Raw genomic sequence first — 115,343 nt, 5'->3', positions numbered from 1 at the left:
CGGCAAGCGGGTCGGGGTCCTGGCGGTCGACCCGTCCTCGCCGTTCTCCGGCGGCGCGCTGCTCGGCGACCGGGTCCGGATGCAGGACCACGCCACGGATCCCGAGGTGTTCATCCGCTCGATGGCCACCCGCGGCCACCTCGGCGGGCTGTCCTGGACGGCGCCGCAGGCGCTGCGGGTGCTGGACGCGGCCGGCTGCGAGGTGATCCTGGTCGAGACCGTCGGGGTGGGCCAGTCGGAGGTGGAGATCGCCGCCCAGGCCGACACCACCGTGGTGCTGCTCGCCCCCGGGATGGGCGACGGCATCCAGGCCGCCAAGGCCGGGATCCTGGAGATCGGCGACGTCTTCGTGGTCAACAAGGCCGACCGGGACGGCGCCGACGCCACCGCCCGGGAGCTCAACCACATGCTCGGCCTCGGCGAGGCCCGGGACGCGGGGGACTGGCGGCCGCCGATCGTCAAGACCGTCGCCGCCCGCGGCGAGGGCGTGGACGAGGTGGTCGAGGCGCTGGAGAAGCACCGTGCCTGGCTGGAGGAGCACGGTGAGCTGGCGGTGCGCCGCCGCCGCCGGGCCTCCGACGAGATCGAGGCGATCGCGCTGGCCGAACTGCGCACCCGGATCGGCGACCTGCGCGGGGACCGCCATCTGGCCGGCCTGGCCGAGCGGGTGGTGGCGGGCGAGCTGGACCCGTACGGCGCCGCCGACGAGCTGGTGGCCGGGCTCACCCGGGGCTGACGGCGGTACGGGGAAGGGGGCCGGTCCCGGGACCGGCCCCCTTCCCCGTGCGTCGGTCAGGTCGCGCCGTCGGTCAGGAGCGGCCGCGAAGCCCCCGCAGGTGCTCGGCGACCGGGGCCAGCGCCTCGTACATGGCGTCCAGCTGCTCCGGGGTGAAGCGGTCGATGAAGTGCGACCGGACGCTGCGCACATGGTCGGGGGCGACCCGCTGCATGGTCTCCCAGCCCTGCTCGGTGAGGTGGGCGTAGAGGCCGCGGCGGTCGCCCGGACACTCCTGGCGCAGCACCAGCCCGGCGTTCTCCATCCGGGTGATCTGGTGCGAGAGCCGGCTCTTGGACTGCAGGGTGGCGGTCGCGAGGTCGGTCATCCGCATCCGGCGGTCGGGGGCCTCGGAGAGGACGACCAGGATCTCGTAGTCGTTGATCGCCAGGTTGTGCGGCTGGAGTTCGCGGCTGAGCTGGTAGTCCAGCAGCTTGGCGACCTCCAGATGGGCGCGCCACATCCGCTGCTCCCTGGCGGTCAGCCAGGGAGTCTCCTCCTCGGGCTGCGACGGAGGGGTGTCCGCAGTGTCGATCGTGTGCGTATCCATGCGGGTCAGCATACCGCATTTAGTTCAATCTTGTACAAGTTTACAGGCCGAAACGCCGTCCCAGATCGCCCAGGTTACCGAGGCCCGGCACATTGAGGTTGCCCCCGCCGTGGCCGGACGCCGCCGGCTGGGACGGCACCCCGCCCACCGGGACGCCCGCCTCGGCGTCCACCTGGCCGACCGACCGCTCCGCCATCAGCTTCTCGCTGGACTGCAGCAGCACCTGGCCGGCGCCGATGAACTCGAACTGGTGCTCCTCGCCGGAGGCGCCGCCCAGCCCGGTCAGCCGCCGGATGCCGCCGATCAGCCCGTGCATGTAGTCGTGGTCGTAGTGGTGGCACGGCGCCGGGCAGTCCGCCCAGCCGACCAGCGCCTGCGGGTCCACCCGGATCGGCGGCTCGACGAAGTGCACCGGCCCGTTGGAGGCGGCGACGAACTTCCCGGTGCCGATCAGGGTCAGGAAGCCCGGGATGATCGACTGCTTGAGCCGCAGCGACGGGTCGAAGGCCAGCAGGTTGCCCGAGCGGACGGTCAGGTTGCCCTCGTCCAGGTCGTAGGAGTTGAGGTCGAAGGCGCGGTCGGCCAGCAGCAGCTTGCCGCGGCCCTGCGCGACCACCCAGTCCGCCGCGTGCATCGGCGAGTTGAAGTGCTGGCCGATCATCCGGTCGAGCACGCCGGCGCCGACGCCCTTGAAGGTGATGTCGCCGTAGTAGGCGACCATCTTGCCCTTCTGCAGGAAGTACGAGCCGTTCAGGTCGACCGAGAAGGCGTAGGGGTTGACGTTGTCGTTCACCGGCAGGCTGAACGCGTCGTACACCACCGGGCCGGAGCCGCCGTGGGTGCTCGGCAGCGGGGCCTGCGGGCCGCCGAACTGCTCCTGGGCGTAGGCCTGTTGGGGCTGCTGCGGGGGAGGCGGCGGCGGGTAGCCACCCTGCTGCGGGTAACCCGGCGCGGGGGGCGGGTAGCCCTGGCCGGGCTGCGGCCCGTAGCCCGGCGGCGGGGGCGCGGCGAAGCCGGGCTGGGTCGGCTGGTCGTACGGCGACTGCCCGTACGGCGGCTGCGGCGGGTAGGACATCAGAGCTTCTCCTCGCTCGCCTGGACGTACACCGCACCCTGCCCGGACAGCTCCAGCTGGAACGCCTCGCCGGAGCCGCGGCCGATCATGTCGCGCCAACCCAGCGCCGTGGACAGCTTGTTCTGCACCTGGCCGCGGTGCGCCACGTACGCCTGCGGGTCGACGTGCACCGACTGGCCCGGGACGATCGGCAGCTCGAAGACGCCGCCGTGCGCCATCACCGCGACCGCCCCCTGGCCCTCCAGCTTGGTGGTGAACAGGCCCTGCCCGGTGACCTGGCCGCGGACCATGCCCATCACCCCGCCCTGCGAGCCCATGAACATGGTGGACTGGCGCAGCGTGCCCTCGAAGGCCAGCAGCCGGTCCGCCTCGACGTACAAGGTGTCGCCGACCAGGTCGATCACGTGCACGTGGTGGCCGCCGTGGCCGAACATCACCCGGCCCTGGCCCTCGACGGTCATCAGCGGGGTGTCCTCGTTGGCCACCCGGCGGCCGATCATCGACATCACGCCGCCCTGCCCGCCGGTGATGTTCGGCGTGAAGCGGACGTCGCCGGTGTACGCGAGCATCGCGCCGCGCTGGCTGAACAGCCGCTGACCGGGCACCAGCAGGGCCTCGACCATCTTGCCGTTGATCTTCGTGAAGCCCATCAGACGTCGCCCCCGATGGTGACCTTCTCCGACGGCTGCACGTACACCAGCCCCTCCCCGGTGAACTCCACCTGGACGGCCTCGCCGCCGCCCTCGCCGATCACCGTGGTCCAGCCCGCGCCGGACTTCAGGCTGCGGTGCAGGCTGCCGGTGTGCGCCACGTAGGCACCCGGGTCCACCCGCAGCGGCTGGCTCTTGTCGACCCGCAGGATGATCGCGGGCCCGTTCGAGGTGACGGCGGCCCAGCCGTGGCCCTCCACCTTGGTGGTGAACAGGCCGTTGCCGGAGGACATCCCGTTGAGCCCGGTGAAGGTGGTGCCGGTGCGCAGCGAGCCCTCGGTGCACAGCAGGTTGTCCGCCTCGACGAACAGCGTCTCGCCGTTCAGCCTGACCAGGTTGATCTCGGTGGCCTTGTCGGCGAAGTAGCAGGTGCCCTGTCCCTTCACCTCCATGACGGTCATCTGCTCGCCGGTCAGCCGGCGGGCGACCATGCCGCGCAGGCCGTCCCCACCGCCGGTCAGCTTCTTGAAGCTCATCTGGCCGGTGTAGGCGACCATCGAGCCGTGTCTGGCCTTGACGGCCTCACCGGCCAACTCGACCGCGAGTACCCGGGATCCCTGGAGTCTGAACTGTGCCACGGCCGCAATCTAGCGGGAGCGGCCGTGGCCGGGCGAGGGGGTGGGGACGAACTGGTACGGGTCTGCGACAAACGCGCCGGTCACGCCCGCGCGTGCGCCCCCCGGGCGGCGTGCGGGACGGCGCCGGCCGCCTCCTCGACCTCCAGCAGCGAGGCCGAGTGGCGTTCCGCCTCGAAGGCCACCACGCCGCCGCGCAGGCCGAACAGCCGCTTGGAGAGCATGATCCACAGGACGGCGGCGATGTTCAGCACCAGCGTGCCGATCTTCACCGCGCTGACGTGGTGGCTCAGTTCGTATCCCTCCAGCGGCAGGAAGGCGGCGGTGGCGACCACGGTCAGGTACTCGGCCCAGCGCTTGCCGATCCAGAGGCCGACCGCCTCGACGATCTCGATCAGCGCGTAGGCCAGCAGCGCGCCCGCGACGATCAGCAGGGTGCTCTTCTTGTAGTCGAAGGTCTTGCGGATGGTGTCGACGATCGGCGAGTGTTCGAGGTCCCAGTGGAAGTGGTCGGTGACCGGCCGGAAGACCGAGAGGTTCTCGTCGAAGACCCGGTGCACGGCGTCCTGGCTGTTGGAGAACTTCCAGACGGCCCAGGCCACGATGATGATCAGCAGGCCGCGCAGCACCCGCTCGATCGCGAGGAAGCGCAGGATGAAGAGGTCCCGCAGCGCCTTGCCGCGTGGCACCAGCGGGGCGTCCTGCGCCGGGCCGGAGCCGTGCGGGGCGCCGAGCGCGAAGTCGCCGCAGCGCAGGCAGCGCCAGGCGTCGCCGAGGGCGGTCGCGGCGTGCAGCCGGGCGGCCAGCTCGGCCTCGGCCGGCGCGTAGGTGATGTGGCCGCGCTTGGCGCAGGTCCTTCGGTCCCAGTCCCGCTTGAACATGTGTGGCTACCCCCGGTCGTCCGACGTCTGCGGCGCCCGGTTCGATGGACGCGCGGGCAGCAGGATAGGGGCAGCGGGTGACGGGCCGCCGCGTCCGGCCGGGTTCTGGCGCACGGCTGTGACATCGGGCACGGTGCCCACCCCGGCCGGGGGTTCGGACGTGTGCTCGGTGATAATGGCCGGAAGGCTTGTGAGTCGCTTCACAAGCAGGTACGCCTCCGACCCCCGTATTGAGGTACCCATCGTGAACAGCAGCGCCGTCCACCGCCTGCGCCTGGTCTCCGGCCCCGAAGGGGTCTCGTTCATCCTGCTGCTGATCTGCTCCGTGCTGAAGCGGACCACGTCCTTCGACGGCGTCCCGGTGATGGGCATGATCCACGGGATCCTGTTCATCCTGTACGTCGTCTTCTGGATCCAGGCCTGGCAGGCGCAGAAGTGGGACGCCAAGCGCGGTGTCCTGCTGTTCGTCCTCTCGGTGCTGCCCACCGGCGGGTTCTTCGCCGAGCGGATGCTCGGCAAGGAGGAGCGCGGCGAGCTGCAGCCGGCCACCGCCTGAGCGGACTCCCCTCCACGCGACGGTCGACAGGCTGCCGCGGCCTCCTCTCCCAAAGGGCCGCGGCAGCCTGTCGCCGGTTTTACCGGGGGTGGCTGGTTGGTGCCGGCCGGCCCTAGTTGACGCTGACCCCGCTCCAGGCCGCGGCCACCGCCTTGTACTCGGCGCTGGTGGCGCCGTACAGGTCGGTCGCGGCCTTCAGGGTCGCCGTGCGGGCGCCCGCGTAGTTGGTGGTCGAGGTGAAGTAGACGGTCAGCGCGCGGTACCAGATCGCGGCGGCCTTGGTCCGGCCGATGCCGGTCACGGTCGAGCCGTTGGAGGTCGGGCTGTTGTAGCTGACCCCGTTGATCACCTTGGCGCCGCTGCCCTCGGCGAGCAGGAAGAAGAAGTGGTTGGCGATGCCCGAGGAGTAGTGGACGTCCAGGTTGCCGACGCCGGAGTACCAGGCGTCCGCGGACCTGCCGTCCTTGGAGGGCTTGTCCATGTAGCGCAGCGGGGTGCCGTTGCCGTTGATGTTGAGCTTCTCGCCGATCAGGTAGTCCGGCGGGTCGGCGGGCAGGTTGGCCGACCACTCGACCATGGTGCCGAAGATGTCCGAGGTGGCCTCGTTGAGGCCGCCGGACTCGCCGGAGTAGTTCAGGCCGCCGGTGGCGGAGGTGACGCCGTGGGTCATCTCGTGGCCGGAGACGTCGATCGCGGTCAGCGGGTTGGTGTTGCCGGAGCCGTCCCCGTACGTCATGCAGAAGCAGGAGTCGTTCCAGAACGCGTTGACGTAGTTGGAGCCGTAGTGGACGCGGCTCGTGGCGCCGACGCCGTTGTTCTTGATGCCGTTGCGGCCGAAGGTGTTCTTGTAGTAGTCCCAGGTCGCGGCGGCGCCGAACTGGGCGTCCACGGCGGCGGACTGGCGGTTGGAGGCCAGGCCGTTGCCCCAGGAGTTGGTGGTGCTGGTGAACAGCGTGCCGTTGCCGGAGGTGGCGCCCTTGAGGTCGGTGGTGGACTGGTTGCCCCGGGAGGCGTCCTTCAGCGAGTAGGTCGAGCCGCTCTGGGTGGTGGTCAGCGGGACGGTGCCGACGTTGACGCCCTTGCCGGTGCCGGCCGCGGTCTGGAACTCCTCGTGGGTGGAGAGCACCGCGCCGGTGGCGGCGTCGGTGACCACCTGCTGGCTGCTCGGGGTGCCGTCGGCCCGCTCGCCGCGGACCACCGTGCGGTGGGCCAGCCGCGGGGTGCCGTCGGTCGCCCACACCACCAGCTCGGCCGCGCCCGCGCCGTCGACCCGGCTGAGCGCCGGCTCGTCCTGGTCGACGGCTGTCCCGACGGTCGCCCGCACCGCGGCGGTGGCGCGCTCGGCGGCCTGCCCGGCGGCCAGGCCCGGGGCCAGGCTCGGCAGCGACAACCGGCCGTCGAAGGCCCGGTCGACCGAGCTCACCGAGCCGTCGGCGCGCTGGTGGACGACCAGGTCGCCGCCGAGCACCGGGAGGCCGGCGTAGGTGCGCTCGTAGCGCAGGTGGCGCGCGCCGTCGGCGTCCGCGACGACGTCCTTGACCACCAGCCGCTCCTGGTCGCCGAGGGACAGGGCCTGTGCGACCGGGGTGCTCTGCCCGGCGGCCAGCGCGAGCAGCGCCGCGCGCTGCTGCTCCGGGGCCGGGGCGGCGGCCTGGGCGGCGGGGACGACGGCGATCTGGATCACGCCGGCGAGCAGGGCGGTGGCGGAGAGTACGGCGCCGGCTGTCAGCTTTCGCTTCACGTACGGGGTTCCTTCCACGAAACCGCGTGTGCGCGCGGTTGCGCCGCGTACCGGGGCGCCGGGGGTGGCGCCGTAGGGGCGGTAGGGCGCGGACGTGCTGCTCCCGTGCGGCCACTGACGGTCCGTCGACGGGTGGGGGTGACGGAACGTCGGACGGGGCTTGGACAGAAGCATGACAATCGATGACAGGAAATGACAGGGTGCCGTCGGGTATTGGCCGACAATCGCCAGCGCTGGTGCGGATGGTTCGGTTGCCGCCCAGTGCCCCGCTACGGGCGGTTCGTCCGGCTGGCGGGACCCCGCCACCGGGCGGCGCGCGGGTGTGCGGACGCCCGGGGCCACCCTCCACGGAGGCCCCGGGCGTCCTGTCATCGTGCGTCGTACGTCAGTTGACGTTGACGCCGCTCCACGCGGCCGCGACCGCCTGGTACTCGGCGCTGGTGGCGCCGTACAGGTCCGCGGCGGCCTTCAGGCTGCCGGTGCGGGCACCCGCGTAGTTGGTGGTGGAAGTGAAGTAGACGGTCAGCGCGCGGTACCAGATCTGCGCGGCCTTGTCCCGGCCGATGCCGGTGACCGTCGAGCCGTTGGAGGTCGGGCTGTTGTAGCTGAAGCCGTTGATGGTCTTCGCGCCGCTGCCCTCGGACAGCAGGTAGAAGAAGTGGTTGGCGATGCCCGAGGAGTAGTGGACGTCCAGGTTGCCGACGCCGGAGTACCAGGCGTCCGCCGAGCCGCCGTCCTTGCTGGGCTTGTCCATGTAGCGCAGCGGGCTGCCGTCGCCGTTCAGGTTGATCAGCTCGCCGATCCAGTAGTTCGGCGGGTTGGCGGGCAGGTTGGCGTAGAACTCGACCATGGTGCCGAAGATGTCCGAGGTGGCCTCGTTGAGGCCGCCGGACTCACCGGAGTAGTTGAGGTTCGCCGTGGCGGCGGTGACGCCGTGGCTCATCTCGTGGCCGGCCACGTCGATCTCGGTGAGCGGGTGGGTGTTGCCGCTGCCGTCGCCGTAGGACATGCAGAAGCAGGCGTCGCTCCAGAACGCGTTGACGTAGTTGGAGCCGTAGTGCACCCGGCTGGTCGCGCCGACGCCGTTGTTCTTGATGCCGTTGCGCCCGAAGGTGTTCTTGTAGAAGTCCCAGGTGGCGGCCGCGCCGTACTGGGCGTCCACCGCGGCGGATTCGGCGTTGGAGGCCAGGCCGTTGCCGAAGGTGTCGGTCGAGTTGGCGACCAGGGTGCCGGTGCCGGAGGTCTTGTTCTTCAGGTTGACGGTCGACTGGCCGCCGCGGGTGGCGTCCTTCAGCTGGTACGAGGAGCCGCTCTGGGTGGTGGTCAGCGGGACGCTGCCGACGAACACGCCCTTGCCGGTGCCGGCGGCGGTCTGCACCTGCTCGTGGGTGGAGAGCACCGCGCCGGTGGCGGCGTCGGTGACCAGCAGCTGGCTGCTCGGGGTGCCGTCGGCGCGCACGCCCTCGACGGTGGTCCGGTACGCCAGGCGCGGGTTGCCGTCGCTCGCCCAGACCACCAGCTCGGCCTTGCCGGTCTGGTGCACGGCCGTCAGCGGGGACTCGTCCTTGTCGGCGACGACGCCGACGGTGGCCTGGACCGCGCCGGTGGCCTGCGCGGCGGCCTGGTCGGCCGGGATCTGCGGGGTCAGGCTCGGCAGGCTCAGCTGCGCGGTGACCGCCTTGTCGACCGACTCCACCGCACCGCGGGCGCTCTGGTGCACCACCAGGTCACCGCCGAGCACCAGCAGGCCGGCGTAGGTGCGCTCGAAGCGCAGGTGCCGGGTGCCGTCCTGGTCCACCACGGCGTCCTTCGCCACCAGTTGCTCCTGCCCGCCGAGGGCGAGCGCCTTCGCCAGCGGGCCGGACTGGCCGCCCGCCAGGGCGAGCGCCGCCGCGTGCTGCTCGGCGGCCTGCGCCTGCAGGGCGGGGATCGGGCTGGCCTGGGCGGCGGTGCTCACCTGGACCACGCCGGTGAGCAGGGCGGTGGCGGAGAGTACGGCGACTGCTGCGAGCTTTCGCTTCACGGACGAGTCCTTCCGGGAAACCGCGTGTGGGCGGTCGCACCGCGTCCCGGGGGCCGGGGTCGGCACCTGAGGGGCGGGACGGGCGCTGACGTGCGGGCCCCGTGCGGTCGAGCGGCAGGTCACCGATGGGTGGGGGTGGTGGCTGCCGGACGGGGCTGGCCGAAAGCATGACAATCGAGCAAATCAAATGACAGGTCTTGCTCATGAATTGGCCAAGTCCCGCCAGTCGGGCGGATTGTGAACGGACCGACAAAAGGGGCGAATCACCCTGACTTTCAGCGGGTTACCGTCCGAACCGAGGCCTGGTAGTGCGGCTGCGGGTCGATTGGCCGCCAACTCCGCCACGTCCCGGTCGTGTTGTCGTGCATTCACGCCGGCGCAATGTCCAGGTATGGACCTGGCCGCCCGATTGGCGGGTTCCCGCCACGCGTTGCGCTTGTCCACCATCAGGACAGCTGGTAGCACACGTCCCTTCCGCCGGTACGGTAAGGAGGTGCCCAAGCCCCTAGCCCTCGACTTCGACCCGATCGCCCGCGCCGACGAGCTCTGGACCCGCCGCTGGGGCGGGGTCCCCTCGATGGCGGCGATCACCTCGATCATGCGCGCCCACCAGATCCTGCTCTCCAGGGTCGATGCGGTGCTCAAGCCGTACGGGCTGACCTTCGCCCGGTACGAGGCGCTGGTGCTGCTGACCTTCAGCCGGACCGGCGAGCTCTCGCTGTCCAAGATCGGCGAGCGGCTCATGGTCCACCCGACCAGCGTCACCAACACCGTCGACCGGCTGGAGCGGGCCGGCCTGGTCGCCCGCCGCCCGAACCCGCTGGACGGCCGCGGCGTGCTCGCCGCGATCACCGGCCGCGGCCGCGAGGCGGTCGAGGAGGCCACCCGAGAGCTCATGGCGATGGAGTTCGGGCTGGAGGAGTACGACACCGAGCAGTGTCGCCAGGTGTTCGAACTGCTCAGGCCGCTGCGGATCGCCGCCGGCGACTTCACCGACGACCGCGACGAGGGGGCTGCGCGGGAGCGGCCGTGAGGACGGCTACCCTCGTGGGAGCGGTGCGCGGATCCTGGCGCACCGGCCGATCCTGCCGAGCGAGGCGATAAGAGTATGAAGGCGACCCCCCTGCTGGGCTGGTACCGGGCCCTGGCCATTGCGACCGGTGTGGCGCTGCTGGTCTTCTGCGGCTTCATGGTCGCGAAGTACGGCTTCGACACGGCCAAGGACGTAACCATGTACGTCGCGATGCTGCACGGCTACCTGTACATCGGGTACTTCGTGGTGACCTTCCTGCTCGGGCAGAAGCTGAAGTGGCCGCTCGGCCGGATGATCCTGACCCTGGCGGCCGGCTGCATCCCGTTCGCGTCCTTCGTCTTCGAGCGCAAGGTGGTCCGTGAGGCCGCCGAGCAGCTCCCGGCCGGCGCCGGCGCCCGCCAGCCCGCCGGCGTCTGACCCGAGGCCCGCGAGTCCGAGGCCCGTGAGTCCGAGGCCCGTGAGCACCCCTTCCCCGACCGGGGGAGGGGTGCTTCGTGTTTCGGGCCCCGGCGTTTCGGCCCCGGTATCCATCGACAGCTGGTAGGACGCCCGAGTAAATTAGTAGGACGTCCTAATAGCTGTGCCGCCCCGGTGCCGTGGCGGCCGTACGGAGCGGAGTTCGGGGCCCATGGACGCCGAGGAGATCGAGCGCGGACGGCAGCGCTGGCAGCAGCGGTACGACAGCGCCCGCAAGCGGGACGCGGACTTCACCACCCTCTCCGGTGACGAGGTCGAGCCGGTGTACGGGCCCGCCCCCGGGCAGGCCGTCGAGGGCTTCGAGCGGATCGGCTGGCCGGGCGAGTACCCGTACACCCGCGGGCTGCACCCCACCGGCTACCGGGGCCGCACCTGGACCATCCGCCAGTTCGCCGGGTTCGGCAACGCGCAGCAGACCAACGAGCGCTACCGGATGATCCTGGAGGCGGGCGGCGGCGGCCTCTCGGTCGCCTTCGACATGCCCACCCTGATGGGGTACGACTCCGACGACGCGAAGTCGCTCGGTGAGGTGGGCCACTGCGGCGTCGCCATCGACTCGGCCGCCGACATGGAGGTGCTGTTCGCCGGCATCCCGCTCGGCGAGGTCACCACCTCGATGACGATCAGCGGCCCGGCCGTCCCGATCTTCTGCATGTACCTGGTCGCCGCCGAGCGCCAGGGCGTCGACCCGGCAGTGCTCAACGGCACCCTGCAGACGGACATCTTCAAGGAGTACATCGCCCAGAAGGAGTGGCTCTTCGCCCCCGAGCCGCACCTGCGGCTGATCGGCGACCTGATGGCGTACTGCGCCCAGGGCATTCCCGCGTACAAGCCGCTGTCCGTCTCCGGCTACCACATCCGCGAGGCCGGCGCGACGGCCGCGCAGGAGCTGGCCTACACCCTCGCCGACGGCTTCGCCTACGTCGAGCTGGGCCTGTCCCGCGGCCTGGACGTGGACGTCTTCGCGCCCGGTCTGTCCTTCTTCTTCGACGCGCACCTGGACTTCTTCGAGGAGATCGCCAAGTTCCGCGCCGCGCGCCGGATCTGGGCCCGCTGGATGCGCGACCGCTTCGGTGCCAAGACCGACAAGGCGCAGTGGCTGCGCTTCCACACCCAGACGGCCGGCGTCTCGCTGACCGCGCAGCAGCCGTACAACAACGTGGTCCGCACCGCCGTCGAGGCGCTGTCCGCGGTGCTCGGCGGCACCAACTCGCTGCACACCAACGCCCTGGACGAGACCCTGGCGCTGCCCTCCGAGCAGGCCGCCGAGATCGCCCTGCGTACCCAGCAGGTGCTGATGGAGGAGACCGGCGTCGCCAACGTGGCCGACCCGCTGGGCGGTTCCTGGTACGTCGAGGCGCTCACCGACCGGATCGAGCAGCAGGCCGAGGCGATCTTCCAGCGGATCCTGGACAAGGGCCGCGAGGACCACGAGATCGGCCCGATCACCGCCGGCATCCTGCGCGGGATCGAGGAGGGCTGGTTCACCGGCGAGATCGCCGAGGCGGCCTTCCAGTACCAGCAGTCGGTGGAGAAGGGCGACAAGCGCGTGGTCGGCGTCAACTGCCACCCGCGCAGCGTCACCCCCGAGTTGGAGATCCTGCGGGTCAGCCACGAGGTCGAGCGCGAGCAGGTGCGGGTGCTGCGGGAGCGCAAGGACGGCCGGGACGAGGCGGCGGTGCGGGCCGGGCTGGACGCCATGCTGGCGGCCGCGCGCTCGGGCGAGTCGATGATCCCGCCGATGCTGGACGCGGTGCGCGCCGAGGCGACCCTGGGTGAGATCTGCAACGCGCTGCGGCAGGAGTGGGGCACGTACCAGGAGAACGCGGCCTTCTGACGACCGGCCCGGGAGCCGCCCCCGTACGCACCGTGCGTGGGGCGGCTCCGCCGTGCCCTCAGCCGGACAGCAGGCTCGGGAACGGGCCGAGCAGCAGGTCGGTGAAGCGGCGGGTCCAGTCGGCGGTGATCGGCTCGCCGCTGACCAGGACGCGGTGCTCGACCGTCCCGGCGATGGTGTCGAAGATGATGTCGATCTCCTCACCGGCCGTCCGCGGGTCGGTGTCCGCGGCGAGTTCACCGCGGGCCTGGGCGGCCGCCCGGCCCTGCCGGACCAGCCGTTTCTGCGGGTCGACGATGGCCTCGCGGATCCGGCGGCGCAGGTGCGGGTCGCGGGTGCCCTCGGCGAACAGCGCGAGCAGCGCGGCCTGGCTCTCGGGGCGGGCCAGCAGGTCGGCGAACTGGGCGACCACGGCCTCGATGTCGGCCCGCAGGCTGCCGAGGTCGGGCATCACCAGGTCGTCGAAGAGGATGGCGACGGCGTCCACCACGAGCTCGTTCTTGGAGGGCCAGCGGCGGTAGAGGGTGGTCTTGGCGACCTTGGCGCGGATCGCGACGTGGCCCATGGTCAGCCCGCCCCAGCCGAGTTCGGCCAGGGCCTCGCGGGTGGCGTCGAGGATCGCGCGGTCGGCGGCGGCGCTGCGCGGGCGCCCCTTGGCCCTGGCGGCGGTGCCCGCCGCGGGGGCGGGGTCGTCCGGGGTCTCCGGGGCGGGGACGTCCGGGCTCGCGGGGGGCTGGGGGGCCGGCACCGGGCCTCCTTGCGCTCTACTGGTGAGTAACATGGGTGGGGCTGGTAACCGTAGCGGCTGATCGTCGATCCGGGCAGCCGGGCCGCCCGGGAAAGTGGGGCAGCTCACGTTCCCGAACTCCCGGCGGGGCTTGCGGCCGGGGCCCCGGATCCAGTTACGCTACGACTCGTAGCGAAAGCAGTGACAACCAGGCGCCGCACCCGTGGGACGGGGCGGCGCGGGCGCGGGTGGGGATCCGCGCAGAACGGTTCAGGCTACCGGGGGAGGGTCACGGCGCCCGGGAACCCGCGCCGCGCGGCCCGCGCGGGGCGACTTTCCGGAGGTTGGTGCCCGCAGGCGGCGCGGACGGGGGAGGATGGTGCCATGCAGCCACGGAATTCGCGTCCCAACAGCTCCGCCCTGCGCGGTGCGGTCGACCTCGCCGCAGTGAAGGCAGCCGGCGAGGCTGCCCAGAAGGCCGAGCAGGCCAGGGTCGAGCGGGCCCGTCAGGCGGCCGCCGCGGAGGCGGCCGGAGTCGCCCCCGCCCAGTCCGCCTACTCGCTCGTCATCGACGTCACCGAGGACACCTTCGAGACCGAGGTCGTCCAGCGTTCCACCGAGGTGCCGGTCGTCATCGACTTCTGGGCCGAGTGGTGCGGGCCCTGCAAGCAGCTCAGCCCGATCCTGGAGGGCCTGGCCGAGGAGTACGCCGGCCGCTTCGTGCTCGCCAAGATCGACGTGGACGCCAACCCGCTGATCTCCCAGCAGTTCGGCATCCAGGGCATCCCGGCCGTGATGGCCGTGGTGGCCGGCCAGCTGGTGCCGCTGTTCCAGGGCGCCGAGAGCGCGGCCAACGTCCGCAAGGTGCTGGACCAGCTGATCCTGGTCGCCGAGCAGCGCTTCGGCGTGGTCGGCGGCGCCGCGGCCGCGGGCGAGGCCCCGGCCGCCGCCCCGGAGCGACCGGAGGACCCGGCGCTGGCCGCCGCGCACGACGCGCTGGACAGCGGCGATCTGGGCGGCGCCATCCAGGCCTACCGGAACGTGCTGGCCGACCAGCCGGGCAACACCGAGGCCAAGCTGGGCCTCGCCCAGGCCGAACTGCTGCACCGGATCGAGGGCATGGACCCGCAGACCGTCCGCACGGCGGCCGCGGCCGACCCGAAGGACGTGACGGCCCAGCTGCAGGCGGCCGACCTGGACCTGGTGGGCGGTCACGTCGAGGACGCCTTCGGCCGCCTGGTGGACACTGTCGGCCGGACCGCCGGCGAGGACCGGGACACCGCCCGGCTGCGCCTGCTGGAGCTGTTCGAGGTGATCGGCCCGGAGGACCCGCGGGTCACCGCGGCCCGGACGGCGCTGGCGCGCGTGCTGTTCTGACGCCCTCTCCGGGCCGGGCTCCGAGCGGGTCCTGGCACGGCGGATGACCTGCGGTGTCGCCGGGTGATTTGGCGACAATCCGGTCAACCGGACAGAGGTTTACCAAATCTTGACAACACCCGTGGACGGTCACAACTTGTGACCGTCCACGGGTGTTTCGCTGGTGTTTCCGGCGGATTTCGTCGTCACGTTTCCTTCAAGGCGTCACGGACGGTGCATGTCGGGCCGATTCCATGATCAACGCCGCCGGGTGTTGCATTACCCGTCAGTAAGGAACCTCTTGTGCTTCGCCCGGGATTCGAGCACGATCGGCGACGCCCGGTCCCAGCCTCCACACCCTCCGACAAGCCGGTCGGCCATGCGGAGTGCGGGATCCCCACCGGGTGCTCCGCCGGCTCCGGTCGGCGGTAGGGAGGGCAGGGGGGTATCCGCGGTCCCACGGCGGTTCCTGTCCTTCGACCGGCCGCGCGGCCCTGCGCGGTCGCTGGTTGTCGCTCGGGGGTGATCGCCGATGTCGTCGGTCCTGCCCGCCGCTCCGCAAGGACGGCCGGTGGAGGAACGGGAGTGCCGCCGTACGCCGGCCGCTCCCGCGTCCGACGACGCCCAAGGCGCTCTCCGCTACCGAGGACGTAGCTCTCTCCCATCCCAGGCCCCCACCGGCGCGGGACGCGCCGCCGGGGAGCCGGAGATGTACGTCCTAGAAGGAGGACTCGCATGTCCCAGACCTACGGCAAGACCCGCTGGAAGCGCTTCGCCCTGGTGATGGTGCCGAGCATCGCGGCCACCGCGATGGTCGGCGTCGCCATGGCCAACAATGCGCTGGCGGCTTCGTTCAGCGTCTCCGGCCAGAGCTTCAAGGTCACCACGCCGGAGCTGCACGGCAAGAACTTCGCCCAGTTCGGCTCGATCGACGCCGAGGTGAACGGCACTCCGCACCCGGTCGCCGTCTCGGCGTTCGACGAGGCCACCATCAAGGGCCTCTGCCAGTCGGTGGTGACCGACCCCAACATCATCCCCGGCCTGCCGTGGAAGCTGCCCAAGATCATCCTGCGTCTGGAGGCGGGCAACAGCGACGACGTCAAGAAGCAGGTCTACGCCAAGAACCTGCTGATCGACCTCGACCAGCTGAACGCGGACGCCGAGTTCACCAACATCAACATCGGCCAGGACGCCTCGACCCTCAAGGGCGAGGCCACCCAGGGCTGGAAGTCGAAGCTCGGCGGTCTGCCGTCCGGCGCGACCGGCTTCGCCCAGGCCGCCGACAAGGCCGACCTGTACAACGTGCAGCAGACCGCCTGGGCCACCTCGGCCGGCACCTTCAAGCTCCCCGGCCTGAAGCTCGCGCTGCACACCGACGGCACCGGCGAGTGCTACTAGGCCGTTGACGGGCGGCGGGCCGGGCCCGGCCCGCCGCTCTGACGGCGCCTGTGGGACCGGGGACGGTGCGTGCGCCGTTTCCGGATCCCGTGTCTCGTCCATCCCTCGTTCACACCATCGAGGAGCTGCATCGTGTCCAGCGCCCTTGCCTCATACCGGCCCGCCGAGCACGAGAACCCCGTCCAGTGGCTGCGCCGGGTGTTCCGTACCTTCCGTCGGACGCGGCCGTACTACGGCGGCCTGCTGGCCATGATCGCCGGCGTCCCGATCATGTACTTCCCGTATGCCAAGCTCTCGTTGGGCGGCATGACGGTGGCCATGGCCACCACGGCGGGCGCCGGATCGCTGATCATCGGTGTGTTGCTGATCGTGCTCGGGCTGACCGCGTGGTTCCAGCCGACCGTGCGGGTCTTCGCGGGGGTCGCCACCACCCTGCTGACGCTGGTCTCGATCCCGGTCTCCAACCTGGCCGGCTTCGGCCTGGCGCTGCTGCCGGGGCTGATCGGCGGCGGTCTGATGGCGTCCTGGGCGCCGCTGCCGGAGCCGAAGGCGGCCAAGGCCGGCGTCGCCGAGAGCGTCGCCGCCGAGACCCCTGCTACGGAGGCCCCCGCTGCCGAGACCGTCGTCGCCGAGTCCGCGGCCGTCGAGGCGCCCATCGCGAAGCTGCCCGCACAGGCCGCGTCGAACGAGCAGGCCGCTGCCGCGGACCCGAAGGAGACGCGGTGAGCATGTCGGAGGATCAACCGCAGCGCTCCGGCCGGCACGCGGCCCCGCGCACGCCCGTACGGGTCCGGCTGAGAGGCCGCGCGCTGGCGATGGCCGCGGTGCCGACCGCACTGCTGATGGCCGCCGCGTACACCCCCAACCCGGCGGTCGCCGAGTCGGGCAAGGCCTGTGGCACCGCGCCCGCCGCCGTCCCGGACGTCGCGCCGCTGGAGACGCCCGTCCCCAAGAGCGAGCTGCCCGAGCCGCCGCCCGGCCCGGCCGCGGCGCCCTCGACGGGTCCGAGCGCGATTCCCACCCAGACGCCGACCACCGGGCCCGCCCAACAGCCCTCCGCGCCGGCCGGTACGCCGACCGCCACCGCGACCCCGACCGGTGCGGCCACCGCCCCGACGACCCCGCCGGCCACCCGCTCCGCCGCCACCGGCGGCTCGGGCACGGCGAGCGCGGTCTACCAGGGCGGCGCCGACGGGCCCGGTACGGCCAGCCGGGCCGGGCTGATCGACGACCTCGTGGGCGGCATCGACCACCTGCTGAACCCGGGTGCTCCGCCGAGCCCGTCGTCGAGCGCCAAGTCGGCCGCCACGGCGCCGACCACCACCCAGGCCCCCGCTCCGACCGCCCCTGCGCCGCGGGCCGGGACGCCGGCCCAGCCGCAGGCCCCGACCACCGGAGCCCCGGCCGACGGGCAGCCCGCCGCCCAGCCGCCCGCCGGCGGCGCGGGCGACCGGACCCCGGCGGGTGACCAGGCCTCGCCCACCGCGCCACCGTCCGCGGACGGTGGCGCGACCGGGAAGCCGAGCGGCAAGGCGAGCCCGAAGACGACCCCGTCCGCGGCCGCCTCCGGAAGCGCCACTCCGTCCACGGCGGCCTCCGGCACCCCGTCCGCCTCGCCGAGTGCCAATCCCAACTGTGCGGTGGACACCAGAGGCCTGACCGCCGGCGCGCCCGCCACCGGGGACGTCGTCCCGGAGCAGAACTGGACGCTGCAGACCAGCCGGCTCGGCCTGCACGGCGCCGTCTTCCACGGCGTCTACGACGTGCGGACCCCGACCGGCACCAAGCGGGTGCTGAAGTTCGTGGTCGACAGCGTGGACATCGAGAACCTCGACATGTCGACCCTGGAGGGCAACGGCAAGACCTTCCACGTGCAGGGGGCCCGGGGATCGACCTCGACCATGCGCAAGGGCCCGGTCACGATGTACGTGGAGCGGCTGTCCGGCCACCTCTCCAAGCTGCTCGGCCTGCCGATCCCGATCGACCTGGGCGAGATCACGCTCACCCCGGACACCCTGCCGCGCTGGCTGTACGACCTGATCGGCTCGATCCCGATCCCGCTGGACCTGGAGCTGACCGGGGTCACCGCCAAGCAGGCCGGCCAGTTCGGCGGCACGCTGACCATCCCCGGCATGCACCTGTTCAACGACGACGCGCCGTACAGCGACAAGTGACGGCCCCGGGCGCCGACACGGCCCGGAAACGCCCGTGGGGCGGTCCTCCACTGCGGAGGACCGCCCCACGGGCGCTGGTGCGACCGGGTGCTACTCGCCCCGGGTGCCCAGGTGGTGCACCTGGACCATGTTGGTGTTGCCGGGGATGCCGGGCGGCGAGCCGGCGGTGACGATGACGGTCGCGCCCTCGGCGAGCTTGCCCATGTTCAGCAGCTCGCGGTCGACCTGGGCGACCATCTCGTCGGTGGTCTCGACCTGCTCGGTGACGTGCGCCTCGACGCCCCAGCTCAGCGAGAGCTGGTTGCGGGTGGCGACGTCCGGGGTGAACGCGATCACCGGGATCGGCGAGCGGTAGCGGGACAGGCGGCGGGCGGTGTCACCGGACTTGGTGAACGCGACCAGCGCCTGGCCGTTGAGGAAGTCGCCCAGCTCGCACGCGGCGCGGGCGATCGAGCCGCCCTGGGTGCGCGGCTTGCGGCCCGGGTTGAGCGGCTGCAGGCCCTGGGAGAGCAGCTCCTCCTCTGCCTTCTCGGCAATCCGGCTCATGGTGCGGACGGTCTCGATCGGGTACTTGCCGACGCTGGACTCGGCGGAGAGCATCACCGCGTCGGTGCCGTCCAGGATGGCGTTGGCGACGTCGGAGACCTCGGCGCGGGTCGGGCGCGAGGCGTGGATCATCGACTCCATCATCTGGGTGGCGACGATGACCGGCTTGGCGTTGCGGCGGGCCAGCGTGATCAGCTGCTTCTGGACCAGCGGCACCCGCTCCAGCGGGTACTCGACGGCCAGGTCGCCGCGGGCGACCATGATGGCGTCGAAGGCGAGGACGATCTCCTCCATGGCCTCGACGGCCTGCGGCTTCTCGATCTTGGCGATGACCGGCACGCGGATGCCGACCTCGTCCATGACCTCGTGGACGTCCTTGATGTCGTCCGCGTTGCGGACGAAGGACAGGGCGATCATGTCGACGCCCAGGCGCAGCGCGAAGCGCAGGTCGTCCTTGTCCTTCTCGGACAGGGCGGGCACGTTCACGGCCGCGCCGGGCAGGTTGATGCCCTTGTTGTTCGAGAGCACGCCGCCCTCGATCACCACGGTCCTCACTCGCGGGCCGTCGACGCTGACGACCTCCAGGGCGATGACGCCGTCGTTGATCAGGATCGGGTCGCCGGGCTTGACGTCGCCGGGCAGGCCCTTGTAGGTGGTACCGCAGATGTGCTGGTCACCGGGGACGTCCTCGGTGGTGATGGTGAACTCGTCGCCGTTGTCGACGGTCACCGGGCCGTTGGCGAAGGTCGCCAGACGGATCTTGGGACCCTGGAGGTCGGCCAGGACGCCGATGGCCTTGCCGGTGTCCTCCGAGACCTGGCGGACCTTGCGGTACCGCTCCTCGTGGTCCGCGTGGTTGCCGTGGCTCATGTTCAGTCGGGCGACGTTCATGCCCGCCTCGACGATGGCCTTCAGCTGTTCGTAGGAGTCCGTCGCCGGACCCAGGGTGCAGACAATTTTCGCTCGGCGCATATGGATCAGTCTATCCGTTCGTGTTATAGGTGCATTCGGCACGAATCGTGAGGAATCGCCGACGAAGGATTCCGGGGGTCGAGACGACGTCTCGTCAGCCCCCGGACTGCCGGTGCACCAGGGCGAAGGCCTGTCGGGCGATCTCCAGTTCCTCGTCGGTGGGCACCACGGCGACCGTCACCCGGGCGTACGCCGGCGAGATGATCCGGGCCTCGCCGGAGCGCACCGAATTCAGCTCGGGGTCGACCGAGATGCCCAGTTCCTCCAGCCCGGCGGTGGCCGCCGCGCGCACCGGCGCAGCGTTCTCCCCGACGCCCGCGGTGAACGCGATCGCGTCCACCCGGCCGAGCACCGCGTAGTAGCCGCCGATGTACTTGCGCAGCCGGTGGATGTACGAGTCGAAGGCGAGCCGGGCGTCCGCGTCCCCTGCCTCGGCCCGGCGCATGATCTCGCGCATGTCGTTGTCGCCGCACAGGCCGAGCAGGCCGCTGCGGCGGTTGAGCAGGTCGTCGATCTCGTCGACGGACAGCCCGCCGACCCGGTGCAGGTGGAAGACCACGCCGGCGTCGATGTCGCCCGAGCGGGTGCCCATGATCAGGCCCTCCAGCGGGGTCAGGCCCATCGAGGTGTCCACGCAGCGACCGCCGCTGACCGCCGAGGCGGAGGCGCCGTTGCCCAGGTGCAGCACGATCACGTTCACCTCGGCCGGGTCCTTGCCGAGCAGCCGGGCGGTGGCCCGCGAGACGTACTGGTGGGAGGTGCCGTGGAAGCCGTAGCGGCGCACCCGGTGCTCGTCGGCGACGGCCTTGTCGATCGCGTACCGGGCGGAGTACTCGGGCATCGAGGCGTGGAAGGCGGTGTCGAAGACGGCCACCTGGGGGAGGTCCGGGCGCAGCGCGCGGGCCACCTCGATGCCGGTGATGTTGGCCGGGTTGTGCAGCGGGGCGACCGGGATCAGCCGGCGGATCTCCTTGAGCACGTCGTCGGTGATCACGGTCGGCTCGGTGAACCGCTTTCCGCCGTGCACCACCCGGTGGCCGATCGCGGCCAGCTCGGGGGAGTCCAGCCCGAGGCCGTCGGCGGCCAGCTCCTCGGCGACGGCCTTCAGGGCGGCGGCGTGGTCCGGGAAGACCTGCAGGGTCTCGCGCGGCTCGCCCGAGTGCGGGGTGTGCACCAGCCGCCCGCTGGACTCGCCGATCCGCTCGACCAGGCCGGAGGCCAGCCGGGCGCCGTCCAGCATGTCGATCAGCTGGTACTTCACCGACGAGGAGCCGGCGTTCAGCACCAGAACGCGGGTACCTTCGCTCATGCCTGCGGCTCCTTGCGGTCCTGGGACTGGATGGCGGTGATCGCGACGGTGTTGACGATGTCCTGGACGAGCGCACCGCGCGAGAGGTCGTTGACGGGCTTGCGCAGCCCCTGCAGCACCGGGCCGACCGCCACCGCGCCCGCCGAGCGCTGGACCGCCTTGTAGGTGTTGTTGCCGGTGTTGAGGTCCGGGAAGATCAGCACGGTGGCCCGGCCCGCCACCGGCGAGCCCGGCAGCTTGGTGGCCGCGACGTGGGCGTCCACCGCCGCGTCGTACTGGATCGGGCCCTCGACCAGGATGTCCGGCCGCAGCTCGCGGACCAGCTCGGTGGCCTTGCGGACCTTGTCGACGTCCGCGCCGGAGCCCGAGGTGCCGGTCGAGTACGAGAGCATCGCGATCCGCGGCTCGACCCCGAACTGGGCGGCGGTGGCGGCGGCCTGGATCGCGATGTCGGCCAGCTGCTGGGCGTCCGGGTCGGGGTTGACCGCGCAGTCGCCGTACACCAGCACCTTGTCGGCCAGGCACATGAAGAAGACGCTCGACACGATGGACGCGCCGGGCGAGGTCTTGATCACCTCGAAGGCGGGCCGGATGGTGGCCGCGGTGGAGTGCACCGCGCCGGAGACCATGCCGTCCGCGATGCCCTCCTGGACCATCAGGGTGCCGAAGTACGAGACGTCGGTGACCACGTCCAGCGCGAGCTCGACGGTCATCCCCTTGTGGGCGCGCAGCCGGGCGTACAGCTCGGCGAACTGGCGGCGCAGCGGGCTGGTGGCCGGGTCGACGATCCGGACCTGGGCGCGGTCGGCGCCCGGCTCTCCGCCAGCCTGCTGGCCGGGAGGTGCCCCCACCTGCGGGAGGTCGATGCCGAGGCTCGCGGCCTTGCGGCGCACCGCGTCCGGCTCGCCGAGCAGGGTGAGGTCGCAGATGTTGCGGCGCAGCAGGATCTCGGCCGCGCGCAGCACCCGTTCCTCGGTGCCCTCCGGCAGGACGACGTGCCGCCGGCTCGCCCGGGCCCGCTCCAGCAACTCGTGCTCGAACATCATCGGGGTGACCCGCTCGGACCGGCCGACCTCGATCAGGTTGGTCAACTCGGCCGTGTCGACGTGCAGTTCGAACAGGCCGAGGGCGATCTCGGCCTTCCGCGGGCTGGCCGCGGTGAGCTTGCCCTCCAGGTGGGTGAGGGTGGCGGCGGTCGGCCAGCTGCCCTCGGGGACGACCGCGACCGGGGTGCCGGGGGCGAGCCGGGCGGCCAGCGCCAGCACGTTCGGACCGGGGTGCTGACCGAGCGTCAGCAGTACGCCGGCGATGGGCGGGGCGCCGGCGGCGTGCGCGGCCAGCGAGCCGATCACCAGGTCGGCGCGGTCCCCGGGGGTGACGACCAGGGCGCCCTCGGTCAGGGCGTCCAGGAAGGTCGGCAGCATGGCGCCGCCGAAGACGAAGCCGCGGACGTCGCGGGCCAGGCCGGCGGCGTCCCCGAGCAGGACGTCGGCGCCGGTCGCCTCGACCAGCTGGGCGACGGTCGGCGCGGCCAGCGCCGGCTCCTCCGGTATGACGTAGGCGGGGACCGGCAGTTTCTCGGTGAGCTTGCGCTGGATCCGCTGCTTGGCACCCGGGGCGACCCGGTTGGCGACCATCGCCAGGGTCTCGCAGCCCAGGTCGGTGTACGCCCGGTGGGCGTTGCGGACCTCGGCGACCACGGCCTCCGGGTCCTCGGCGTGCCCGCCGACCACCGGCAGCACGGCGGCGCCGAACTCGTTCGCCAGCCGGGCGTTGAAGGCCAGCTCGTCCGGGATGTTGGTGTCGGCGAAGTCGGTGCCGAGCACCAGCACCGCCTGGCAGCGCCGCTCCAGCGCCCGGAAGCGGTCGACCAGGGTGGAGACCAGCTCGTCCTGCCCCTGGGCGGCCTGCAGCGCGGCGGCCTCCTCGTAGGTGAGCCCGTACAGCTCGGAGCTCGGCAGGTCGATCCGGTACCGGCCGCGCAGCAGCTCGACCACGTGGTCCGAGCCCGGCGCCCCGGGCGCGTGCGCGTGCACCAGCGGGCGGAACACCCCGACCCGGTCCACCTGGCGGGTGAGCAGTTCCATGACCCCGAGTTCGACCGCCTGCCGGCCGTCCCCCCGGTCGATGCCGGTCACGTACACGCTGCGCGCCACGTGGGTGTCTCCGTCCCGTCGTCTCGGAATATGGCCATATCGACCATACATTCGCACTGCGAACGGGTGTCCGCGAGTAGAGCGACCCGGCGGAGGCAAGGGGACGAAGGTCCCCGCAGGGCGCGCCCTGGAGCTCGCCGCCGAGGTGGACGATCATTGCGCTGTCGGCTAGCGGTTCCCGCGGAGATCAGGGCTGCGCCGGCGTTCCGAAGTACTCGGGGCCCACCAGCTCGACGGACGCCCCGCGGGGGCTCTCGGTGATGAACGCCCGGACCACTCGCTTGTCCAGGAGCCACCCGTGCGGATGCTGCAGTGAGCCGGAGGGGCCGGCCGTCCAGCCGTCGGCGGTGAGGCTGTCCCGCAGCCGGGCTGCCACCGCCGTCGGCGAGAGATGTCCGGTGCTGCCGATGGAGAGTTCCCTGGTGCAGTCGTGCGAGGCGCAACTGCCGGCGGTCCCGGAGTCGCGCTCGACGACGACGCCCGACGGCAGCGGAAGCTCGGCAAGACTCGGGTAGTAGGCGAAACCCGAGAGGTAGAGCGGATAGGCGGCAGCGACGACCACGCCGACGATCGCGTGGCAGACGAGGGCGGCTGTCGCGCCGCCGACTCGGTGGCTCTCCGCCTCTTCGGGGCGACGGCCGTGCAGCCGTCGTTCGGCCAGTGCGCCGACGAGGATCGCGAGAAGCGAGCTGAACGGATACGCCACCGTCAACTCGGCCGCCGCGAGGAGTGGCCACCACTCGTACTCCAGACCGATCAGCACCACCGCCTGGCCCAACAGGGCGACGCCGACGATCCCTCCGACCAGCCGGGTGCGAGCGAGCGCAGCCCAGCAGCCCAGCGGCCACAGCACATACAGCCACCACATGATCTGGAACAACGACGCCTCCTGCTGACGATTTGCGTCGGATGTGAACGCTAAGGGTGTCCGGGGCGGGAGACAACGCTCCCGCCCCGGACACGGTTCGGATCAGGAGAACGTGCAGGTCATGATGCCGCTTGCACAGATTTCCCGGTTGGCTCGATCCCAGTGCGTCTTCCAGGCAGTGATATTGCCTGTGACATTGGGGCCGAAATGGCCGTAATGATCGCCCTTGAGGTCGTAGAACGCCCGGTACGACTCACTCGTGGGGTCGATGCCTCCGTTGTAGAACCCGTAGAGCAGGTCATACGACGCGTAGTCCCGAGTGCTGACATCCGGCAGCTTGGGCAGTTCCACCGACTCCAGGTACTTGATGTAGTAGGCGGTTGCCGCCATGTCCAGATCGGTCTGGTCGCGCAGGTCGGCCCACTCGTGTCCCTGGAAGGCGTCCGGGTAGGCCTTGGCGATGTAGTCCCAGGTCACCGGTTTGATGTTGGTGACGCCGAGCGAGGCCACCCCGTCACCGCCGTGGCCCGGCCACAGGTGCATCGCGGACAGTGCCGCGGCCCGCTTCTCGTACTCCAGGTAGACGTCGAGACCGTGGTCGCGGACCATCGGCACCTCCTTGCCGCTGGTCTCCATCAGCGCGATGGAGTAGACCAATCGCGGATCGACCTTCGCCTTGGCGGCAGCGATGACGGCCGACTGCATCAGGATCGACGGCTGGCACGCGAGATCCTCGAACTTCGCATTGAGGCAGTCCCCGTAGGTCTTGTTCATGGCCGTGCGCCAGTCGCTGTTCAGGGTGAACCGCAGGTTGCAGGGGTACTGGTCCCACGAACCGTCGCACTTTCGACCCCCGGGAGTGCCGGCGCCACCTGTGAGTTCAGTGGCATTCGCACAGACCTGCCCCGATGCCGCGTCGCACCATCCCTTGTCCGCCGAGGCCTTGATGCCGGTCCGGTTGGCCGCGTCGGCGGCTTCCTTGGCATCCTGTTGGGCCTTGGCGATCGCGGCCTCGGCCGACGTGGCGGAGGCATCCGCCGCCGCGGCTGACTTCTGGGCCTGGTTCGCAGACGTCCGAGCGGTGACTGCGGCCTGACGGGCACCTGCCGCGTCCCGTTCCGCCACGGTGGCCGAGTTCTGTGCTCCCTTGGCATCGGTGGCGGCGTCGGTTGCCGATTGGTGAGCCGCGCTCTGGTCGCCCTTGGCTTGGGTCACCAGTTGGTCGCTGTGCGCGGCAGCCTGGACCGCGACCGCCGAGTCGGCGGCGGCGGAGGCCGCTGACTTCACCGCGTCCGCCGAGGACTTGGCCGCTGCCGCGGCCGACTTGGCGGCGTCGGCAGCGGCCTGGGCAGCCAGCTTGGCGTCCCCGTTCGCCTGGTCGGCCGCCTGCTGGGCACTCACCGCGGCCTCGGCCGCCTGGGTGGCCCGTGCCTGGGCGACCTCCGCCTGTTGCTGGGACACGGTCTTGGCCGCCTGGGAGGCCAAGGTGGCCAGACCGGCCGCCGAGTCGTTGTTGGCGTACGGTGCGGCGAGGTCGATCGCCTTGTCGGCCGGCGCGGCGACGGTCGCCGCCGCGGCCGACGCCTGCTGGGCGGCTTCGGAGGTCGCCGCCGCCTTGCCGGCGGCGACGGCGCTCTCGGCGACCGCGCCGTCCGCCTCGGACCGGGCCGCGGTGGCCTTGCCCTGGGCGTCGGCGGTGGTCTGGGCGGCCTGGTCCGAGGCGGTCTGGGCGGCCTGGGCGTTCGTCGACGCCTGGTTCGAGGCCTCGATCGCGTCAGCCGCTGCCGCGTGGGCGTCCGCGGCGGCAGCAGTCGTTGCTGCGGTGTCCGCGTCCGACTTGTCCGCGTCCGCCTTGGCCCGGGCCGCAGCGGAGTTGGCTGCGTCGGCCGCCTTGCGGGCCTTGCCGGCCGCGATCGTCGCGGTACCTGCCACAGAGCGCGCCTGGTTGGCGGCAGTGACCGCCGCCGCGGCGTCCGCCTTGGCCCGGTCGGCCGCAGCCCGGGCGGCAGCCGCGTTCGGGCCGCCGGCCGCTGCGACTGCCGCGGCCTCTGCGGCGCCGGCCCGTGCATCGGCCGCGTTCTCGTTCTGCTCGGCTGTCAGGGCTTGGCCCCGTGCCGTGTCAGCGTTCTGTTCGGCTTGCTGCGCGGCGCTTTCGTTGGAGGCCGCAGTCCCGGCAGCTGCCGCGGCATCCTTCTGCATGCCCTGAGCAGTGGCTGCCTTCTGCTGGGCCAGGGCCTCCGCCTGTTGGGCCTTGTTTCTCTGGGTGTCGGCGGTGGCCTTGGCGGTGGCCGCGTTCTGCCGCTCCTGGGCAGCCTTGGCGGCGCTGTCGTGGGCGGCGGTGGCCGCTGTGACGGCGGTGCTCTCGGCTGTCTGTGCCTTGCCCTTGGCGGTGGCGGCGCGCTGGGCGGCGCCGGCCGCGACGGTCGCCCGTTCCTGACTGGTGGCGGCGAGCGAGGCTGCCAGTTTGGCGTCGCCCTGGGCCATTTCGCGGAGGAACTGGGCCCGGGCGGCGTGGGCCTGGGCCCGGGCGTTGGCGAGCAGGGTGGCGCTGTCGTTGACGGTGGCGTTGGTGGTGGCCAGCGCCGTCTGGATGGCGTTGGAGATGGCGGTGGCAGCTGAGGCGGAGGCCTTGGCGACCTGTGCGTCCTGCTGCGCGTACAGCAGGCCGCGGCCCTCCGGGTCGCCGTTGGCCTTGGCGGTCGCGACGGACGCGTCCTGGGCAGCCTGGACCTTGTCGGCGGCCTCCTTGGCCTGCGCGGCGGCCATCTTGGCGCTCTCGGTCAGCCCGGTGACCTTGGCTTTGATGATGCCGAGGTCGTTGGGGATCCGGTCCACCGGCGCATTCCACTCGGGTGAGACCCGGTACTGCTGGGCCCAGAGCAGTCGGTCGGCGTACCAGGCGTAGCTGAGCGCGTCGTTCATCGCCTCGGAACTGGTGCGCAGCGCCTCCAGGCCCTGGATCTCGGCGGTGGTGATGTCCGCGCGGAGCTGGGCCTGGGAGTTGAGTTCGGCCTGGTACTCGGCCCAGGCGGTCTCGATGGCGTCGGTCAGCACGTACTTGGGGTCGGCGGGGTTGGTCGGGTCGCCGTTGAACCAGCGGGCCTTGATCGCCTCGACCTCGATCCGGAACTCCGGGGAGCCCTGAGCGGGTGCGACCGTCGGGAAGCCGTTGTACTGGATGAACCGTCGGACGTCGTCGGCAGAGCCCCCGTTGGCTTGGTGGGCGTAGGTCTCCCAGATCGTGGTCGGGTCCTTGGCGGCGTTCTCCTTGCCGATTGCGGTGACCCGGTCCATCGCGGCCTGGTCGGCCTTCGGTATGTCCAGAGCGATGGAGACGGAGAGTACGGCTCGCCAGAACGTGGAGTCGGACGACATGTAGGCGATCACGTCGCCGTCGAAGTCGGGCTGGCGGTCGTACATCGAGAAGCCGTCGAGGAAGTGCTGCCGGCCGTCCCGGCGCTGGCCCCGGGCCTGGTCGGCGACCTTGGTAGCGGCCACGTCCTTCGCCAGCGCGCTGCTGGGATCGTCTTCCCATCCTCTGCTGATCCAGGTGGCCCAGACCGCGCTCGTCTCGGCGTCGTTGCCGGCCAGTGCGGCGCCGGCCTCGGTCCGCATCCGGGTGCCGCCGGCGTGCATCACCTTGGCCAACCGGGCCCGGTCCATGCGCTTGTTCTCCGCGTCCTTGAGCGCGGCGAGGCGGACGCCCAGCGGGCCCGTGCCGGCCGGGTAGATCACCGGCGCGGAGACCTTGGGTCCGGCGACCGCGGCGTGCGGGCGCCGGGGGGTGTTCCAGACCTGGGCGATCCAGTCGTTGCAGGTCCAGATCTGGAGGTTGGTGCCGTCTGCGGTGGAGCCGGCCGGAACGTCGAGGCAGCGGCCCGAGTTGGGGTTGAGCAGGGTGGTGCGGCCGCTGGTGTCAAAGCGGACCACCCACTGCTGGTTCAACCCGCCATTGCAGGTCCAGAGCCCGACCGGCGTGCCGTCCGCGACGGCGCCCTCGCCGCCGGCGATGTCGAGGCACTGGAAGGCGTGGGTGATGGTGCCGTTCTGGTTCAGAGTCCAGACCTGCGCGGGCGTGCCGTTGCACTGGGTGCTCTGCACCGGGGTGCCGGGAGCCGGGTTGTTCCAGGGGTCGTCCACGCACTTGCCGCCGAGGGCCGGGTCGGAGATCGGACCGGTCGGCTGGGGATCGCCGGCGGGCGGGCTGAGCCACTGGGCTGTGCTGCCGTTGCAGCCCCACAGCCGGAGCGTCGCGCCGTCAGTGGTGGAGGCGCCGGGGACGTCGATGCAGCGGCGGCTCATCGGGTTGTAGATCCGGGGGCTGCCGTTGCTGGCGTACTGCACGATCCACTGCTGGTTCCGGCCGCCGTTGCAGTCCCAGATCTCCAGTTCGGTGCCGTCGGTGATCCCGCTCCCGTCGCGAGCGGTGTCGGGAATGTCGAGGCACTTTTCCGGGGTGGTGGTCAGGGTGATCGTCCCGTAGAACCCGAGGTCGCCGTACCCGTAAGGGCCGCTGGGGTTGAACGTCCAGTTCTGGGCGTCCCCGCCGTTGCAGGTGGACGAACCCACGGCCGCGCCGTTGCGGGTGTCGGCCGCGAGGTCGTCCGCGCACTTGTCGAGGCCGAGGTTGTGGATTGGTCCGCTGGCCTGTGCGTTGAGGTTGACCGGGGTGGCTAGCGCGGTGTTCCCGAGGTCCCACGGCGGGGTGTCCGCGGCGGCCGGTGGGATCAGTCCAAAGGCGAGGCCGATGGCCGCGAGCGCGGCGGCCGTTCTCGCCAGGAATGGATGGGCCCGCCCTAATGATCTCGATTTCATGAAGTTGCGACCTACCGTCAGTTATGCCCGGACCTCGCCTTGTTGACGAACGATCTCGGATCGCGGCGAAGCCTACTGCGGTGGTTCGCATCCTGTTCGAACATTTACAGAAGCGGAAGCCCCCCGGAGCGATTCGCGTTCCGGGGGGGGCATGCGGCGAGGTGCTCGCTAGGCCGGGCGGAGCCAGAGGGTGGCGAGTGGGGGGAGGACCAGTTCGGCGGAGCGGGGCTGGTCGTTCCAGGGGGTCGGGTCGGCCTTGACCGGGTGGGAGTTGCCGATGCCGCCGCCGCCGTAGGCCTCGGCGTCGGTGTTGAGCACTTCCTCCCACAGCTGGTCGCGGCCCGCCAGGGCGGGCAGGCCGACCCGGTGGCCGTGCCGGACGACCGGGGAGAAGTTGCAGACCGCGACCAGTGGCGAGCCGTCGGCCGCGTACCGGGCGTAGGAGAGCAGGTTGTCCTCGGCGGCGCCGCCGTCGAGCCAGCGGAAGCCGTCCGGGGTGGCGTCCCGTTCCCAGAGGGCGGGGGTGTCCAGGTAGTGCCGGTTGAGGTCGCGGACCAGTCGGCGCACGCCGAGGTGCTCCTGGTGGGCCGGCCACTGCTCGTCGAGCACCCACCACTGCGGGCCCTGTTCGTGGTGCCACTCCGCGCCCTGGGCGAACTCCTGCCCCATGAAGAGGAGTTGCTTGCCCGGGTGGGACCACATGAAGCCCAGGTAGGCGCGGTGGTTGGCGCGCTGCTGCCACCAGTCGCCGGGCATCTTGGCCACCAGCGCCTGCTTGCCGTGCACCACCTCGTCGTGCGAGATCGGCAGGATGTAGTTCTCCGAGTAGGCGTACACCATCGAGAAGGTGATCTCGTTGTGGTGGTACTTGCGGTGCACCGGCTCCTTGGACATGTAGACCAGCGAGTCGTGCATCCAGCCCATGTTCCACTTCAGCCCGAAGCCCAGGCCGCCGGCGTCGGTGGGGCGGGTGACGCCGTCCCAGGCGGTGGACTCCTCGGCGATGGTGACCACGCCGGGGCAGCGCCGGTAGACGGTGGCGTTCATCTCCTGCAGGAACGCGGCGGCGTCCAGGTTCTCCCGGCCGCCGTGCTGGTTGGGCGTCCAGGCGCCGCCCTCGCGGGAGTAGTCGAGGTAGAGCATCGAGGCGACGGCGTCCACCCGCAGGCCGTCGATGTGGAACTCCTCGCACCAGTAGACCGCGTTGGCGACGAGGAAGTTGCGCACCTCCTTGCGGCCGTAGTCGAACTCCAGGGTGCCCCAGTCGGGGTGCTCGGCGCGCAGTGGGTCGGCGGGCTCGTACAGCGGCTCGCCGTCGAAGCGGGCGAGCGCGAAGGCGTCCTTGGGGAAGTGGGCGGGCACCCAGTCGACGATCACGCCGATGCCGTGCCGGTGCAGGGTGTCCACCAGGTGGCGGAAGTCGTCCGGGCCGCCGAGCCGGGCGGTGGGGGCGTAGTAACCGGACACCTGGTAGCCCCAGGAGCCGCCGAAGGGGTGCTCCATCACCGGCATGAACTCCACGTGGGTGAAGTTCAACTCCTTGAGGTAGCGCGGGAGTTCCTCGGCGATGGCGCGGTAGTTGGTGAGGTCCGGCCGCCAGGACGCCAGGTGCAGCTCGTACACCGACATCGGCGCCCGGTGGTGCGCGGTGCGGGCCCGGCGGGCCATCCACTCGCCGTCCTGCCAGCGGTAGTCGGAGCTGGTGACCACCGAGGCGGTGGCGGGCGGGCACTGGGCGGCGCGGGCCAGCGGGTCGGCCTTGTCGAGCACCCAGCCCTGCCGGGTGTGGATCTCGTACTTGTACGCGGCGCCCTCGCCGAGGCCCGGGACGAACAGCTCCCAGATCCCGGACGAGCCGAGCGAGCGCATCGGGTGCCCGGTGCCGTCCCAGTGGTTGAAGTCGCCGATCAGCCGGACCCCGACGGCGTTCGGCGCCCAGACCGCGAAGGCGGTGCCGGCGACGCCGTCGACGGTGCGCGGGTGCGAGCCGAGCGCCCGCCACAGCTGCTCGTGCCGGCCCTCGGAGATCAGGTGCAGGTCGAGCTCACCGAGGGTGGGCGGGGTGCGGTAGCCGTCGTGCTGGACCAGCGGCTCGCCGCCGGGGTAGGTCACCAGCAGCCGGTAGTCCGGCACGCTCCCGCCGGCCACCAGCCCGGTGAACAGGCCGCCCTGCTGGTGGGTGAGTTCGGCCGGGCCCTGGGCGGTCTCGACGACCACCCGCTCGGCGAACGGACGCAGCACCCGGATCGCGGTGCCGCCGTGCACCGGGTGGGCGCCGAGCAGGGCGTGCGGGTCGTGGTGCTGCCCGCCGACCAGCCGGTCCACCTCGGACGGCGGCAGCGGCGCCTCGGGCAGCCGCAGCGAGGCCGTGGGCGGGGCCGCGACCGGCCCGGGCTCGGCGACCGGCTCGGGCTCCGCGGCCGCCCGGGGCGTCGTGGGCTCGGGCCCGGGGGAGTCCGGGCCGGCCAGGAAGGTGGCCGGTACGGGGCGGGTGGTGCGGCCGGGCGGATCGAGCGGAGTCACGGCTGGGTCCTCCTGCGACGGGGGGTGGGCAAACTCCAGGGCGGCGGAACCGGGGGTGCGGGTGCGGCCGGGGCGGTCACACGGTGAGGGCGAGCCGGTTGATCGCGGCGAGCGGGATCGGCAGCCAGCTCGGCCGGTGCCGGGCCTCGTAGACCACCTCGTACACCGCCTTGTCGATCTCCAGAGCCCGCATCAGCTCCGGCGAGGCCGCCGGGTCGGCGCCGCCGCCGGCGGTGTAGCCGGCGCAGAAGGCGGTGCGGTTGCGCTGCGCCCAGGCGGCCGCGAGGTGGGCGAGCTCCGGGTCGACCGGGCCGCCGGCCAGCAGGTGGGCGGCCGCGTAGTCGAAGGAGCGGAGCATCGCGGCGATGTCGCGCAGCGCGGGCTGCGGCTCCCGGCGCTCGTTGACGGACTTGGCCGGTTCGCCCTCGAAGTCCAGCAGTACCCAGCCGTGCGGGGTGCGCATGGCCTGCCCGAGGTGCAGGTCGCCGTGGATGCGCTGGACCGGCAGGCCGTCCGGGTGGGCGTCGGCGAGCTGCTGGAAGGCGGTGCGCAGCGCGGCCCGGTAGCGCAGCAGCCCGGGGACGGCGGCGACGGCGCTGTCCAGCCGGTCGGCCATGGTGGTGGCGAGCCGGCTGGTCTGGGCGCGGTCGAGCCGGGCGACCGGCATCGACCGGGCCAGGACCCGGTGCACCTCGGCGGTGGCCCGGCCGAGCCGGTGGGCCTCGATGGCGAAGTTGCCGGGGGAGGGGTCGCCCTTGAGCTGGCCGACGTGGTCGAGGGCGAGCTCCCAGCCGTCCTCGGCGTCCGGCAGGTAGCGCTGGAGCAGGCCGAGGGTGGCGGGTTCGGCGCGTTCCATCCGGCTCTCGAACCAGGCGGCGACCCGGGGGATCCGGGTGGAGCCGGCCCGGGAGAGGGCGAGGGAGAGTTCGAGGTCGGGGTTGGTGCCGGGGTGGATGCGGCGGAACAGCTTGAGGATGTACGAGGTGCCGTAGATGACCGAGCTGTTGGACTGCTCGGCGGTGGAGGCGCGGCCGGGGAGGTTGGCGGGGAGCCCGGAGCCGGGGGTGCGGCGGAAGGACAGCGAGCCGAACCGGTCGCCGGTGGCCAGGTGTTCCAGCAGCCGCCCGGTGAGTTCGGGGTCGTGCACCGCGTCGTAGAGCGCCGCGCCGTCGTACGGGCCCTGGCTGAGCCGGCCGAGCACGGCGCTGGGCTCGATGTCCGCGGGCCCGTCCGAGCGGATGCCGAGCAGGAGTTGGTAGATGTCCCCGTGCGGGGCGCCGGCCGTGGTGGCGTGCTCGACCCGCAGCAGCAGGTGCAGCAGGGCCGGGTCGCCGACCTGCAGCGGGGTTCCGACCATCGGGGTGAGGCCGGTGATGGGCCGTCCCTTCCCGGCGTACCAGCGCTGGGTGGGGAGCCACTCGGCGATCAGCGGCAGGGCCGCCTGGACGAGTTCGCTGACCCCCAGGGCGGTTCTCCGGGCCCCGGTGCTCCGCGGGCCCGCCGACGCGGCGGATTCGGCGGGGGTGTCGTGCTGCACATGGGCTTGAGAACGGGAGGTTTCGGACATGACTCCCTTTCCCCGGAAGCGGGCGGACGGCCCGACGGGTCTGGCCGGGTCCGTCAGTCTTCCGGATTTCGGCGGCGCGGCGGCGGCGGCACGCGAGCGGGGCTCAGGTGTCACGCCTTCGTGTGGGTGGCCGTTGGGCTGTTCTCCGTACGCGGTGGTGCAGAGAACTCCGGGGGCGCAGGGGTTCAACTCGCGCCCCCGGAGGGTCTGGTGGTGCTGTTGGGGCCGGATGTGGCGGATCGTTACTTCGAGCGCCTCGTCCCGCTCAGGCGCGGGGGCTGCCGGAGCTGGAACCAGTAGAAGCCGTGGCCGGCCAGGGTGAGCAGGTAGGGCCACTCGCCGATCGAGGGGAAGCGCACCCCGCCGATCAGCTCGACCGGGTACCGTCCGCCGTACTGCCGCAGGTCCAGCTCGGTCGGCTGCGCGAACCGCGAGAAGTTGTTCACGCACATGACCAGGTCCCCCTCGTGTTCGCGCACGAAGGCCAGCACGGCGGGGTTGCTGGAGGGCAGTTCGGTGTACGTGCCGAGGCCGAACGCCGGATTGAGCTTGCGGATCTCGATCATGCGACGCGTCCAGTGCAGCAGCGAACTCGAACTGCTCTGCTGCGCCTCGACGTTGGTCACCTGGTAGCCGTACACCGGGTCCATGATGGGCGGCAGACTGAGCCTGCCCGGGTCGGCGGAGGAGAAACCCGCGTTGCGGTCCGGGGTCCACTGCATCGGCGTGCGCACGCCGTCCCGGTCGCCCAGCCAGATGTTGTCGCCCATGCCGATCTCGTCGCCGTAGTACAGCACCGGCGAGCCGGGCAGCGAGAACAGCAGGGCGGTGAACAGCTCGATCTGGTTGCGGTCGTTCTCCAGCAGCGGGGCGAGCCGGCGCCGGATGCCCACGTTGGCGCGCATCCGGGGGTCCTTGGCGTACTCCGCGTACATGTAGTCGCGCTCCTCGTCGGTGACCATCTCCAGGGTCAGCTCGTCGTGGTTGCGCAGGAAGATGCCCCACTGGCAGCCGCCCGGGATCTGCGGGGTCTTGGCGAGGATCTCCGACACCGGGTAGCGGGACTCCCGCCGCACGGCCATGAAGATCCGGGGCATCACCGGGAAGTGGAACGCCATGTGGCACTCGTCGCCGCCCGCGGTGAAGTCGCCGAAGTAGTCGACGACGTCCTCGGGCCACTGGTTGGCCTCGGCGAGCAGCACGGTGTCGGGGTAGTCGGCGTCGATCTCCTTGCGGACCCGCTTGAGGAACTCGTGCGTCTCCGGCAGGTTCTCGCAGTTGGTGCCCTCGCGGGCGAACAGGTACGGCACCGCGTCCAGCCGGAAGCCGTCGATGCCGAGGTCGAGCCAGAACCGCAGCCCGGCGATCATCTCCTGCTGGACGCGGGGGTTGTCGTAGTTGAGGTCCGGCTGGTGGGAGAAGAACCGGTGCCAGTAGTACTGCTTGCGGACCGGGTCGTAGGTCCAGTTGGAGGTCTCGGTGTCGATGAAGATGATCCGGGCGTCCGGGTACTGCTTGTCGTCGTCGGCCCACATGTAGAAGTCGCCGTACGGGCCGTCCGGGTCCGCCCGCGAGGCCTGGAACCACGGGTGCTGGTCGCTGGTGTGGTTCATGACGAAGTCGATGATCACGCGCATGCCGCGGGCGTGCGCGGCGTCGACGAACTCCATGAAGTCGGCGAGGTCGCCGAACTCCGGCAGCACCGACTTGTAGTCGGCCACGTCGTACCCGCCGTCGCGCAGCGGCGAGGCGAAGAACGGCGGGAGCCAGAGGCAGTCGACCCCGAGCCACTGGAGGTAGTCGAGCTTGGTGGTGAGCCCCTTCAGGTCCCCGACCCCGTCGCCGTTGCTGTCCTGGAAGGATCGCACCAGCACCTCGTAGAAGACCGCACGCTTGAACCACTCCGGGTCCAGGTTCTTCTTCGAGGTCTCCGGGAAGATGTCGGGGACGGGCTCGTTCACTGTCACGCTGGGTTCCTCCGAACCGTGAGGAGGTGAGCCGGCTCGGCTGAGGGATCGAGCCGGACGTAGTTGTGCCGGCCCCAGGTGTAGACGGCGCCGGTGAGCTCGTCGTGCACCGCGTACGGGCCGTCGCCGTCGAGGGTGACGGTGGCCTCCTGGACCTGGTACGGGTCGAGGTTGACCACGGTGACGACCTGGTCGGCGAGGCCCTCGGGGGTGGTCGCGGTCTTGGAGTAGGCGAGCACCTGGTCGTTGTCGGTGGGGTGGAAGCGCAGGTTGCGCAGCTGCTGCAGGGCGGGGTGGCGCCGGCGCAGCCGGTTCAGCACGGTGAGCAGCGGGGCGAGGGAGTCGGTACGGGCCCAGTCGCGCGGGCGCAGCTCGTACTTCTCCGAGTGCAGGTACTCCTCGGATCCCGGGTGGGCCGGCTCGTTCTCGTACAGCTCGAAGCCGGCGTAGACGCCGTAGCTGGGGGAGAGGGTGGCGGCGAGCACGGCGCGGACGGCGAACGCGGCCCGGCCGCCGTGCTGGAGGTAGCCGTGCAGGATGTCCGGGGTGTTGGCGAAGAAGTTGGGCCGCATGTAGGCGGCGGCGTCACCGGTGAGTTCGGTGAGGTACTCGGTGAGTTCCGTTTTGGTGGTGCGCCAGGTGAAGTACGTGTACGACTGGTGGAAACCGATCTTCCCCAGGGTGTGCATCATCGCTGGCCGGGTGAAGGCCTCCGCCAGGAACACGACGTCCGGGTCGGTGCGGGCGATGTCGGCGAGCACGTTCTCCCAGAACACCACCGGCTTGGTGTGCGGGTTGTCGACCCGGAAGATCCGAACGCCGTGGGACATCCAGAACCGGAGGATCCGGATGGTTTCCTTGACGATTCCATCCATGTCCTGGTCGAAGTTGACCGGATAGATGTCCTGGTACTTCTTCGGAGGGTTCTCGGCGTACGCGATGGTGCCGTCCGCGCGGTGGTTGAACCATTCCGGGTGCTTGTTCACCCACGGGTGGTCGGGGGAGCACTGGAGGGCGAAGTCCAGCGCCACCTCCAGGTGCAGGTCCCGGGCCTCGGTGACGAAGTGGTCGAAGTCCTCGATGGTGCCGAGGTCCGGGTGGATCGCGTCGTGGCCGCCCTCCGGGGAGCCGATCGCCCACGGCGAACCGACGTCGTGCGGACCGGCCGTCAGGGTGTTGTCCGGGCCCTTGCGGAAGGCTCGTCCGATCGGGTGGACCGGCGGCAGGTAGACCACGTCGAAACCCATCGCGGCGACGGCCGGCAGCCGCTCGGAGGCGGTGCGCAGGGTGCCCGAGCGCGGCGGCTCGACGCCGCCAGGGTCCACCACCGCGCCCTCCGACCGGGGGAAGAACTCGTACCAGGAGCCGTACAGCGCGCGCTCGCGGTCCACCTGGAGCGGCAGCGGGCGGGAGGCGCTGAGCAGTTCGCGCAGCGGGTGGCGGTCCAGCAGTTCCAGCACCTCGGGGGCGAGCGCGGCGGCCAGCCGGGACAGCGGCGGCAGCCCGGGGTCGCGCAGCGCGTCGGCGGCGGCCAGCACGTGCGCCCGGCCCTCCTTCTTCGGCACCCCGTTCGCCGCCTGCTCCAGCAGTCGGGCGCCCTCCTCCAGGACCAGCACGGTGTCGATCCCGGCGGGCAGCTTCACGGCGGCGGTCCGGCGCCAGGTGGCGATCGGGTCGCTCCAGGCCTCGACCAGGTACGACCAGCGGCCGGGGGCCGTCGGAGTGACGTGCGCGCCCCAGCGGTCGGTGCCCTCGGCCAGCTCGCGCATCGGTGTCCACGGGCCGCTGCGGCCGCGCGGGTCGCGCAGCACCACGTTGGCGTTGACGGCGTCGTGGCCCTCGCGGAACACGGTCGCGGTGACCAGGAAGGTCTCGCCGACGACGGCCTTGGCCGGGCGGCGGCCGGAGTCGACGAGGGGGCTGACGTCCAGGACGGGGATGCGGCCGATCACGGTGTCGCTCTCTGTCGTCTTGCGGGCGGCGGGCTTGCGGGCGGGGGCCTTGCGCGGCGCGGCGTCGGCGGTGGCCTCGGCGGCGTCGGCGGTGGCCTTCGCGGTGGCGGCGGCGCGGCGCGTCGTGGTGGTGCGCCTGCGCGGTGTCGCCGGCCGGCCCTCCTCGGACCCGGGTTCTCGGGCCGCGCCGGTCGGCTCGCCGTGGACCGCCCCGGCCCGCGGCGCCGGCATCGCCGGATCCGTCCGAGTGTCAGAATCCATCCGTCCGGCGGATTCCGCGACCGCTGCGTCGATGGCGTCGGCCACCGGTGTGGACTGGTCCCGCGTGTCGCCGTGCATGTCAAACTCCTGCCCGAGATCGGCGGCAGCTCCCGCGGGCCGGGATGGGCCAGGGGAGTACCGGGAGGACTGCTGGGTGGGGAGGACGTGCGACCGGAAGCCTGCCCGCGTCGCTGTCCCCGGCAACCTGCCCGGCGCCCGCCGAGCCCGCGGCGGGACGCCCGGAGCCCGTGCGCGTCCCGGCGCGCGCCTCCAGGGGCACGCCCCTGGGCGACCCGGTCCACCCGTGAACGAGCAGGCCGGGTACGAGGACACGCGTCGGTGCGCGGTGGGCGCCGAATGGGCTAAGAAGAAGGGGAACGATCAACGCGAAAAGGATTCGGACGTGCTGCTTCAAGGCGGACGCCACCCGCCGCCGCACTCCCCGCAGCATCAACGACCTTGAGTCATCCTCGCACCGGGGACAAGACTTTTGCAGCGGTACGACAGTAGTTTCGGGCTTTGTCCTGAGCGGATGAGCCATCGGAAATGGACCTGTTCCACAGTGTTCATGCATTGGTAGCGCGGGCCCCCGGAATGTGCGCCTCGCGCGCCCCCCGTGCAGCCCAATGCGCCGAATGCGATCTCATCAATAGGCCGAACGGATGCCCAATAGCCCACTTGACGCACGGTCATGACGGCCATCGCGGCTACGCTTCACGCCGTGAAGGCAATCCGCAGATTCACCGTCCGCACCGTCCTGCCCGAACAACTCCAGCCGCTGCACGAGCTGGCCCTCAACCTGCGCTGGTCCTGGCACCCCGAGACCAGGGACCTCTTCCGGTCCGTGGACCCGGAGGTCTGGGCCGCGACCGGCGAGGACCCGGTGCGGCTGCTCGGGGAGGTCCCGGCCGCCCGGCTCGCCGCACTCGCCGCCGACCGGCGGTTCCTGCGCAGACTCGGCGATCTCGCCGACGACCTGCGCGAGTACCTGAGCGGCCCCCGCTGGTACCAGACCCAGCAGGAGGCCGGCGCCACCCCGCCGCCCGCCGCCGTCGCCTACTTCTCCCCCGAGTACGGCATCGCCGCCGCGCTGCCCCAGTACTCCGGTGGCCTGGGCATCCTGGCCGGCGACCACCTCAAGGCCGCCAGCGACCTCGGCGTCCCGATCATCGGCGTCGGGCTGTTCTACCGGCACGGCTACTTCCGCCAGTCCCTCGACCGGGACGGCTGGCAGCAGGAGCGCTACCCGCTGCTCGATCCGGACGAACTCGCGGTCAGCCTGCTCCGGGAGGGTGACGGCACCCCCGCCCGGGTCGACCTCGCCCTGCCCGGCGGCCGCACCCTGGCCGCGCACCTCTGGAAGGCCCAGGTCGGACGGGTGCCGTTGCTGCTGCTCGACTCCGACATCGAGGCCAACTCGCCGGCCGAGCGCGACGTCACCGACCGGCTCTACGGCGGCGGCAGCGAGCACCGGTTGCTCCAGGAGATGCTGCTCGGCATCGGCGGCGTCCGCGCCGTCCGCGCCTACTGCCGGCTCACCGGGCACCCCGCCCCCGAGGTCTTCCACACCAACGAGGGCCACGCCGGCTTCCTCGGCGTCGAACGGATCCGCGAACTCGTCGCCGACGATGCGGCCGGCCTGGACTTCGCCGCCGCCCTGGAGTCCGTCCGGTCCGGCACCCTGTTCACCACCCACACGCCCGTCCCGGCCGGCATCGACCGCTTCGACCGCGAGCTGGTCGCCCGGCACTTCGGCGGCGACGCCGCGCTGCCCGGAGTCCCGGTCGAACCGGTGCTGGCGCTCGGCGCCGAGACCTGGCCCGGCGGGGACCCGAAGCTCTTCAACATGGCCGCCATGGGCCTGCGGCTCGCCCAGCGCGCCAACGGGGTGTCCACCCTGCACGGCGAGGTCAGCCGCTCCATGTTCAACGGCCTCTGGCCCGGATTCGACGCCACCGAGGTGCCGATCACCTCGGTCACCAACGGCGTCCACGCCGCCACCTGGATCGACCCGGCGGTCGTGCGGCTCGGCGCCGCCGAGATCGGCGCCGACCGTGCCGAGGACGCCATGACCACCGGCGACGCCAAGCGCTGGACGGGCCTGGAGCGGATCGGCAACACCGAGATCTGGGACCTGCGCCGCAGCCTGCGCGCCCAACTGGTCGACGAGGCCCGCCGCCGGCTGCGCGACTCCTGGCGCCAGCGCGGCGCCGGCGAGGCCGAACTCGGCTGGGTCTCCTCGGTGCTCGACCCGGACGTGCTCACCATCGGCTTCGCCCGCCGGGTGCCCTCGTACAAGCGGCTCACCCTGATGCTGCGCGACCCGGACCGGCTGCGCGCCCTGCTGCTGCACCCCGTCCGGCCGGTCCAGATCGTGGTCGCCGGCAAGGCCCACCCGGCCGACGACGGCGGCAAGCGGCTGATCCAGCAGATGGTCGCCTTCGCCGACGACCCGGCCGTCCGGCACCGGATCGTCTTCCTGCCGGACTACGACATGGCGATGGCCCGGCACCTCTACCCGGGCTGCGACGTCTGGCTGAACAACCCGCTGCGCCCGCTGGAGGCCTGCGGCACGTCCGGGATGAAGGCCGCGCTCAACGGCTGCCTCAACCTGTCCGTCCTGGACGGCTGGTGGGACGAGTGGTACGACGGCCAGAACGGCTGGGCGATCCCCACCGCCGACGAGACCGGCGGCGTGCTCGACCCGGAGAGCAGCGAGGCCGAGCACCGCGACGACATCGAGGCCGCCGCGCTGTACGACCTGATCGAGGCGCAGGTCGCCGGCCGGTTCTACGACCGGGGCACGGACGGGCTGCCGCACCGCTGGATCTCCATGGTCCGGCACACCCTGGTCACCCTCGGGCCCAAGGTGCTGGCCGGGCGGATGGTCCGCGAGTACGTCGAACGGCTGTACACCCCGGCGGCGCTGGCCCAGCGGGAGCTGGCCGGCGCGGCCTACCGCGGCGCGCGGGAGCTGGCCGAGTGGAAGGCGCGGGTCCGCGAGGGCTGGCCGGCCGTGCGGGTCGAGCACGTCGAGGCGGACTGTCCGGACGAGGCGCAGGAGCTGGGCAGCGCGCTGTCGCTGCGGGTGCAGGTCGCGCTCGGGACGCTGGACCCGGGCGACGTCGAGGTGCAGGCGGTGTCCGGCCGGGTGGACGAGTCGGACGGCATCTCGGATGCCTGCGTGCTCGCCCTCAAGCCCGTCGGCGGGTCCGACCTGGACGGACGGACCCGCTACGAGGGCTCGCTGGAGCTGTGCCGGACCGGGCCGTTCGGCTACACCGTCCGGGTGCTGCCGGCCCACCCCCGGCTGGCCTCCCCGGCCGAGCTGGGGCTGGTCGCCCTGCCCGCCGAGTCGGCGGGGATGGACGCGGGGGTGCTGCGCTAGGGCTGCGCTGGCGGGACGGCCTAGACCAGGCTGTCCCGCCAGGCCTGGTGGAGGGCGGCGAAGCGGCCGGAGCCGTCGACCAGCTCCTGCGGGGAGCCGTCCTCGACGATCCGGCCCTGGTCCATCACCAGGACGCGGTCGGCGATCTCCACGGTGGAGAGCCGGTGCGCGATGATCACCGCCGTCCGGCCGGCCAGCACCGTGCGCATGGCCCGCTGGACGGCCTGCTCGCCGGGGACGTCCAGCGAGCTGGTCGCCTCGTCGAGGATCAGCACCGCCGGGTCGGCGAGCAGCGCGCGGGCGAAGGCGACCAGCTGGCGCTGCCCGGCGGAGATCCGGCCGCCGCGCTTGCGCACGTCGGTGTCGAAGCCGTCCGGGAGCGCGGCGATGAACTCGTGGGCGCCGATGTCCCGGGCGGCCTGCTCGACCTCCTCGCGGCCGGCGCCGGGGCGGCCGATCGCGATGTTCTCGGCGACGGTGCCGGAGAACAGGAAGGACTCCTGGGTCACCATCACCACGCCGCGGCGCAGCTCGGGGGTGGCGAGGTCGCGCAGGTCCACGCCGTCCAGCCGGATCCGGCCGTCGGCCGGGTCGTAGAAGCGGGCCAGCAGCTTGGCGACCGTCGACTTGCCCGCGCCGGTCGCGCCGACCACCGCCACCGTCTGCCCGGCCGGGATCACCAGGTCGAACGGCGGCAGCACCTCCTTGCCGGTGCGGTAGGCGAAGCGGGTGTCCTCGAAGCGGACCTCGCGCCCCTTGCCGGCGGCCGCCGGCAGCTCGGTGGGCTCGGCCGGTTCGGCGACGGTCGGCTCGTGGGCGAGCAGGCCGGCGATCTTCTCCAGCGCGGCCGCGGCCGACTGGTAGCTGTTCAGGAACATCGCCAGCTGGTCGATCGGGTCGTAGAGCCGGCGCAGGTAGAGCACGAAGGCGGTGAGCACGCCCAGTTCCACCGTGCCGTCGGCGACCAGGTAGGCGCCGAGCAGCACCACGCCGGTGGTCCACAGGTTGGCGGTGGCGCGGGAGAGGCCGACGTAGCGGGCGATCTCCAGCAGGCCGTCCGCCGTCGCGGTGGCGGACTGCCGGTTGACCAGGGCGAAGGCGTCGTCGTTGGCCTGCTCGCGGCGGAAGGCCTGCACCGGGCGGATGCCGTTCATGGTCTCGGTGAAGCGGACGATCAGCGAGGCGGCCGAGGTGCGGGAGCGCCGGTAGACCCGGCGAGAGCGGCGGCGGAAGGAGCGGGCGATCAGCGCCAGCGGCAGCACCGACACCAGTGAGACCAGGCCGAGTCGCCAGTCCAGCACCAGGAGCAGCACCGAGATGTAGCAGACCGAGAGGAAGACGGTCAGCAGCTCCTGGAGGCCCTCGGAGAGCAGCTCGCGCAGCGCGTCCACGTCGCTGGTGGCGCGGGAGATGATCCGGCCCGAGGTGTACCGCTCGTGGAAGTCCAGGCTCAGCCGCTGGGCGTGCCGGAAGATCCGGCCGCGCAGCTCCAGCAGGATGTCCTGGTTGACCCGGGCGCTGATCTTGATGAACGCCCACTGCAGCACCGGGCTGATCAGCGCGCAGGCCAGGTAGGCGCCGACCACCGCGATCAGCGGGCCGGAGTCGTGCTCGCGCAGCGCCGGGATGCCGCGGTCCATCGCGACGGCGACCAGCAGCGGGCCGGACTGCAGCGCGGCCTGCTGGACGAGGATCACCACCATCGCGACGGCGATCCGGGCGCGGTGCGGGCCGAGCAGCGAGCGCAGCAGTGCCCGGGGCGCGCCGGGCGGGACGGGGATGTCCTCCTCGTCGGCCGGGGGCGGCGGCAGCCGTTCCTCGGCCGGCTCGGCGGTCTCCCGCTCGGCGGGGCCGGCGGGCGAGACGGTGGTGGTCATCGGGTGGTGCCCCCCTCGGAGATCAGGGCGGTCTCGGGTACGAGGGCGGCCTCGCCCGACATCAGTTCGCGGTAGTGCGCGCAGTCGCGCAGCAGTTCCTGGTGGGTGCCGACGGCCTCGATCCGGCCGTCGGAGAGCACCGCGACCCGGTCGGCGAGCAGGACGGTGCTCGGGCGGTGGGCGACCACCAGGGCGGTGGTGGCGCCGAGGACCTCGCGCAGCGCCCGTTCGACCAGTGCCTCGGTGTGCACGTCGAGGGCGGAGAGCGGGTCGTCCAGCACCAGGAAGGCCGGGTCGCCGACCACCGCGCGGGCCAGCGCGAGACGCTGGCGCTGGCCGCCGGACAGGCTCAGGCCCTGCTCGCCGACCTCGGTGTCCACGCCCTCGGGGAGCTTGTCCACGAAGGCGGCCTGGGCGGTGGCCAGGGCGGAACGAAGCTGCTCCTCGCCCGCGCCGGGCGCGCCCATCAGGACGTTCTCCCGGACGGTGGCGGAGAACAGGGTGGGCTCCTCGAAGGCGACGGCCACGAGTTCGCGCAGCCGCTCCCGGGGGAGGTCGCGGATGTCCCGGCCGTCCAGGGTGATGGCGCCGGCGGTGGCCTCGTGGAGGCGGGGGAGCAGCGCGGTGAGGGTGGTCTTGCCGCTGCCGGTGGCGCCGACCAGGGCCATCGTCTCGCCGCTGCGGATGTGCAGGTCGATGCCGGCCAACAGGTCGGGGGTGTCGTCGGGGGCGTCGGGGTAGCGGAAGCGGACGTCGGTGAAGCGGATGCCGTCGGGGGTGGGGCCGAGGCCGTCGGCGGTGCCCGTATCGGCGCTCTCGGGCTCGTCCAGCACCTCGAAGAAGCGGTCGGTGGCGGTGGCGGCCTCGTTGGCGTAGGCGAGCAGCCAGCCCAGGGACTCGACCGGCCAGCGCAGCGCGAGCGCGGTGGAGAGGAAGGCGACCAGGGTGCCGGCGCTCAGCTCGTCGTGGGCGACCAGGTAGGCGCCGACGGCGAGGGCGCAGCCGAGGGCGATCTCGGGCAGGCCGACGATGACCGCCCAGAGGTTGGCGAGCAGCCCGGCCTTGCGCAGTTCGGTGCGGCGCAGGTCGTGGGACTGGGCGCGGAAGCGCTCGGCCATCGAGCGGTGGCGGCCGAAGGCCTTGAGGATGCGGATGCCGAGGACGGACTCCTCGACGACGGTGGCGAGGTCGCCGTTCTGGTCCTGGGCGCGGCGGGCGGCGCCGGAGTAACCGGACTCGAAGCGCCGGGTGAGCAGGAACAGCGGGACGGAGGGCAGCAGGGTGATCAGCGCCAGCCGCCAGTCCTGGGTGAACATCACCACCGTGCCGGCCAGGAACATCACCGAGTTGACGATCAGGAAGACCAGCGGGAAGGCCAGAAACAGCCGCATGGTGTACATGTCGGCGGTGGCCCGGGAGAGCAGCTGGCCGGAGCCCCAGCGCTCGTGGAAGGAGATCGGCAGCCGCTGGAGCTTGGCGAAGAGGTCGCCGCGCATGGCCGTCTCCAGCCCGGCCAGTGGTCGGGCCAGGATCACCCGGCGGGTGTAGAACAGTGCGGCCTCGACCAGGCCGAGCAGCAGCAGCAGGCCCACCAGCGGCCACAGCCCGCGCAGGTCGTGTTGGGCGAGCGGGCCGTCGACGATCCGGCCGAGGATCAGCGGGACGCCGAGGACGCTCAACATGGCGAGCGCGGCGGCGGTCGCCGAGGTGGCCAACTGGCGGCGGACGGCCCGGGCGTAGGGCCACAGGCGCAGCAGGGAGCGGACCGTGGAGCGGTGCCCGGTCGCGGTGTCGTCGTGTTGTCGGTTCTCGGCCATCGTCGTGAGGGTAGGACGAGGCCACGTCATTTCTCATCAGGTTTTTCACCCCTGACAGGGCCCTTCGGCGAGAACCGGCCACCCGTACGGGTGGGGCACGGCTGAACGGTGGTGCGTGCGCGGCCGGTTGAGCGGGCCGGACCGCGCGCCGGGCGCGTTTCGGGCTCCTCTCGGGCTCCTCTCCGGCGCCGCTTGCGCGGTCGAGGTCCGTCAGGAGGCCGGGGCGGGTGCCCGCAGCAGCCGCAGCGAGCGCCCGCCGAGCACCACGGCGCCCCGCGGACACGGCTCGCCGGTGCCCGCGGCGGCCGTGTCGACCACCGTCCGGTACGCCGCCTCCGGCGCGGCCCAGGGCTCGCCGGGCAGGGTGAACACCACCGGTTCGTGGCCGGCGTTGAGCAGCAGCAGGAAGCTGTCGTCCCGCGAGGGCCGCCCGGTCTCGTCCCGTTCGGACATCGCGGTGCCGGACAGCAGCATGCCGAGGCAGGCGGTCGGGGCGAACCAGTCGGCCTCGGTCATCTCCTTGCCGAGCGGGGTGAACCAGGCGAGGTCCGGCTGGCCGCCGGGGGCGGCGGCCCGGCCGGAGAAGAACGCCCGCTGGCGCAGCACCGGGTGGGCCCGGCGCAGCCGGATCAGCCGGGCGGTCAGCTCGCTCAGCTCCCGCCAGCCGGGTTCGGCGCCCTCGGCGAGCAGCGACCAGTCCAGCCAACTGGCCTCGTTGTCCTGGCAGTAGGCGTTGTTGTTGCCGCGCTGGGTGCGGCCGAACTCGTCCCCGGCGGTGATCATCGGGACGCCGGTGGAGAGCAGCAGGGTGGCCATCAGGTTGCGCAGTTGGCGCAGCCGCAGGGCGTTCACCTCCGGGTCGGTGGTCTCGCCCTCGACGCCGTGGTTCCAGGAGCGGTTGTCGTCGGTGCCGTCCCGGTTGGCCTCGCCGTTGGCCTCGTTGTGCTTGCGGTCGTAGCTGACCAGGTCGCGCAGGGTGAAACCGTCGTGCGCGGTCACGTAGTTGACGGAGGCGTACGGGCGGCGGCCGCCGCGCTGGTACAGGTCGGAGGAGCCGGACAGCCGGTAGCCCAGCTCGCGCACGTCCGGACGGGCGCCGCGCCAGAAGTCCCGTACGGTGTCGCGGTACTTGTCGTTCCACTCGGCCCACAGCGGCGGGAAGCCGCCGACCTGGTAGCCGCCCGGGCCGACGTCCCAGGGCTCGGCGATCAGCTTCACCCGGCTGAGCAGCGGATCCTGGGAGACGGCGGCGAGGAAGGGGTGGTCCATGTCCACCCCGTCGGTGCCGCGGGCGAGGGCGGCGGCGAGGTCGAAGCGGAAGCCGTCCACGCCCATCTCGGTGACCCAGTACCGCAGCGAGTCGGTGACCAGCCGGACCACCTGCGGGCGGCGGGTGTCCAGGGTGTTGCCGCAGCCCGTGTAGTCGGCGTAGCCGCGCGGGCGGTGCGGGGCCTGCCGGTAGTAGGCGGCGTTGTCGATGCCGCGCAGCGAGAGCATCGGGCCGAGCTCGGCGCCCTCGGCGGTGTGGTTGAACACCACGTCGAGGATCACCTCGATCCCGGCGGCGTGCAGGGCGCGGACCATCCGCTTGAACTCGCCGACCTGGCCGCCCCGCGAACCGGCCGCGGAGTAGCCGGCGTGCGGGGCGAAGTAGCCGATCGTGTTGTAGCCCCAGTAGTTGACCAGGCCGCGTGCCTGCAGGTGGTCCTCGCTGGCGTACTGGTGGACCGGCAGCAGCTCGACGGCGGTCACGCCGAGCCGGGTCAGGTGGGCGATCGCGGCCGGGTGGGCCAGGCCCGCGTAGGTGCCGCGCAGCTCCGGCGGGACGTCGGGGTGGCGCATGGTGAACCCGCGCACGTGCAGTTCGTAGAGGACCGTCTCGGCCCACGGGGTCTTCGGCCGGTGGTCGTCGTACCAGTCGTCGTCATCGTGGACGACCACGGATCTGGGCACGTAGTCGGCCGAGTCGCGGTTGTCCCGGACGGTGTCGGCGACGTCCGGCTCCGGCCAGTTGCGGACGGCGGCGCAGACCGCGTCGTGGCTGGTGTAACAGCCGTCGACGGCACGGGCGTACGGGTCGAGCAGCAGCTTCGCCGGGTTCCAGCGGGCGCCGGTCCACGGGTCCCACCGGCCGTGCACCCGGAAGCCGTACCGGGTGCCGGGGCGGACGCCGGGCAGGAAGCCGTGCCAGATCTGGAAGTCCTGCTCGGTGAGGCGGTGCCGGCTCTCCCGGCCGTCCTCGTCGAACAGGCAGAGGTCGACCGCCTCGGCGCCGGCCGCCCAGAGCGCGAAGTTGGTGCCCTGGCCGCCCTGTTGATCGGTCCGGAAGCGCGCGCCGAGCGGCTGCCAGCTGCCGGGCCACGGTGGCTCGGCGGTGTCCCCGCCGGGCGGCCGCACTCCGGCTTCCAGCTCCTGCCCTGACGCCATGGCCGTACCCTCCCTGGACGGGGTGTCCCGGACCCCGTTCACTTCCTCTTTCCCGGATTGCGCAGATCGGAAGCGGCTGAACGGGGGCTTACCGGCGGATGGCGGCTGATGGATGGGGGGATTTCGGGCCGCTCCGCGTGTCCCCGCCGTGATTGCCCTCGTTGTTCCCGGTATCGGACGTGGACAGTGGGAGGCCCCGGAATGCGGCGCCGAGGACGGGTGTGGGCGCGGCGGGCGGCGGCGGTGGCCTGGGGCCTCGCCGTCCTGACGGGGTGCGGCGGCTCCCCGGCGGCCCCGGGGCAGGACGCCGCCGGGCCGGGGGCGCACACCCCGCCCCCGCCGCCGTCCCGGGCGGTCGTCGCGACGCTGCCCGCCGACGGCGCCCAGGACGTGCCGCCCGAGGGCCCGGTCCGGGTGACCGCGGCACAGGGCCGGTTGGTCACCGTCCGGTTGGCGGACACCAAGGGCGCCGAGGTCCCCGGCACGATCGCCCCGGACGGTGCCACCTGGACGCCCGACGCCCTGCTGCCGCTGGGCACCGCGTACACCCTGGACGCCGTCGCCGAGGACGACCAGGGTCAACGGGCGGCCCAGCACTCGGCGTTCTCGACGATGACCCGGGCGCACACCTTCGTCGCCTTCTTCACCCCGGAGGACGGCTCCACGGTCGGCGTCGGCATGCCGGTGTCGCTGCGCTTCAGCCGGCCTATCACCGACCGGGCGGCGGTGGAGAAGGCCGTCCAGGTGAGCGCCGACCCGCCCGTCCCGGTGGCCGCGCACTGGTTCGGCAACCAGCGGTTGGACGTCCGCCCGCAGCGGTACTGGGCGGCCGGCACCAAGGTGACGGTGGCGCTGCGGATGAAGGGTGTGCAGGGCGCACCGGGCGAGTTCGGCACCCAGACCAAGGACCTGCACTTCACCATCGGCCGGGCCCAGGTCTCCACCGTCGACCTGGACGCGCACACCCTGACCGTCCGGGCCGGCCAGGGCGGCCGGGTGGTGCGGGTGCTCAAGGTGTCCGGCGGCAGCCCCGACCACACCACCTACCGGGGGGTGATGGTGGTGTCGGAGAAGTACAAGGTGACCCGGATGAACTCGCAGACCGTCGGGATGGGCGACGAGTACGACATCAAGGACGTGCCGCACGCGATGCGGCTGACCACCTCCGGCACCTTCCTGCACGGCAACTACTGGGCGGATCCCGGGGTGTTCGGCACCGCCAACACCAGCCACGGCTGCATCGGCCTGGTCGACGCCAAGGGCGGCGCGAGCAAGGACTCCCCGGCGGGCTGGTTGTTCGAGCACACCGTTCCGGGGGACGTGGTGGAGGTGAAGGCCTCCGCCGGGGACTTCGTGCCGCCGCAGAACGGCCTCAACGGCTGGAACGTGCCGTGGGAGCAGTGGGTGGCCGGCAGTGCCCTCGGTCCCGTCTCGGCCGCCGCCGGCTCCACCCCGCAGTAGTCGATCTTCACTGCCGGTTCACCCCCGCTCCACCCACCTCCGCCCGGGGCTCGCTCAGACGGCCCGGCTATCCTGCTCCGGCGCGCCCTGACCCGGCGCGAAAGATCGACGCCCGGTGCAACTCATGGGGGCACTCAACGCGTCAAGGGAGTGAATACCGGGAGGGGAGAAACCGTGAAGACGGGGAAGACGGCCGGCGCCGCGATACGTACCACCAGCCGCTACGGGCGCAGGGGTGCGATGGCGTTGGTCATGGGTGGGGTGCTGCTGCTCACCGCGGCCTGCAACGACGACAAGGGCGGCGGCACGAGCGGCGGGGGCGACAACGCGGCGCCCGCGGCGACGGCGGGTGCGGGCGGGACGGCGGGTGCGTCGGCGGAGCCGAAGACCTCGGCCGCGGTGCTGGCGGTCGAGCCGAAGGACGGTGCCCAGGACGTGGCGCCGAGCAACGCGCTGCAGGTGTCCGTCTCGAACGGCAAGCTCACCGCGGTCGACGTGACGGACAAGAACGGCAAGCCGGTCGAGGGGGCGATCACCCCGGACGGCACCGGCTGGAAGCCCGCCGCCGCGCTCACCGTCGGCATGGCGTACAAGGTGAACGCGCAGGCCAAGGACGCCGAGGGCCTGGTGGCCGCGTCCACCACCTCGTTCACCACGCTGACGCCGGACAAGAAGGTCTCCACCAACGACAACATCAGCGACGGCGGCACCTACGGCGTCGGCATGATCGTCTCGGTGAACTTCAGCAAGAACGTCAAGAACAAGGACGCCGTCCTCAAGGGCATCACCTTCGAGAGCGACAACGGCACCGAGGTGAAGGGCCACTGGTTCGGTGACAACCGGCTGGACTTCCGTCCGGCCGAGTACTGGAAGCCGGGTACCAAGGTCACCATCAAGTACCGGCTGAAGAGCGTCGAGGTCGCCCCGGGCGTCTACGGCGACGTGGACAAGGACGAGCCGTTCACCGTCGGCCGCTCCCAGATCTCCACCGCCGACGCCAAGTCGCACCAGATGACGGTCGAGCGGGACGGCAAGAGCACCACCGTGCCGGTCACCCTGGGCGCGGACGCGACGCCGTCCTGGGGCGGGACCATGGTGGTCATGTCCAAGGAGAAGGTCACCCGGATGAACTCGCAGACCGTCGGTCTCGGCGGCGAGTACGACATCCAGGACGTGCCGCACGCGATGCGGCTGACCACCTCCGGCACCTTCGTGCACGGCAACTACTGGGCCAACCCGTTCGGCAAGACCAACGCCAGCCACGGGTGCGTCTCGATGGCGGACGAGAAGGGCGGCAGCGACACCTCGGTCGCGGGCAAGTTCTTCAACGACTCGATGGTCGGTGACGTGGTCAAGATCGTGAACACCAAGGAGAAGACCGTCGCGCCCTCCAACGGGCTGGGCGGCTGGAACGTGGCCTGGGCGAACTGGTAATCCCTGCCCGCCGACGGCCCGGATAGTCCCGGTTCGTCGGCGCGGTACGGACGAGCAGCCCGATCCTCACCCGTTGGGGTCGGGCCGCTCGCGTTTCGGGAGCGCCCCGGCCCTCGAATGGCGCAACCTTTCCGGGGGCCGGTGCGTGTAGTGGTCGGGTCCGCCGTGCTGGTGAGGTCGGCCGTGTCGGTGGGGTCCGTCGTGTTGGTGGGGTCCGCGGGGGTTCCTCCGCGGAGGGTTCAGAGGGAGGGATCGACGTTGAGGTCGATACGCAGAGTGGTGGCCGTCGGTCTGGTCGGCGGGGCGATGGTGCTGACGGCCGCGTGCGGTGGCGGCGGGAACGGGGGCGGGGGCGTGGCCAAGGCGGACCTGGGGGCCGGCGCGGCCGCCGGGACGGCCGCTCCGACCGCGACGCCCAGCAGTGCGGCGCCGAAGGCGTCCCAGGCCGTGGTGACCATCGCGCCGCAGGCCGGCGCGGTGGACGTCGCGCCCGACGCGCTCAAGGTCGGTGCGACCGGCGGCAAGCTCACCACCGTCAAGGTCAGCGACAAGAGCGGCAAGGAGGTACCCGGCACGATCGCCGCCGACGGCTCCAGCTGGACCCCGTCCGCCGGCCTCTCGGTGGGCACCGCCTACCAGGTGAGCGCGATGGCCGCGGACGCCAGCGGCGCGGTCTCCACCGCGGACAGCAGCTTCACCACGCTGACGCCGACGGCCCTCGCCAAGGCCGTCGACAACGTGGACAACGACGCGACGTACGGCGTCGGCATGATCGTCTCGGTGGACTTCAGCAAGGACGTCAAGAACAAGGAGGCGGTCCTCAAGGGCATCACCTTCGAGACCGACAACGGCACCGTGGTCAAGGGCCACTGGTTCGACGACCGCCGGCTGGACTTCCGTCCCGAGAAGTACTGGACGCCCGGCACCAAGGTGACCGTGCACTACCGCCTCAAGAACGTCGAGATCACCCCTGGGGTGTACGGCACCGACCGGGACGAGCCCTTCACGATCGGGCGATCCCAGATCTCGACGGTTGACGCCGCCGCGCACCGGATGACCGTCGAGCTGAACGGCCAGGCGTCCGAGATCGACATCACCTCCGGCTCGCCCGAACACCCCACCTGGAACGGCACCATGGTCGTCATGTCCAAGGAGGGCGTGGTGCGGATGCAGTCCAGCACCATGCCCGGCATGACCGGCTCCCCGTATGACCTCCAGGTGCCGCACTCGATGCGGCTCACCACGTCCGGCACCTACGTGCACGGTAACTACTGGAGCAAGGTCATCGGCGAGGACAACGTCAGCCACGGCTGCGTCGGCCTCAAGGACGTCGAGGGCGGCGGCAGTTCCACCTCGATGGGCAAGTTCTACGACGGCTCGATCGTCGGCGACGTCGTGATCGTGAAGAACTCCACGAAGAAGGAGACCCTCGACCCGGCCAACGGTCTGAGTGGCTGGAACCTGGCCTGGAGCGCCTGGTAGCCGGCCGGGGACCGGCTGCTGATCGCCCTGGTCGGGGCGGCTTCGCGGCAACCCGGGCTTGACGCCGACGCGGCCCGGGTTGCCCTCGCCGCGGCTCCTCCGGGGCTTCTTGTCGCTCTCCTGCCGCCCTCCTCTTGCACGCGGCATATGCCGACTCGGGGGAGATCGTTTGCTCATTGTCCGTACGCGGCCGCTTGCGTTCCGCAATGATGGACCGCATGGCGGGTTGGGGCGAAACAGATCAGTCATCAGTTCCCGGGGCCGGAATGGTCGCCGAGGCGTCGTGGATCGATGTCCAGGGCGCGCTGGCGGCGCTGGAACGGCTCAGCTCCGAGGAACTGCAGGAGATGTATTGCGGCAGGTTGGGCGATCAGTCCGTGCCGAACGAGGTACGACTGCCGTCCCGGCCGGAGACCGGCCCGGTGGCCCGCCGGCTGGTGCTGTCGGTCCTGGAGGCCTGGGACCTCCACCAGCACCTGGAGGCCGGGGAGTTACTCACCAGCGAACTGGTCTCCAATGCCGTTCGGCACGCCGCCGGGCGCACCATCGGGCTCCAGGTGGTCCGCAAGCCCGGCTGGCTCCGCGTCGAGGTCCGGGACTCCTCCCGGGCGTTGCCCTGCATGATCCTCGCCGAGGCGAAGCCGGCCAACGAGCGGGGGAGGGGCCTGCGGGTCGTCGACGACCTGGCCGACCGCTGGGGTGCCGACCTGCTGCCGCGCGGCAAGGGCGTCTGGTTCGAGCTGAAGGTCCGCGAGTTCCGTGAGCGCCCCTGAGGGCTTGCGAAGTCCGCGTGCCGGGGCCTGCGGGTCCGGGCGTCGCGGGTCCGGGCGTCCCCCGGAAAACGCGCAGGGCCCCCGAGGTCGCCGTGGTCCGGCGGGTGGGGGCCCCTGCAAGTCATCGCGCCGGCCAAGGGGGTGCGTGCCGCGCGATGGGCGTCGGCCGTGCCAGGTCGGGCCAGCCGAAGTCTCCGCGCCCAGGGCGGCGTGCTGTGGCGCCCGCCGTCGGGCTGCTTCGACTATCGCACGGATCTCAGCATGTGGGCAAACCAGGCGTCTTGGATTGAAAGGTTTGTAACCTAGTTCACCTTTGGATTTTGCATAGGTTAACGCCGCCGCCTGTGAATATTCACGATCGCCCGCATCGGAGGGCTGCGTGGGCGGCTGTTCCGGGCCATCCGCCACCTCCTCCCGGCTACCATCGGCGCGTGAACTCGTACTGGCGCGTCGCGCTGCCACCGCTCAGCGCCTGATCGGGCGCGCGCTGGTGGCTTGAGCCCCGCGACCCTGGCCGGCGCAGACCGCCGCCAGGGGTTTGCCGTGTGCGCCCGTTTCGAAACCAGTCCTCTCTCACGGTTTTCGACGACGGAAGTTCACGACTGTGCCGAACCGCACCACTGTGCCCGCGCCCACCCGCCCGGCCCCCGCCGGGCGCCGTACCAACCCCCTCGACGGGCCGGTCCCGATCCTGGCCACCGCCCTGCTGTGGGGCACCACCGGGACCGCCAGTTCGCTCGCGCCCGCCGGGGCCCCGGCGGCGGGCATCGGCGCCGCCGCGCTCGTCCTCGGCGGGCTGCTGCTCTTCCTCTCCACCCGTAGTGCCCGCGCGCTGCCCCGGACGTGCGGCCGCCGGGAGCGGTGGTTGCTCGTCGTCGGCGCGGTCGCGGTGGTCGGGTACCCGATCAGCTTCTACCCGGCCGTGAGCCGCACCGGCGTGGCGGTGGCCACCGTGATCGCGCTGGGCAGCGCCCCCGTCTTCACCGGCCTGCTCGGCTGGCTCGCCCGGCAGGGCCGGCCGACCGGCCGCTGGGCCTGCGCCACGGCGACGGCGGTCGTCGGCTGCGCCGTCCTGGTGCTCGGCCCCGAACTCACCGGCGGCGCCACGGCGGTGGACGCCACCGGGGTGGTGCTGGCCGCGCTCGCCGGGCTCTCCTACGCCGCCTACTCGCTCGTCGGCGGGAAGCTCATCAGGCGCGGGCACCCCTCGGCCGGGGTGATGGGGGCGATGTTCGGCGGGGCGGCGCTCCTCGTCCTGCCGGTCCTGCTGCTCGGCGACGTGCGGTGGATCGGCACTGCGCGCGGCGCGGCGGTGGTGCTCCACCTCGCCGTGATCACCACCTTCCTCGCCTACCGCCTCTTCGGCCACGGCCTGCGGCACATCTCCGCCCAGGCCGCCACCACCCTCACCCTCGCCGAACCCGCCGTCGCCGCCGTGCTCGGCGTCGCCGCCCTGGGTGAACGCCTGCCCGCCGTCTCCTGGTCCGGCCTCGCCGTCCTCGCTGCCGGCCTCGCCCTCCTCGCCCTCCCCACCCGCCCGGTTCGCCGCCGCCCCTGACCGGGTCGGACCGTCACGGACCGTCCGCCGCGCAGGAAGTCGGCCCGTCCGACGTCCTGCGCAGTCGGGGGCGGGGCGGGGGCGGGCCGGGGTCAGATGCCGAGGTGGGTGGCGATGCCGGTGAGGACGCAGTCGAGGCCGGTTTCGAACTGCCAGGTGGGGTCGTCCTTGCGGGTGGCCTCGTGGAGGTAGCGCTGGTAGGCGGGGTAGCGGCCGGTGTTCATGAGGAAGGACATGCGGGGGGCGAGGGCGGCGCGGGTCTCGTCGCCGCCGGACCAGCCGTGGTCGCGTTGGAGGTCCTGTAGGGCGATCTCGGCGGCGACGGAGCCGTGGACGTAGCCGGTGACGGTGCGGAAGACCGCCATGGTGGTGTCGGCGTCCAGTCCGTGGTCGGCGAGGGCGGCGAAGGCCCGCTCGGGGACGGCCAGTTGGTTGGGGCTGAGGGAGGCGGCGGCGGCGCGGACGGTCCACGGGTGGGCCAGGTTCATGGCGCGCAGGTGGACGGCCAGGATGCGCATGGTGTCGCGCCAGCCGGCGGCCGGGGCGTCCAGGGGGAGCCGGCCGTAGACGAAGTCGACCATCAGCTCGATGAGTTCGTCCTTGCCGGAGACGTACCGGTAGGCGGCCATCGGGGCGACGCCGAGGGCGGTGGCGAGCCGGCGCATGGTGACGGCGTCGAGCCCCTCGGTGTCGGCGATCTCGACCGCGGCCTCGGCGATCCGGTGCGGGGTGAGGGTGGTGCGCGGTGCGGGCGCCGGGCGGGCGAGGCGCTCCCAGAGTGAGGCCTGGGGCTTGGTCCGGTCGTCGTCCCCGGTGGGGGCCTGCGGGGCGGGCATGGGGCGGGCTCCTTCCGGCTGGGGCTCCCCACCGTACCACTCGCGTGTACGGCGTATCGGTAGTGGACGGCGTACGCGCCGATGTGTACGTTGTATCCATCAGATACGGTGTACACATCGTCCCGGAGGGGGACCCCCATGTCCACGGAGAACAAGCAGGACCGGCAGGGCCTGCGGGTCGCGGTCATCGCCGGCAGCACCCGGAACGGCCGGTTCGCGCCCGTCGTCGCCGACTGGCTGCTCGGCCACGTCGCCACGCGCGACGACATGACCGCCGACCTGATCGACCTGGTGGAGACCCCGCTGCCGACCACCTTCCCGTCCTTCGGTGGCGAACTGGAGCCGGGCGCCGCCGAGTTGATCGCCGCCGTCTCGCCCCGGCTGGAATCCGCCGACGCCTTCGTGATCGTCACGCCCGAGTACAACCACAGCTTCCCGGCCCCGCTGAAGAACGCCATCGACTGGCACAATCACCAGTGGCACGGCAAGCCGGTCGGCTTCGTCTCCTATGGCGGACTCTCCGGCGGCCTGCGCGCCGTCGAGCAACTGCGGGTGGTCCTCGCCGAGTTGAACGCCATGACGATCCGCAACACGGTCAGCTTCCACGGTGCCGCCCAGTGCTTCGACGCCGACGGCAAGCCGCTGGACCCGGCCGCCGACGCCGCCGCCAAGACCATGCTCGACCAACTCGCCTGGTGGGCCGAGGCGTTGCGCGAGGCCCGGCGCGTCCGCCCGTTCGCGGCCTGACCCGGTGGCCCCAGGGCGGCGGACGGTGGACCCACCATGGTGACGGAACCGGTCGAGGAGCGCCCCAAGCCGCCGCTGCTCGGCATCCTCGGGCTGATGCTCGGCATCTTCCTCTCCGCCCTCGACGGCCAGATCATCGGCACCGCGCTGCCGACCGTCGTCGGCGACCTCGGCGGGCTGGACCACCTCTCCTGGGTGGTCACCGCCTACCTGCTCACCTCCGCCGCCGCCACCCCGCTCTGGGGCCGGCTCGGCGACCTGTACGGGCGCAAGGGTGCCTACCAGTGGGCGGTGGGCGTGTTCCTGGCCGGTTCGGTGCTGTCCGGACTGGCCCAGAACATGGGCGAGTTGATCGCCTTCCGGGCGGTCCAGGGGGTCGGCGCCGGCGGGCTGATGGTCGGCGCGCTCTCGGTGATCGGGGTGCTCATCCCGGCGACCGACCGGGGGCGGGTGCAGTCGGTGATCGGGGTGCTGATGCCGATCGCCTTCGTCGGCGGGCCGCTGCTCGGCGGCTTCCTCACCGACCGGCTGAGCTGGCGCTGGGCGTTCTACGTCAACCTGCCGGTGGGCCTGTTCGCGCTGGCGGCGGTCGGATTGGGCGTCCGGCTGCGGACGGAACGCGTCCGCGCGCCGTTCGACTGGGCCGGGGTGGCCCTGCTGACCACCGGCATCCTCGCCCTCACCCTGATCGGCAGCTGGGGTGGCGTGACGTACTCCTGGACCTCGCCCTGGATCCTCGGGACGGCGGCCGTCGCGACCGTCGCGCTCGCCTGGTTCGCCCGGGTGGAACGGCGTGCGCCCGGACCGCTGATCCCGCCCGCCCTGTTCCGCGACCGCAACTTCACGGTCGCCCAGGTCCTCGGCTTCCTCACCGGCGCGTTGATGCTCGCCCTGGTCGGCTACCTGCCGCAGTACCTGCAGTTCGTGCAGGGCGCCTCGCCGACCACCGGCGGCCTGCTCCTGCTGCCGCTGATGCTCGGCATGATGGGCACCCAACTCCTCACCGCCCGGCTGATGGCCGAGCCCGGCGGCGAGCGGCGCTACCCGCTGCTCGGGGGTGCCCTGGCGGTGGTCGGGGCGGCCCTGCTGCTGCTCCTCGGCACCGGCACCCCGACGGTCCTCGCCTCGGCGCTGACCGCCGTCGCCGGGGTCGGGATCGGCCTGCTCATGCAGAGCACCATGCTGACCTCGATGGGCGCCGTCCAGCCTCGGGACATGGGCGCCGCGATGGGGGTGGTCACCCTGCTCCGCAGCATCGGCGGCTCGCTCGGCATGGCGGCGCTGGGCGCGGTCTACACGGCCCGGATGACGGCCGCCCTCACCGAGCGGCTCGGCGCCGGCCGGAGCGCCCGGCTGACCGGTGGCGGCGAACTCACCCCGGCGGCGCTCACCGGCCTGCCGACCGGCGTCCGGGACGCGGTCGGGGCGGCCGTCACCGACGGCCTGCACGGCGCCGTGGCCGGCGGGGTGGTGCTGGCCGCCGTCGCTACCGCCGTCGCCTGCCTGGCCCGCCCGAGCCGCCGGCCGGGCCTGGGCGTCGGCGCGGACCAGGAGGCCCCGGAGGGCGCGTCGGCCCCGGCGGGGGCGGGCTGACCGTCGGGACGGCGGGCGGGCTCGGCGTGGCCCACGCGATGGGTCGGTTGGGCGCCGTCGCGGCCCGGCTCGAAGCCGAGGGCGAGGGCGAGGGTCAGGCCTGACGGGCCACGCGGGGCCCCACCGGCGACGGCGTCGGGTGCGGCCCGGCGGGCGCCGGGGGAGAACGCCACGAGCCTCCGGAGGGATCCCCTCCGGAGGCTCGGTACGGGGCTCAGGCGGTCAGCGCCCAGCCGTCAACGCCCGCCGCCCGGGCGATCAGCACTCGATGACGTTCACGGCGAGGCCGCCGCGCGAGGTCTCCTTGTACTTGATCTTCATGTCGGCGCCGGTCTCCTTCATCGTCTTGATCGCCTTGTCGAGCGAGACGTGGTGCCGTCCGTCGCCGCGCAGGGCCATCCGGGCGGCGGTGACGGCCTTGACCGAGGCCATGCCGTTGCGCTCGATGCAGGGGATCTGGACGAGGCCGCCGACCGGGTCGCAGGTGAGGCCGAGGTTGTGCTCGATGCCGATCTCGGCGGCGTTCTCGACCTGCTCGGGGGTGCCGCCGAGGACCTCGGCGAGGCCGCCGGCGGCCATCGAGCAGGCGGAGCCGACCTCGCCCTGGCAGCCGACCTCGGCGCCGGAGATGGAGGCGTTCTCCTTGAAGAGCATGCCGATGGCGCCGGCCGCGAGGAGGAAGCGGACGATGCCGTCCTCATCGGCGCCCGGGATGAAGTTCAGGTAGTAGTGCAGGACGGCGGGGATGATCCCGGCCGCACCGTTGGTCGGCGCGGTGACCACCCGGCGGCCGGAGGCGTTCTCCTCGTTGACCGCCATCGCGTAGAGGGTCACCCACTCCATCGCGTTGGCCGGGCCGACGCCCTCGGCGCGCATCGCCCGGGCGGCGGCCGCGGCGCGGCGGCGGACCTTGAGGCCGCCGGGCAGGATGCCCTCGCGGGACATGCCGGCCCGCACGCACTCCTGCATGACCTGCCAGATCTCCAGCAGACCGGTTCGGATCTCCTCCTCGGAGCGCCAGGCCTTCTCGTTCTCCAGCATCAGGCCGGAGATGGACAGCCCGGTCTCGCGGGTGAGCCGCAGCAGCTCCTCGCCGGTGCGGAAGGGGTAGCGCAGCGCGGTGTCGTCGGGCTTGACCCGGTCCGCGCCGATGGCGTCCTCGTCGACGACGAAGCCGCCGCCGACCGAGTAGTAGGTCTTCTCCAGCAGCGTGGAACCGTCCGCCGAGAACGCCCAGAGGGTCATGCCGTTGGCGTGGTACGGCAGCGAGCGGCGGCGGTGCAGGATCAGCTGGGTGTCGGGGTCGAAGGCGATGGGGTGGGTGCCGAGCAGGTTGATCCGCTTCTCGGCGGTGATCCGGTCGACGTCCTTGTCCGCCTGGTCGACGTCGACCGTGCGGGGGGAGTTGTTCTCCAGGCCGAGCAGGACGGCCTTCGGGGTGCCGTGGCCGTGGCCGGTGGCGCCCAGCGAGCCGTAGAGCTCGGCGCGGACGCTCGCCACCTCGGGCAGCAGGTCCTCGGACCGCAGGCGGCGGGCGAACATCCGGGCCGCGCGCATCGGGCCGACGGTGTGGGAGCTCGACGGGCCGATGCCGATGGAGAAGAGGTCGAAGACGCTGATGGCCACGGGGGGACGTCCTTGTCTGGTCTCGTGGAGGAACGTGCGGGCAGGGCTGCTGACACGGGTCGGGGCACCGCGCGCACTGTCCAGTGTGCGCGGTGCCCCGGGGTCCCAGGTACCGCGGCGGCGTGAGGCCGGTCACCCCGCCCGAAGGATCACCGCAGTGATCGGAGACCGGTCGCTTACAGGTTGGGGTAGAGCGGGTACTTCTCGGCCAGCGCGGTGACGCGGGCCTTGAGCGCGGCGGCGGTGTCCTCGTCGAAGGCGGGCTTGAGCGCCTCGGCGATGATGTCGGCGACCTCGCGGAAGTCCTCGGCCCGGAAGCCGCGGGTGGCCAGCGCCGGGGTGCCGATGCGCAGGCCGGAGGTGACCATCGGCGGGCGCGGGTCGTTCGGGATGGCGTTGCGGTTGACCGTGATGCCGACCTCGTGCAGCCGGTCCTCGGCCTGCTGGCCGTCCAGCTCGCTGTTGCGCAGGTCGACCAGGACCAGGTGCACGTCGGTGCCGCCGGACAGCACCGAGGCACCGGCTTCGGCGACGTCGGCCTGGAGCAGGCGCTCGGCGAGGATCCGGGCACCCTCCAGGGTGCGCTCCTGGCGCTCCTTGAACTCCTCGGACGCGGCGATCTTGAAGGAGACGGCCTTGCCCGCGATCACGTGCTCCAGCGGGCCGCCCTGCTGGCCGGGGAACACCGCGGAGTTGATCTTCTTGGCGTACTCGGCCTTGGACAGGATGACGCCGCCGCGCGGGCCGCCCAGGGTCTTGTGGGTGGTGGTGGTGACCACGTCCGCGTACGGCACCGGGTTGGGGTGCAGACCGGCGGCGACCAGGCCGGCGAAGTGCGCCATGTCCACCATCAGCAGCGCACCGACCTCGTCGGCGATGCGGCGGAACTCGGCGAAGTCCAGCTGGCGCGGGTAGGCGGACCAGCCGGCGATGATCAGCTTCGGCTGGTGCTCCTTGGCCAGGCGCTCGACCTCGGCCATGTCGACCAGGCCGGTCTTCTCGTCCACGTGGTACGCGGCCACGTGGTAGAGCTTGCCGGAGAAGTTGATCTTCATGCCGTGGGTCAGGTGACCGCCGTGGGCCAGGCTCAGGCCCAGGATGGTGTCACCCGGCTGGATCAGCGCGAACATCGCGGCGGCGTTGGCCTGCGCGCCGGAGTGCGGCTGGACGTTGGCGTGCTCGGCGCCGAACAGGGCCTTGATGCGGTCGATCGCGATCTGCTCGACCACGTCGACGTGCTCGCAGCCGCCGTAGTAGCGGCGACCGGGGTAGCCCTCGGCGTACTTGTTGGTGAGCACCGAGCCCTGGGCCTCCATGACCGCCACCGGGGCGAAGTTCTCGGAGGCGATCATCTCCAGGGTGGTCTGCTGGCGGTGCAGCTCGGCGTCGACCGCGGCGGCGATCTCCGGGTCGAGGGCGTGCAGGGACTGGTTCAGAACCGTCATGGTGTGGTCTTCCCGGGAGGAGAGAGAGGGGAGCCGGGGCGGGACGGCCGCCGCGCTGCGGCCGCCCCGTCACAAGAGGGTCAGCCGCCGATGAAGGCGGTGTACTCGTCCGCGCTGAGCAGCTCGTCGGTGGACTCGACCTGGACCTTGAACAGCCAGCCGCCCTCGAAGGGGGCGCTGTTGACCAGGCTGTTGTCGTCCACGACGTCCTGGTTGATCTCGACGATCTTCCCGGTCACCGGGGAGAACAGGTCGCTGACCGACTTGGTGGACTCCAGCTCGCCACAGGACTCGCCCGCGGTCACGTCGTCGCCGACCTCGGGCAGCTGCACGTAGACGATGTCACCGAGCGCGTCGGCCGCGTGGGCGGTGATGCCGACCGTGGAGACACCGTTCTCGGTGGCGGTCAGCCACTCGTGCTCCTTGGTGTACTGCAGGTGCTGGGGGTTGCTCATGGCGTCATTCTCCAGGATGGGAAGCGGGTACGACGAAGCGGGCCGCCGCACGGACGGCTTCGACGTGGGTCTACGGGGGAGGAGGCCTCGGCGGGCGCGCCGGTGGGTCGTCGGCAGGCGCGCCCGCAGGGGCCTCAGCGGGCGCGCTTGTAGAACGGCAGCGCCACGACCTGGACCGGCTCGTGCTTGCCGCGCACGTCCACCGCGACGGTGGTGCCGGGGGCGGCGTGGGCCGCGTCGACGTAGGCGATCGCGATCGGCTTGCCGAGCGTCGGGGACGGGGCGCCCGAGGTGATCCGGCCGATCGGGGCGCCGTCGGCGGAGACCACGGTGTACTCGGCGCGCGGGACGCGCTTGCCCTCGGAGACCAGGCCGACCAGCACCCGCGGCGGGTTGGCCTCGGCCTCGGCGGCGGCCTTCTCCAGCGCCTTGCGACCGATGAAGGCGCCCTCGTTGGTGGTCTTGTCGAAGCGGACGACCCGGCCCAGGCCCGCGTCGAACGGGGTCAGGTCGGTGGAGAGCTCGTGCCCGTACAGCGGCATGCCGGCCTCCAGGCGCAGCGTGTCGCGGCAGGACAGGCCGCACGGGACCAGGCCGTGGCCCTCGCCGGCGGCGGTCAGCGCCTGCCAGATCGCCTCGGCGTCGCCCGGGTTGCAGAAGACCTCGAAGCCGTCCTCGCCGGTGTAGCCGGTGCGGGCGAGCAGCACGTCGCGGCCGGCGACCTGGGCCGGGAGGATCGCGTAGTACTTCAGGCCGGGCAGGTCGGCGTCGGTGGTCCCGGCCAGGATGGCGGTGGACTCCGGGCCCTGGACGGCGATCAGCGCGTAGGTGTCGCGGTCGTCGGTGACGACGGCGTCGAAGCCCTTGGCGCGGGCGATCAGCTCGTCCAGCACCAGCTGGGCGTTGGAGGCGTTGGCGACGACCAGGAAGGCGTCCTCGCGCAGGCGGTAGACGATCAGGTCGTCCAGGATGCCGCCGTTCTCGGCGCAGATCATGGTGTAGCGGGCACGCAGCACGCCCAGCGCGGAGACGAAGCCGACCAGCGCGTGGTCCAGCATCTCGCCGGCCTGCGGGCCGGTGACGGTGATCTCGCCCATGTGGGAGAGGTCGAACAGACCGGCCCGGGTGCGGACGGCGAGGTGCTCCTCGCGCTCGCTGCCGTAGCGCAGCGGCATGTCCCAGCCGGCGAAGTCGGTCATGGTCGCGCCGAGGGCGCGGTGCAGCGCGTCGAGCGCGGTGAGGCGGAGGGACGACATGGCCTGGAACTCCTCGGTCGGGGCACTCATGGGTGCACGCGCCGGAACCGGATCCGCTCGGGGACCGACCCTGCGCGCGGGCATGCGGCGGCGTGGGTCTCCCCATCTGTCGTCGAACCTGAGAGCTTCACCGCCCACCTGCCCGCAGCTGTTTCCAGCATCCAGGACAGCATGGTGGCTTGCACCGTGGGTGGGCGCGCGACAGGGCCGTGCGCCACTTTCCAGATGTGCCTAACCCGTGCGGTAGGGGGGCCTGAGAGATTCCGGGGAGGACTTGCTCCTTCGGCGCCGGCCGTGCCGCCTGACGGGGCACTCCGGGCTCTCCCGCGCGGGTTCGAGCGGCCGGTATGGAGTTGTGGGTCCGGCGGCGCGGCGCGCCGTCGAACGCGCACATCATGGCACGTCCGCGCCGACGGCGGGAGAGGGGGACCGGTCACACGGTGCCGTACCCGCCGGTCACCCCGTCCGGTACCGAACGGGAGCCCGGTCGGGAGCCCTAGACTGCTGCGCGTCGGCGCAGCAGAGGGCGGCCGACCGGCAGAGGGCGGATCAGGCGCGCATGGGGTACCCGGTGGAGCAGCAGCAGGGGTGGGGCAGCCCGGAGTCGGCACCGCCGGGCGGCGGGTGGCCGGCCAACGAGCTCGAACAGGTGCTGACCGCCGCGCTGGGCGACCCGGGTGCGACGCCGCGGGTGATCGAGGTGCTGGCCCGCAGCCAGGTGTGGATCCCGCTGCCCTCGGGCGGCGACCCGCAGGGGCCGGCGCTGGACCTGCCGACCATCGAGCTGGCCGGCGACCCGTACGTGCCGGTGTTCTCCTCGCAGGAGGTGTTCCTGCGCCAGGCGCCGGGGATGGCCTTCGCGGTGGCGCCGGTCTGGGAGTTCGCCCGCGGGCTGCCGCTGGGCGTGGGAATCGCGGTCAACCCGGAGGCGGCGGTGGGCATCCCGGTGCCGCCGCAGGGCGTGGCGGAGCTGCGGCGCGGCCCGCGCGAGGAGCGCTGGGCGGGCCCGGACCAGGGCGGGCACCAGGCCCAGGAGGAGCCGACCGGCGGCCGGGTGGCGCTGCGCGAGCCGGTGCCGGGCGAGGACCCGGAGTACTTCCTGGCCGCCTGCCGGGCCGAACTGTCGGCCCTGCCCGGAGTGCTGACCGCCCGCCGGGCGCTGGCCAGCGTCGAGGGCGAACCGACCGTGATGTTCGTGGGCGTCCAGTTGGACCCGGCGGCCCCGGCCGACCCGGCCGCGGTGAACGAGGCGCTCGGCCGGGCGCTGGGAACCGCGCCGCTGCCGGGGGGCGTCCACCTCGTACTGCTCGATCTCGCCGATGATCCGGTGGTCGAGTGGCTGCTCACCCGGGTACTCCCCTTCTACGCCCGGGTGTGAGCGACGTTCGTTCGTAGGCACGTCGCCGTGGCGGTGGCCGGTGCCGCGCCATAGGGTGCGTGCAGACGGCCGACGGGTCGGCGGGGTCGAGGAAAGAGGCGCGGCGAGGTGGGCGCATGAGTGCGGGAGCGGTAGCGGGCGGTGCACCGGGGCCCTGGGGCCAGGCATCCGCCGGGCGCCCCGGAGCGGATCCGGGCGCGCTGGAGCGCGCCCTGCGCGAGGTCGCGCCGGAGCGCTACGAGGCGTACGAGCAACTGCTGCACGCGCTGGCCGACGGCCAGGTCTGGATGCTGCTCTGGCACGGCACGCCGGGCAGCGCCGACGCCCAGTACGGGAACATGGAGATCGGCGGCCACGGCTACGCGCCGGCCGTCACCTCGCCCGAGCAGCTGACGGCCTCCGGCTGGGCGCGGGCCCACGAGGTCATCTCCGGGCGGGAGATCGCCGCCTCGCTGTACCGGACCCGCTGGGGCCTGTGGCTCAACCCGCACGCGCCCGGCGGCGGGGTCGGCGTGCCCTGGGCGGACCTGCGGCGGATCGCCGCGGGGCTGGAGCGGCTGCCGGCCGGGCCGTTGAAGCTGAGCGAGCCGCAGCTGAACGCCCAGCAGTTCTTCGCGCTGCTGGAGCGGCAGGCCGGCGAGGTGCGCGCGGTGCGGGCGCTGCGCCGGGCCTGGGTGCAGCCGGCCGTGGGGGAGCCGTACCTGGCGATCGGCCTGGAGCTGTACGAGAGTTCGCCGCCGGCGGTGGAGGCGGTGCGGGCGCTGATGCAGCGGGCGATCGCGGTGGCCCCGGAGGGGCTGGCGGTGTCCACGGTGGCGATGGCGGACGAGTACGACCCGGTGGCGCTGTGGATGCGGGCCCACGCGCGCCCGTTCTTCGACCGGGAGGCCGGCCGGCCGCCGACCGGTCCCTACCCGCCGGTGCCGCCCCCGCCGTACCCGTCGCAGCAGGGGCCGGGGTACGGCTACGCCACCCGCCCGCCCGCGCAGGGCTGGCCCGGGCAGCAGCCGCAGCAGCCGTGGCCCGGATACCCCGGACGATAGATCCAAAACCTCTTCACCGAAGCCGACTTGATCTTGCATCAGGTCGGCTTCGGTGTTTTCCGGACGACCTTCCGGCCGGTGCTGTCAGGCATCTTGACATGCCAGTTGCAGTCATGTGAAGAGGGATATGCCGAAGATCAGGAGGTGCATGCGTACAGATCACAGTTGGGCATCTGTCGGTGGTCAGGGCTGGCGTAAGCCAGTTCGGATGGCAGAGAGTTCTGCGCAACGCACCGCGCGTACTGGGAACCCCACGAAGGTGAACGCGCACGCCGACCGCCAGAACCACGCGACGCCCATCCCGCGTGGGGGCAGTACCTGTGCACGACGTACTGCCGCGAACACCCGCTCCTAGCACCTCCGCACGTCCGCAGCCGTACCGCCAACCGGTGACCGGCGCCCGTGGGCCGGCCACCGTCGGCGAGGGGACCAACTGACCATGACCGCAACCGCCACAACCGCCGGGAACGAGCCCGAGGCGCCCGCCTCCACGACCCCGGCCAAGACGATCGAGGGACGCTCCCTCGGTCGGATCGCCTGGACCCGCTTCAAGCGGGACAAGGCCGCCGTCGCCGGCGGCATCGTGGTGATCCTGCTGATCCTGCTGGCCCTGCTGGCCAAGCCGATGGAGGCGGTGTTCGGCCTCGACCCGGACGCCCTCCACCAGGACCTGCTGGACGCCAACCTCGGTGGCATCCCGCTCGGGGACTGGGGCGGGATGAGCTGGGACCACCCGCTCGGCGTCGACATCGCCCAGGGTCGTGACCTGCTCTCCCGGGTCATCGAGGGCTCCTGGGTCTCGCTGCTGGTCGCCTTCGGCGCGACCGTGCTGTCCAACGTGATCGGCACCGTCCTCGGCGTGATGGCCGGGTACTACGGCGGCTGGGTGGACACCCTGATCAGCCGGATCATGGACGTCTTCCTGGCCTTCCCGCTGCTGCTCTTCGCCATCGCGATCTCGACCTCGCTGCAGGGCGGTGCGTTCGGCCTGGACGGACTGCCGCTGCACATCGCGGTGCTGATCTTCGTGATCGGCTTCTTCAACTGGCCCTACATGGGCCGGATCGTGCGCGGGCAGACGCTCTCGCTGCGCGAGCGGGAGTTCGTCCACGCGGCCCGCAGCCTGGGCGCCCGCGGCCCGTTCATCCTGTTCAAGGAGCTGCTGCCGAACCTGGTCGGTCCGATCCTGGTCTACTCGACCCTGCTGATCCCGACCAACATCCTCTTCGAGGCGGGGCTCAGCTTCCTCGGCGTCGGCATCCAGCCGCCGCAGGCCTCCTGGGGCGGGATGCTCCAGGACGCGATCAAGTACTACCAGGTGGACCCCCAGTACATGGTGGTCCCCGGTCTGGCGATCTTCATCACCGTGCTCGCCTTCAACCTGCTCGGCGACGGGCTGCGTGACGCCCTCGATCCCAAGAGCAACTGACGTCGCGTCAGAGCCCTCCCTATCTCTCCACATCCTCAAGGGGTTGATCTCACCCATGCGTAGGTCCCGTACCGTCGCGCTGACCGCGGCGGCAGCCGCCGCGGTCCTGATCGTGACCGGCTGCTCGTCCGGCAGCAAGAGCTCCGGTTCCTCCTCCGCCAGTGGCAGCGCCGGTGGCGGCGGCGCCGACGCGGCAACCAAGGGCGTCGTCAACGCCTCGGACAAGAAGGGCGGGACGGTCACCTACGAGATGAAGGGTGCCCCGGACTCCTTCGACCCGGGCAACACGTACTACGCCTACATCTACAACTTCTCGCGCCTGTACGGGCGTCCGCTGACCACCTTCGCCCCCGGTGCCGGCGCGGACGGCAACAAGCTGGTCCCGGACCTCGCCGAGTCCCTGGGCAAGCCCAGTGCGGACGGCCTGACCTGGACGTACAAGCTGCGCGCGGGCCTGAAGTACGACGACGGCACCCCGATCAGCTCGAAGGACGTCAAGTACGCCGTCGAGCGCTCCAACTTCGCGCCGGACGTGAACTCCAACGGCCCGACGTACTTCCACGACTTTCTGGTCGACAACGCGACCCCGTACCAGGGCCCGTACAAGGACAAGACCGGCGGCCTGGACTCGATCGAGACCCCGGACGACCAGACCATCGTCTTCCACCTGAAGCAGCCGTTCGCGGACTTCGACTACCTGGTCAGCGCCCCGCAGACGGTCCCGGTCCCGCAGGCCAAGGACGACGGCTCCGGCTACGTCAAGCACGTGGTCTCCTCGGGCGCCTACAAGTTCGACTCCTACGACGACGGCAAGCAGCTCACCCTGGTCCCGAACACCAACTGGGACCCGGCCACCGACCCGATCCGCAAGCAGCTCGCGGACAAGATCGTGGTCCGGATGGGCATGGAGCAGTCCACCATCGACAAGGACCTGATGGCCGGCAACGCCCAGGTGGACCTGGTCGGCGGCGGCGTCGACCCGCAGACCCAGGCGCAGATCCTGCAGAACCCGAAGCTCAAGGCCAACACCGACAACGCCTACGGCGGTCGCCTGGTCTACACCGCGATCAACACCAAGGTCGCGCCGTTCGACAACATCGAGTGCCGCAAGGCCGTCCAGTACGCGATCGACAAGGTCTCCGTGCAGACCACGCTCGGCGGCCCGATCCGCGGCCAGATCGCCAACACCGTGCTCCCGCCGGACATCGCGGGCCACCAGGACTTCAACGTCTGGGAGACCAAGGACAACAAGGGCGACCTCGACAAGGCCAAGGCGGCCCTGAAGGCCTGCGGCAAGCCGGACGGCTTCAACACGGTGATCACCGCCCGCACCGAGCGTGACCCGGAGGTCCAGGCGGCGACCGCGATCCAGGCCGCGCTGAAGAAGATCAACATCAACGTCGAGATCCAGAAGTACGCGCAGGGCAAGTACTTCTCGGACGCCGCCGGTGTCCCGCAGTTCACCCAGGACCACAACATCGGCCTGATGATGATGCAGTGGGGCGCCGACTGGCCGACCGGCTACGGCTTCCTGCAGCAGATCTCCGACGGCCGCGCGATCAAGGCCTCCGGCAACAGCAACCTGGCCCAGCTGAACGACCCCGAGGTCAACAAGCTGCTCGACGACGCCATCACCAACACCGACCAGTCGGCGCGCGAGAAGATCTACGGCCAGATCGACAAGAAGATCATGGACCAGGCGGTCTACGTCCCGCTGACCGACTTCAAGGTCTTCCTGTACCGCCCGGACAGCGCCACCAACCTGGTGTCCACGTCGGCCTTCTCGGGCGAGTACGACTACCTGAACATCGGCACCACCAAGTAAAGAGCCTGGCTCCGCATCCCTGAAGGCAGGTGAAGGCAGCGGCGCCCGCCGTCGTCCGGAAGATCCCGGACGGCGGCGGGCCGCCGGAGCCGCCCTACTGTGTTTGCCTACATCATCCGCAGGATCTTCGCAGCCGTCGTGCTGCTGCTGGTGGTCAGCGCGGTCACCTTCGCGATCTTCTTCCTGCTCCCGCGCATCGCCGGCGAGACGGCCGACCAGCTGGCCACGCAGTACGTCGGGAAGAACCCGTCGCCCGAGGCGATCGCCGCGGTCAAGCAGAACCTCGGCTTCGACCAGCCGCTGTACACCCAGTACTGGAACTTCCTGAAGGGCCTGGTCAGCGGCGCCGAGTACAAGTTCGGCCCGGATCCGGTCACCTGCCACGTCCCGTGCTTCGGCTACTCCTTCAAGAACCACCTGGAGGTCTGGCCCGAGCTGACCAAGCGCATCCCGATCACGCTCTCGCTGGCCATCGGCGCGGCCGTGTGCTGGCTGGTCTCCGGCGTCACCACCGGCGTCATCTCGGCCCTCAAGCCGCGCTCGATCTTCGACCGGCTCGCCATGGGCATCGCCCTCACCGGCGTCTCGCTGCCGGTCTTCTTCACCGGCGCGCTGCTGCTGACCCTCTTCAGCTACCAGTGGCCGATCCTGGACAACCTCCAGTACGTCGACTTCACCGACGACCCGCTCATGTGGGCCCGCAACCTGATCCTCCCGTGGATCTCGCTGGCCTTCCTCTACTCCGCGCTCTACGCCCGGCTCACCCGCGCCGGAATGCTGGAGACCATGAGCGAGGACTACATCCGCACCGCCCGGGCCAAGGGCCTGGTCGAGCGCAAGGTCGTCACCCGGCACGGGCTGCGCGCCGCGCTCACCCCGATCGTCACCATCTTCGGCATGGACCTCGGCCTGCTCCTCGGCGGTGCCCTGATCACCGAACAGGTCTTCTCGCTCCAGGGCGTCGGCGCCTTCGCCGTCCAGGCGATCGCGGACAACGACCTGCCCAAGATCCTCGGCGTCACCCTGCTCGCCGCCTTCTTCATCGTCGCCTGCAACCTCGTGGTCGACCTCCTGTACGCCCTCGTCGACCCCCGCGTGAGGCTCTCGTGACCGAGCTCCAGAAGACCCCGGCGGACACCGGGCAGACCCCGTCCGGCGACCCCTTCCTCTCCGTCCGCGACCTGCGGATCCACTTCGACACCGACGACGGCCTGGTCCGCTCGGTGGACGGGGTCAGCTTCGACCTGCACAAGGGCCGCACCCTCGGCATCGTGGGTGAGTCCGGCTCCGGAAAGTCCGTCACCTCGCTCGGCATCATGGGCCTGCACCGCTCCAAGCGGGCCCGGATCAGCGGCGAGATCCGGCTGAACGGCGAGGAGCTGATCGCGGCCGGCCCCGAGCGGGTGCGCCAACTGCGCGGCCGTGAACTGGCGATGATCTTCCAGGACCCGCTGACCGCGATGCACCCCTACTACACCGTCGGGGCACAGATCATCGAGGCGTACCGGGTGCACCACCCCGAGGCGTCCAAGAAGCAGGCCCGGGCCCGCGCGATCGAGATGCTCGACCGGGTCGGCATCCCGCAGCCCGACCGCCGGGTGGACGACTACCCGCACCAGTTCTCCGGCGGCATGCGCCAGCGCGCCATGATCGCCATGGCGCTGGTCAACGACCCCTCCCTGCTGATCGCCGACGAGCCCACCACCGCCCTGGACGTCACCGTCCAGGCGCAGATCCTGGACCTCATCCGCGACCTCCAGGAGGAGTTCGGCTCGGCCGTCATCATCATCACCCACGACCTCGGGGTGGTCGCCGAGCTCGCCGACGACATCCTGGTCATGTACGGCGGCAAGTGCATCGAGCGGGGCCCCGCCGAGACCCTCTTCGACGCGCCCGAACACCCCTACACCTGGGGCCTGCTGGGATCCATGCCGCGCCTGGACCGCGAGCTCCAGGACCGGCTCGTCCCGGTCAAGGGCACCCCGCCCAGCCTGATCAACGTGCCGTCCGGCTGCGCCTTCCACCCGCGTTGCCCGTACGCCGACCTGACCGGCGGGCGGTCGTCGAGCGAGGTGCCGGTGCTGGTCGAGGCCGCGCCCGGGCACCACGCGGCCTGCCACCTCCCGGCCGCCGAACGGCACCGCATCTTCGCCGAAGAGATCGCGCCCCGGCTGTGAGCCCGGCCTCGTACCACCTTTCTGGAGAGAACCGATGACGGACACTCAGGCGGCCGCGATCCCTTCGCCGGCGCCCGCCTCCGACCGCGAGCCGCTGCTCCGGGTGACCGGCCTGACCCGGCACTTCCCGATCCGCGGCGGACTGCTGCGGCGTCAGACCGGAGCGGTGCGGGCCGTCGACGGCATCGACTTCACCGTCAACGCCGGCGAGACGCTCGGCGTCGTCGGCGAGTCCGGCTGCGGCAAGTCGACCATGGGCCGGCTCATCACCCGGCTCGACGAACCGACCGGCGGGAAGATCGAGTTCGAGGGCACCGACATCACCCACCTGGGCGTCGGCGCGATGCGGCCGCTGCGCCGCGACATCCAGATGATCTTCCAGGACCCGTACTCCTCGCTCAACCCGCGGCACACCGTCGGCACCATCGTCGGCGCGCCGTTCCGGCTGCAGAAGGTGGCGACCGAGGGCGGCACCAAGAAGGCCGTCCAGGAGCTGCTGGAGCTGTGCGGGCTCAGCCCCGAGCACTACAACCGCTACCCGCACGAGTTCTCCGGCGGCCAGCGCCAGCGCATCGGCATCGCCCGGGCGCTCGCCCTGAAGCCGAAGATGGTCGTCGCGGACGAGCCGGTCTCGGCCCTGGACGTCTCCATCCAGGCGCAGGTGGTCAACCTGCTGGACGACCTCCAGCGCGAACTCGGCCTGACGTACCTGATCATCGCGCACGACCTCTCGGTGGTCCGGCACGTCTCGGACCGGGTCGCGGTGATGTACCTGGGCAAGATCGTCGAGATCGCCGACCGCGACTCCCTGTACGCGAACCCGATGCACCCGTACACCAACGCGCTGATGTCCGCGGTGCCGGTGCCCGACCCGCGCCGGCGCCAGCGGGCCGGCCGCGAGCGGATCCTGCTCAAGGGCGACGTCCCCTCGCCGATCAACCCGCCCAGCGGCTGCCGCTTCCGCACCCGCTGCTGGAAGGCCCAGGACGTCTGCGCGAGCCAGGAGCCGCCGCTGACCGCGCTGAAGACCGGGCACCAGGTGGCGTGCCACTTCCCCGAGCAGCGCGAGGGGAACGACTAGCACCGCCCCGAGCAGCGCGAGGGGAACGACTGACCCTGCCCCGAGCAGCGCGAGGGGAACGACTAGCACCGCCCCGAGCAGCGCGAGGGCGTTGATCTTCAGGTCGCCACGGTCTGACACCTCGCGGTCCGGAGGGGAGGTCTGCGCCGGTCATAGTTGTCCGGTGACCTCGCAGATCTTCCCCTCCGACGTGCAGCAGTCGCTGGACCTCGTCGGCATCTTCGTCTTCGCCCTCTCCGGAGGGCTGCTCGCCGTCCGCAAGAACATGGACATCTTCGGCATCGCGGTGCTGGCCGAGGTCACCGCGCTCGGCGGCGGTGTGATCCGGGACCTGGTGATCGGCGCGACCCCGGTCGCCGCCTTCAGCAACCTCGGCTACTTCGTCACCCCGCTGGTGGCGGGGTTGGTGGTGTTCTTCCTGCACCCCGAGGTCGAGCGGATCAACCGGGCGGTGCAGACCCTGGACGCCCTCGGCCTCGGACTGTTCTGCGTCACCGGCACCGCCAAGGCGCACGACTACGGGCTCGGCGCGGTGGCGGCCGTCGCACTCGGCATGGTCACCGCGGCCGGCGGCGGGGTGATCCGCGACGTGCTGGCCGGCGAGATCCCTTCGTTGCTGCGCTGGGACCGGGAGATCTACGCCGTGCCGGCCCTGGTCGGCGCAGCCCTGGTCGCGGTGCTGATCGGTACCGACCGGCTGACCGGTGCCACCGGCACCGCCGCCGCGCTCACCGCCTTCGGGCTGCGGATGCTCGCCCTGAAGTACGGCTGGCGCGCCCCGCGGGCTTGGCACCGCAACGGTTCTCGCACCAGCGAGGAGTAGGCGAGCCGCCGTACGCGAGCGAGATCGCCTCCGCCGTGCAGAGCAGTTCCGGCACCATTCGGGCCAGTTCGGCCGGCGACACCTGGCTCGCCGGGGCGCTCAGCGCGCAGGCCGCGACCGTCCGGCCGCCGCTGCCCGCTACCGGCGCGGCCACGCAGGTCACCGGCTCCCGGTGCTCGGCCGACTCCGCCGCCCAGCCCCGGCGCCGCACCGCCACCAGCTCGGCCGGCAACTCCTCGTCCGGGGTGCCGTCCTCGGGCAGCCCGGCCAGTAGCACCCGGCCGATCGCCGTCCCGCCGGCCGGTGCCCGCCGCCCGATCCGGGACGCCCGCCCGGTGCCCGGCCCGGCCCAGCTCCCGGCCACCTCGTCCAGGTACAGCACCTCGCCGTCCTGCAGCACGGCCAGCTGGACGGTGTAGCCGCAGCGCGCGTTGAGCGCCGCCAGGTACGGAGCGGCGACCTGCCGGACGTCGATCTCCTCCAGCGCCCGGTGGGCCAGCGAGAGCACCCGGCCGCCGAGGCGGTAGCGCAGATCGGGCTGGCGCCGCGCGAAGCCGTGCTCCTCCAGGGTGCGCAGCAGCCGCAGTGCGGTGGACTTGTGCACGCCGATGCTGGTGGCGGCCTGTTCCAGGGTGACCGGCCCGTCGCCGAGGGACCCGAGCAGGGTCAGGGCGCGATCGACCGACTGCGACATGGCGCCCCCTCCTGTCCGCGCCGATGGGAAGTGTTCGTGGGAGGTGTCCGTGGGGCGCGGCCGGAGAGCCTGCCCGTCGGGAAGCGTCCGCCAGGCTAACCGCTCGGCCGCGCGGCGGGTCAAACGGGTGCCGGACACCGCCGTTCGGTGGGCGCACCCGGGAGCCGCGTTGTGGCCGGATCGGTGCGCATACCGGGACGGTCCTCGGGAGCGCCCTCTACAGCCCGGGGAGCGCCCTCTACAATCGGATGGTTATGCCATACCTGGACCATGCGGCGACCACGCCGATGCTGCCCGAGGCGATCGCCGCGATGACGGCGCACCTGGGGGTGGTCGGCAACGCCTCGTCCCTGCACGCGGCCGGCCGCCGGGCCCGCCGGGTGGTCGAGGAGGCCCGCGAGTCGCTGGCCGACTCGCTGGGCGCCCGACCGAGCGAGATCGTGCTCACCGGCGGGGGCACCGAGTCCGACAACCTGGCCGTCAAGGGCTTGTACTGGGCCCGCCGGGACGCCGACCCGGTCCGTACCCGGGTGCTGTGCAGCCCGGTCGAGCACCACGCGGTGCTGGACGCGGTGCACTGGCTCTCCGAGCACGAGGGCGCCGACGTCGAGTACCTGCCGGTCGACCCGCTCGGCCGGGTCCACCCGCAGGCGCTGCGCGAGGCGATCGAGCGCGACCCGGCGTCCGTCGCCCTGGTCACCGTGATGTGGGCCAACAACGAGGTCGGCACCGTCCAGCCGGTGCGCGAACTCGCCGCCGTGGCGGCCGAGTACGGCATCCCGATGCACGCCGACGCGGTGCAGGCGCTCGGTCAGGTCCCGGTCTCCTTCGCCGAGTCGGGGCTCACCGCGCTCACCGTCACCGGGCACAAGATCGGCGGCCCGTTCGGCATCGGCGCGCTGCTGCTCACCCGCGGCGCCACGCCCGTCCCGCTGCTGCACGGCGGCGGCCAGGAGCGCGACGTCCGCTCCGGCACCCTGGACGCGCCCGCCGCCGCCGGCTTCGCCGCCGCGGCGGCCCTCGCGGTCGAGCGCCAGCCCGAGCACGCGGTCGTGCTCGGCGCACTGCGCGACGAGCTGATCGCCGCCGTGGCGGCCGCCGTCCCCGACGCGGTGCTCAACGGCGATCCGGCCGCCGAGGGGCGGCTGCCCGCCAACGCCCACTTCTCCTTCCCCGGTTGCGAGGGCGACGCGCTGCTGATGCTGCTCGACGCCCAGGGCATCGAGTGCTCCACCGGCTCGGCCTGCTCGGCGGGCGTGCCGCAGCCCAGCCACGTGCTGCTCGCGATGGGCGTCGACCCGCTGCTGGCCCGGGCCTCGCTGCGGTTCTCGCTCGGGCACACCTCGGTGCGCGAGGACGTGACGGCGCTGGCCGAGGCCATCGCGCCGGCCGCCCAGCGGGCCCGCAACGCGGGCCTGGTGGCGGTGCGCCGCTGACCACCGCGCGCGCTGTTGCCGGCTCCGGGAACAGCGGCCGCAGGACGTACGCTTGGAGCCATCATGACTGACTTCCCGGGTGCCCCGACCGCTCCGTCCACCGGCCGCCTGCGCGTGCTCGCGGCGATGTCCGGCGGCGTCGACTCCGCCGTCGCCGCCGCCCGCGCCGCCGAAGCGGGGCACGAGGTGACCGGCGTCCACCTGGCACTGTCCGCCAACCCGCAGTCCTTCCGCACCGGCGCCCGCGGCTGCTGCACCATCGAGGACTCCCGGGACGCCCGCCGCGCCGCCGACGTGATCGGCATCCCGTTCTACGTCTGGGACCTCGCCGAGCGCTTCCGCGAGGACGTCATCGACGACTTCGTCGCCGAGTACGCGGCCGGCCGCACCCCCAACCCCTGCCTGCGCTGCAACGAGAAGATCAAGTTCGCCGCGCTGCTGGACAAGGCGATCGCGCTCGGCTTCGACGCGGTCTGCACCGGCCACTACGCCCGGATCGTCGACCTGCCGGACGGCCGCCGCGAGCTGCACCGCGCCGTCGACGCGGCCAAGGACCAGTCCTACGTGCTCGGCGTGCTCGACGCCGACCAGCTCGCCCACTCGCTGTTCCCGCTCGGCGACACCACCAAGGACGTCATCCGCGAGGAGGCCGAGCGCCGCGGCCTGGCCGTCGCCAAGAAGCCGGACAGCCACGACATCTGCTTCATCGCCGACGGCGACACCCAGGGCTTCCTGGCCAAGCACCTCGGCACCGCCACCGGCGACATCCTCGACGTGGACGGCAGCAAGCTCGGCGAGCACGACGGCGCGTACGGATTCACCATCGGCCAGCGCAAGGGCCTGCGGATCGGCCGCCCGGCCCCGGACGGCAAGCCCCGCTACGTGCTCGACATCTCCCCGGTGAACAACACCGTCACCGTCGGCCCGGTCGAGGGCCTGGACGTCACCGCGCTCACCGCGATCCGGCCGCGCTGGTGCGGCACCGAGCCGCTCGCCGACGGCCGGTACACCGCCCAGCTGCGTGCCCACGGCGAGGAGGTGCCGGTGGACGCCGCGGTCGTCGACGGCGAGCTGCGGGTGCAGTTGGACACCCCGGTCCGCGGCATCGCCCCCGGCCAGGCCGTGGTGCTGTACGACGGCACCCGCGTGGTCGGCTCGGCCACCATCGCCAGCACCGAGCGCCCGGCGATCCACGCCTGAGCGGTCATCCCGATGGATGACGCCGCTGAATCCCCGGGATGACCACGGCTGGAGATTGCATCCATTGGGCTGATTCGACGGTCCGGGCCACGAACCTAATCTCAGGGCCATGAACCGATCCCGCCGTATCGCGGCTGTCGCAGCCCTTGTCCTCGCCCTGCCCCTCCCGATGGCCGGGGCCGCGATGGCCTCGTCGTCGCCGTCCGCCACCGCGCCCGCCGCTGTCGCCGGTGCCTCGACCCCCGCTGCCTTCCACGGCGAGCTGCCCCGCCCGACCGGGCGGTACGCGGCCGGCGAGGAGGTGCTGCGCCTGACCGACCGGAGCCGCACCGACCCCTGGGTACCCTCGGCCGGGCCACGGCAGCTGGCGGTGTCGATGTTCTACCCGGCCCGGCAGGACACCGGCGAGCCCGCTCCGTACATGACCCTCGGCGAAGCGCAGGGCTTCGTGGCGACCCGGGTCCCGGCGGGTACCGGACTCCAGCCGCAGGACGTCGTGGACACCAAGACCTACGCCTACACCGGGGCGAAGGCCGCAAACGGGAAGTTCCCGCTGGTGGTCCTCTCGCCCGGCTTCGAGAACCCCCGCGCCACGCTGACCAGCCTGGCGACCGACCTGGCCAGCCACGGCTACGTCGTGGCCCTGGTCGGTCACACCTACGAGGACTCCGGGGAGACGCTCGCCGACGGCAGCACCCCGGGCTGCGCGCTGTGCGACACCGGCGCGCCGGACTCGCTCCCGGACAGCCGGGCGAAGGACGTGTCCTTCGTCCTGGACCAGCTGACCGGGCAGCACCCGGTCTGGCGCCTGTCCCACCTGATCGACCGGGACCGGATCGGGATGGCCGGGCACTCGATCGGCGGCGCGTCGACGCTCAACGCGATGGCCGGGGACCGGCGGATCCTCGCCGGGGTGAACATGGACGGCAGGTTCTGGCCGCCGGTCCCGACCGACACGCTCAAGGGCCGCTCGTTCCTCCTGCTCGGGAAGGAGAGCGACCACTCCGCCGGCGGCGGGGACGGGTCATGGGGACAGACCTGGGCGGGCTGGGACGGCTACAAGCCCTGGCTGACCGTCGCGGGCACCAACCACGGCAGCTTCACGGACGTCACCGTCCTGGCCGCCGAGGCCGGCATCCCTGCCCCTCCGGGGACGACCACCTCGCCGGCGCGCGGGACGCAGCTGACCCGGGAGTACGTCGGAGCCTTCTTCGACCAGACCCTGAAGGGAATCCACCAGCCTCTGCTCGACGGCCCGTCGGCGGCGAACCCGGAGGTGCTCTTCCAGCACCCGTGATCGGTCGCGCGCAGTCCCGCTCTCGGGGCCCGGCCGTCCGGCGCGGACGGCCGGGCTCGTTCGGTGCTGTGGAACGGGGTTGTCCGGGGAGTCCAGCCAGACGTGCTGTTTCCACTGCCAGGTAGATCGCTGTGTGGCAGAAGCGAGTTGGTGATCCCGCCCGCACCGCCTGCCCGGCGACGCGGGCGGGGGTTCCAGTGGGAGCGGTTGATCAGAATCAGGGCCGCAACGACGATGTGCAGCCCGGCAGCGGCCGACACCCCAAGGGCAGTCCAGACCGGTTGCGGCGGGCGAAGGGCTGGTCTCAGGCCTACCTCGGCAAGCGGATGGGCTATTCGCACGGGCTGGTCTCGTACATCGAACGAGCGAAGAAGCCTGTGACCCTTAAATTTGCGGTGAAAGCCGACGAGGTGTTCGAAACCGGCGGCACCTTCCAGGAGTTGTGGCGGATGTACTCCCGCGCATCCCTACTTCCACTTTGTCCTGGACGAAGGGGCGTTGCGCCGGACGGTCGGAGGACCGGGGGTCATGGCGCGGCAGTTGGAGCACCTCCAAGCCCTCGCCGACCGCCCGAACATCACGATCCAGGTCGCTCCGTTCTCGCTCGCGGAGGAACTGCCGTTCACCATGATGGTCACGCTGCTGACCATGCCGGGTCGAACGCTCCTGGCATACTCGGAGTGCCAGCTGCGCGGCTTCCTCGCACGGGACAACGCGACTGCCCGGGCCTGGGAGCGGGACTACCACCAGCTCCAGGTGGAAGCGCTGTCGAAGGCCGCGTCGCTGGAGATGATCCGCAGTTCGCAAGGCGTGAGAGGAACGTCATGATCCCCCCGGTAGACCTGTCAGGCGCCGCGTGGTTCAAGTCCAGCTACAGCAACAACGGCGGGTCTTGCGTCGAGGTGGCCCCGAACTTCTCCGGTCTGGCCCCCGTCCGTGACTCCAAGGATCCGCAGGGCCCCGCTCTCGTCTTCCCGGCCGTAGCCTGGAGCGCGTTCGTCGCCGCCGTCCAGGCCGGCGAGTTCGGCGAGATCTGAGCCCCGGGAGAGAACCCCCGGGAGGCCCCTGCCCGACCGGGCAGGGGCCTCTTCTCGGCAGTCCGAAGGCCGGATCGGCAACTCGCCGAGGCGGCCGATACGCCCTCCGGAGAGGACGGCATGACCTTCTACGAGCAGCACCGCGATTTCATCGAGGAGTTGGAGCGGATCGCTCCGGAAGGTGTCCGGATCGAATGGTCCGGAGACACGCTGATCATGCAGGCGTCGCCGTCCAATATCCATCAGCTCAACGTGGCCCAGGTGCGCAGGCAGTTCGAGCAGCATGCTCCTGACGGCTATCTCCCCAGCGAGTGGAGCGAAATCGTCAGCCCGGATGTCTCCAAGGGGCGCGAGCCGGACCTGACATACCTGCCGGTGGAGGTCCTCTCCGAGCCGGGCAACAAGGCCCCCGCTGCGGAAGCCCTGATCGCTGTGGAGATCGTCTCGCCGTCCAACCCGGGCAACGACTGGATGGACAAGCTGCACGACTACGCCGTGATGCGCATCCCGATCTATCTGATCGTGGACCCGCGCCAGCAGACGGTGACGCTGTTCTCCGAGCCGGACCACGACCGGTACCACACCCGCAGCGATCGGAAGTTCGGCGACGCGATCAGTATTCCGGAGCCTTTCGGCTTCACGCTGAGCCTGTCGAAGCTCGTTCCGTACAAGGACTGATGCTCCGGAACTGTCAGGCGAGGGGCACAGCAGTGGATGCCCGGGGGCGTAATGCCGGTGAGTGGTCCCGCCGGGGCGTGATAGACCAGATGGCACTATGAACATCACTGTCTTCTGCTCCGCGTACTCGCTCGACGACCGTTACACCGCTCCCGCCGCCGAGTTCGCCCGGCTCCTCGGGGAGGGCGGGCACACCCTGGTCTGGGGTGGGTCGAACGCCGGGCTGATGGGGCTGCTGGCCGACGAGGTGAAGGCGGCGGGCGGCAAGCTGGTCGGGGTGCTGGTCGAGCTGCTGAAGCACAAGGGGTACGTCGGCGCCGACGAGCTGGTGATGACCCGCGACCTGGCCGAGCGGAAGGCGGAGCTGGCCGCCCGGGCGGATGCGATCGTCGTCCTCGTGGGCGGGCTGGGCACGCTGGACGAGGTCACCGAGGTGCTGGAGCTCAAGAAGCACGGGCTGTTCGACAAGCCGGTGGTCGTCCTGGACACCGAGGGCTTCTACACGGGCCTGCGCACGCAGATGGAGCGGATGGACGCCGAGGGCTTCCTGCCCCGCCCGCTCGCCGAGCTGATCCGGTTCGCCGACACCCCGGCCGAGGTCTTCGCGCAGCTCAAGGCCTGAGAGGATCACCACCATGGCCACTCATCTGATCACCGGCGCCGGCTCCGGCATCGGCGCCGTCCTCGCCGAGCACCTCGCCGAGCGCGGCGACGACCTCTGGCTGCTGGCCCGCGACGCCCGCCGCGCCACCGAGCTGCGCGAGCGCTTCCCCGGCGCCCGCACCCTGGTCGGCGACCTCGGCGACCCGGCCAAGCTCTCCTGGGCCTTCGGCCACCAGGCGCTGCCCGTCGAGCTGGACTCCGTGCTGCACGTCGCGGGCATGGTCGAGCTGGGCACGGTCGGCGAGCTGCCGGTCAAGGCCTGGCAGGAGACGCTCAACGTCAACCTGGTCGCCCCCGCCGAGCTGACCAGGCTGCTGCTGCCCTCGCTGCGCCTGGTCAAGGGCCACGTGGTCTTCGTCAACTCCGGTGCCGGGCTGAACGCCCACGCCGAGTGGTCGGCCTACGCGGCGAGCAAGCACGGCCTGAAGGCGCTGGCCGACGCGCTGCGCCAGGAGGAGCACCCGAACGGCGTCCGGGTCACCTCGGTCTACCCGGGCCGCACCGCCACCGCGATGCAGGCCAAGGTGCACCAGCAGGAGGGCAAGGCCTACGACGAGGACCGCTGGATCGCCCCCGAGTCGGTGGCCAAGGCGATCCTCGCCGCCCTCGACGCCTCCCGCGACGCGGAACTCACCGACATCACCGTCCGCCCCGGCCGGTAGGCCCGTGGAGCAGGAAGTCGGCCCGGTCGACTTCCTGCTCCGGACCCGAACGAATCTGCCTGGTACGACCGACGACCCTGTGACAGCATGCGCCGCGCCCTGCCCCGTGACCACGGGCGCAAGGGCTCAGAGCGATGCCGCATCGCTGTCACAAGGGGGGACTTCTTGTCCAGAGTCCGAATAGCGCTGGCCGTCGGTGCGGCGCTCGTCGGCGCGATCGGTCTGCCGGCCATCCAGTCGACGGCCTCCGCCGCGGCCACCACGCTGTACGTCAACAACCGGCCCGGCGCCGACTGCACCGACAGCGGCGCCGGCACCCAGGCCGCGCCGTACTGCACCGTGGGTGCGGCGGCGGCCGTGGCCCAGCCCGGCCAGACCGTCGAGATCCAGCCCGGCACGTACCGGGAGAGCCTGGTGGTCACCCGCTCCGGAACGGCCGAGGCCCCGATCACCTTCCGCAGCGGCGGCACCGGGGACTCGATCGCCGGCATCGGCTCGGGGAGCATCCCGGGCAGCGGCATCACCGTGCGCGGCGCCTCGCACCTCAGGTTCGAGCACCTCGTCGTGATGTCGGACTTCGACGGCGGCGTGCTCGTCGACGGCGGCCGCGACGTGTCGTTCCGGCGGGTCGACATCGACAATGGCGGCGTCCGCATCACCGGAGCCTCCGGCCAAGTCACCTACGCCGCCGGCTCGGTGGGCTCGGGCCCCGGGCACCCGCCGTTCACCGTGAACGGCGGGTCCACCGGGACGGTCGTGACCACCAACCTGCTCAACGGCGGCGCCGGCGCCCCCACCGGCCTGGTGGTCGACGAGGCTCCGGACACCGTCGTGGTGAGCAACACCGTCCTCGGGCGGTGCTTCGCCGGTCTGGTGGTCGTGGTCCCGGTCAAGGACGGCTACGTGTCGCTCTACAACGCGAGCGCCGCGTCCCTGCACCTGGTGGTCGACGAGTTCGGCTACCAGGCGTACTGACCGCGTCTCCGCACCCCCCGCGGCCCCGGTGCCGAGCCCCGCGCTCGGCCCCGGGGCCGCAGGCGTTCCCGCGCACTTTCCGGGGCGGCGGAATCGCGCTGGTGCGGCCCAGTCCCCTGTGCAATGATCCGCTCGGTTTTTTTGTTCGATCTTCACGAACGCCAGAGGGTCAGCGCCACAGCGCTTCGTCATGCCCAGGGGGCTTTTCATTTCCAGAACACGTACAGCGCTCGCCATCGGTGCGGCGCTGCTCGGGGCGGCCGGCCTGCCGGCCGTCGGCGTGAACTCCGCGGTCGCCGCGGCCACCACGCTCTACGTCAACAACGCCGCCGGTGCCAACTGCACCGACAGCGGCACGGGCGCCCAGTCGGCGCCGTTCTGCACCATCGGCGCGGCTGCGGCCGTCGTCCAGCCGGGGCAGACGGTCGAGATCGGCAGCGGCCTCTACCCGGAGGACCTGACCATCACCCGGTCCGGGACCGCCGTCGCGCCGGTCACCTTCCGTGCCGCGAAGGCCGACAACACCTTCCCGGGGCCCTCGGGCGCCCGGATCGGCGACTGGACCAAGTCCGTCAGCGGCTTCGTCGTCAAAGGCGCCGACCACCTGCGGTTCGAGAACCTGAACATCTTCTCGGCCTTCCAGAAGCCGACCGTCCTGGTGGACGGCGCCCACGACGTGACGTTCGACAACACCAACGTCACCGGCGGCAACGGCATCCGGATCACCAACGGCTCCGACAAGGTCCTGTACGGCCGCGGCAAGTTCGGCTACGTGCAGGGCCCGGCGGTCACCGTGGACGGCGGCTCCACCAACACGGTGCTGACGACCAACGTCGTCCAGGCCAACTACGTGCCCGAGATGACCGGCATCCTGGTCAAGGACGCCCCGAACACCGTCGTGGTGGCCAACAGCGTCATCTCCTCCTGCTTCGCCGGGATCGTGCTCGACGGCACGTCGGCCGGTGCGGTGGTCGAGAACAACGTGGTGAACACCGCGAAGAACCAGAATTCGGCCTGCGCCAACCCGGCCGCCGCCACCGGGATCACCGTCGGGGCGAACGCCACCGCGGGCACCAAGGTGGACTACAACCTGATCGACCCGGTCAGCGGCGGCGCGCCCTACAGCTGGGCCGGCACCGCCTTCGCCACCCAGAACCAGCTCACCGCCAACACCGGTCAGGGCGTCCACGACTTCGTGGCCCCGAGCTATGTGCCGAAGGGCCCGGACGCCCCGGTCGACCACCGGATCGACTCGGCCGACGAGAACGCCCCCGGCATGCTGCCGAGCGACTCCTACGGCTACGCCCCGGTGGACAACCCGACCGTCACCAACACCGGTACGGGCAGCGGCACTCGCGATCGCGGCGCGAACGAGGACCTCGACGTCGGCAGCGCCTTCACCCCGGCCGGCCCGACCCGTCTGCTGGACACCCGTGAGCCGATCGGCGTCCCGGTCGCACAGGCCGTGCCGGCCTGGGGCAGCGTGGACCTGCCGGTGACCGGTGTGGCCGGTGTTCCGGCGACGGGTGTGACCGCGGTGACGATGAACGTGACGGTGACCGAGCCCACGCAGGACGGTCACCTGACGGTCTACCCGCACGGTGACAAGGCGCCGGACGCCTCCAACCTCAACTGGGTGGCGGGTCGGACGATCCCGAACCTGGTGACGGTGCCGGTGAAGGACGGCAAGGTGTCCTTCTACAACGCCTCCGGCGGTTCGGTGCACGTGATCGCCGACCTGGAGGGTTACTACAGCCCGAAGGGCTCGCTGTTCCACCCCCAGGGGCCGACGCGGCTGCTGGACACCCGGCAGCCGGTCGGCGTCCCGGTGGCACAGGCCGTCCCGGCGTGGGGCAGCGTGGACCTGCCGGTGGCGGGCGTGGCCGGTGTTCCGGCGACCGGTGTGACGGCGGTGACGATGAACGTGACGGTGACCGAGCCCACGCAGGACGGTCACCTGACGGTCTACCCGCACGGTGACAAGGCGCCGGACGCCTCCAACCTCAACTGGGTGGCGGGTCGGACGATCCCGAACCTGGTGACGGTGCCGGTGAAGGACGGCAAGGTGTCCTTCTACAACGCCTCGGGCGGGACGGTGCACCTGATCGCCGACCTCGCCGGCTACTACACCGCCGAGGGCAAGACCAGCTACCGCCCCGACGGGCCGTACCGGCTCATCGACACCCGTGAGGACCGGCGCTGGGAGAGCTCCGAGCGTCCGGCGGGCACCGTCCCGGCCTGGGGCACCCTGGACATCCCGGTCTCCGAGATCAGGGTCACCGCGGTGACCCTGAACGTGACGGTCACCGAACCGGGCGCCGAGGGGCACCTCACCGTCTACCCGCACGGGGACAAGGCGCCCGACGCCTCGAACCTCAACTTCCTGCCCGGGGAGACCATCCCCAACCAGGTCGTGGTCCCGGTCAAGGACGGCTACGTCTCGCTCTACAACGCGAGCCCCGCGCCGTTGCACCTGGTGGTCGACGAGTTCGGCTACGAGGCGTACTGATCCCGAAGCATCACCCTCCCGCGGCCCCGGTGCCGAGCCCCGCGCTCGGCACCGGGGCCGTCCTCGTGGGTAGGCTCGGGCGGGTGAGCACCCCACAGCCCTTCCCCGACCTGCGCGGCGCCGCCACCGGCGTCGGTTCGCTGCCCGGCACCGACGCGCGGGAGGCCGCCAAGACCTCCACCGGAGCGCTGGAGCAGCTGCCGTTCCTACCCGAACTGCCCGCCCGCGGGCCGGGCGCCGACATGATCGGCCGCGGTGCCGGGCTGCTGGTCGAGCTGTTCGCGCAGACCGAGCCGAGCGGCTGGCGGTTCGCCGACCGCCCCGGCCGGGACACCCGGCGCGCCCACTCCTGGCTCGGCGAGGACCTGGACGCGCTGGAGGAGTTCACCCAGGGCCACCAGGGCGCGCTCAAGGTGCAGGCGGTCGGGCCGTGGACGCTGGCGGCGAGCATCGAGCTCAAGCACGGCGAGAAGGCGCTCGCCGACCACGGCGCCTGCCGGGACATCGCCGGTTCGTTGACCGAGGGCCTGCGCCGCCACCTCGCCGACGTCCGCCGGCGGGTGCCCGGCGCCCACCTGGTCCTCCAGCTCGACGAGCCCTCGCTGCCCGCCGTGCTGACCGGCGCGGTGAAGACCGCCAGCGGATTCCAGCGGCTGCGTTCGGTGGACCGGCAGGTGGCCGAGGAGGTGCTGCGCGAGGTCATCCGGGGCCTGGACGTGCCCGTCGTCGTGCACTGCTGCGCGCCGGACGTCCCGATCCCGCTGCTGCGCCGGGCCGGGGCGGCCGGCGTCTCGCTGGACTTCTCGCTGCTGACCGGGCGGGAGGACGACGACCTGGGCGAGGCGGTCGAGGCGGGCACGGTGATCCTCGCTGGTGTCGTGCCCTCCACCGACCAGGCGGTGTCCGACCCGGCCGGTAGTGTCCAGGGTGTCAGGACCTTGTGGCGCAGGCTCGGGTTCGCCCCGGAGCTGCTGGGCCGACGCGTGCTGGTGACGCCGACCTGCGGGCTGGCCGGGGCGTCCCCGGCGTACGCGCGCAAGGCGCTGTCGCTTGCGGCGCGGGCGGCGCAGAGCCTGGTGGACAACCCGGAATGAGAACGTAGGAGGGCTTGCGGTGGTGGCTGTCGAGGGCTGGGAGGACGTCCCGGCGGAGGTGCGCAGGCGGCACGCCGAGCTGGCCGTGGAGATCACCGAGCACCGCGCCCGGTACTACGAGCAGGACGCCCCGGTCGTCAGCGACGCCGAGTTCGACGCCCTGATGCGCGAGCTGGAGGCGCTGGAGGCCGAGCACCCGGCCCTGGTGACGCCGGACTCGCCGAGCCAGCGGGTCGGCGGTGCGCCGACCGAGCTGTTCGCCGCCGTCGAGCACCGCGAGCGGCTGCTCAGCCTCGACAACGCGATGGACGAGGAGGAGCTCGCCGCCTGGGCCGAGCGGGTCGCCACCGAACTGCACGGCATCGACTACCACTACCTGTGCGAGCTCAAGGTGGACGGCCTGGCGGTCAACCTCACCTACGAGAACGGCCACCTGGTGCAGGCGGCGACGCGTGGCGACGGCCGGGTCGGCGAGGACATCACCGCGAACGTCCGCACCATCAAGGAGATCCCGCACCAGCTCAAGGGCGACGACATCCCGGAGCTGGTGGAGATCCGCGGCGAGGTCTACTTCCCGACCGAGGAGTTCGACGCGCTCAACGCCTCGTTCGCGGAGGAGAACGAGCGCCGCCGGCAGGAGAACGAGGAGCGCGCCAAGGAGGGCAAGCGGCCCCGGGCGTTGATCCGGCTGTTCATGAACCCCCGCAACGCCGCCGCCGGTTCGCTGCGCCAGAAGGACCCGCACGTCACCGCGTCCCGCCCGCTGCACATGGTGGTGCACGGCATCGGCGCCCGGGTCGGCTTCGACATCGACGACCAGTCGCACGCCTACCGGCTGCTGCACGACTGGGGCCTGCCCACCGCCCGGCACAACAAGGTGGTGAAGACCCTCGACGAGGTGCGGGCGTTCATCCGGCACTTCGGCGAGCAGCGGCACTCGGTCGAGCACGAGATCGACGGCGTGGTGGTGAAGGTCGACGAGATCGCCCTGCAGGGCCGGCTGGGCGCCACCTCCAAGTCCCCGCGCTGGGCGATCGCCTGGAAGTACCCGCCGGAGGAGGTCACCGGCAAGCTGGCCGAGATCAAGGTCGGCATCGGCCGCACCGGCCGGGCCACCCCGTTCGCGGTGCTGGCCGAGCCGGTGAAGGTGGCCGGTTCGATGGTCCAGTACGCGACCCTGCACAACCAGCAGATCGTCAAGGCCAAGGACGTCCTGCTCGGCGACACCGTGGTGCTGCGCAAGGCCGGTGACGTCATCCCGGAGATCCTCGGCCCGGTCTACGACCTGCGGGACGGCGGCGAGCGGGAGTTCGTGATGCCCTCGCACTGCCCGGAGTGCGGCGCCGAGCTGCGCCCGATGGCCGAGGGCGACATCGATCTGCGCTGCCCGAACGCGCAGTTCTGCCCGGCCCAGATCCGCGAGCGGATCGCCTTCCTGGGCGGGCGGCAGTGCCTGGACGTCGAGGGCCTCGGCTATGTCGCGGCCACCGCGCTGACCCAGCCGCTGGAGCCGGCCGAGGCGCCGGTGCGCAACGAGGGCGACGTCTTCGGCCTCACCGAGGAGCAGTTGCTGCCGATCAAGGTGCTGGTCCGGGACCCGAAGACGGGCATGCCCAAGCTGGACGACAAGACCGGCAAGCAGAAGGAGGTGTTCTTCTTCGCCACCACCAAGGGCGAGCCGAAGAAGTCGCTCCGGACGCTGCTCGACAACCTCGACCAGGCCAGGCAGCGCCCGTTGGCGCGGTTCGTCAACGGCCTGTCGATCCGCCACGTCGGTCCGGTGGCGGCCCAGGAGCTGGCGCGCGAGTTCCGCGACCTGGAGAAGATCTTCGAGGCGAGCGAGGAGGAGCTGGCGGCGGTCGAGGGCGTCGGTCCGACCATCGCCCGCTCGATCAAGGAGTGGTACGCGGAGGAGTGGCACCGGGGCATCCTGGAGAAGTGGCGCGAGGCCGGTGTCCGCTTCACCGAGGAGTTCGCCGACGAGGAGCTCGGCGAGCGTCCGCTGGAGGGCCTGACGGTGGTGGTGACCGGCACCCTGGCCGGGCACACCCGGGACGGGGCCAAGGAGGCGCTGACCTCGCGCGGCGCGAAGGTGACCGGTTCGGTGTCGAAGAAGACCGATTTCGTCGTCGCGGGTGACAACCCTGGGTCCAAGTACGACAAGGCCGTTCAGCTCGGCCTGCCGGTCCTGGACGACGCCGGTTTCGCCGTGCTGCTCGCCGACGGAGCGGCCGCGGCCCGCGCCCACCTCGGCCTGCCCGAGGTCGAGCAGGCCCCCGCCGAGGCCGCCCCGGAGGCCGACCCGACCGGCGCCTGACCGAATCCGTCTTGTTATCGTCCTGATGCAACGTCACCGGGTGTCGCGCCGTGAAGGCGGGCATTGTGTCACTGTGCGACACCCGGGCGCGGTGGCGCGTTTCCGGTTGTCCGAAAGTCTGCCCACCGGGTGGACCCCGGCATACTCTGGAGCGCAACAGAGTGTCAGCAGGGGTGGGGGCACCGGCTGAGCCGGTACTCCGCGGGGTCGCTCCATGCCCGGCAGCAGTCGGTACCGGCACGGTGCCTCACCGTACGGCGGCCTGACGGGGCGGGCCCGACGGAGGACAGGGCTTATGGATCGTACGACCGGCGGTGCGCCCACACGCCCGCCGCAGGGGGTGGCGGGTGCGGTCCTGCTGCTCGGCGTGCTGCTGGCCGGTGCAGCGCCGCTCATCCCGCTGGCCGTCCTGGTCTACCGGTACGAACCCGAACTGCTGCCGCTGTTCGCGGTGCCGCTGGCGGTGCTGGTCGCCGCCTGGCGGATCGCCCGCGACCGCGCCCGCGACCAGCTGACCGACCCGCTGACGGACCTGCCCAACCGTCAGGCCCTGCTGATGGCCGCCCAGGAGGCGATAGCGGAGCGTGCGGACGGCTACAGCGTCGGTCTCATCCTGCTCGATCTCGATCGCTTCCGATCGCTCAACGACACTCTCGGTCACACCGCCGGCGACCGGCTGCTGGTGCACATCGCCCGTCGGCTGCACCGCGCGCTGCGCTCCGGCGGTCCGGCCGGCAGTGCCACCCGGGAGTCCATCGACGACGTCTTCGCCGGCCTGCCCCGGCACTACCGGCGCGGCCGCCCGATGGTGGCCCGGATGGGCGGCGACGAGTTCGCCGTGCTGCTGCCCGGCATCAACTGCCCGGACAGCCTGGAGCGGGTCGCCAAGGCGCTGATCGCCGAACTCGCCGCGCCGATCCGGCTGGACGGACTGCTGCTCGTGCTGGAGGCCAGCGCCGGGGTCTGCGTCTACCCGCAGCACGCCCAGGACGCCGAGTCGCTGCTGCGCCGCGCCGACGTGGCGATGGGCCACGCCCAGCGCGGTTGCAGCGGCGTCGCGCAGTACGACGAGACCCAGGACGCCGACACGCCGTACCGGATAGGGCTGCTCGGCGATCTGCGGCGGGCCCTGGAGACCGGTGAGGTGCAGCTGCACTACCAGCCCAAGGTGGCCTTCGACGGCCGGGTGGTCGGCCTGGAGGCACTGCTGCGCTGGGAGCGGCCCGGCCAGGGCCGGGTCTCGCCGGACGAGTTCGTCGGGCTCGCCGAGTCCAGCGGCCTGATGCCCCGGCTCACCGACTACGTGCTGGAGGCCGCCGTCGGGCAGCTCGCCTCCTGGCGGGACCAGGGCCTGCAGGTGCAGGTCGCGGTCAACGTCTCCCCGCGCGACGTGCTCAACCCCGGCTTCGCGCAGCGCGTCGCCGGCCACCTCGTCCGCCACCAGGTGCCGGCCCACGCGCTCCAGCTGGAGATCACCGAGCGGCTGCTGCTGGACGACTCCCGGCGCGCCGCCGACACCCTGGCCGAACTGCGCGGCTACGGCGTCGGGATGTCCCTGGACGACTTCGGCACCGGCCACTCCTCGCTGGTGCGGCTGCGCAGCCTGCCGGTCGGCGAGTTGAAGATCGACCGTTCCTTCGTCTCCCGGATGGTCGCCGACGACCACGACGCGGCGGTGGTGCGCTGCTCGGTCGAGCTCGCCCACTCGCTGGGCCTGACCGTGGTCGCCGAGGGCGTCGAGGACGACGAGACCTGGGAGCGGCTGCACTGCATGGGCGTGGACGCCGTCCAGGGCTGGCTGGTGTCGGCGGCGCTGCCGGCCGAGCAGGCCACCGCCTGGCTGCGGGTGCACCGCACCGGCGCCCCGCCGGTGGAGCGGCTGGCGGCCTCGCGCGGCCAGCTGCCGGCGGCCCTCCGGGCGATGCAGGGGGGCCAGCCGGTGCTGCCGCCGGTCGTCCAGCCCGTCATCCCGCCGGTGCTGCCGCCCGCCGTCCAGGCCGTCCAGGCCGGGCCGGTGCCCCAGCCGGTGCCGGCCGCGCAGCTGGAGATCCAGGCGCCGGGCACGCAGAGTTGGGCCCGTACCAGGCCGCAGTGACGGGCGCGCGCGTCAACGCGTTGGTCGGTGGCCGGGCCGGGCCCCATAGGATGGGTCCAAAGACCACGAGGACGGAGCACCGGACCGGTTGCTCCTGCCCGGGCCCGGTACCGCCTGAGCGCGGTGCCGGGTCTCACCAGAACTCACCCTGAGGATCGCTGCATGCCTGGCATCACGCGCGAGGAGGTCGCCCACCTCGCCCGGCTGTCGCGTCTTGAGCTGAAGCCCGAAGAGCTGGACCACTTCGCCGAGCAGCTCGACGTGATCATCGGCGCGGTCGCCCGCGTTTCCGAGGTCGCCGGACAGGACGTCCCGCCGACCTCCCACCCGCTCCCGCTGACCAACGTCATGCGCGCGGACGAGGTGCGGCCGTCGCTCACCCCGGACCAGGCGCTGTCCGGCGCTCCGGCCGCCGAGGAGCAGCGTTTCCGTGTGCCGCAGATCCTCGGGGAGGACTGACCGAGATGACCGAGCTGATCCGTTACACCGCCGCCGAGACGGCCTCCGCCATCGCCAAGGGCGAGGTGTCCGCCGTCGAGGTCGCGCAGGCGCACCTGGACCGCATCGACGCCGTCGACAAGAAGGTCAACGCCTTCCTGCACGTGGACACCGAGGGCGCGCTGAAGGCCGCCAGGGCCGTCGATGAGAAGCGCGCCAAGGGCGAGGAGCTGGGCCCGCTGGCCGGCGTCCCGCTCGCGCTGAAGGACGTCTTCACCACCGAGGGCATCCCGACCACCTGCGGCTCCAAGATCCTCGAAGGCTGGATCCCGCCGTACGACGCCACGCTGACCAGCCGTCTCAAGGACGCCGGCGTCGTCATCCTCGGCAAGACCAACATGGACGAGTTCGCGATGGGCTCCTCCACCGAGAACTCCGCCTACGGCCCGACCGGCAACCCGTGGGACCTCTCCCGTATCCCCGGCGGCTCCGGCGGCGGCTCGGCCGCGGCGCTGGCCGCCTTCGAGGCCCCGCTGGCGATCGGCACCGACACCGGCGGCTCGATCCGCCAGCCCGGCGCAGTCACCGGCACCGTCGGCGTCAAGCCGACCTACGGCTCGGTGTCCCGCTACGGCCTGGTCGCCTTCTCGTCCTCGCTGGACCAGGGCGGCCCGTGCGCCCGCACCGTGCTGGACGCGGCGCTGCTGCACGAGGCCATCGCCGGGCACGACCCGCTGGACTCCACCTCGATCGACGCGCCCGTCCCGGCCGTGGTCGAGGCCGCGAAGCTGCGCGACGTGCGCGGCATGCGGATCGGCGTGGTCAAGGAGTTCGCCGGCGAGGGCTACCAGACCGGCGTGATGCAGCGCTTCAACGAGTCGGTGGAGCTGCTGCGCGAGCTGGGCGCCGAGGTCGTCGAGGTCTCCTGCCCGTCCTTCACCCTGGCGCTGCCGGCGTACTACCTGATCGCGCCCAGCGAGTGCTCGTCCAACCTGGCCCGCTTCGACGCGATGCGCTACGGCCTGCGGGTGGGCGACGACGGCTCGCGCTCGGCCGAGGAGGTCACCGCGCTGACCCGCGAGGCCGGCTTCGGCGACGAGGTCAAGCGTCGCATCATCCTGGGCACCTACGCCCTCTCCTCGGGCTACTACGACGCCTACTACGGCTCGGCCCAGAAGGTCCGCACCCTCATCTCGCGCGACTTCGACGCCGCCTTCGCGGGCGTGGACGTGCTGGTCTCGCCGACCACGCCGACCACCGCCTTCCCGATCGGCGAGCGCGCCGACGACCCGATGGCGATGTACCTGGCCGACCTCTGCACGATCCCGTCGAACCTCGCGGGCAACGCGGCCATGTCGCTGCCGGTCGGTCTGGCCCCGGAGGACAATCTCCCGGTCGGCCTGCAGATCATCGCGCCCGCGATGGCGGACGACCGCCTGTACCGGGTGGGCGGCGCCGTCGAGGCCGCACTCAACGACAAGTGGGGGCACACCCTGCTGGAGGAGGCACCGGCTCTGTGAGCAAGATCGAGAAGGCCAAGGCCCAGTCCGCTTCGCTCAAGGGTTTCAAGCACTCGAAGCCCGGTCTCTGGCTGTCCATCGGCAGCAGCGCCTTCGGCGCGGTCTCCGTGGTCAAGGACGTCCGCAAGGCCCGCGAGGAGAGCGACACCCTCAAGCTGGTCAACGCCCTGGTCGGCGCCGCCGCGCTGATCACCGGCACCGCCCTGCTGGTGCGCGAGCTGCGCCGGCTCGGCTCCGACGACGTACTGCTGGGCTGAGCTGAGCGCCCCGGCCCGGCCCCGTGCGAGCGGCGGCCGGGCCCGTACCTCCCAAGTCTTTTAGTGAAGGGGACGCTGTGAGCGTCATGAACCTGGTCTCCTACGAGGACGCTCTCGCGTCGTACGACCCGGTGATGGGCCTTGAGGTCCACGTCGAGCTGGGTACCAAGACCAAGATGTTCTGCGGTTGCTCGACCGAGCTGGGCGCCGAGCCGAACAGCCAGACCTGCCCGACCTGCCTGGGCCTGCCGGGCTCGCTGCCGGTGGTCAACGCGATCGGCGTGGAGTCGGCCGTCAAGATCGGCCTGGCGCTGAACTGCGAGATCGCCGAGTGGTGCCGGTTCGCTCGGAAGAACTACTTCTACCCGGACATGCCCAAGAACTTCCAGACCTCGCAGTACGACGAGCCGATCGCCTTCAACGGCTACCTCGACGTGCAGCTGGAGGACGGCTCGACCTTCCGCGTGGAGATCGAGCGCGCCCACATGGAGGAGGACACCGGCAAGTCCAGCCACGTCGGCGGCGCCACCGGCCGCATCCACGGCGCCACCCACTCGCTGCTCGACTACAACCGGGCCGGCATCCCGCTGATCGAGATCGTCACCAAGCCGATCGTCGGCGCCGGCGAGCGCGCCCCCGAGGTCGCCAAGGCGTACGTCGCCGAACTGCGTGAGCTGATCAAGGCGCTGGGCGTCTCCGAGGCCCGGATGGACAAGGGCCAGATGCGCTGCGACGTCAACCTGTCGCTGCGCCCCAACGGCACCGAGACCTTCGGCACCCGCTCGGAGACCAAGAACGTCAACTCGCTGCGCAGCGTGGAGCGGGCCGCCCGGTTCGAGATCCAGCGGCACGCCACCGTGCTGACCGACGGCGGCACGATCGTCCAGGAGACCCGGCACTTCCACGAGGAGGACGGCTCCACCACCTCGGGCCGGATCAAGGACAACGCCGAGGACTACCGCTACTTCCCCGAGCCGGACCTGGTGCCGATCGCCCCCGCCCGCGCGTGGGTCGAGGAGCTGCGCGCCGGCCTGCCGGAGCTGCCGCGGGTGCGCCGGGCGCGGCTGCAGGCCGAGTGGGGCCTGTCCGACAAGGACATGCAGTCGGTGCTGAACGCCGGCGCCGTCGAGCCGATCCTGGAGACCATCGCCGCCGGCGCCCCGGCCGACCAGGCCCGCAAGTGGTGGATGGGCGAGCTGGCCCGCCGGGCCAACGAGACCGGCACCGAGCTGAGCGAGCAGCCGATCACCCCGGCGCAGGTCGCCCGGGTCACCGCGCTGGTCGCCGAGGGCAAGCTGAACGACAAGCTGGCCCGCCAGGTCATCGAGGCCGTGCTGGCCGGCGAGGGCGAGCCGGACGAGGTCGTCGAGAAGCGCGGCCTGGCCGTCGTCTCGGACGACTCCGCGCTCGGCGCCGCCGTCGACCAGGCCATCGCCGACAACGAGGCGATCGCCGCCAAGATCCGCGACGGCAAGGTCGCGGCGGTCGGCGCGCTGGTCGGCGCGGTCATGAAGGCCACCCGCGGCCAGGCCGACGCGGCCCGCGTCAAGGATCTGATCCTGGAGCGGCTGGGCGTGGAAGGACAGTAGGCGCTGGGCGCCTCTGTCTGAGGTTCCTAAGGCGCCTAAGGCATCTAAGGCCCTCTAAGTAAGGCCTAAGGCCCGGTCTCACCTCTGTATCGAGGTAAGACCGGGCCTTTGTCGTCCCCCGGGCCCCGATCTAAGGCATCCGGGGCCCGGAAGATCGGTAGGGCTTCCGATGTGGCACCCCCCGCTGGGAGAGGAAGCTCTTACTCGACAGCGAAACGCAGTGAGACCCACAAGGGGAACCGAAGTGATCGAGTACGAGCTCATCCAGCAGCAGGCCCACGAGCTTGCCGCCCGCGCCGAGCACCAGCGCCTGGTACGCGAGGCCAAGGAGGCGCGCCGCCTGCGGCAGCGTCCGGTGGCCGCCCGCTTCCAGCGGCGCCCCGTGCGTCAGCCGGAATGCTGACGGACCGGCACCACGACGGTGCCGAGGGAACGTCCGAGGGGGAGGCGCTGCGGGGGAGCGCCTCCCCCTCCGGGCGTCCACGGGGCGGGATATCCGCTCGGCCCGCCGGCTCCGGCTATGGCATGCTCGCCTCCATGCAGCAGATATCGGTGAGTCCCGTCTTCGTCGGCCGCGGCAGCGAGATCACCGAACTGACCGACGCGCTGCGCCGGGCCGGCTCCGGCAGCCCGCAGGCCGTGCTGATCGGCGGCGAGGCGGGCGTCGGCAAGACCCGCCTGCTGGAGGAGTTCCTGAAGCGGGCCGGCGACGGGGGAGCGGTCACCACGCTCGGCGGCTGTCTGGAGATCGGCGCCGAGGGCCTGCCGTACGCCCCGCTGGCCGGCGCGCTGCGTCGACTGCACCGCTCGCTGGGCGCAGAGCTGGAGGCCGCGGCCGCCGGCAGCGAGGGGCATCTGGCCCGGCTGCTGCCCGAGTTCGGCGAGGCCGACGGCGAGCCGAACGACGAGTATGGCCGGGCCCGGCTGTTCGAGCACACCGCGAGGCTGTTCGAGCGGCTCGGCGCGGAGCGTACCCTCGTTTTCGCCGTCGAGGACCTGCACTGGTCCGACCGCTCCACCCGCGAGCTGCTCGCCTTCCTGGTCCGCACCCTGCACCGCTCCCGGGTGCTGCTGGTCGCCACCTACCGCTCCGACGACCTGCACCGTCGGCACCCGCTGCGCCCCTTCCTGGCCGAGCTCGAACGGCTGCGCACCGTCCAGCGGCTGGAGCTGGAGCGGTTCGGCCGCGGCGAGGTCGCCGCCCAGCTGGCCGGCATCCTCGGCACCGCCGACCCCGACCGGAAGCTGGTGGACCGCATCCACCGCCGCTCCGAGGGGAACCCGTTCTTCGTCGAGGAGTTGGCCACCGCCTTCGAGGACGGCTGCGGCGCCGGACTCACCGATTCGCTGCGCGACATCCTGCTGGTCCGGGTGGAGACCCTGGACGAGGAGGCCCAGCGGGTGGTGCGGATCGCCGCCGAGGGCGGCTCGCACGTCGAACACGCCCTGCTGGCGGCCGTCCTGGACGACGACGAGGAGGCGCTGATCGAGGCGCTGCGGGCGGCCGTCGGCGCCAACATCCTGCGCCCGGACAGCGACGGCGAGGGCTACCGCTTCCGGCACGCGCTGGTCCGCGAGGCCGTCTCGGACGACCTGCTGCCCGGCGAGCGGCACCGGATCAACCGCAAGTTCGCGCTCGCCGTGGAGGCGCAGCCGCACCTGGTCTCCTGTGACGCCCTGCCCGCCCGGCTGGCCAACTACTGGTACCACGCGCACGATCCGGCCCGCGCCCTGCCGACCGCCCTGGACGCCGCCCGCGCGGCCCGGCGCCGCAACGCCTTCGCCGAGCAACTGGGCATGCTGGAACGCGCCCTGGAGCTGTGGGACATGGTCTCCGAGGAGGTGCTGGCGCACACCCTGCGCCCGTACGACTGGGCCGAGACCTACCCGCCGGGCTCCTGCGACCACAGCACCGCCGACGAGGACTGCGACCGGATCCAGCTGATCGACGTCCTGGCCGAGGCGGTGGTCGCGGCCCGGCGCTGCGGCGACCGCGAGCGCGGACTGAGCCTCGCCAGGCGGGGGCTGCGGCTGGTCGACGAGACGGTGCACCCGGTGCGCGCGGCCTGGTTCCGGATCAACCGGGCCCGGATGCTGGGCAATCTGCGCCGCTCCGGGGACGACGAGGAGATCCTGTACGCGCACCGGCTGGTCGACCACCTGCCGCCGTCCGCCGTCCAGGCCGAGGTGTTCGCGCTCGGCGCCGGGGTGGCGATGCTCAAGAAGCCCGGCCCCGAGCACCTCGGACTCGCCGAGCGGGCGATCCGGATCGCCCAGGAGGTCGGTGCGCACTCCGTCGAGGTGCACGCCCGGATGACGCTCGGCGGCCTGCGGTACGACGTGCAGGGCGACGCCGAGGGCGGGCTGGCCGAACTGGCCGGGGCGGTCGAGACGGCCCGCCGGCTGGGCGTGCCCGACCTGCTGCTGCGCGGCGTCAACAACCTGGCCAGCCTGCAGCGCGGGCTGGGCCGGGCCGAGGAGGCGGTGGCGCTGGCCCGCGAGGGCCTGGTCTTCGCGGACGGCAACGGCCTGCTGCGCAACATCGGCACCATCCTGACCGGCAACCTGGCCGAGGCGCTGACCGACCTCGGGCGGGCCGCGGAGGCCGAGGAGGTGCTCGCCGCCTGCGAGCTGACCAGCCTGACCGGCACCCACGCCGAGTTCCTGGACCGGATGCGCGGCGACCTCGCCGTGCTGCGCGGCGACCTGGCCGGCGCGGCGACCGTGCTGGCGCAGGCCCGGTCGGCCAACCGGGTCGGCCAGCTCCAGCACAGCATGCCGATCAGCCGACTGGCGGTGCGGGTCGCCGCGCTCGGCGGGCGGCCGCTGGAGGCCCGGGAGGAACTGCTCGCCGCGCTGGCGGAGGAGGGGAGGCTCGGCCACGAGTCCGACGTGTACCCGCTGCTGGTCGAGGCCGCCGCGGTGGAGGCGGACAGCCGGGGCCTGCCGGAGGCCGCGGCGGGCCGGGCCGAGGTGCTGGCCGCGATCGCCGAGGCGGCCACCCGGCTCCGGCCGCGGGCGCCGCTGCACCACGGCTGGGCCCGACTGCTGGAGGGCGAGCTGGCCCGCGCCGAGGCCGCCGACACCCCGGCGCAGTGGGCCGCCGCGGTCGCCGCGCTGCGGCCGACCGGGCTGCCGTACCCGCTGGCGGCGGCCCTGCTGCGGGCCGGCGAGGCCGAGGTGCAGGCCGGGCGGCGCGAGGCCGGGACCGAACTGCTGCGCGAGGCGCGGGAGCTGGCCACCGTCCGGGGCGACCGCCCGCTACTGGCGGAGATCGCGGGGCTGGCCGACCGGGCCGGGCTGACGCTGACCCCGGCGCCGGCCGCACGCCCGGCCGCCGGGCCGGCCGTGCCCCCGCCCGCCGGGGAGTCCTTCGGCCTCACCCCCCGTGAGCGGGACGTGCTCCGATTGCTCGCACGCGGCTGGACCAACCGGCAGATCGCGGAGGAGCTGTACATCTCTCCGAAGACCGCGAGCGTGCACGTCTCCAACATCCTGGGCAAGCTCGCGGTCACCGGCCGGGGCGAGGCGGCCGCGCTGGCGCACCGGCTGCGGCTGTTCCCGGACGATCTGACCCCGGCCGTCCGCTGATCCACGCGCCCGGCGCCGGGCCCCCGACCGTCGCCGGTCCGGGGCCCGGCGGCCGGGCGCCGTCACGTGCTCCTGTGCGCGCCGCGTGAGCCCCCGGCCGAGCGCCGCCGCCAACCGGGCCGATCCGCCGGAATCAGGTGTATTTCCCCACCCTCGCGCCATTACTCTAAGTTGAGTGTGCGTGTCATTGAGTGACGGATTTGGTGTAGGGTCCCGATCGGGAACATCGGTGCGGTGCGGCGACCGGAAGGCCGCCCACCCCCTGGGCCGCCGTCCTGACGGGGCGCCAGGCCACCGCGTACGGCCAAGGGATGCGCGGCCGGCGGCCCGTGGCCGGGGCGCCGGGCCTCGGGTCGGAGGGGGAGAGGTCGAGTGAGCTCCACCGATACGGTGCGGCCCGGTGCCGGACGGCCGGGCGTGCCGCCCGCCGACCCGTCCGTTCCCGGCGTGTCCGCACCCGACCGGCGCGGCCCGCTGCGCCGGCTCCGGGGGAGCCGCGCCCTGCCCGGCCTCGTCCTGGGCGCACTCTGTCTGGCCTACGCCCTGGGCGCCTCCACCGGCTGGGGATCGCCACAACTCTCCATCTTCATGGGCGACTTCGGCCTGGCCGCGGCGGCCCTCGCGGCCGCACTGTCCTGCCTGGTGTACGGCTGCACGGTCGGCGGGCACGCCCGAACGGCGTGGCTGCTGTTCGGCCTCTCCTCGCTCGTGGTGGCCTTCGGCAACGGCACCTGGGGCTGGTACGAACTCGTCGCCCGCACCCCGTTGCCGCAGGACTCGCTCGCCGAGTACGCCTTCCTGCTGTTCTCCCCGCTCGCCATCACCGGTGTCCTGGTGCTCGCCCAGCGCCCGCGCTCCGCCGCCGGCTGGCTCTGCCTGCTGCTCGACGGCTGGCTGATCGCCGGCTCGCTGTTCACCCTCAGCTGGAGCCTGGCACTCGGCCGGATCGCCGCCGGCGAGGACGGCTCGCCGCTGCGCCTGGCCCTCAACCTGGCCTACCCGGTGCTGGACATCCTGCTGGTCAGCCTGGTGGTCGGACTGCGTTTCGGTGGTCGGGACGGCAACCGGGCCGCCGTGCACACCGCGATGGTCGCGCTCGCCGTCACCGTCCTGTGCGACGCCCTGTTCACCTCCCCGGAGCTGCGCAGCGACTACCACTCGGGCGAACTGCTGGACGCCGGCTGGTTCTCCGGCAGCCTGCTGCTGGCCTGGGCGCCCTGGTCGCCGCGCTGGCGCCGCCCGCTGCGCGAGCACCCCTCGGTCGGCGGCCTGCCGCGCCGCCGGGTCGCCACCACCTTCAGCGCGCTCACCCCGTACGCGGCCGCCGCGGTGTGCACCGCCGGAATCCTCTACAACGCGCTGGGCGGGCGGGAGTTGGACCGGGTGGTGGCCGCGGCCGCCTGCACCGTCGGCCTGGCGCTCATCCTGCGCCAGGGTGTGATGCTGCTGGACAACCTGTCGCTCGCCCAGGAACTCGCCCACAAGGAGGCGCACTTCCGCTCCCTGGTGCAGGGCTCCAGCGACGTCATCATGATCGCCGGCGCCAACGGCGTGCTCTCCTACGTCTCCCCGGCCGCGCTCGGCGTCTACGGGCGGGACCCGGAGGAACTGGTCGGCGGCAACCTGCTGGATCTGGTCCACCCCGAGGACGTGGACCGGGTGCTCGCCGAGGTCCGCCGCTACCTGGCGAGGGTCCGGCTCACCGCCCACCGCTCCCCGGGTGCCGCCGAACCGTCCGCCCGGGTGGAGTGCCGGATCAGCTCCGGCGGCGGCGAGTGGCTGCACGTCGAGTCGACGGTCAGCCGGCACCGCGACGGGCTGCTCCTCAACAGCCGGGACGTCACCGAACGGGTGATACTCCAGGCCCAGTTGCAGCACAACGCCTTCCACGACCCGCTCACCGACCTGCCCAACCGGGCGCTGTTCGCCCAGCGGCTGTGGGCCGCCCTCGGCGCCCGTGGCCAGCAGGGCGAGGCCGGCGCCGGGGTCGCGGTGCTCTTCCTCGACCTGGACGGCTTCAAGGCGGTCAACGACACCGCCGGCCACCAGGTCGGCGACGAACTGCTGGTGCAGGCCGCCCGTCGGCTCCAGGGCGCCGTCCGCTGCGGGGACACCGTCGCCCGGTTCGGCGGCGACGAGTTCGCCGCACTGGTCTGCGGCCCGCTCGGCCGGCTCCAGGTCCAGGAACTCGCCGAGCGGCTGCGGATCGCGCTCTCCGAGCCGTACTGGATCGGCGGCGCCGAACTCGGCGTCGCCGCCAGCATCGGCATCGCCTTCGGCACCCCCGAACGCGGCCCGGCCGCCGACCCGCGGGCGGCCACCGACGAGCTGATGCGCAACGCCGATCTCGCGATGTACCGGGCCAAGTCCGAGGGCAAGGGCCGGGTGGTGCTCTACACCCCGGCGATGCGGGCCGACCTGGAGCGCCGCACCGAACTGGAGGAACGGCTGCGGATCGCCGTCCGGGAGGGCGGCTTCACCCTGCTCCACCAGCCCGTGGTGGACCTCGGCAGCGGCGCGGTGACCGGCGTCGAGGCGCAGGCCCGCTGGCGCTCGGCGGGCGACCTGCTGCTCACCCCGGCCGAGTTCCTGCGCTCGGCCGAGCACGGCGACGCGGCCACCCGGTTCTCCCGCTGGCTGATCCAGGAGGCGGTGACGGCCGCCGCCGCCCGGCGCGGTCAGTCCGGCCGCAACCGCACGGCCCCCGCTCCCGTCCCGGTCTCGGTCCGGCTCTCCACCGAGCGGCTCTGCACGCCCGGCCTGTACGAGACGGTGGCCGCGGCGCTGCGCGACAGCCGGCTGCCGGCCGGCGAGCTGGTGATCGAGGTGGCCCGGATGGGTCCGGACTCGCTTGCCGACGAACTCGGCCGCCGGCTGGCCGCGTTGCGCCGGCTCGGGGTCACCACCGTGCTGGCCGGCTACGGCGCCGGCAGCGGTTCGCTCGGCGAGCTGGCCCGGCTGCCCCTCGACGGGCTCAAGCTGGACCGCACGCTGGTGCAGGACCTCGGGGAGTCCGCCCTCAGCCGCACGCTCGCCGGGCACGCCCTGCGGCTCGGCCGCGACCTCGGTCTGGTCACCGCCGCCGAGGGGGTGGACCTGCCCCGCCAGGTGGCCGCGCTCCAGGAGCTGGGCTGCCGCCAGGGCCAGGGTTCGGCCTTCGCGCCGCCGCTGGACGAGACCCGGCTGCGCCGGGCGCTGGTGCGCCGCGGCTACCCGCTGCCGAGGCCGCTCGGCTCGGTCTCGGCCCGGCGCGCGTACCTCGCCGCAGAGACCCGGACGGGTGGCTGCGGGGAGGGCGGCGGGGGGCGTGTCGTACATCACCACGGTGCCCCCGACCTGCCCGAACACCGCGCGGCGACCGGTCCAGGACCAGGTCCGCATGGCGAGACGGTCATCCCACCTGCTTGACACGTGCCCCCGGTCAGGAGGAGGGTCGTTGCCATGCGCACCCGAATTCTCGTACTTGGCGGGCGCGTCGGCTGAGCGGGCTCACACGCCCCGCTTGTGACAGACCGACGCGCCACCCCTCGCATGCCCTTGGCACGAGGGGTTTTTTGTTGCACTGACGCTGTTCCACCACCGCAAGACCCCTGGCCCCGACCGCCCGATCCGCCCCGACTCGCGGGGAGGAAGCGGGACGATTGAGGCAGAGCCGGCGATCGGCCCGAAACCGGGACCCCCCTCGCACCACGGGGCCCGCAACCACCGGGCCGGCAAAATCCGAGAAGAGACAGGCAGATGACTGAGCACGCCGCATCCCCCCGCCGCGGGGACACCCCGGCCGCACACGCTCCCGCTCCCCAGCACGTCGTCGAAACCATGACCGGCGCCCAGTCGCTCATCCGCTCCCTGGAGGCCGTAGGCGCGGACACCGTCTTCGGCATCCCGGGCGGGGCCATCCTTCCCGCGTACGACCCGCTGATGGATTCGTCCAAGGTGCGCCACATCCTGGTCCGGCACGAGCAGGGCGCCGGCCACGCCGCCACCGGCTACGCCCAGGCCACCGGCCGGGTCGGGGTCTGCATGGCCACCTCCGGACCGGGCGCGACCAACCTGGTGACCCCGATCGCCGACGCCTACATGGACTCGGTGCCGATCGTCGCGATCACCGGTCAGGTCTCCTCCAAGGCGATCGGCACCGACGCCTTCCAGGAGGCGGACATCTGCGGCATCACGATGCCGATCACCAAGCACAACTACCTGGTCACCGACCCGGCCGAGATCCCCCGGGTGATCGCCGAGGCGTTCCACATCGCCGCCACCGGCCGCCCCGGCCCGGTCCTGGTCGACATCGCCAAGGACGCCCTGCAGGCCACCACCACCTTCCGCTGGCCGGTCGAGACCTCGCTGCCCGGCTACCGCCCGGTCACCAAGCCGCACGCCAAGCAGATCCGCGAGGCCGCGAAGCTGCTGGTGGGCGCCAAGCGCCCGGTGCTGTACGTCGGCGGCGGCGTGATCAAGGCTCAGGCCACGGCCGAGCTGCGGATCCTCGCCGAGCTGACCGGCGCCCCCGTGGTCACCACCCTGATGGCGCTCGGCGCCTTTCCCGACAGCCACCCGCAGCACCTGGGCATGCCCGGCATGCACGGCACCGTCCCGGCGGTCACCGCGCTGCAGAAGGCCGACCTGCTGTTCACCCTCGGCGCCCGCTTCGACGACCGCGTCACCGGCAAGCTGGACAGCTTCGCCCCGTACGCCAAGGTCGTCCACGCGGACATCGACCCGGCCGAGATCGGCAAGAACCGCCCCGCCGACGTGCCGATCGTCGGTGACGCCCGCGAGGTGCTGGCCGACCTGATCGTGGCCGTCCAGGCCGAGTTCGACGCCGGCCACAAGAGCGACTACGCGGAGTGGTGGGAGAAGCTCGACGAGTGGAAGCGGACCTACCCGCTGGGCTACGAGCCGGCCCCCGGCGGCCAGCTGTCCCCGCAGCAGGTCATCGAGCGGATCGGCCGGCTGGTCGGCCCGGAGGCGGTCTACGCCGCGGGCGTCGGCCAGCACCAGATGTGGAGCTCGCAGTTCATCCAGTTCGAGAAGCCGGGCACCTGGCTCAACTCGGGCGGCGCGGGCACCATGGGCTACGCCGTCCCGGCCGCGATGGGCGCCAAGGCCGGCCGCCCGGACACCGTGGTGTGGGCGATCGACGGTGACGGCTGCTTCCAGATGACCAACCAGGAGCTGGTCACCTGCGCCCTGAACGACATCCCGATCAAGGTCGCGGTCATCAACAACGGCTCGCTCGGCATGGTCCGCCAGTGGCAGACGCTGTTCTACAACCAGCGCTACTCCAACACCGTGCTGCACGCCGGCCCCGACCACGACGGCATCGCGCCGCCGGCCCAGGGCACCCGGATCCCCGACTTCGTCCTGCTGTCCGAGGCGATGGGCTGCGTCGGCCTGCGCTGCGAGCGCCCCGAGGACCTCGACGCCGTCATCAAGCAGGCGATGGAGATCAACGACCGCCCGGTCGTCATCGACTTCATCGTCCACCAGGACGCCATGGTCTGGCCGATGGTCGCCGCCGGCACCAGCAACGACGAGATCCAGTTCGCCAAGGGCGTCCGCCCCGACTTCGGCGACGACCTCGACTGAGGCCCCCCGCCCACCGCCACCCTTCTTACGGCCGGCTACGCCGGGCCCCTCATGTGACTGAGGAACCCCATGTCCAAGCACACCCTCTCCGTCCTGGTCGAGAACAAGCCCGGCGTGCTCGCCCGCATCGCCGCGCTGTTCTCCCGTCGGGGCTTCAACATCGACTCCCTCGCCGTCGGCCCGACCGAGCATCCGGACGTGTCCCGGATGACCATCGTGGTCAACGTCGAGGACCTCCCGCTGGAACAGGTCACCAAGCAGCTCAACAAGCTCGTGAACGTGATAAAGATCGTCGAACTCGACCAGTCCGCTGCGATCCAGCGGGAACTGGTCCTGGTGAAGGTCCGCGCCGACAACGAGACCCGGTCGCAGATCGTCGAGATCGTCCAGCTGTTCCGTGCCAAGACCGTCGACGTGTCGCCCGACGCGGTGACCATCGAGGCCACCGGCAGCTCGGACAAGCTGGAGGCCATGCTCCGGATGCTGGAGCCTTACGGCATCAAGGAGTTGGTCCAGTCCGGCCTGGTCGCCATCGGGCGCGGCGCCCGTTCGATCACGGACCGCTCGCTGCGCGCCCTCGACCGCAGCGCCTGACAGCCCCGAGACTCCGACCGTCTCACCCCCTGAAGCACCGACCCACACCCCCGCCAGTACGCCTACGGTAGAGAGCGCGTACCCGGCAACCATCACGCAAGGAGATGTGCCCCCGTGGCCGAGCTGTTCTACGAAGACGACGCCGACCTGTCCATCATCCAGGGCCGCAAGGTCGCGGTCATCGGCTACGGCAGCCAGGGCCACGCCCACGCGCTGTCCCTGCGCGACTCGGGCGCCGACGTCCGGGTCGGCCTGAAGCCGGAGTCCACCTCCCGCGCCAAGGCGGAGGAGGCCGGCCTGCGCGTCGTCACCCCGGCCGAGGCCGCGGCCGAGGCCGACGTCATCATGATCCTGGTGCCGGACCCGATCCAGGCCGACGTCTACGAGGCCGACATCGCCCCGCACCTGAAGGCCGGCGACGCCCTGTTCTTCGGCCACGGCCTGAACATCCGCTTCGGCTTCATCAAGCCCCCGGCGGACGTCGACGTCTGCATGGTCGCCCCGAAGGGCCCGGGCCACCTGGTCCGCCGCCAGTACGAGGAGGGCCGCGGCGTCCCCGCGATCGTCGCCGTCGAGCAGGACGCCTCCGGCAAGGCCTTCGACCTGGCGCTGTCCTACGCCAAGGGCCTGGGCGCCACCAAGGCCGGCGTCATCAAGACCACCTTCACCGAGGAGACCGAGACCGACCTGTTCGGTGAGCAGGCCGTCCTCTGCGGTGGCACCGCCGCCCTGGTGAAGGCCGGGTTCGAGACCCTGGTCGAGGCCGGCTACCAGCCGGAGATCGCCTACTTCGAGTGCCTGCACGAGCTGAAGCTCATCGTCGACCTGATGTACGAGGGCGGCCTGGAGAAGATGCGCTGGTCGGTCTCCGAGACCGCCGAGTGGGGCGACTACGTCACCGGCCCGCGCATCATCACCGACGCCACCAAGGCCGAGATGAAGAAGGTCCTCGCCGAGATCCAGGACGGCACCTTCGCCAACACCTGGATCGCCGAGTACAAGGCCGGTCTGCCCAAGTACAACGAGTACAAGAAGGCCGACGAGGACCACCTGCTGGAGACCACCGGCAAGAAGCTGCGCTCGCTGATGAGCTGGGTCAACGAGAAGGCCTGAACCGGCCTCGGGCCCGGCCCGGTTTTGTCACGTCCTTGTACAAGTAGGCTGCTCCCGTCCGGGTGATTTCGCCGGACGGGAGCAGCCTGGTAACCAGCCCGTCGATACACTTCCGAGTGCGCGTCAGGCCCACAGCGTCGTGCGTCTACCTACGCGGCATGCCACCTTCCCTCGCCCTTCCACGCCACCTACGTGCCGGGGGAACCGGACAGTTAAGGACAACACTGTCGTGAGCAAATCCGTCGTTCTGATCGCCGAAGAGCTGTCGCCCGCCACCGTCGACGCCCTCGGCCCCGACTTCGAGATCCGCCACTGCAACGGTGCCGACCGCACCGAGCTGCTCACCGCGATCGCCGACGTCGACGCGATCTTGATCCGCTCCGCCACCAAGGTCGACGCGGAGGCGCTGGCCGCCGCCCGCAAGCTCAAGGTGGTCGCCCGGGCCGGCGTCGGCCTGGACAACGTGGACGTCGCCGCCGCCACCAAGGCCGGCGTGATGGTCGTCAACGCGCCGACCTCCAACATCGTCACCGCCGCCGAACTCGCCTGCGGCCTGCTGATCTCCGTCGCCCGCAACATCGCGCCGGCCAACACCGCGCTCAAGCAGGGCGAGTGGAAGCGCAACAAGTACACCGGCGTCGAGCTGAGCGAGAAGGTCCTCGGCGTCGTCGGCCTCGGCCGGATCGGTGTCCTGGTCGCCCAGCGGATGTCCGCGTTCGGCATGAAGATCGTCGCGTACGACCCCTACATCCAGGCCGCCCGCGCCGCCCAGATGGGCGTCAAGCTGGTCACCCTGGAGGAGCTGCTGGAGGTCTCGGACTTCATCACCGTCCACCTCCCCAAGACCCCCGAGACCATCGGCCTGATCGGCGACGAGGCGCTGCACAAGGTCAAGCCGAGCGTGCGCATCGTCAACGCCGCCCGCGGCGGCATCGTGGACGAGGAGGCGCTCGCCGGCGCCCTGCGCGACGGCCGGGTGGCCGGCGCCGGCCTGGACGTGTACGCCAAGGAGCCGTGCACCGACTCCCCGCTGTTCGCCTTCGACAACGTGGTCGCCACCCCGCACCTGGGCGCCTCCACCGACGAGGCGCAGGAGAAGGCCGGCATCTCGGTCGCCCGCTCGGTGCGCCTCGCGCTGGCCGGCGAGCTGGTACCGGACGCCGTCAACGTCCAGGGCGGCGTGATCGCCGAGGACGTCCGTCCGGGTCTGCCGCTGGCCGAGAAGCTCGGCCGGATCTTCACCGCGCTGGCCGGTGAGGTGGCCGTCCGGCTCGACGTCGAGGTCCGCGGCGAGATCACCCAGCACGACGTGAAGGTGCTCGAACTGTCCGCGCTGAAGGGCGTGTTCGAGGACGTGGTGGCGGAGACGGTGTCCTACGTCAACGCCCCGCTGTTCGCCCAGGAGCGCGGCGTCGAGGTGCGCCTGACCACCTCCAGCGAGAGCGCCGAGCACCGCAACGTGATCACCGTCCGCGGCACGCTCGCGGACGGCGAGGAGATCTCCATCTCCGGCACCCTGGCCGGCCCGAAGCAGACCCAGAAGATCGTCGGCGTGGACGCCTTCGACGTGGACGTGGCGCTCACCGACCACATGGCCTTCTTCAAGTACGAGGACCGCCCCGGCGTGGTCGGCGTGCTCGGCCGCCACCTCGGCGACGCCGGCATCAACATCGCCGGCATGCAGGTCGCCCGGGACGGCAGCGGCGCGCTCGCCTCCATCACCGTGGACAGCCAGATCCCGCAGGACGTGCTGTCGGCGATCGCCGCCGAGATCGGCGCCCGCTTCGCCCGCTCGGTCGACCTGGGCGCCTGAGCCCGGACGCCCCCCGGGGCCCGGACCGCCGTTCGCCGGCGGTCCGGGCCCCGTTGCGTTCCTCCGGGTGGTGACCGTCTCAGATACTAGGAAATCCAAGTATTCGTGCAGACACGGCCCGGGCCCGGCCGTACCGTGGAAGGGCCATACGGTGTGCCGCCCCTGCAGCCAGGGCGTGCGGCCCGTGTGCGCGTGCGCCCTCATCGGCAGGTGACCCCTGCCCCGGGCCCTCTCCCGTCGCCCGTGTGCGACGCCCTGCGCGCGACACCCCTTGACCTCCCCACTCTCCGCGTGCCCGGTGCACGCGTCGCCCCCAAGGAGCCCGGTATGCCCGCCATCGCAGACCGCCACGCCACCCCCGCCTCCGCCGCCACTCCCGTCCGTGCCCCGCGCCGCCGCCGGGCCGCCGAGCGGACCCCCTTCGCGGCCGCCGCCCTGCAGCGCTCGCTGGACCGCCGCGACAACGGCGGTGCGACCGGGCACCACTGAGGGGGCCGCCGCCGGGGCCGGGTGCGCTCCGGCATTCGGCCGCCCGCGTGGCCCTCGGTGCTCGGCCGCCGCCGTTCATCCGTCGAATAGGCCGCTCGGCCTGACGCCGGGTCACTCCGTCGAGTGCAACCGGCGGCCGTCCGAGGGAAGTTGCTCGCGCTCGTCAGCGCGATCATCCTAATTTGGGGCCCCCGGAAGGGTGATCGACGTTCGCGCGGGCGGGCGTCAGCGACACGGTGTGCGGATCAAGCCCCCCTGCCGGGGGAGAGGGCCCAGTGCGCCTGCCACCCGTCCGTCGACCCGTCACCCGGATCGGCCTCACCCTCGCCCTGCTGGCCGGGACCGCGGTGCTCGCCGCCCCCCCGGCCTCCGGCGGCCCCCCGAGGGAGCCGGCGCGGGCCGACCGAACGGCCTCCGTCCTGCTCGAACTCACCACCGAGCCGGCCGGCCCCGCCTGGCGGCGCGCGGCCGACGGGGCCCGGCGGGCCCGGCGCTCCCCGGAGGCCGTCCGCCGGGAGGCCGCCGACGCCGGCGCCGCCCAGCGGACCAAGGCCGACGAAGCCCTCGACCGGCTCGCCGAGGGCGTCCACCGGGTGGTCCCGGGCGCCGGTGAGATCTACCGCACCCGCACCCTGTTCACCGGCCTCGCGGTCACCGCGCCCGCCGCCCGGCTGCCCGCCCTGCGCGCGCTGCCCGGCGTCCGGGCCGTCCACCCGATCGTCCGCAAGCAGCGGGACAACGCCTACTCCGTCCCGCTGACCGGCGCCCCGCAGGTCTGGGCCGGTGCCACCGGCGACGGCAACACCGGCCAGGGGGTGCGGATCGGGATCATCGACAGCGGCATCGACTACACCCACGCCGACTTCGGCGGCCCCGGCACCGAGGCCGCCTTCCGCTCCGTCGAACGCGGCAAGCCCGCCCCGCCCGCCCTGTTCCCCAACGCCAAGGTGGTCGGCGGCAAGGACCTGGTCGGCGACGACTACAACCCCGACCCGTCCTCCCCGCACCACCAGCCCGTCCCGCACCCCAGCGACAACCCGATCGACTGCGACCGCAACGGGCACGGCACCCACGTCGCCGGCACCGCCGCCGGCTACGGCGTCACCGCGGACGGCCACCCGTACGCGGGCCCCTACCGGCCCGGGCTCGACCCCGCCTCGTTCAAGGTCGGCCCCGGCGCCGCCCCCGGCGCCCAGCTGTACGCGATCCGGGTCTTCGGCTGCGACGGCTCCACCGACCGGCTCGCCCAGGCCCTCGACGTCGCCGCCGACCCCAACGGCGACGGCGACCTCGGCGACCGCCTCGACGTCGTCAACCTCTCGCTCGGCAGCCGCTTCGGCAGCTCCGACGACACCGACGCCCTCGCCGTCGACCGGCTGGCCGCACTCGGCACCGTCGTGGTCGCCGCCGCCGGCAACGACGGCGACGTCTACGGCATCGGCGGCAGCCCCGGCACCGCCGCCCGGGCCATCGCCGTCGCCGCCTCCGTCGATCCGCACAGCGACGCCGACGGCCTCACCGTGCTCGCCCCCGCCGACCTGGCCGGGGTCGTCCCGGCGCACTGGAGCGAGCGCTACCAGGGCTGGTCCACTACCGACGTCAGCGGCCAACTCGCCCTGCCCGCCGACCAGTCGGACGGCTGCGCCGCCTTCAGCGAAGCCGACCGGCAGCGGCTCGCCGGAAAGATCGCCGTCCTCGCCTGGCGCACCCGCGACACCGAGCGGCCCTGCAACTCCGGCCCCCGGGCCGACCACGCCGCCGACGCCGGCGCGATCGGCGCGCTGTACGCCGCGGACACCGACCACCTCGCCGAGATCTCCGGCAACGACCGGATCCCGGCCGCCCTGCTCGCCCACGCCGACGGCGAACGGCTCCGGCAGGCCGCCGCGGCCGGGCCCGTGCGGATCCGGCTCGCCGCCCCCGGCAACCCGCTGCACGGCTCGGTCTCCCAGAACCAGCCCGCCCGCACCGACACCCTCACCGACTTCACCTCCCGCGGCATCGGCGTCCCCGGCGTCGTCAAGCCCGACCTGGCCGCCCCCGGCGAGACCATCTGGTCCGCCCTGGTCGCCAGCGGCAGCGGCGGGCAGCGCGAGGACGGCACCTCGATGGCCACCCCGCACGTCACCGGCCTCGCCGCCCTCGTCCGCGCCGCCCACCCGGACTGGCCGGTCGAGCAGCTCAAGGCCGCGCTGATGAACACCGCCGGCGACACCTGGCTCGGCGACGACCACGGCGGACCGGTCTACGGCCCCGAACGCACCGGCGCCGGGCGCGCCCAGGTCGACCGGGCCGTCCACACCCCCGTCGTCGCCTACGCGGCCGGCGAGGGCGCGCCCGAGGGCAGCGTCGGCGTCTCCTTCGGGCCGGTCGAGATCGCCGGGCCGACCACCCTCGGCCGCGACATCGAGGTGCGCAACCACGCGGACCGGCCGCTGCGTTACCGCACCGGCTACGCGGCCGCCACCGAACAGCCCGGCGCCGGCTTCGAGGTGACGCCCGCGCAGGTCGACGTCCCGGCCGGCGGCACCGCGCGGGTGCACGTCACCCTCGCCGTCCCCGGGGAGCTGGGCCGCGCCCCCGACCCCACCATCGACACCCTGCAGGGCGGCAAGGCCCGCAGCTACCGCGGCGAACTCTCCGGCCGCGTCCTGCTCACCCCCGTCACCGACCCGGCCCTGCCCCAACTGCGCGTCCCCGTCCTCGCCGCCCCGCGCCCGGTCGGCGACCTCACCGCCACCGCCGCCGCCCGCACCACCCGGGACGGCACCCTCGTCGTGCTCGGCGGCAGCGCCGCCCCCGGGAACCGGCCCGGACTCGTCACCGCCCTCACCCTCGGCGGTGAGGGCACGCGCTGGGCCGACTGCCCGCCGGACGGCGGCGCCGCCGTCGGACCCGGCGCCGGCATCCGGCCCGAGGACGCCGCGGACCCGGCCGGACCCCCGCAGGACGTCTGCGTCGAACACCCCGGCGATCGGGCCGCCAACCTGCGGGCCGCCGGCGCCGCCGCCTCCGCCGACCTGCTCTACGTGGGCGCCCAACTCTGGGCCCCGGCCGCCACCCCGGTCGGGCTCTACGGCGTACGGGTCTCCCTGGACACCGACGGCGACGGCACCGCCGACGTCATCCTCGAAGCCGACCGGCTGCGCGGCAGCGACGTCCTGGTCTCCCGCGCCCTCGACGCCCGTACCGGCGCCGAACTCGACGTCCAGCCGCTCAACGGCCACTGGGGCGACACCGACACCGGCCTGCTGGACAGCGACGTCCTCGTCCTCCCGGTCCGGCTGAGCGCCCTCCCCGGCATCCGGGAAGGCCACAGCACCGTCCAGTACGGCGTCTGGACCGGCACCGTCTCCCCGGGCAAGCCGGACCCGGCCGAGGCCTACTCCACCATCGGCCTGCGCGGCACCCGCCCCGGCCTCCCGCTCGACGTCCTCCACCCGGCCGTCGACATCCGGGCCGGCCTCGGCGGCCCCGCCGCCATCGCCACCGCGGTCCGGCCCGGCACCGTCCTCGACGTCCACCGCGCCACCGGCGACACCTCCCGCCTCCTGCTGCTCCACCACCTCAACACCGCCGCCCACCGGGGCCAGGTGATCGCCCTGCCCTGACCGCCCGTGCACCAGGGGCGGCCCGCCGATTCCGGTGGGCCGCCCCTTCGGCGTTCCTCCGCCGGGCTCGCCCCGCCGCGGCGGGGAGACCCGCGCCGGGCGCTGCGCTCAGGCGCGGCCGGCGGCCCGGGCGGCGAGGCGGCGGGTGCGGCGCGGGGTGCGGGTGGGGCGTCGGGAGAGCCGGGTGAAGACGGTGACCAGGGCGAGGGCGGCGGCGGTGGCGGAGGTGACGGTGAGGCCCTCGGTGAGGCCGGGCGGGCGGAACGCGCAGGCGATCCGGTCGGCTCCGCCGCCGAGCGGCACCCCGATCATGCCCAGGACCGGCGTCGGCACGGCGTACCGGCCGCCGCCCGCCGCGCAGGTCCAGCCCTCGGTGGCCGGGACGGACAGCAGCGCGGTGCCGGTGGAGCCGGCCGGGAGGGTCGCGGAGAGGGAGTGCCCGCCGGCCGTCACCTGCGTCGCGCCGGTGGCGGTGAGGCGGGCGACCGCGGCGTCCAGGGCGCCGGGCCGCAGGCAGCCGATCGGGCGGGCGGGGATCTGGCCGACGGTGTCGGACCGCAGCGTCACCCGGACCGTCCCGTCGGCGGGGACGGGCCCGAGCCGGTGGATCGCGACGGCGGTGGTGGGCTGCTCGCCGTCGCTGCGGTAGGTGGTACCGAGGCCGCTGACCGTGCCCCGGTACCAGACGCCGTGGAAGTAGGCCGTCCCGCCGGGGGTGCAGGTCGCGGTGAGGACGGTGCCTTCGGCGCCGCCGGGCAGCGACCAACCGCTGGTGCCGTGCAGGGTGGGTGCCGGGCCGCCCGCCGGGGTGGGCAGCGGGGCGTCGTACACCCGGCTGCCGAGCAGCGACTCCTGCCGGGACCAGACCGAGGAGGTGTCCGGCCGGGCGCCCGGCGGCAGCACGGTGACCAGCGGCGGCGCGGCGGCCCGGCCGGGGGTGAAGCCGTCCGGGGGCGGCCCGTCGTCGAGGTGGGCGCGGACGGCGAACAGGGCCTGCCCGACCGGGTCGGTGACGCTGGTGGTCTGTCGCCCGCCGGCCGTCCAGCCCGCGCCGAGGTCGTGCGGCAGCAGGGCGGCGACGGTGGGCAGGTAGCCGCTGAAGTAGCCGCCGCCCTGGCCGTCCAGCAGCAGTGGGTCGTTGGTGGTGAAGGCGTGCGGGCCGGGGTCGCTGCGGCCCCGGGGCCAGTCGGCGGCGCTGCGGACCGCCGTGTACCCGGCCCGGACGGCGGCGGCCGAGGGGCCGCCGGCCGGGGCGGCGGAGAGCGCCGCGTAGCCGGACCAGACGGCGTTGCCGAGCACCGCGCCGCCCACCACCCAGGTGGCGACGGCGACGGCCCGGCGGTCGGTGTGCCGGTGGTCCAGGGTCCGGAGCGCGGCGAGCAGGACGGCGCCGCCGACGGCCAGCAGCACCCAGGTAGAGGTGCGGACCGAGTGCCGCCCCGCCGCCAGCACGGCGATCACCGCGACCACGGCGGCGCCGCCCAGCAGGGTGAGCAGGTCCGGCCGGTGCGCCAGCGACACCCAGCCGGCCAGCACCAGCAGGCCGCTGAGCGCGAACGCGACCCGGTACGGCCCGCCGGCCGGGATCGCCAGGCCGTGCCAGACCAGCACGGTCGGGGTCCAGACGAAGCTGAGCACCACCAGCGCCAGCACCCCGCACCACACCGCCCGCTCCCGTACCCGCACCCGCCGGTTGAACGGCAGCCCGCACACCAGCAGCAGCCCCAGCAGGCCGATCGCGACGTCCGGCAGCGGCCGCCCGCCGTGGGTGGCGGGCAGCAGCTGCGCGAGGTGCCCGCCGAGACCGGACGGGCCGAGCGGCTGCACCGGGGACTCCGGCTGGGCGCCGCGCGCGGCCCGGACGGCGACGAACAGTACGGGGGAGGCGAGCAGGACGCCGGCGGTGGCCATGGTGACGGCCCGCCCGGTGACCCGCACCCGGTGCCGGAACAGCCGCGGGGTGGCGAACAGCCGGACGGCCAGCAGCAGTCCGGCCATCAGGGAGGCCAGCGCGGCGGTGTACAGGTTGCCCGCCCAGGCGAGGGTGACGCACAGCGAGCCGGCCACCCAGCGGCGCTCGTGCAGGCACCAGTCGGTGGCCAGGCCGAGCAGCGGCAGCGAGACCAGGCCCCAGAGCCACATCGGCGCCGCCCCGCCGACGTCCAGCACCCAGGCGCAGAGCCCGTACCCGACGGCGGCGAGCGCCCGCAGCCAGTGCGGGCCGGTGTGCAGCCGTCCGAGCAGGTGGGCCATCAGGGCGGTGCCGAGGCCGATGGTGGCCAGGGTGACCAGGAGGACCGCGAGCCGGCCCTGGTCGCGGGGGAGGAGTGCGGTCGGCCAGGAGAACGGGTTCATCAGGTAGGCGAAGAAGTCGGCCAGGAACGGGACGCCGTACCCGCTGTTCCAGTTGAACAGGAGGTCCCCGGCGGTCCGCCCGTGCAGCAGGTCCCACAGGTGGGCGTGGTACGGCACGGCGACCTCGCCCACCCCGGCCGGCCACGCCCCGTGCAGCCCCACCGCGAGCGTGTACCCGCCCATCGCCAGCCCGGCCGCACTCCCGCAGACCAGCACCTCCCGCCGCCGCTCGCCCATCTGCTGCTCGACCCCGTCCCACGAGGGAATCCCGGACCCCGCCACCCTAAGCGCGCCCCCCGCGCAGCACCGTCCGCACGCGCCCCCTCGAAGGGGTGACGAGGCGGTGGCCGCGCGCCCGGGCCGGCTGCCGGACCACCATGACGCGTCCGAATAGTGGACATGGGGTGTCATTCTCTGGGACGCCGGAGTAGGGTCCGAGCATGTCTCGCACGATTCGTCTCGCAGTTGTCCCCGGTGACGGCATCGGCCAGGAAGTGGTGGCCGAAGGTCTCAAGGTCCTGGGAGCCGTGCTTCCCGCCGAGGTGAAGCTGGAGACCACCGAGTACGACCTCGGCGCCCGGCGCTACCACCGGACCGGGGAGACGCTGCCGGACAGCGTGCTGGCGGAGCTGAAGTCGCACGACGCGATCCTGCTGGGCGCCATCGGCGACCCGAGCGTGCCGTCGGGCGTGCTGGAGCGGGGGCTGCTGCTGAAGCTGCGGTTCGCCTTCGACCACCACATCAACCTCCGTCCGGGCCGCCTGTTCCCCGGGGTGAAGTCCCCGCTGGCCGGTGAGCCGGACATCGACTTCGTGGTCGTCCGCGAGGGCACCGAGGGCCCGTACGTCGGCAACGGCGGCTCGCTGCGCACCGGGACCCCGCAGGAGGTGGCCACCGAGGTCAGCCTGAACACCGCGTTCGGCATCGAGCGCGTGGTGCGCGACGCCTACCGCCGGGCCCAGGCGCGGCCGCGCAAGAAGCTGACGCTGGTGCACAAGAACAACGTGCTGGTGCACGCCGGGCACCTGTGGTCGCGGATCTTCGCGGAGGTCGGCCGGGAGTTCCCCGAGGTCACCACCGACTACCTGCACGTCGACGCGGCGACCATCTTCTTCGTCACCCAGCCGGAGCGCTTCGACGTCATCGTCACCGACAACCTGTTCGGCGACATCCTGACCGACCTGGCCGCCGCCGTCACCGGCGGGATCGGCCTGGCCGCGAGCGGCAACATCAACCCGGGCGGCGAGTTCCCGTCGATGTTCGAGCCCGTGCACGGTTCGGCGCCGGACATCGCGGGCCAGGGCAAGGCCGACCCGACGGCCACCGTGCTGTCGGTCGCCATGCTGCTGGAGCACCTCGGCTTCGCCGCCGAGGCCGCCAAGGTCGAGGCCGCCGTCGCGGCGGACCTGACCGAGCGCACCGGCACCCGCAGCACCTCCGAGGTCGGCGACGCGCTCGCCACCCGAGTAGCCGGCTGACGGGCCGGATCCGAGCGACGGACCCCGGCCTGCGGGCCGGATCCGACCAAGGGTGCGGCCCGGGCGGGCCGCACCGCATAACCGCAGCTTGCAGCTCCCCAAGGAGCTGGCAACTGTTCGGCACGGCCCTCTGGATGCGAGTATCGACAGTGGGTCGTGCCGCTGTGCGTTCGTTCCGGTGTTCGCGTGCCGTGACGCGCAGCCGGCGGTGGCGACCCGGACCTACCCCACGGTGAAGGAAACAGCCATGAGCACGCCCACCCAGGCGCCCATCACGTTCGACCTCAAGCCTTCCGCCCACCCGCTGCCCACCGCGGAGCGCGAGGCCCGGCTGACGAACCCCGGCTTCGGCCGGGTCTTCACCGATCACATGGTCACCATCCGCTGGACCGAGGGCGTGGGCTGGCACGACGCCCAGCTGGCGCCGTACGCGCCGCTGGAGATCGACCCGGCGAACATGACCCTGCACTACGGCCAGGCGATCTTCGAGGGCCTCAAGGCCTACCGCCAGGCCGACGGCTCCATCGCGACCTTCCGCCCGGAGGCGAACGCCGCCCGTTTCCAGGCCTCGGCCCGCCGACTGGCGATGCCGGAGCTGCCGGTGGAGGCCTTCGTCGAGGCCGTCGAGCTGCTGGTCCAGCAGGACCAGGCCTGGGTGCCGAACGAGCCCGAGCAGAGCCTCTACCTGCGTCCGTTCATGTTCGCCACCGAGGTCGGCCTGGGTGTCCGCCCGGCCAACTCCTACCTGTTCATGATCATCGCCTCGCCGGCCGGCGCCTACTTCGCGGGCGGCGTCAAGCCGGTCTCGGTCTGGCTGTCCAAGGAGTACGTCCGGGCCGCGCCCGGCGGCACCGGCGCCGCCAAGTGCGCCGGCAACTACGCGGCCTCGCTGATCGCCCAGGCCGAGGCCGCCGAGAAGGGCTGCGACCAGGTGGTCTGGCTCGACGCCGCCGAGCACCGGTGGGTCGAGGAGATGGGCGGCATGAACCTGTACTTCGTCTTCGGCGAGGGCAAGGACGCGAAGATCGTCACCCCGGAGCTGTCCGGCGCCCTGCTGCCCGGCATCACCCGCGACTCGCTGCTCCGGCTCGCCGCCGACCTCGGCTACGCCGTGGAGGAGCGGAAGATCTCCACCGACGAGTGGCAGCAGGCCAACGCCGACGGCACCCTCACCGAGGTGTTCGCCTGCGGCACCGCCGCCGTCATCACCCCGGTCGGCTCGGTCAAGTCCGCCGCCGCCGACTGGACGGTCGGCACCGGCGAGCCCGGCCCGACCACCATGGAGCTGCGCCGGGCCCTGCTGGCCATCCAGGGCGGCCAGGCCCCCGACACCCACGGCTGGCTGCACAAGATCGTCTGATCCCGCAGCCGTCCCGGCCTGCCCGTTCCGCATCGCGAGACGGGCAGGCCGGATCCCGGAGCCTGTGCCAGACTGCGAGGGTGTCCTCGCTGTCGCTGATGATTAGCAGCAGGCGCGCCGGTCCGCAGTGACCGCTCCCGCAGGACCCGATGCGGAGCGACCACCAGCGTCCAGACCCGCGCGCAGACCTCTCGCACCCGCGAGGGGTCTTTTTGTTTCCTCGGACCGGCCGGAGCCCCCACAAGGGGCCCAGGGACACCGGGGCCGCGCGCGGGATGCTGGACAGTGGAGCCGGGACTCGAAATCCGGCAGAGCAGTACAAGCCTCCCCGAACGGAGAACCAGGGGTCATGACCGAGGTCAGCCGTACCGACGACAGTTTCCACGTGTTCGACACCACCCTGCGCGACGGCGCGCAGCGGGAGGGCATCAACCTGACGGTGGCGGACAAGCTGGCCATCGCCCGGCACCTGGACGAGTTCGGGGTGGGCTTCATCGAGGGCGGTTGGCCGGGGGCGAACCCGCGCGACACCGAGTTCTTCGCCCGGGCCGCCGCCGAACTGGACCTCCGGCACGCCCGGCTGGTCGCCTTCGGCGCCACCCGCCGGGCCGGCGGGAAGGCCGCGGAGGACCCGCAGCTGGCCGCGCTGGTCGCCTCGGGCGCCCCGGTCGTCACCCTCGTCGCCAAGGCGCACGACCGTCACGTCGAGCTGGCGCTGCGCACCACCCTGGACGAGAACCTGGAGATGGTCCGGGACAGCGTCGAGTTCCTGCGCGCGCAGGGGCGGCGGGTGTTCATCGACTGCGAGCACTTCTTCGACGGCTACCGGGCGAACCGGGAGTACGCACTGGCCGTGGTCCGCACCGCGCACCAGGCCGGGGCCGACGTGGTGGTGCTCTGCGACACCAACGGCGGAATGCTGCCGGCCGGCGTCCGCGAGATCGTCGCCGACGTGCTCGCCCACTGCGAGAGCTACCAGCCCGGTGCCCGGCTGGGCATCCACGCGCAGGACGACACCGGCTGCGCGGTGGCCAACACGCTGGCCGCGGTGGACGCCGGCGTCACCCACGTCCAGTGCACCGCCAACGGCTACGGCGAGCGGGTCGGCAACGCCAACCTGTTCCCGGTGGTCGGCGCGCTGGAGATCAAGTACGACCGGCGGGTGCTCCCCGAGGGCCGGCTCGCCGAGATGACCCGGATCTCGCACGCGATCGCCGAGATCGTCAACCTGGCCCCCTCCACCCACCAGCCGTACGTCGGCTACTCGGCCTTCGCGCACAAGGCGGGCCTGCACGCCTCCGCGATCAAGGTCGACCCGGACCTGTACCAGCACATCGACCCGGAGCGGGTCGGCAACACCATGCGGATGCTGGTCTCCGACATGGCCGGCCGCGCCTCGATCGAGCTCAAGGGCAAGGAACTCGGCTACGACCTGTCCACCGACCGGGACCTGGCCGGCCGGGTGGTGGCCAAGGTGAAGGAGCAGGAGAACCTCGGCTACACCTACGAGTCCGCCGACGCCTCCTTCGAGCTGCTGCTGCGCGACGAGGTGAGCGGCAGCCGGGACCGCTTCTACACCCTGGAGTCCTGGCGGACCATCAGCGAGCAGGGTCCGAACAGCTTCACCGGCAACGAGGCGACGGTGAAGCTCTGGGCGAAGGGGGAGCGCCGGATCGCCACCGGCGAGGGCAACGGCCCGGTGAACGCGCTGGACCAGGCGCTGCGCATCGCGCTGGAGGGGATCTACCCGCCGCTGGCCCGGTTCGAGCTGGTGGACTACAAGGTCCGCATCCTGGAGGGCCAGCACGGCACCGGCTCCAAGACCCGGGTGCTGATCGAGTCCACCGACGGCACGTCCACCTGGTCCACCGTCGGGGTGGCCGACAACGTGGTGGCCGCCTCCTGGCTGGCGCTGGAGGACGCCTACACCTACGGGCTGATCCGGGCCGGGCTGGAGCCCACCGCGTAGCGGGCGCCCGGTACGGCCGCGGCCCACGGACCTCCGCGCGAAGGTCCGTGGGCCACGGCCGTGTCCGTCATCGCAGTCGGGCGAGGAGGGCGTGTTCGACGAGGGTGATGAGGGCGCTCTTGGCGCTGTCGCGGCGGCGGGCGTCGAGGGTGATGACGGGGG

The 115,343-nt window shown here is 72.3% G+C and carries 80 protein-coding genes, 2 pseudogenes and 1 riboswitch (1 of these 83 running past the window's edge); of the genes and pseudogenes, 54 read left to right on the top strand and 28 right to left on the bottom strand.

Annotated features, from left to right (window positions below; translation table 11 throughout):
• Window positions 1-736: the 3' portion of a methylmalonyl Co-A mutase-associated GTPase MeaB gene (gene meaB, locus P3T27_RS08485; RefSeq protein WP_280675982.1), read on the top strand. It extends 221 nt beyond the left edge of the window; 736 of the gene's 957 nt are visible here — the last part of the coding sequence; the start codon falls outside the window, past its left edge; its stop codon occupies window positions 734-736.
• A gap of 73 nt (window positions 737-809) precedes the next feature.
• Here the strand turns inward: meaB and P3T27_RS08480 are convergent, their stop codons facing one another.
• The 5 genes from P3T27_RS08480 to P3T27_RS08460 all read right to left on the bottom strand — a co-directional run bounded on the left by P3T27_RS08480 (window position 810) and on the right by P3T27_RS08460 (window position 4,566).
• On the bottom strand, window positions 810-1,325 hold the full coding sequence (locus tag P3T27_RS08480) for a MarR family transcriptional regulator (protein WP_280675980.1): 516 nt from the start codon (window positions 1,323-1,325) through the stop codon (window positions 810-812).
• Window positions 1,326-1,365: 40 nt separating this feature from the next.
• Window positions 1,366-2,175, bottom strand: a complete 810-nt coding sequence (locus P3T27_RS08475; protein WP_280676596.1) for an AIM24 family protein — start codon at window positions 2,173-2,175, stop codon at window positions 1,366-1,368.
• A gap of 224 nt (window positions 2,176-2,399) precedes the next feature.
• Window positions 2,400-3,050, bottom strand: coding sequence for an AIM24 family protein (locus tag P3T27_RS08470; RefSeq protein ID WP_280675978.1), 651 nt, complete (start codon window positions 3,048-3,050; stop codon window positions 2,400-2,402).
• The gene (locus tag P3T27_RS08465) at window positions 3,050-3,688 is read right to left on the bottom strand and encodes an AIM24 family protein (RefSeq protein ID WP_280675976.1); all 639 of its coding nucleotides are present in this window, start codon (window positions 3,686-3,688) and stop codon (window positions 3,050-3,052) included. Before P3T27_RS08465 ends, P3T27_RS08470 begins: the two co-directional genes overlap by 1 nt.
• Before the next feature lie 80 nt (window positions 3,689-3,768).
• Window positions 3,769-4,566 carry a DUF2127 domain-containing protein gene (locus P3T27_RS08460; protein WP_280675974.1) on the bottom strand — a complete coding sequence of 266 codons (798 nt, stop codon included), beginning with the start codon at window positions 4,564-4,566 and terminating at the stop codon, window positions 3,769-3,771.
• Window positions 4,567-4,741: 175 nt separating this feature from the next.
• On the opposite strand from P3T27_RS08460, the gene P3T27_RS08455 reads away from it, so the two are divergent.
• Window positions 4,742-5,122 carry a DUF3817 domain-containing protein gene (locus P3T27_RS08455; RefSeq protein ID WP_280675972.1) on the top strand — a complete coding sequence of 127 codons (381 nt, stop codon included), beginning with the start codon at window positions 4,742-4,744 and terminating at the stop codon, window positions 5,120-5,122.
• A gap of 112 nt (window positions 5,123-5,234) precedes the next feature.
• Here the strand turns inward: P3T27_RS08455 and P3T27_RS08450 are convergent, their stop codons facing one another.
• On the bottom strand, window positions 5,235-6,863 hold the full coding sequence (locus P3T27_RS08450) for a M4 family metallopeptidase (protein ID WP_280675970.1): 1,629 nt from the start codon (window positions 6,861-6,863) through the stop codon (window positions 5,235-5,237).
• Window positions 6,864-7,248: 385 nt separating this feature from the next.
• Window positions 7,249-8,886: a M4 family metallopeptidase gene (locus tag P3T27_RS08445; RefSeq protein WP_280675968.1), complete on the bottom strand. Its 1,638-nt coding sequence runs from the start codon at window positions 8,884-8,886 to the stop codon at window positions 7,249-7,251.
• A 493-nt stretch (window positions 8,887-9,379) separates the two neighbouring features.
• Here P3T27_RS08445 and P3T27_RS08440 point away from each other — a divergent pair, with 493 nt between their 5' ends.
• From P3T27_RS08440 to P3T27_RS08430, 3 genes are all read left to right on the top strand, one after another.
• Window positions 9,380-9,919: a MarR family transcriptional regulator gene (locus P3T27_RS08440; protein WP_280675966.1), complete on the top strand. Its 540-nt coding sequence runs from the start codon at window positions 9,380-9,382 to the stop codon at window positions 9,917-9,919.
• A gap of 75 nt (window positions 9,920-9,994) precedes the next feature.
• Window positions 9,995-10,336 (top strand): DUF3817 domain-containing protein, encoded by a 342-nt coding sequence (locus P3T27_RS08435; RefSeq protein ID WP_280675964.1) that lies wholly within the window; start codon window positions 9,995-9,997, stop codon window positions 10,334-10,336.
• Window positions 10,337-10,547: 211 nt separating this feature from the next.
• Window positions 10,548-12,233: a methylmalonyl-CoA mutase family protein gene (locus P3T27_RS08430; RefSeq protein WP_280675962.1), complete on the top strand. Its 1,686-nt coding sequence runs from the start codon at window positions 10,548-10,550 to the stop codon at window positions 12,231-12,233.
• 58 nt (window positions 12,234-12,291) lie between these two features.
• On the opposite strand, the gene P3T27_RS08425 is transcribed toward P3T27_RS08430, so the two are convergent.
• The gene (locus P3T27_RS08425) at window positions 12,292-12,852 is read right to left on the bottom strand and encodes a TetR/AcrR family transcriptional regulator (protein ID WP_280676594.1); all 561 of its coding nucleotides are present in this window, start codon (window positions 12,850-12,852) and stop codon (window positions 12,292-12,294) included.
• A gap of 492 nt (window positions 12,853-13,344) precedes the next feature.
• Here P3T27_RS08425 and P3T27_RS08420 point away from each other — a divergent pair, with 492 nt between their 5' ends.
• From P3T27_RS08420 to P3T27_RS08405, 4 genes are all read left to right on the top strand, one after another.
• Complete coding sequence (locus tag P3T27_RS08420) at window positions 13,345-14,337, top strand: tetratricopeptide repeat protein (RefSeq protein WP_280675960.1); 993 nt, start codon at window positions 13,345-13,347, stop codon at window positions 14,335-14,337.
• Between the two features lie 714 nt (window positions 14,338-15,051).
• On the top strand, window positions 15,052-15,714 hold the full coding sequence (locus tag P3T27_RS08415; protein ID WP_280675958.1) for a DUF6230 family protein: 663 nt from the start codon (window positions 15,052-15,054) through the stop codon (window positions 15,712-15,714).
• Between the two features lie 132 nt (window positions 15,715-15,846).
• Window positions 15,847-16,440, top strand: a complete 594-nt coding sequence (locus P3T27_RS08410; protein WP_280675956.1) for a DUF6114 domain-containing protein — start codon at window positions 15,847-15,849, stop codon at window positions 16,438-16,440.
• Window positions 16,441-16,442: 2 nt separating this feature from the next.
• The gene (locus P3T27_RS08405) at window positions 16,443-17,888 is read left to right on the top strand and encodes a hypothetical protein (RefSeq protein WP_280675954.1); all 1,446 of its coding nucleotides are present in this window, start codon (window positions 16,443-16,445) and stop codon (window positions 17,886-17,888) included.
• A gap of 90 nt (window positions 17,889-17,978) precedes the next feature.
• Here P3T27_RS08405 and pyk read toward each other — a convergent pair whose 3' ends face one another.
• The 9 genes from pyk to P3T27_RS08360 form a co-directional block, all read right to left on the bottom strand.
• The gene (pyk, locus tag P3T27_RS08400; RefSeq protein WP_280675952.1) at window positions 17,979-19,406 is read right to left on the bottom strand and encodes a pyruvate kinase; all 1,428 of its coding nucleotides are present in this window, start codon (window positions 19,404-19,406) and stop codon (window positions 17,979-17,981) included.
• A gap of 94 nt (window positions 19,407-19,500) precedes the next feature.
• The gene (locus P3T27_RS08395) at window positions 19,501-20,715 is read right to left on the bottom strand and encodes an acetate kinase (protein WP_280675949.1); all 1,215 of its coding nucleotides are present in this window, start codon (window positions 20,713-20,715) and stop codon (window positions 19,501-19,503) included.
• Window positions 20,712-22,871 carry a phosphate acetyltransferase gene (gene pta, locus P3T27_RS08390; protein WP_280675947.1) on the bottom strand — a complete coding sequence of 720 codons (2,160 nt, stop codon included), beginning with the start codon at window positions 22,869-22,871 and terminating at the stop codon, window positions 20,712-20,714. The genes P3T27_RS08395 and pta overlap by 4 nt, the downstream gene beginning before the upstream one ends.
• A gap of 187 nt (window positions 22,872-23,058) precedes the next feature.
• Window positions 23,059-23,751, bottom strand: coding sequence for a hypothetical protein (locus P3T27_RS08385; RefSeq protein ID WP_280675945.1), 693 nt, complete (start codon window positions 23,749-23,751; stop codon window positions 23,059-23,061).
• Window positions 23,752-23,841: 90 nt separating this feature from the next.
• Entirely contained in the window at window positions 23,842-28,554 is a 4,713-nt protein-coding gene (locus tag P3T27_RS08380) for an RICIN domain-containing protein (protein WP_280675943.1), read from the bottom strand.
• A 168-nt stretch (window positions 28,555-28,722) separates the two neighbouring features.
• Window positions 28,723-31,077, bottom strand: coding sequence for a 1,4-alpha-glucan branching protein GlgB (glgB, locus tag P3T27_RS08375; RefSeq protein ID WP_280675941.1), 2,355 nt, complete (start codon window positions 31,075-31,077; stop codon window positions 28,723-28,725).
• Between the two features lie 76 nt (window positions 31,078-31,153).
• Complete coding sequence (locus tag P3T27_RS08370) at window positions 31,154-32,644, bottom strand: phosphotransferase (protein ID WP_280675939.1); 1,491 nt, start codon at window positions 32,642-32,644, stop codon at window positions 31,154-31,156.
• A 242-nt stretch (window positions 32,645-32,886) separates the two neighbouring features.
• Complete coding sequence (treS, locus tag P3T27_RS08365; RefSeq protein WP_280675937.1) at window positions 32,887-34,611, bottom strand: maltose alpha-D-glucosyltransferase; 1,725 nt, start codon at window positions 34,609-34,611, stop codon at window positions 32,887-32,889.
• Window positions 34,608-36,563: an alpha-1,4-glucan--maltose-1-phosphate maltosyltransferase gene (locus P3T27_RS08360; protein WP_280676592.1), complete on the bottom strand. Its 1,956-nt coding sequence runs from the start codon at window positions 36,561-36,563 to the stop codon at window positions 34,608-34,610. The genes treS and P3T27_RS08360 overlap by 4 nt, the downstream gene beginning before the upstream one ends.
• A gap of 982 nt (window positions 36,564-37,545) precedes the next feature.
• Here P3T27_RS08360 and glgP point away from each other — a divergent pair.
• Window positions 37,546-40,212 (top strand): alpha-glucan family phosphorylase, encoded by a 2,667-nt coding sequence (gene glgP, locus P3T27_RS08355; RefSeq protein ID WP_280675935.1) that lies wholly within the window; start codon window positions 37,546-37,548, stop codon window positions 40,210-40,212.
• A 20-nt stretch (window positions 40,213-40,232) separates the two neighbouring features.
• Here glgP and P3T27_RS08350 read toward each other — a convergent pair whose 3' ends face one another.
• The 3 genes from P3T27_RS08350 to glgX form a co-directional block, all read right to left on the bottom strand.
• A complete protein-coding gene (locus P3T27_RS08350; protein ID WP_280675933.1) occupies window positions 40,233-42,089 on the bottom strand; it encodes an ABC transporter ATP-binding protein in 1,857 nt (618 codons plus the stop codon).
• Window positions 42,086-43,906 (bottom strand): ABC transporter ATP-binding protein, encoded by a 1,821-nt coding sequence (locus P3T27_RS08345; RefSeq protein ID WP_280675931.1) that lies wholly within the window; start codon window positions 43,904-43,906, stop codon window positions 42,086-42,088. Before P3T27_RS08345 ends, P3T27_RS08350 begins: the two co-directional genes overlap by 4 nt.
• Before the next feature lie 210 nt (window positions 43,907-44,116).
• Window positions 44,117-46,333 (bottom strand): glycogen debranching protein GlgX, encoded by a 2,217-nt coding sequence (glgX, locus tag P3T27_RS08340; protein ID WP_280675929.1) that lies wholly within the window; start codon window positions 46,331-46,333, stop codon window positions 44,117-44,119.
• Window positions 46,334-46,534: 201 nt separating this feature from the next.
• Here glgX and P3T27_RS08335 point away from each other — a divergent pair, with 201 nt between their 5' ends.
• From P3T27_RS08335 to P3T27_RS08315, 5 genes are all read left to right on the top strand, one after another.
• Window positions 46,535-47,794: an Ig-like domain-containing protein gene (locus tag P3T27_RS08335; protein WP_280675927.1), complete on the top strand. Its 1,260-nt coding sequence runs from the start codon at window positions 46,535-46,537 to the stop codon at window positions 47,792-47,794.
• Between the two features lie 174 nt (window positions 47,795-47,968).
• Window positions 47,969-49,228: an Ig-like domain-containing protein gene (locus P3T27_RS08330; protein WP_348534072.1), complete on the top strand. Its 1,260-nt coding sequence runs from the start codon at window positions 47,969-47,971 to the stop codon at window positions 49,226-49,228.
• Window positions 49,229-49,486: 258 nt separating this feature from the next.
• On the top strand, window positions 49,487-50,710 hold the full coding sequence (locus tag P3T27_RS08325) for an Ig-like domain-containing protein (protein WP_280675925.1): 1,224 nt from the start codon (window positions 49,487-49,489) through the stop codon (window positions 50,708-50,710).
• 266 nt (window positions 50,711-50,976) lie between these two features.
• Window positions 50,977-51,483: an ATP-binding protein gene (locus P3T27_RS08320; protein WP_280675923.1), complete on the top strand. Its 507-nt coding sequence runs from the start codon at window positions 50,977-50,979 to the stop codon at window positions 51,481-51,483.
• 604 nt (window positions 51,484-52,087) lie between these two features.
• A complete protein-coding gene (locus P3T27_RS08315; RefSeq protein WP_280675921.1) occupies window positions 52,088-53,041 on the top strand; it encodes an EamA family transporter in 954 nt (317 codons plus the stop codon).
• Window positions 53,042-53,133: 92 nt separating this feature from the next.
• Here P3T27_RS08315 and P3T27_RS08310 read toward each other — a convergent pair whose 3' ends face one another.
• Window positions 53,134-53,877, bottom strand: coding sequence for a TetR/AcrR family transcriptional regulator (locus tag P3T27_RS08310; RefSeq protein WP_280675919.1), 744 nt, complete (start codon window positions 53,875-53,877; stop codon window positions 53,134-53,136).
• A gap of 138 nt (window positions 53,878-54,015) precedes the next feature.
• Between P3T27_RS08310 and P3T27_RS08305 the strand changes: the two genes are divergently transcribed.
• Both P3T27_RS08305 and P3T27_RS08300 read left to right on the top strand, forming a co-directional pair.
• Entirely contained in the window at window positions 54,016-54,624 is a 609-nt protein-coding gene (locus P3T27_RS08305) for an NAD(P)H-dependent oxidoreductase (protein ID WP_280675917.1), read from the top strand.
• Between the two features lie 36 nt (window positions 54,625-54,660).
• Window positions 54,661-56,217, top strand: a complete 1,557-nt coding sequence (locus P3T27_RS08300) for an MFS transporter (protein ID WP_280675915.1) — start codon at window positions 54,661-54,663, stop codon at window positions 56,215-56,217.
• A 258-nt stretch (window positions 56,218-56,475) separates the two neighbouring features.
• On the opposite strand, the gene P3T27_RS08295 is transcribed toward P3T27_RS08300, so the two are convergent.
• The 4 genes from P3T27_RS08295 to gcvT form a co-directional block, all read right to left on the bottom strand.
• Window positions 56,476-57,843, bottom strand: a complete 1,368-nt coding sequence (locus tag P3T27_RS08295) for an L-serine ammonia-lyase (protein WP_280675913.1) — start codon at window positions 57,841-57,843, stop codon at window positions 56,476-56,478.
• A gap of 176 nt (window positions 57,844-58,019) precedes the next feature.
• Window positions 58,020-59,288, bottom strand: a complete 1,269-nt coding sequence (glyA, locus tag P3T27_RS08290) for a serine hydroxymethyltransferase (protein WP_280675911.1) — start codon at window positions 59,286-59,288, stop codon at window positions 58,020-58,022.
• Between the two features lie 80 nt (window positions 59,289-59,368).
• The gene (gene gcvH / locus P3T27_RS08285; RefSeq protein ID WP_280675909.1) at window positions 59,369-59,743 is read right to left on the bottom strand and encodes a glycine cleavage system protein GcvH; all 375 of its coding nucleotides are present in this window, start codon (window positions 59,741-59,743) and stop codon (window positions 59,369-59,371) included.
• 134 nt (window positions 59,744-59,877) lie between these two features.
• Window positions 59,878-60,999: a glycine cleavage system aminomethyltransferase GcvT gene (gcvT, locus tag P3T27_RS08280; protein ID WP_280676588.1), complete on the bottom strand. Its 1,122-nt coding sequence runs from the start codon at window positions 60,997-60,999 to the stop codon at window positions 59,878-59,880.
• Window positions 61,000-61,230: 231 nt separating this feature from the next.
• Window positions 61,231-61,336: riboswitch (glycine riboswitch) on the bottom strand.
• A gap of 222 nt (window positions 61,337-61,558) precedes the next feature.
• Between gcvT and P3T27_RS08275 the strand changes: the two genes are divergently transcribed.
• The 8 genes from P3T27_RS08275 (at window position 61,559) to P3T27_RS08240 (ending at window position 70,755) form a co-directional block, all read left to right on the top strand.
• Window positions 61,559-62,377, top strand: coding sequence for an enhanced serine sensitivity protein SseB C-terminal domain-containing protein (locus P3T27_RS08275; protein WP_280675907.1), 819 nt, complete (start codon window positions 61,559-61,561; stop codon window positions 62,375-62,377).
• Window positions 62,378-62,493: 116 nt separating this feature from the next.
• On the top strand, window positions 62,494-63,420 hold the full coding sequence (locus P3T27_RS08270) for an enhanced serine sensitivity protein SseB C-terminal domain-containing protein (RefSeq protein WP_280675905.1): 927 nt from the start codon (window positions 62,494-62,496) through the stop codon (window positions 63,418-63,420).
• A gap of 439 nt (window positions 63,421-63,859) precedes the next feature.
• On the top strand, window positions 63,860-64,849 hold the full coding sequence (locus P3T27_RS08265) for an ABC transporter permease (protein WP_280675902.1): 990 nt from the start codon (window positions 63,860-63,862) through the stop codon (window positions 64,847-64,849).
• A gap of 55 nt (window positions 64,850-64,904) precedes the next feature.
• Complete coding sequence (locus P3T27_RS08260) at window positions 64,905-66,674, top strand: ABC transporter substrate-binding protein (protein WP_280675900.1); 1,770 nt, start codon at window positions 64,905-64,907, stop codon at window positions 66,672-66,674.
• 99 nt (window positions 66,675-66,773) lie between these two features.
• Window positions 66,774-67,784, top strand: a complete 1,011-nt coding sequence (locus tag P3T27_RS08255) for an ABC transporter permease (protein ID WP_280675887.1) — start codon at window positions 66,774-66,776, stop codon at window positions 67,782-67,784.
• Entirely contained in the window at window positions 67,781-68,851 is a 1,071-nt protein-coding gene (locus P3T27_RS08250) for an ABC transporter ATP-binding protein (RefSeq protein WP_280675885.1), read from the top strand. Before P3T27_RS08255 ends, P3T27_RS08250 begins: the two co-directional genes overlap by 4 nt.
• Window positions 68,852-68,885: 34 nt before the next feature.
• Window positions 68,886-69,932: a dipeptide ABC transporter ATP-binding protein gene (locus P3T27_RS08245; RefSeq protein ID WP_280675883.1), complete on the top strand. Its 1,047-nt coding sequence runs from the start codon at window positions 68,886-68,888 to the stop codon at window positions 69,930-69,932.
• Window positions 69,933-70,095: 163 nt separating this feature from the next.
• Window positions 70,096-70,755: a trimeric intracellular cation channel family protein gene (locus P3T27_RS08240; protein WP_280675881.1), complete on the top strand. Its 660-nt coding sequence runs from the start codon at window positions 70,096-70,098 to the stop codon at window positions 70,753-70,755.
• On the opposite strand, the gene P3T27_RS08235 is transcribed toward P3T27_RS08240, so the two are convergent.
• Entirely contained in the window at window positions 70,661-71,449 is a 789-nt protein-coding gene (locus P3T27_RS08235) for an IclR family transcriptional regulator (RefSeq protein WP_280675879.1), read from the bottom strand. The two genes, P3T27_RS08240 and P3T27_RS08235, sit on opposite strands and share 95 nt — an antisense overlap.
• Window positions 71,450-71,703: 254 nt before the next feature.
• Between P3T27_RS08235 and P3T27_RS08230 the strand changes: the two genes are divergently transcribed.
• The 26 genes and pseudogenes from P3T27_RS08230 to P3T27_RS08105 all read left to right on the top strand — a co-directional run bounded on the left by P3T27_RS08230 (window position 71,704) and on the right by P3T27_RS08105 (window position 108,019).
• A complete protein-coding gene (locus tag P3T27_RS08230; protein WP_280675877.1) occupies window positions 71,704-72,885 on the top strand; it encodes a cysteine desulfurase family protein in 1,182 nt (393 codons plus the stop codon).
• A 63-nt stretch (window positions 72,886-72,948) separates the two neighbouring features.
• Window positions 72,949-74,085, top strand: coding sequence for a tRNA 2-thiouridine(34) synthase MnmA (gene mnmA / locus P3T27_RS08225; protein WP_280675875.1), 1,137 nt, complete (start codon window positions 72,949-72,951; stop codon window positions 74,083-74,085).
• A gap of 109 nt (window positions 74,086-74,194) precedes the next feature.
• Window positions 74,195-75,382, top strand: coding sequence for an alpha/beta hydrolase (locus tag P3T27_RS08220; RefSeq protein WP_280675873.1), 1,188 nt, complete (start codon window positions 74,195-74,197; stop codon window positions 75,380-75,382).
• 471 nt (window positions 75,383-75,853) lie between these two features.
• Window positions 75,854-76,210, top strand: a pseudogene (locus tag P3T27_RS08215) (DUF5753 domain-containing protein); the annotation flags it as partial.
• Window positions 76,207-76,419: a DUF397 domain-containing protein gene (locus tag P3T27_RS08210; protein WP_280675871.1), complete on the top strand. Its 213-nt coding sequence runs from the start codon at window positions 76,207-76,209 to the stop codon at window positions 76,417-76,419. The pseudogene P3T27_RS08215 and the gene P3T27_RS08210, both read left to right, overlap by 4 nt.
• Window positions 76,420-76,539: 120 nt before the next feature.
• On the top strand, window positions 76,540-77,097 hold the full coding sequence (locus P3T27_RS08205) for a Uma2 family endonuclease (protein ID WP_280675869.1): 558 nt from the start codon (window positions 76,540-76,542) through the stop codon (window positions 77,095-77,097).
• A gap of 97 nt (window positions 77,098-77,194) precedes the next feature.
• Window positions 77,195-77,719, top strand: a complete 525-nt coding sequence (locus P3T27_RS08200) for a TIGR00730 family Rossman fold protein (RefSeq protein WP_280675867.1) — start codon at window positions 77,195-77,197, stop codon at window positions 77,717-77,719.
• 13 nt (window positions 77,720-77,732) lie between these two features.
• Window positions 77,733-78,422 carry an SDR family oxidoreductase gene (locus P3T27_RS08195; protein ID WP_280675865.1) on the top strand — a complete coding sequence of 230 codons (690 nt, stop codon included), beginning with the start codon at window positions 77,733-77,735 and terminating at the stop codon, window positions 78,420-78,422.
• 165 nt (window positions 78,423-78,587) lie between these two features.
• Entirely contained in the window at window positions 78,588-79,397 is an 810-nt protein-coding gene (locus P3T27_RS08190; protein WP_280675863.1) for a hypothetical protein, read from the top strand.
• Between the two features lie 190 nt (window positions 79,398-79,587).
• Window positions 79,588-81,906, top strand: a complete 2,319-nt coding sequence (locus P3T27_RS08185; protein WP_280675861.1) for a right-handed parallel beta-helix repeat-containing protein — start codon at window positions 79,588-79,590, stop codon at window positions 81,904-81,906.
• An 83-nt stretch (window positions 81,907-81,989) separates the two neighbouring features.
• Window positions 81,990-83,000 carry a methionine synthase gene (locus P3T27_RS08180; RefSeq protein ID WP_280675859.1) on the top strand — a complete coding sequence of 337 codons (1,011 nt, stop codon included), beginning with the start codon at window positions 81,990-81,992 and terminating at the stop codon, window positions 82,998-83,000.
• 22 nt (window positions 83,001-83,022) lie between these two features.
• Entirely contained in the window at window positions 83,023-85,317 is a 2,295-nt protein-coding gene (gene ligA / locus P3T27_RS08175; RefSeq protein WP_280676585.1) for an NAD-dependent DNA ligase LigA, read from the top strand.
• Between the two features lie 295 nt (window positions 85,318-85,612).
• On the top strand, window positions 85,613-87,412 hold the full coding sequence (locus P3T27_RS08170) for a bifunctional diguanylate cyclase/phosphodiesterase (RefSeq protein WP_280675857.1): 1,800 nt from the start codon (window positions 85,613-85,615) through the stop codon (window positions 87,410-87,412).
• A 162-nt stretch (window positions 87,413-87,574) separates the two neighbouring features.
• Window positions 87,575-87,871, top strand: coding sequence for an Asp-tRNA(Asn)/Glu-tRNA(Gln) amidotransferase subunit GatC (gene gatC, locus P3T27_RS08165; protein ID WP_280675855.1), 297 nt, complete (start codon window positions 87,575-87,577; stop codon window positions 87,869-87,871).
• Window positions 87,872-87,876: 5 nt separating this feature from the next.
• Entirely contained in the window at window positions 87,877-89,370 is a 1,494-nt protein-coding gene (gene gatA, locus P3T27_RS08160) for an Asp-tRNA(Asn)/Glu-tRNA(Gln) amidotransferase subunit GatA (RefSeq protein ID WP_280675853.1), read from the top strand.
• Window positions 89,367-89,627: a hypothetical protein gene (locus tag P3T27_RS08155; RefSeq protein WP_280675851.1), complete on the top strand. Its 261-nt coding sequence runs from the start codon at window positions 89,367-89,369 to the stop codon at window positions 89,625-89,627. The genes gatA and P3T27_RS08155 overlap by 4 nt, the downstream gene beginning before the upstream one ends.
• A gap of 77 nt (window positions 89,628-89,704) precedes the next feature.
• Window positions 89,705-91,216 (top strand): Asp-tRNA(Asn)/Glu-tRNA(Gln) amidotransferase subunit GatB, encoded by a 1,512-nt coding sequence (gatB, locus tag P3T27_RS08150; RefSeq protein WP_280675849.1) that lies wholly within the window; start codon window positions 89,705-89,707, stop codon window positions 91,214-91,216.
• A gap of 244 nt (window positions 91,217-91,460) precedes the next feature.
• A complete protein-coding gene (locus P3T27_RS08145; RefSeq protein ID WP_280675847.1) occupies window positions 91,461-91,619 on the top strand; it encodes a hypothetical protein in 159 nt (52 codons plus the stop codon).
• Between the two features lie 134 nt (window positions 91,620-91,753).
• A complete protein-coding gene (locus P3T27_RS08140; protein ID WP_280675845.1) occupies window positions 91,754-94,807 on the top strand; it encodes a helix-turn-helix transcriptional regulator in 3,054 nt (1,017 codons plus the stop codon).
• A 474-nt stretch (window positions 94,808-95,281) separates the two neighbouring features.
• Window positions 95,282-98,215 (top strand): EAL domain-containing protein, encoded by a 2,934-nt coding sequence (locus tag P3T27_RS08135; protein ID WP_280676584.1) that lies wholly within the window; start codon window positions 95,282-95,284, stop codon window positions 98,213-98,215.
• A gap of 330 nt (window positions 98,216-98,545) precedes the next feature.
• On the top strand, window positions 98,546-100,399 hold the full coding sequence (locus tag P3T27_RS08130; protein WP_280675843.1) for an acetolactate synthase large subunit: 1,854 nt from the start codon (window positions 98,546-98,548) through the stop codon (window positions 100,397-100,399).
• 69 nt (window positions 100,400-100,468) lie between these two features.
• Complete coding sequence (gene ilvN / locus P3T27_RS08125) at window positions 100,469-100,993, top strand: acetolactate synthase small subunit (RefSeq protein WP_030302941.1); 525 nt, start codon at window positions 100,469-100,471, stop codon at window positions 100,991-100,993.
• A 114-nt stretch (window positions 100,994-101,107) separates the two neighbouring features.
• On the top strand, window positions 101,108-102,106 hold the full coding sequence (gene ilvC / locus P3T27_RS08120; protein WP_280675837.1) for a ketol-acid reductoisomerase: 999 nt from the start codon (window positions 101,108-101,110) through the stop codon (window positions 102,104-102,106).
• Between the two features lie 229 nt (window positions 102,107-102,335).
• A complete protein-coding gene (gene serA / locus P3T27_RS08115) occupies window positions 102,336-103,919 on the top strand; it encodes a phosphoglycerate dehydrogenase (protein ID WP_280675835.1) in 1,584 nt (527 codons plus the stop codon).
• Window positions 103,920-104,246: 327 nt separating this feature from the next.
• The gene (locus tag P3T27_RS08110; protein WP_280675833.1) at window positions 104,247-104,408 is read left to right on the top strand and encodes a hypothetical protein; all 162 of its coding nucleotides are present in this window, start codon (window positions 104,247-104,249) and stop codon (window positions 104,406-104,408) included.
• A 275-nt stretch (window positions 104,409-104,683) separates the two neighbouring features.
• Window positions 104,684-108,019, top strand: a complete 3,336-nt coding sequence (locus P3T27_RS08105; protein ID WP_280675831.1) for a S8 family serine peptidase — start codon at window positions 104,684-104,686, stop codon at window positions 108,017-108,019.
• Between the two features lie 108 nt (window positions 108,020-108,127).
• Here the strand turns inward: P3T27_RS08105 and P3T27_RS08100 are convergent, their stop codons facing one another.
• Window positions 108,128-110,611, bottom strand: coding sequence for a YfhO family protein (locus tag P3T27_RS08100; protein ID WP_280675829.1), 2,484 nt, complete (start codon window positions 110,609-110,611; stop codon window positions 108,128-108,130).
• 203 nt (window positions 110,612-110,814) lie between these two features.
• Here P3T27_RS08100 and P3T27_RS08095 point away from each other — a divergent pair, with 203 nt between their 5' ends.
• From P3T27_RS08095 to cimA, 3 genes are all read left to right on the top strand, one after another.
• Window positions 110,815-111,852 carry a 3-isopropylmalate dehydrogenase gene (locus P3T27_RS08095; protein WP_280675827.1) on the top strand — a complete coding sequence of 346 codons (1,038 nt, stop codon included), beginning with the start codon at window positions 110,815-110,817 and terminating at the stop codon, window positions 111,850-111,852.
• A 247-nt stretch (window positions 111,853-112,099) separates the two neighbouring features.
• Window positions 112,100-113,212 carry a branched-chain amino acid aminotransferase gene (locus tag P3T27_RS08090; RefSeq protein WP_280675825.1) on the top strand — a complete coding sequence of 371 codons (1,113 nt, stop codon included), beginning with the start codon at window positions 112,100-112,102 and terminating at the stop codon, window positions 113,210-113,212.
• Window positions 113,213-113,561: 349 nt separating this feature from the next.
• Complete coding sequence (gene cimA / locus P3T27_RS08085) at window positions 113,562-115,181, top strand: citramalate synthase (RefSeq protein WP_280675823.1); 1,620 nt, start codon at window positions 113,562-113,564, stop codon at window positions 115,179-115,181.
• Between the two features lie 67 nt (window positions 115,182-115,248).
• Here cimA and P3T27_RS08080 read toward each other — a convergent pair.
• Window positions 115,249-115,343: pseudogene (locus P3T27_RS08080) on the bottom strand (ATP-binding protein); the annotation flags it as partial.

Origin of the sequence: Kitasatospora sp. MAA19 (assembly GCF_029894125.1) — a bacterium.
Taxonomy (GTDB): Bacteria; Actinomycetota; Actinomycetes; order Streptomycetales; family Streptomycetaceae; genus Kitasatospora.
The sequence above is the reverse complement of the archived record's forward strand: the minus strand, read 5'-3'. Positions and strand labels throughout refer to the sequence as shown.

Bases quoted from the DNA above. Each gene is read 5' to 3' on its own strand.
- P3T27_RS08480 (WP_280675980.1), bottom strand. From the start codon at position 1,325: ATGGATACGCACACGATCGACACTGCGGACACCCCTCCGTCGCAGCCC.
- P3T27_RS08470 (WP_280675978.1), bottom strand. From the start codon at position 3,050: ATGGGCTTCACGAAGATCAACGGCAAGATGGTCGAGGCCCTGCTGGTG.
- P3T27_RS08460 (WP_280675974.1), bottom strand. From the start codon at position 4,566: ATGTTCAAGCGGGACTGGGACCGAAGGACCTGCGCCAAGCGCGGCCAC.
- P3T27_RS08455 (WP_280675972.1), top strand. From the start codon at position 4,742: ATGGCCGGAAGGCTTGTGAGTCGCTTCACAAGCAGGTACGCCTCCGAC.
- P3T27_RS08435 (WP_280675964.1), top strand. From the start codon at position 9,995: ATGAAGGCGACCCCCCTGCTGGGCTGGTACCGGGCCCTGGCCATTGCG.
- P3T27_RS08430 (WP_280675962.1), top strand. From the start codon at position 10,548: ATGGACGCCGAGGAGATCGAGCGCGGACGGCAGCGCTGGCAGCAGCGG.
- P3T27_RS08420 (WP_280675960.1), top strand. From the start codon at position 13,345: ATGCAGCCACGGAATTCGCGTCCCAACAGCTCCGCCCTGCGCGGTGCG.
- P3T27_RS08415 (WP_280675958.1), top strand. From the start codon at position 15,052: ATGTCCCAGACCTACGGCAAGACCCGCTGGAAGCGCTTCGCCCTGGTG.
- P3T27_RS08405 (WP_280675954.1), top strand. From the start codon at position 16,443: ATGTCGGAGGATCAACCGCAGCGCTCCGGCCGGCACGCGGCCCCGCGC.
- pyk (WP_280675952.1), bottom strand. From the start codon at position 19,406: ATGCGCCGAGCGAAAATTGTCTGCACCCTGGGTCCGGCGACGGACTCC.
- P3T27_RS08395 (WP_280675949.1), bottom strand. From the start codon at position 20,715: ATGAGCGAAGGTACCCGCGTTCTGGTGCTGAACGCCGGCTCCTCGTCG.
- P3T27_RS08380 (WP_280675943.1), bottom strand. From the start codon at position 28,554: ATGAAATCGAGATCATTAGGGCGGGCCCATCCATTCCTGGCGAGAACG.
- P3T27_RS08370 (WP_280675939.1), bottom strand. From the start codon at position 32,644: ATGTCCGAAACCTCCCGTTCTCAAGCCCATGTGCAGCACGACACCCCC.
- P3T27_RS08350 (WP_280675933.1), bottom strand. From the start codon at position 42,089: ATGACCACCACCGTCTCGCCCGCCGGCCCCGCCGAGCGGGAGACCGCC.
- P3T27_RS08345 (WP_280675931.1), bottom strand. From the start codon at position 43,906: ATGGCCGAGAACCGACAACACGACGACACCGCGACCGGGCACCGCTCC.
- glgX (WP_280675929.1), bottom strand. From the start codon at position 46,333: ATGGCGTCAGGGCAGGAGCTGGAAGCCGGAGTGCGGCCGCCCGGCGGG.
- P3T27_RS08335 (WP_280675927.1), top strand. From the start codon at position 46,535: ATGCGGCGCCGAGGACGGGTGTGGGCGCGGCGGGCGGCGGCGGTGGCC.
- P3T27_RS08320 (WP_280675923.1), top strand. From the start codon at position 50,977: ATGGTCGCCGAGGCGTCGTGGATCGATGTCCAGGGCGCGCTGGCGGCG.
- P3T27_RS08310 (WP_280675919.1), bottom strand. From the start codon at position 53,877: ATGCCCGCCCCGCAGGCCCCCACCGGGGACGACGACCGGACCAAGCCC.
- P3T27_RS08305 (WP_280675917.1), top strand. From the start codon at position 54,016: ATGTCCACGGAGAACAAGCAGGACCGGCAGGGCCTGCGGGTCGCGGTC.
- P3T27_RS08300 (WP_280675915.1), top strand. From the start codon at position 54,661: ATGGTGACGGAACCGGTCGAGGAGCGCCCCAAGCCGCCGCTGCTCGGC.
- glyA (WP_280675911.1), bottom strand. From the start codon at position 59,288: ATGACGGTTCTGAACCAGTCCCTGCACGCCCTCGACCCGGAGATCGCC.
- gcvH (WP_280675909.1), bottom strand. From the start codon at position 59,743: ATGAGCAACCCCCAGCACCTGCAGTACACCAAGGAGCACGAGTGGCTG.
- gcvT (WP_280676588.1), bottom strand. From the start codon at position 60,999: ATGTCGTCCCTCCGCCTCACCGCGCTCGACGCGCTGCACCGCGCCCTC.
- P3T27_RS08275 (WP_280675907.1), top strand. From the start codon at position 61,559: ATGGGGTACCCGGTGGAGCAGCAGCAGGGGTGGGGCAGCCCGGAGTCG.
- P3T27_RS08270 (WP_280675905.1), top strand. From the start codon at position 62,494: ATGAGTGCGGGAGCGGTAGCGGGCGGTGCACCGGGGCCCTGGGGCCAG.
- P3T27_RS08265 (WP_280675902.1), top strand. From the start codon at position 63,860: ATGACCGCAACCGCCACAACCGCCGGGAACGAGCCCGAGGCGCCCGCC.
- P3T27_RS08260 (WP_280675900.1), top strand. From the start codon at position 64,905: ATGCGTAGGTCCCGTACCGTCGCGCTGACCGCGGCGGCAGCCGCCGCG.
- P3T27_RS08245 (WP_280675883.1), top strand. From the start codon at position 68,886: ATGACGGACACTCAGGCGGCCGCGATCCCTTCGCCGGCGCCCGCCTCC.
- P3T27_RS08235 (WP_280675879.1), bottom strand. From the start codon at position 71,449: ATGTCGCAGTCGGTCGATCGCGCCCTGACCCTGCTCGGGTCCCTCGGC.
- P3T27_RS08230 (WP_280675877.1), top strand. From the start codon at position 71,704: ATGCCATACCTGGACCATGCGGCGACCACGCCGATGCTGCCCGAGGCG.
- mnmA (WP_280675875.1), top strand. From the start codon at position 72,949: ATGACTGACTTCCCGGGTGCCCCGACCGCTCCGTCCACCGGCCGCCTG.
- P3T27_RS08220 (WP_280675873.1), top strand. From the start codon at position 74,195: ATGAACCGATCCCGCCGTATCGCGGCTGTCGCAGCCCTTGTCCTCGCC.
- P3T27_RS08210 (WP_280675871.1), top strand. From the start codon at position 76,207: ATGATCCCCCCGGTAGACCTGTCAGGCGCCGCGTGGTTCAAGTCCAGC.
- P3T27_RS08205 (WP_280675869.1), top strand. From the start codon at position 76,540: ATGACCTTCTACGAGCAGCACCGCGATTTCATCGAGGAGTTGGAGCGG.
- P3T27_RS08200 (WP_280675867.1), top strand. From the start codon at position 77,195: ATGAACATCACTGTCTTCTGCTCCGCGTACTCGCTCGACGACCGTTAC.
- P3T27_RS08195 (WP_280675865.1), top strand. From the start codon at position 77,733: ATGGCCACTCATCTGATCACCGGCGCCGGCTCCGGCATCGGCGCCGTC.
- P3T27_RS08185 (WP_280675861.1), top strand. From the start codon at position 79,588: ATGCCCAGGGGGCTTTTCATTTCCAGAACACGTACAGCGCTCGCCATC.
- P3T27_RS08170 (WP_280675857.1), top strand. From the start codon at position 85,613: ATGGATCGTACGACCGGCGGTGCGCCCACACGCCCGCCGCAGGGGGTG.
- gatC (WP_280675855.1), top strand. From the start codon at position 87,575: ATGCCTGGCATCACGCGCGAGGAGGTCGCCCACCTCGCCCGGCTGTCG.
- gatA (WP_280675853.1), top strand. From the start codon at position 87,877: ATGACCGAGCTGATCCGTTACACCGCCGCCGAGACGGCCTCCGCCATC.
- P3T27_RS08140 (WP_280675845.1), top strand. From the start codon at position 91,754: ATGCAGCAGATATCGGTGAGTCCCGTCTTCGTCGGCCGCGGCAGCGAG.
- P3T27_RS08130 (WP_280675843.1), top strand. From the start codon at position 98,546: ATGACTGAGCACGCCGCATCCCCCCGCCGCGGGGACACCCCGGCCGCA.
- ilvN (WP_030302941.1), top strand. From the start codon at position 100,469: ATGTCCAAGCACACCCTCTCCGTCCTGGTCGAGAACAAGCCCGGCGTG.
- P3T27_RS08110 (WP_280675833.1), top strand. From the start codon at position 104,247: ATGCCCGCCATCGCAGACCGCCACGCCACCCCCGCCTCCGCCGCCACT.
- P3T27_RS08100 (WP_280675829.1), bottom strand. From the start codon at position 110,611: ATGGGCGAGCGGCGGCGGGAGGTGCTGGTCTGCGGGAGTGCGGCCGGG.
- P3T27_RS08095 (WP_280675827.1), top strand. From the start codon at position 110,815: ATGTCTCGCACGATTCGTCTCGCAGTTGTCCCCGGTGACGGCATCGGC.
- P3T27_RS08090 (WP_280675825.1), top strand. From the start codon at position 112,100: ATGAGCACGCCCACCCAGGCGCCCATCACGTTCGACCTCAAGCCTTCC.
- cimA (WP_280675823.1), top strand. From the start codon at position 113,562: ATGACCGAGGTCAGCCGTACCGACGACAGTTTCCACGTGTTCGACACC.